The sequence below is a fragment of the Nocardiopsis akebiae genome (assembly GCF_018316795.1).
In the GTDB taxonomy this organism is placed as follows: Bacteria; Actinomycetota; Actinomycetes; order Streptosporangiales; family Streptosporangiaceae; genus Nocardiopsis; species Nocardiopsis dassonvillei.
This window is the reverse complement of the sequence record NZ_CP074132.1, coordinates 2,923,786-3,038,070: the sequence shown is the minus strand read 5'-3', so window position 1 is coordinate 3,038,070 and position 114,285 is coordinate 2,923,786. Positions and strand designations below refer to the sequence as shown.

The 114,285-nt window shown below is 74.0% G+C and carries 97 protein-coding genes (1 of these 97 only partly in view); 49 read left to right on the top strand and 48 right to left on the bottom strand.

The genetic code is table 11. The annotated features are described in order from the left end of the window. Positions 1-66 precede the first annotated feature (66 nt). The 3 genes from KGD83_RS28590 (at position 67) to KGD83_RS12995 (ending at position 2,337) form a co-directional block, all read left to right on the top strand. Entirely contained in the window at positions 67-1,125 is a 1,059-nt protein-coding gene (locus KGD83_RS28590) for an RNA polymerase sigma factor (RefSeq protein WP_249352327.1), read from the top strand. Beyond that, entirely contained in the window at positions 1,029-1,877 is an 849-nt protein-coding gene (locus KGD83_RS28585; protein ID WP_249352325.1) for a hypothetical protein, read from the top strand. The genes KGD83_RS28590 and KGD83_RS28585 overlap by 97 nt, the downstream gene beginning before the upstream one ends. 232 nt (positions 1,878-2,109) lie before the next feature. Next, complete coding sequence (locus KGD83_RS12995; protein WP_212644007.1) at positions 2,110-2,337, top strand: hypothetical protein; 228 nt, start codon at positions 2,110-2,112, stop codon at positions 2,335-2,337. A 28-nt stretch (positions 2,338-2,365) separates the two neighbouring features. Here KGD83_RS12995 and KGD83_RS12990 read toward each other — a convergent pair whose 3' ends face one another. Both KGD83_RS12990 and KGD83_RS12985 read right to left on the bottom strand, forming a co-directional pair. Further along, positions 2,366-2,944 carry a TetR/AcrR family transcriptional regulator gene (locus KGD83_RS12990; RefSeq protein ID WP_212644406.1) on the bottom strand — a complete coding sequence of 193 codons (579 nt, stop codon included), beginning with the start codon at positions 2,942-2,944 and terminating at the stop codon, positions 2,366-2,368. A gap of 459 nt (positions 2,945-3,403) precedes the next feature. Next, positions 3,404-4,810, bottom strand: coding sequence for a GH1 family beta-glucosidase (locus KGD83_RS12985; RefSeq protein WP_212644006.1), 1,407 nt, complete (start codon positions 4,808-4,810; stop codon positions 3,404-3,406). Between the two features lie 252 nt (positions 4,811-5,062). Between KGD83_RS12985 and KGD83_RS12980 the strand changes: the two genes are divergently transcribed. Beyond that, the gene (locus KGD83_RS12980; protein WP_212644005.1) at positions 5,063-6,637 is read left to right on the top strand and encodes a hypothetical protein; all 1,575 of its coding nucleotides are present in this window, start codon (positions 5,063-5,065) and stop codon (positions 6,635-6,637) included. Positions 6,638-6,650: 13 nt separating this feature from the next. Next, complete coding sequence (locus KGD83_RS12975) at positions 6,651-7,418, top strand: DUF1266 domain-containing protein (protein ID WP_212644004.1); 768 nt, start codon at positions 6,651-6,653, stop codon at positions 7,416-7,418. A gap of 13 nt (positions 7,419-7,431) precedes the next feature. Here KGD83_RS12975 and KGD83_RS12970 read toward each other — a convergent pair whose 3' ends face one another. The 4 genes from KGD83_RS12970 to KGD83_RS12955 all read right to left on the bottom strand — a co-directional run bounded on the left by KGD83_RS12970 (position 7,432) and on the right by KGD83_RS12955 (position 12,375). Continuing rightward, positions 7,432-8,451: a methyltransferase gene (locus KGD83_RS12970; RefSeq protein WP_212644003.1), complete on the bottom strand. Its 1,020-nt coding sequence runs from the start codon at positions 8,449-8,451 to the stop codon at positions 7,432-7,434. 22 nt (positions 8,452-8,473) lie between these two features. Next, the gene (locus KGD83_RS12965; RefSeq protein ID WP_212644002.1) at positions 8,474-9,646 is read right to left on the bottom strand and encodes a magnesium and cobalt transport protein CorA; all 1,173 of its coding nucleotides are present in this window, start codon (positions 9,644-9,646) and stop codon (positions 8,474-8,476) included. A 158-nt stretch (positions 9,647-9,804) separates the two neighbouring features. Beyond that, entirely contained in the window at positions 9,805-10,515 is a 711-nt protein-coding gene (locus KGD83_RS12960) for an alpha-ketoglutarate-dependent dioxygenase AlkB family protein (RefSeq protein WP_212644001.1), read from the bottom strand. Positions 10,516-10,572: 57 nt separating this feature from the next. Then, positions 10,573-12,375: an NPP1 family protein gene (locus tag KGD83_RS12955; RefSeq protein WP_212644000.1), complete on the bottom strand. Its 1,803-nt coding sequence runs from the start codon at positions 12,373-12,375 to the stop codon at positions 10,573-10,575. A gap of 190 nt (positions 12,376-12,565) precedes the next feature. Between KGD83_RS12955 and KGD83_RS12950 the strand changes: the two genes are divergently transcribed. After that, complete coding sequence (locus KGD83_RS12950) at positions 12,566-12,988, top strand: hypothetical protein (protein WP_212643999.1); 423 nt, start codon at positions 12,566-12,568, stop codon at positions 12,986-12,988. Further along, on the top strand, positions 12,988-13,308 hold the full coding sequence (locus KGD83_RS12945; protein WP_212643998.1) for a winged helix-turn-helix domain-containing protein: 321 nt from the start codon (positions 12,988-12,990) through the stop codon (positions 13,306-13,308). Before KGD83_RS12950 ends, KGD83_RS12945 begins: the two co-directional genes overlap by 1 nt. An 11-nt stretch (positions 13,309-13,319) precedes the next feature. Here KGD83_RS12945 and KGD83_RS12940 read toward each other — a convergent pair whose 3' ends face one another. Further along, positions 13,320-14,306: an EamA family transporter gene (locus KGD83_RS12940; protein WP_212643997.1), complete on the bottom strand. Its 987-nt coding sequence runs from the start codon at positions 14,304-14,306 to the stop codon at positions 13,320-13,322. 92 nt (positions 14,307-14,398) lie between these two features. Here KGD83_RS12940 and KGD83_RS12935 point away from each other — a divergent pair, with 92 nt between their 5' ends. Beyond that, the gene (locus KGD83_RS12935) at positions 14,399-15,301 is read left to right on the top strand and encodes a LysR family transcriptional regulator (protein ID WP_212643996.1); all 903 of its coding nucleotides are present in this window, start codon (positions 14,399-14,401) and stop codon (positions 15,299-15,301) included. 42 nt (positions 15,302-15,343) lie between these two features. On the opposite strand, the gene KGD83_RS12930 is transcribed toward KGD83_RS12935, so the two are convergent. Further along, entirely contained in the window at positions 15,344-16,273 is a 930-nt protein-coding gene (locus KGD83_RS12930; RefSeq protein ID WP_212643995.1) for a LysR family transcriptional regulator, read from the bottom strand. A 284-nt stretch (positions 16,274-16,557) separates the two neighbouring features. Between KGD83_RS12930 and KGD83_RS12925 the strand changes: the two genes are divergently transcribed. The 3 genes from KGD83_RS12925 to KGD83_RS12915 all read left to right on the top strand — a co-directional run bounded on the left by KGD83_RS12925 (position 16,558) and on the right by KGD83_RS12915 (position 20,669). Continuing rightward, positions 16,558-17,100, top strand: a complete 543-nt coding sequence (locus KGD83_RS12925) for a GNAT family N-acetyltransferase (RefSeq protein ID WP_212643994.1) — start codon at positions 16,558-16,560, stop codon at positions 17,098-17,100. A gap of 113 nt (positions 17,101-17,213) precedes the next feature. Then, positions 17,214-18,455, top strand: coding sequence for a coiled-coil domain-containing protein (locus tag KGD83_RS12920; RefSeq protein WP_249352322.1), 1,242 nt, complete (start codon positions 17,214-17,216; stop codon positions 18,453-18,455). 138 nt (positions 18,456-18,593) lie between these two features. Then, positions 18,594-20,669 carry an FUSC family protein gene (locus KGD83_RS12915; RefSeq protein WP_212644405.1) on the top strand — a complete coding sequence of 692 codons (2,076 nt, stop codon included), beginning with the start codon at positions 18,594-18,596 and terminating at the stop codon, positions 20,667-20,669. A gap of 42 nt (positions 20,670-20,711) precedes the next feature. On the opposite strand, the gene KGD83_RS12910 is transcribed toward KGD83_RS12915, so the two are convergent. Next, positions 20,712-21,362 carry a cyclase family protein gene (locus KGD83_RS12910; protein WP_047872154.1) on the bottom strand — a complete coding sequence of 217 codons (651 nt, stop codon included), beginning with the start codon at positions 21,360-21,362 and terminating at the stop codon, positions 20,712-20,714. A 238-nt stretch (positions 21,363-21,600) separates the two neighbouring features. Here KGD83_RS12910 and KGD83_RS12905 point away from each other — a divergent pair, with 238 nt between their 5' ends. The 6 genes from KGD83_RS12905 to KGD83_RS12880 all read left to right on the top strand — a co-directional run bounded on the left by KGD83_RS12905 (position 21,601) and on the right by KGD83_RS12880 (position 28,372). Continuing rightward, the gene (locus KGD83_RS12905; protein ID WP_212643992.1) at positions 21,601-22,299 is read left to right on the top strand and encodes a lysophospholipid acyltransferase family protein; all 699 of its coding nucleotides are present in this window, start codon (positions 21,601-21,603) and stop codon (positions 22,297-22,299) included. 377 nt (positions 22,300-22,676) lie between these two features. Continuing rightward, positions 22,677-24,023 (top strand): FAD-dependent oxidoreductase, encoded by a 1,347-nt coding sequence (locus KGD83_RS12900; protein ID WP_212644404.1) that lies wholly within the window; start codon positions 22,677-22,679, stop codon positions 24,021-24,023. 377 nt (positions 24,024-24,400) lie between these two features. Next, positions 24,401-26,683: a penicillin-binding transpeptidase domain-containing protein gene (locus KGD83_RS12895; RefSeq protein WP_212643991.1), complete on the top strand. Its 2,283-nt coding sequence runs from the start codon at positions 24,401-24,403 to the stop codon at positions 26,681-26,683. A 393-nt stretch (positions 26,684-27,076) separates the two neighbouring features. Further along, positions 27,077-27,391, top strand: coding sequence for a hypothetical protein (locus KGD83_RS12890; protein WP_212643990.1), 315 nt, complete (start codon positions 27,077-27,079; stop codon positions 27,389-27,391). A 53-nt stretch (positions 27,392-27,444) separates the two neighbouring features. Then, positions 27,445-27,693: a hypothetical protein gene (locus KGD83_RS12885; RefSeq protein WP_212643989.1), complete on the top strand. Its 249-nt coding sequence runs from the start codon at positions 27,445-27,447 to the stop codon at positions 27,691-27,693. Positions 27,694-27,796: 103 nt separating this feature from the next. Then, positions 27,797-28,372 (top strand): CAP domain-containing protein, encoded by a 576-nt coding sequence (locus tag KGD83_RS12880; protein WP_249352321.1) that lies wholly within the window; start codon positions 27,797-27,799, stop codon positions 28,370-28,372. Positions 28,373-28,467: 95 nt separating this feature from the next. Here KGD83_RS12880 and KGD83_RS12875 read toward each other — a convergent pair whose 3' ends face one another. The 6 genes from KGD83_RS12875 to KGD83_RS12850 form a co-directional block, all read right to left on the bottom strand. Further along, complete coding sequence (locus KGD83_RS12875; protein WP_212643988.1) at positions 28,468-28,809, bottom strand: DUF3040 domain-containing protein; 342 nt, start codon at positions 28,807-28,809, stop codon at positions 28,468-28,470. Between the two features lie 219 nt (positions 28,810-29,028). Continuing rightward, the gene (locus tag KGD83_RS12870) at positions 29,029-30,117 is read right to left on the bottom strand and encodes an ABC transporter ATP-binding protein (protein ID WP_212644402.1); all 1,089 of its coding nucleotides are present in this window, start codon (positions 30,115-30,117) and stop codon (positions 29,029-29,031) included. Next, positions 30,117-30,974 (bottom strand): ABC transporter permease, encoded by an 858-nt coding sequence (locus KGD83_RS12865; protein WP_394358109.1) that lies wholly within the window; start codon positions 30,972-30,974, stop codon positions 30,117-30,119. Before KGD83_RS12865 ends, KGD83_RS12870 begins: the two co-directional genes overlap by 1 nt. After that, positions 30,974-31,780: a molybdate ABC transporter substrate-binding protein gene (gene modA, locus KGD83_RS12860; RefSeq protein WP_212643986.1), complete on the bottom strand. Its 807-nt coding sequence runs from the start codon at positions 31,778-31,780 to the stop codon at positions 30,974-30,976. Before modA ends, KGD83_RS12865 begins: the two co-directional genes overlap by 1 nt. Next, a complete protein-coding gene (locus KGD83_RS12855) occupies positions 31,773-32,174 on the bottom strand; it encodes a TOBE domain-containing protein (RefSeq protein ID WP_212643985.1) in 402 nt (133 codons plus the stop codon). Before KGD83_RS12855 ends, modA begins: the two co-directional genes overlap by 8 nt. A gap of 205 nt (positions 32,175-32,379) precedes the next feature. Continuing rightward, positions 32,380-33,999 (bottom strand): glycoside hydrolase family 10 protein, encoded by a 1,620-nt coding sequence (locus KGD83_RS12850; protein ID WP_212643984.1) that lies wholly within the window; start codon positions 33,997-33,999, stop codon positions 32,380-32,382. Between the two features lie 304 nt (positions 34,000-34,303). On the opposite strand from KGD83_RS12850, the gene KGD83_RS12845 reads away from it, so the two are divergent. Together KGD83_RS12845 and KGD83_RS12840 are read left to right on the top strand one after the other, a co-directional pair. Further along, positions 34,304-35,584: an isochorismate synthase gene (locus tag KGD83_RS12845; protein ID WP_212643983.1), complete on the top strand. Its 1,281-nt coding sequence runs from the start codon at positions 34,304-34,306 to the stop codon at positions 35,582-35,584. 148 nt (positions 35,585-35,732) lie between these two features. Continuing rightward, on the top strand, positions 35,733-36,182 hold the full coding sequence (locus KGD83_RS12840; RefSeq protein WP_212643982.1) for a GNAT family N-acetyltransferase: 450 nt from the start codon (positions 35,733-35,735) through the stop codon (positions 36,180-36,182). Between the two features lie 103 nt (positions 36,183-36,285). Here the strand turns inward: KGD83_RS12840 and KGD83_RS12835 are convergent, their stop codons facing one another. The 4 genes from KGD83_RS12835 to menB form a co-directional block, all read right to left on the bottom strand. Beyond that, positions 36,286-38,310, bottom strand: coding sequence for a PhoX family protein (locus KGD83_RS12835; RefSeq protein WP_212643981.1), 2,025 nt, complete (start codon positions 38,308-38,310; stop codon positions 36,286-36,288). Between the two features lie 528 nt (positions 38,311-38,838). Then, positions 38,839-40,551, bottom strand: coding sequence for a 2-succinyl-5-enolpyruvyl-6-hydroxy-3-cyclohexene-1-carboxylic-acid synthase (menD, locus tag KGD83_RS12830; protein ID WP_212643980.1), 1,713 nt, complete (start codon positions 40,549-40,551; stop codon positions 38,839-38,841). Between the two features lie 185 nt (positions 40,552-40,736). Beyond that, a complete protein-coding gene (locus KGD83_RS12825; protein WP_212643979.1) occupies positions 40,737-41,720 on the bottom strand; it encodes an o-succinylbenzoate synthase in 984 nt (327 codons plus the stop codon). Further along, complete coding sequence (gene menB / locus KGD83_RS12820; protein ID WP_212643978.1) at positions 41,717-42,556, bottom strand: 1,4-dihydroxy-2-naphthoyl-CoA synthase; 840 nt, start codon at positions 42,554-42,556, stop codon at positions 41,717-41,719. Before menB ends, KGD83_RS12825 begins: the two co-directional genes overlap by 4 nt. A 196-nt stretch (positions 42,557-42,752) precedes the next feature. On the opposite strand from menB, the gene KGD83_RS12815 reads away from it, so the two are divergent. The 4 genes from KGD83_RS12815 to KGD83_RS12800 all read left to right on the top strand — a co-directional run bounded on the left by KGD83_RS12815 (position 42,753) and on the right by KGD83_RS12800 (position 48,058). Then, the gene (locus KGD83_RS12815; protein WP_249352320.1) at positions 42,753-44,009 is read left to right on the top strand and encodes an AMP-binding protein; all 1,257 of its coding nucleotides are present in this window, start codon (positions 42,753-42,755) and stop codon (positions 44,007-44,009) included. 585 nt (positions 44,010-44,594) lie between these two features. Further along, positions 44,595-46,004 (top strand): sigma-70 family RNA polymerase sigma factor, encoded by a 1,410-nt coding sequence (locus tag KGD83_RS12810; protein ID WP_212643977.1) that lies wholly within the window; start codon positions 44,595-44,597, stop codon positions 46,002-46,004. A gap of 303 nt (positions 46,005-46,307) precedes the next feature. Next, positions 46,308-46,667 carry a hypothetical protein gene (locus KGD83_RS12805; protein WP_212643976.1) on the top strand — a complete coding sequence of 120 codons (360 nt, stop codon included), beginning with the start codon at positions 46,308-46,310 and terminating at the stop codon, positions 46,665-46,667. Positions 46,668-46,810: 143 nt separating this feature from the next. After that, positions 46,811-48,058 (top strand): Nramp family divalent metal transporter, encoded by a 1,248-nt coding sequence (locus KGD83_RS12800; RefSeq protein ID WP_212643975.1) that lies wholly within the window; start codon positions 46,811-46,813, stop codon positions 48,056-48,058. 34 nt (positions 48,059-48,092) lie between these two features. On the opposite strand, the gene KGD83_RS12795 is transcribed toward KGD83_RS12800, so the two are convergent. After that, positions 48,093-48,455 carry a GntR family transcriptional regulator gene (locus KGD83_RS12795; protein ID WP_047872006.1) on the bottom strand — a complete coding sequence of 121 codons (363 nt, stop codon included), beginning with the start codon at positions 48,453-48,455 and terminating at the stop codon, positions 48,093-48,095. Positions 48,456-48,567: 112 nt separating this feature from the next. Continuing rightward, positions 48,568-48,954 carry a hypothetical protein gene (locus KGD83_RS12790; protein ID WP_212643974.1) on the bottom strand — a complete coding sequence of 129 codons (387 nt, stop codon included), beginning with the start codon at positions 48,952-48,954 and terminating at the stop codon, positions 48,568-48,570. Between the two features lie 145 nt (positions 48,955-49,099). Between KGD83_RS12790 and KGD83_RS12785 the strand changes: the two genes are divergently transcribed. Together KGD83_RS12785 and KGD83_RS12780 are read left to right on the top strand one after the other, a co-directional pair. Further along, positions 49,100-49,711: a TetR/AcrR family transcriptional regulator gene (locus KGD83_RS12785; protein WP_212643973.1), complete on the top strand. Its 612-nt coding sequence runs from the start codon at positions 49,100-49,102 to the stop codon at positions 49,709-49,711. 222 nt (positions 49,712-49,933) lie between these two features. Continuing rightward, complete coding sequence (locus tag KGD83_RS12780) at positions 49,934-50,719, top strand: sporulation protein (protein WP_212643972.1); 786 nt, start codon at positions 49,934-49,936, stop codon at positions 50,717-50,719. A 59-nt stretch (positions 50,720-50,778) separates the two neighbouring features. Here KGD83_RS12780 and KGD83_RS12775 read toward each other — a convergent pair whose 3' ends face one another. The 4 genes from KGD83_RS12775 to KGD83_RS12760 all read right to left on the bottom strand — a co-directional run bounded on the left by KGD83_RS12775 (position 50,779) and on the right by KGD83_RS12760 (position 55,172). Then, positions 50,779-52,584 (bottom strand): ABC transporter ATP-binding protein, encoded by a 1,806-nt coding sequence (locus KGD83_RS12775; RefSeq protein ID WP_212643971.1) that lies wholly within the window; start codon positions 52,582-52,584, stop codon positions 50,779-50,781. Between the two features lie 74 nt (positions 52,585-52,658). Next, positions 52,659-53,672, bottom strand: coding sequence for an ABC transporter permease (locus tag KGD83_RS12770; RefSeq protein WP_212643970.1), 1,014 nt, complete (start codon positions 53,670-53,672; stop codon positions 52,659-52,661). Between the two features lie 508 nt (positions 53,673-54,180). Further along, entirely contained in the window at positions 54,181-54,360 is a 180-nt protein-coding gene (locus tag KGD83_RS12765) for a DUF397 domain-containing protein (RefSeq protein WP_071622266.1), read from the bottom strand. Further along, positions 54,357-55,172 (bottom strand): helix-turn-helix domain-containing protein, encoded by an 816-nt coding sequence (locus KGD83_RS12760; RefSeq protein ID WP_212643969.1) that lies wholly within the window; start codon positions 55,170-55,172, stop codon positions 54,357-54,359. Before KGD83_RS12760 ends, KGD83_RS12765 begins: the two co-directional genes overlap by 4 nt. A gap of 295 nt (positions 55,173-55,467) precedes the next feature. Between KGD83_RS12760 and KGD83_RS12755 the strand changes: the two genes are divergently transcribed. Further along, positions 55,468-55,920: an ATP-binding protein gene (locus KGD83_RS12755; RefSeq protein WP_212643968.1), complete on the top strand. Its 453-nt coding sequence runs from the start codon at positions 55,468-55,470 to the stop codon at positions 55,918-55,920. 178 nt (positions 55,921-56,098) lie between these two features. Continuing rightward, entirely contained in the window at positions 56,099-56,311 is a 213-nt protein-coding gene (locus KGD83_RS12750; RefSeq protein ID WP_019608368.1) for a helix-turn-helix domain-containing protein, read from the top strand. Between the two features lie 59 nt (positions 56,312-56,370). Here the strand turns inward: KGD83_RS12750 and KGD83_RS12745 are convergent, their stop codons facing one another. The 7 genes from KGD83_RS12745 to KGD83_RS12715 form a co-directional block, all read right to left on the bottom strand. Next, entirely contained in the window at positions 56,371-57,435 is a 1,065-nt protein-coding gene (locus tag KGD83_RS12745; protein WP_212643967.1) for a cobalamin B12-binding domain-containing protein, read from the bottom strand. Next, positions 57,425-58,783 carry a PP2C family protein-serine/threonine phosphatase gene (locus KGD83_RS12740; protein ID WP_212643966.1) on the bottom strand — a complete coding sequence of 453 codons (1,359 nt, stop codon included), beginning with the start codon at positions 58,781-58,783 and terminating at the stop codon, positions 57,425-57,427. Before KGD83_RS12740 ends, KGD83_RS12745 begins: the two co-directional genes overlap by 11 nt. 386 nt (positions 58,784-59,169) lie before the next feature. Then, positions 59,170-60,981: an ABC transporter substrate-binding protein gene (locus tag KGD83_RS12735; RefSeq protein WP_212643965.1), complete on the bottom strand. Its 1,812-nt coding sequence runs from the start codon at positions 60,979-60,981 to the stop codon at positions 59,170-59,172. 70 nt (positions 60,982-61,051) lie between these two features. After that, positions 61,052-62,077, bottom strand: a complete 1,026-nt coding sequence (locus KGD83_RS12730; protein WP_212643964.1) for an ABC transporter permease — start codon at positions 62,075-62,077, stop codon at positions 61,052-61,054. Positions 62,078-62,312: 235 nt separating this feature from the next. Beyond that, positions 62,313-64,004: an ABC-F family ATP-binding cassette domain-containing protein gene (locus KGD83_RS12725; protein ID WP_212643963.1), complete on the bottom strand. Its 1,692-nt coding sequence runs from the start codon at positions 64,002-64,004 to the stop codon at positions 62,313-62,315. A 489-nt stretch (positions 64,005-64,493) separates the two neighbouring features. Beyond that, positions 64,494-66,203 carry a glucose-6-phosphate isomerase gene (gene pgi, locus KGD83_RS12720; RefSeq protein ID WP_212643962.1) on the bottom strand — a complete coding sequence of 570 codons (1,710 nt, stop codon included), beginning with the start codon at positions 66,201-66,203 and terminating at the stop codon, positions 64,494-64,496. Between the two features lie 185 nt (positions 66,204-66,388). Beyond that, positions 66,389-67,237, bottom strand: a complete 849-nt coding sequence (locus KGD83_RS12715; protein WP_212643961.1) for an ion transporter — start codon at positions 67,235-67,237, stop codon at positions 66,389-66,391. Between the two features lie 166 nt (positions 67,238-67,403). On the opposite strand from KGD83_RS12715, the gene KGD83_RS12710 reads away from it, so the two are divergent. Further along, positions 67,404-67,742, top strand: coding sequence for a hypothetical protein (locus KGD83_RS12710; protein WP_212643960.1), 339 nt, complete (start codon positions 67,404-67,406; stop codon positions 67,740-67,742). 37 nt (positions 67,743-67,779) lie between these two features. Here KGD83_RS12710 and KGD83_RS12705 read toward each other — a convergent pair whose 3' ends face one another. Then, positions 67,780-68,487, bottom strand: coding sequence for a FadR/GntR family transcriptional regulator (locus tag KGD83_RS12705; protein ID WP_212643959.1), 708 nt, complete (start codon positions 68,485-68,487; stop codon positions 67,780-67,782). A gap of 313 nt (positions 68,488-68,800) precedes the next feature. On the opposite strand from KGD83_RS12705, the gene KGD83_RS12700 reads away from it, so the two are divergent. From KGD83_RS12700 to KGD83_RS12685, 4 genes are all read left to right on the top strand, one after another. Then, positions 68,801-69,568, top strand: a complete 768-nt coding sequence (locus KGD83_RS12700) for a (Fe-S)-binding protein (protein WP_212643958.1) — start codon at positions 68,801-68,803, stop codon at positions 69,566-69,568. 106 nt (positions 69,569-69,674) lie between these two features. Next, on the top strand, positions 69,675-71,102 hold the full coding sequence (locus tag KGD83_RS12695; protein ID WP_212643957.1) for a lactate utilization protein B: 1,428 nt from the start codon (positions 69,675-69,677) through the stop codon (positions 71,100-71,102). After that, positions 71,099-71,740, top strand: coding sequence for a LutC/YkgG family protein (locus KGD83_RS12690; RefSeq protein ID WP_212643956.1), 642 nt, complete (start codon positions 71,099-71,101; stop codon positions 71,738-71,740). The genes KGD83_RS12695 and KGD83_RS12690 overlap by 4 nt, the downstream gene beginning before the upstream one ends. 257 nt (positions 71,741-71,997) lie before the next feature. Continuing rightward, positions 71,998-73,215 (top strand): alpha/beta hydrolase family protein, encoded by a 1,218-nt coding sequence (locus tag KGD83_RS12685; RefSeq protein WP_249352318.1) that lies wholly within the window; start codon positions 71,998-72,000, stop codon positions 73,213-73,215. 85 nt (positions 73,216-73,300) lie between these two features. Here KGD83_RS12685 and KGD83_RS28950 read toward each other — a convergent pair whose 3' ends face one another. Beyond that, positions 73,301-73,435, bottom strand: a complete 135-nt coding sequence (locus KGD83_RS28950) for a hypothetical protein (protein ID WP_256448854.1) — start codon at positions 73,433-73,435, stop codon at positions 73,301-73,303. A gap of 609 nt (positions 73,436-74,044) precedes the next feature. Here KGD83_RS28950 and KGD83_RS28580 point away from each other — a divergent pair. The 5 genes from KGD83_RS28580 to KGD83_RS12660 all read left to right on the top strand — a co-directional run bounded on the left by KGD83_RS28580 (position 74,045) and on the right by KGD83_RS12660 (position 80,312). Then, complete coding sequence (locus tag KGD83_RS28580; protein ID WP_249352316.1) at positions 74,045-74,206, top strand: hypothetical protein; 162 nt, start codon at positions 74,045-74,047, stop codon at positions 74,204-74,206. Between the two features lie 962 nt (positions 74,207-75,168). Continuing rightward, positions 75,169-76,491: a DUF2786 domain-containing protein gene (locus KGD83_RS12675; RefSeq protein WP_212643954.1), complete on the top strand. Its 1,323-nt coding sequence runs from the start codon at positions 75,169-75,171 to the stop codon at positions 76,489-76,491. A 58-nt stretch (positions 76,492-76,549) separates the two neighbouring features. Continuing rightward, entirely contained in the window at positions 76,550-77,335 is a 786-nt protein-coding gene (locus KGD83_RS12670; RefSeq protein WP_212643953.1) for an RNA ligase family protein, read from the top strand. Next, the gene (locus tag KGD83_RS12665; RefSeq protein WP_212643952.1) at positions 77,319-78,473 is read left to right on the top strand and encodes an AAA family ATPase; all 1,155 of its coding nucleotides are present in this window, start codon (positions 77,319-77,321) and stop codon (positions 78,471-78,473) included. Before KGD83_RS12670 ends, KGD83_RS12665 begins: the two co-directional genes overlap by 17 nt. Before the next feature lie 276 nt (positions 78,474-78,749). Further along, complete coding sequence (locus KGD83_RS12660; protein ID WP_212643951.1) at positions 78,750-80,312, top strand: hypothetical protein; 1,563 nt, start codon at positions 78,750-78,752, stop codon at positions 80,310-80,312. Positions 80,313-80,366: 54 nt separating this feature from the next. Here KGD83_RS12660 and KGD83_RS12655 read toward each other — a convergent pair whose 3' ends face one another. Next, a complete protein-coding gene (locus KGD83_RS12655) occupies positions 80,367-80,822 on the bottom strand; it encodes a GNAT family N-acetyltransferase (protein WP_249352442.1) in 456 nt (151 codons plus the stop codon). 1,833 nt (positions 80,823-82,655) lie between these two features. Here KGD83_RS12655 and KGD83_RS28575 point away from each other — a divergent pair. After that, positions 82,656-83,225 carry a PD-(D/E)XK nuclease family protein gene (locus tag KGD83_RS28575; RefSeq protein WP_249352314.1) on the top strand — a complete coding sequence of 190 codons (570 nt, stop codon included), beginning with the start codon at positions 82,656-82,658 and terminating at the stop codon, positions 83,223-83,225. 199 nt (positions 83,226-83,424) lie between these two features. On the opposite strand, the gene KGD83_RS12645 is transcribed toward KGD83_RS28575, so the two are convergent. Further along, positions 83,425-84,627, bottom strand: coding sequence for a CaiB/BaiF CoA transferase family protein (locus KGD83_RS12645; RefSeq protein ID WP_212643948.1), 1,203 nt, complete (start codon positions 84,625-84,627; stop codon positions 83,425-83,427). A 56-nt stretch (positions 84,628-84,683) separates the two neighbouring features. Next, the gene (locus tag KGD83_RS12640) at positions 84,684-86,177 is read right to left on the bottom strand and encodes a carboxyl transferase domain-containing protein (protein WP_212643947.1); all 1,494 of its coding nucleotides are present in this window, start codon (positions 86,175-86,177) and stop codon (positions 84,684-84,686) included. Between the two features lie 196 nt (positions 86,178-86,373). On the opposite strand from KGD83_RS12640, the gene KGD83_RS12635 reads away from it, so the two are divergent. Beyond that, positions 86,374-87,078 (top strand): FadR/GntR family transcriptional regulator, encoded by a 705-nt coding sequence (locus tag KGD83_RS12635; protein ID WP_256448853.1) that lies wholly within the window; start codon positions 86,374-86,376, stop codon positions 87,076-87,078. A 172-nt stretch (positions 87,079-87,250) separates the two neighbouring features. On the opposite strand, the gene KGD83_RS12630 is transcribed toward KGD83_RS12635, so the two are convergent. Beyond that, positions 87,251-88,624: an SLC13 family permease gene (locus tag KGD83_RS12630; RefSeq protein WP_212643946.1), complete on the bottom strand. Its 1,374-nt coding sequence runs from the start codon at positions 88,622-88,624 to the stop codon at positions 87,251-87,253. Between the two features lie 134 nt (positions 88,625-88,758). Continuing rightward, entirely contained in the window at positions 88,759-89,355 is a 597-nt protein-coding gene (locus tag KGD83_RS12625) for a histidine phosphatase family protein (protein WP_212643945.1), read from the bottom strand. Between the two features lie 147 nt (positions 89,356-89,502). On the opposite strand from KGD83_RS12625, the gene KGD83_RS12620 reads away from it, so the two are divergent. Together KGD83_RS12620 and KGD83_RS12615 are read left to right on the top strand one after the other, a co-directional pair. Then, positions 89,503-90,579 (top strand): hypothetical protein, encoded by a 1,077-nt coding sequence (locus KGD83_RS12620; protein ID WP_212643944.1) that lies wholly within the window; start codon positions 89,503-89,505, stop codon positions 90,577-90,579. 63 nt (positions 90,580-90,642) lie between these two features. Beyond that, positions 90,643-91,842, top strand: a complete 1,200-nt coding sequence (locus tag KGD83_RS12615; protein ID WP_212643943.1) for a hypothetical protein — start codon at positions 90,643-90,645, stop codon at positions 91,840-91,842. Between the two features lie 38 nt (positions 91,843-91,880). Here the strand turns inward: KGD83_RS12615 and KGD83_RS12610 are convergent, their stop codons facing one another. The 5 genes from KGD83_RS12610 to KGD83_RS12590 all read right to left on the bottom strand — a co-directional run bounded on the left by KGD83_RS12610 (position 91,881) and on the right by KGD83_RS12590 (position 101,699). Beyond that, positions 91,881-92,513 carry a M15 family metallopeptidase gene (locus tag KGD83_RS12610; RefSeq protein WP_212643942.1) on the bottom strand — a complete coding sequence of 211 codons (633 nt, stop codon included), beginning with the start codon at positions 92,511-92,513 and terminating at the stop codon, positions 91,881-91,883. A gap of 147 nt (positions 92,514-92,660) precedes the next feature. After that, positions 92,661-96,947: a TIGR02680 family protein gene (locus tag KGD83_RS12605; RefSeq protein WP_212643941.1), complete on the bottom strand. Its 4,287-nt coding sequence runs from the start codon at positions 96,945-96,947 to the stop codon at positions 92,661-92,663. Beyond that, entirely contained in the window at positions 96,947-98,428 is a 1,482-nt protein-coding gene (locus KGD83_RS12600; RefSeq protein ID WP_212643940.1) for a DUF2398 family protein, read from the bottom strand. Before KGD83_RS12600 ends, KGD83_RS12605 begins: the two co-directional genes overlap by 1 nt. Beyond that, positions 98,428-99,957: a TIGR02677 family protein gene (locus tag KGD83_RS12595; protein ID WP_212643939.1), complete on the bottom strand. Its 1,530-nt coding sequence runs from the start codon at positions 99,955-99,957 to the stop codon at positions 98,428-98,430. The genes KGD83_RS12600 and KGD83_RS12595 overlap by 1 nt, the downstream gene beginning before the upstream one ends. Positions 99,958-100,214: 257 nt before the next feature. Then, on the bottom strand, positions 100,215-101,699 hold the full coding sequence (locus tag KGD83_RS12590) for a sodium/glutamate symporter (RefSeq protein WP_212643938.1): 1,485 nt from the start codon (positions 101,697-101,699) through the stop codon (positions 100,215-100,217). A 536-nt stretch (positions 101,700-102,235) separates the two neighbouring features. Between KGD83_RS12590 and KGD83_RS12585 the strand changes: the two genes are divergently transcribed. Both KGD83_RS12585 and KGD83_RS12580 read left to right on the top strand, forming a co-directional pair. Further along, entirely contained in the window at positions 102,236-102,739 is a 504-nt protein-coding gene (locus KGD83_RS12585; protein ID WP_212643937.1) for a DoxX family protein, read from the top strand. A gap of 87 nt (positions 102,740-102,826) precedes the next feature. Then, positions 102,827-103,642, top strand: coding sequence for a metallophosphoesterase family protein (locus KGD83_RS12580; RefSeq protein ID WP_212643936.1), 816 nt, complete (start codon positions 102,827-102,829; stop codon positions 103,640-103,642). 130 nt (positions 103,643-103,772) lie between these two features. Here KGD83_RS12580 and idi read toward each other — a convergent pair whose 3' ends face one another. The 4 genes from idi to KGD83_RS12560 all read right to left on the bottom strand — a co-directional run bounded on the left by idi (position 103,773) and on the right by KGD83_RS12560 (position 108,203). Further along, positions 103,773-104,372: an isopentenyl-diphosphate Delta-isomerase gene (idi, locus tag KGD83_RS12575; protein WP_212643935.1), complete on the bottom strand. Its 600-nt coding sequence runs from the start codon at positions 104,370-104,372 to the stop codon at positions 103,773-103,775. An 81-nt stretch (positions 104,373-104,453) separates the two neighbouring features. Continuing rightward, complete coding sequence (locus tag KGD83_RS12570; RefSeq protein WP_212643934.1) at positions 104,454-105,314, bottom strand: geranyl diphosphate 2-C-methyltransferase; 861 nt, start codon at positions 105,312-105,314, stop codon at positions 104,454-104,456. Positions 105,315-105,418: 104 nt separating this feature from the next. Beyond that, on the bottom strand, positions 105,419-106,747 hold the full coding sequence (locus KGD83_RS12565; protein WP_212644399.1) for a family 2 encapsulin nanocompartment cargo protein terpene cyclase: 1,329 nt from the start codon (positions 106,745-106,747) through the stop codon (positions 105,419-105,421). Between the two features lie 52 nt (positions 106,748-106,799). Further along, positions 106,800-108,203, bottom strand: coding sequence for a family 2B encapsulin nanocompartment shell protein (locus KGD83_RS12560; RefSeq protein ID WP_212643933.1), 1,404 nt, complete (start codon positions 108,201-108,203; stop codon positions 106,800-106,802). Positions 108,204-108,958: 755 nt separating this feature from the next. Between KGD83_RS12560 and KGD83_RS12555 the strand changes: the two genes are divergently transcribed. The 6 genes from KGD83_RS12555 to KGD83_RS12530 form a co-directional block, all read left to right on the top strand. Continuing rightward, positions 108,959-110,002 (top strand): 2-keto-3-deoxygluconate permease, encoded by a 1,044-nt coding sequence (locus tag KGD83_RS12555; protein ID WP_212643932.1) that lies wholly within the window; start codon positions 108,959-108,961, stop codon positions 110,000-110,002. Further along, positions 109,999-111,198: a four-carbon acid sugar kinase family protein gene (locus tag KGD83_RS12550; RefSeq protein WP_212643931.1), complete on the top strand. Its 1,200-nt coding sequence runs from the start codon at positions 109,999-110,001 to the stop codon at positions 111,196-111,198. Before KGD83_RS12555 ends, KGD83_RS12550 begins: the two co-directional genes overlap by 4 nt. After that, complete coding sequence (gene pdxA / locus KGD83_RS12545) at positions 111,195-112,223, top strand: 4-hydroxythreonine-4-phosphate dehydrogenase PdxA (protein ID WP_212643930.1); 1,029 nt, start codon at positions 111,195-111,197, stop codon at positions 112,221-112,223. The genes KGD83_RS12550 and pdxA overlap by 4 nt, the downstream gene beginning before the upstream one ends. A 212-nt stretch (positions 112,224-112,435) precedes the next feature. After that, a complete protein-coding gene (locus tag KGD83_RS12540) occupies positions 112,436-113,323 on the top strand; it encodes a GntR family transcriptional regulator (protein ID WP_212643929.1) in 888 nt (295 codons plus the stop codon). Between the two features lie 359 nt (positions 113,324-113,682). Beyond that, the gene (locus tag KGD83_RS12535; protein ID WP_047871932.1) at positions 113,683-113,979 is read left to right on the top strand and encodes a lactococcin 972 family bacteriocin; all 297 of its coding nucleotides are present in this window, start codon (positions 113,683-113,685) and stop codon (positions 113,977-113,979) included. A gap of 73 nt (positions 113,980-114,052) precedes the next feature. Beyond that, positions 114,053-114,285: the 5' end (the start) of a hypothetical protein gene (locus KGD83_RS12530; RefSeq protein ID WP_212643928.1), read on the top strand. The gene runs 1,837 nt beyond the window's last position; the window shows 233 of its 2,070 coding nt (coding positions 1-233); it begins with the start codon at positions 114,053-114,055; its stop codon lies off the right edge, out of view.

Here is a 114,285-nt window from a genome sequence, read left to right as displayed (position 1 = left end):
GGCGTTTCCCGGGTGCGTCGGTCCCGGCGTCCCTAGGCTCGCTCGGAACCGTTCCGAGGAGTCCCGATGCCCGCCCTGCCCGAGTCCGACCCGCCCCGCCACCCGTACCGCAACCTCGTCCTTCTCTCCTTCCTGACCCTGTCCGGCAGCCGTCCCCCGCACGGCCTGCTCGAACACGCGCACCGGCTGGTCACCGGAGCCCTGCCGCGTGGGCGGCGCCGCCCGCGCCCACAGGCCTACCCGCGGGTGCGCCGCAGGGTGCTGCGCCGCTCCCTGCGCCCGCTCCGATGGCACCTCAGGGGCGGTGCGGCGGGGCTGCGCCTGTCCCCGGTGGACGGCTCGGGCGGCGAGGCCCGGCTCCTGGAGGGGCTGGAGGGCCTGGACGCGCGGGAACGGGCGGCCTACGGGCTGCTGCGGGTGGAGGGGCTGTCCGCCGAGGAGGCCGCCGCCCTGCTCTCCTCGGTCGGCGTGCGCGACGCGTCCGGCGCCGTGGCGCGGGCCCTGGAGGTAGGGGGCGAACACCGGCTCCCCGACCCAACGGTGGTCCGCGTCAGCGGCCGGGGCCCGCTCCTGGAGCGGCGCGCGCTGGCCGCCGTCGCGGTCCTGACCGGGCTGGCCCTGGTCGCGCTGTCCATGGGCACCGCCAGGACGGTCGCGCCCGTGCTGTCCCAGGGCCCGGCCCCGGTGGCCCTGGCCGACGCCCCCGACGAGCAGGTCTGGCGCGAGCGCTTCCGGCTGGACCTGACCGCCTGGCACCCGCGGGGCGACGCCGTCGGCGACGAACAGCTCGTCCAGCGGGCCCTGCGCGCGTGGTCGGCGCACAGCGCCGAGGGCGGCGCCGACGCGGGCCCGGTGCGGGGCCGGACGGCGGGGTCGCGGCGCGGGCCGCGGGCGACTCCGCGGTCCCGGAGCCGCGCGCGCCCCGTCTGGTGTTCGCTGGCGACGTGGACGGGCGGGAGGTGGTGCTCCTGCACGACGCCCCGTGGGTGGCGCGCTACACCGACGACGGCTCGCAGGAGCGGGTGGAGGTGTTCGACGAACCCGGCAACGGGGTGGCCAACTGGCCCGCCCTGCGCCTGGCCGACACCGCTGAGGGCACCCGCTACCTGCTGCCGCCGTGGGTGACCGAGGCGGCCTACGCTCCGCTGGGCGGGCAGGAGCCGGACTGGACGGACCTGGTGCACGGGGACGGCGTGACCGCACCCGTGCCGACCGGGGAGCGGTGCGGCGTGGGACCGGCGCTGCGCCTGCGCGCGCCGGAGGTGGCGCACGGGCAGCCCTACACCGCGATCGACCTGGGCGGGCTGGACACAGCCCACCTGGGGTACATGCCGCCCCCTCCCGGGGAGATCCGCCGTCTGGGCCCGCACGAGGTGCTGGACGCCGACAGCGGGTTCGGACTGTGGGGGCTGGCGGCCTGCGCCGGGGAACCGCCCGCCGAACCGGTCCGCACGGCCACGGCCTGGGAGTTCGCCCGCCAGGAGCTGCCCGGCGGGGGCACCGGCCGGTGGGTGTGCGTGCGCTACGGGGCCAACGACGGCGGCGGCCTGGCCCGCACCCTGCTGGTGGCCGACACCGAAGCGGGCACCGACACCGTGGTCGCGGGCGAGCGCGAGGGCGGCTGGGAGTGCAGCAACCTCGACCGGCAGGTGGCGGCGGGCACCTGGTGGCAGGACGGGGACGAGCGGTGGCACTACCTGGCGGCGGCCTCCCGGGAGGCGGACCGGATCAGTGTGCGGGGCGCCGCCAGCGGCAGCGCGGAGGGCGGCGAGGCCCTCGCCGTGGAGGGGCCCGAGGCCGGGGAGCCGCCCGCCGAGGAGGTCGGACTCGTCGCCGTGGACGCGCACGGGGAGGAGATGACCGTGCTCGCCCGCTGAACCGTCCGGTCCCCGGGGCCCGGGCCCCGGGGACCGGACGCCGCACGGCGGTGGCCGGTTCCGGCCAGCACGCGTGTGAGCGGGCGCCGGAATACCCCGGGCCGCCCGGTGGTATCACTGGTCTGGACTCCCCCGCGCAGACCGGAGCCGACTACCGAAGCGCGACAGGGCCGGGTTTCCCGGCCCTGGGAACAGTGGACTGCCCGGCCCCGGCCGTAGTGAGGTGTGACCTATGTCGATCTGGTCCCGTGGTGACCGTACCGGAAGGGTCGAGGAAGCCCTTCTGATGCTGGAGGGGCAGGGGATCATCGACGGCCTGGAGATCCTGCCGGGCGAGGCCAAGCCCTACCGCGTGCTCGTGCCAGCGGGCCTGGTCCACATGGACGAGGACGAGGCGTCGATGTTCGCGCTCGGCGCGGTCGTGGGGGCGTTCGGCGCCATCGCCCGCCGGCACGCCTGAGGCCGGGTCCCGGCCCGGCCGGAACCCGCTACCGGTCGGCCCGTGTGCGGCCCATGGTGCGCAGCACCGCGTCCAGGAGCAGGTCCCGGACCATCGCGCGGTGCTCGTCGGTGTGCGCCGTGGTCAGCTCGTTGTTGAACGTGGACAGGCACAGGCCCACCACCATCTCGGCGAGCGGGCGGGCGGGGCGGCCGTCCTCGGGCAGCTCCTCCACGAAGCGGGCGATCTCCAGCGCCTCGCGCACGGCCTCCACCCACAGTTCGGTGCGCCGGCGCCACCAGTCGCGCTGCGGCCCGGGCTCGGAGCCCAGGCCCGTAGCGGCGGCGAGCAGCCCGCCCGACTCCAGCCACAGCCCAATCCAGGCGTCCACGACGCGGCCCATATAGCCGTCGATGGTCTCCATGCGGCCGAAGGTGAGGTCGAGCCGGGAGGCGAACGCGGTCAGCCGCACGTCCACGGCTGCCTGGAGCACCTGGTTCTTGTGGTTGTAGTACCGGTAGACCGTGGAGCGGTCGATGTCCACTCCCTCGGTGATCTCCTTGTAGGTGATCTGGCTGAAGGGCTTGGCGCGCAGCAGCTCGACCAGGCTGCTCTGCAACTGGAGCATGCGCCGCGCGGCGCGCGGGCTGCCGCTCGTGCTGCGCCCCGCCTCCTCCGGCGCCGCCGTGCCCGACCCCTGCTCCGCCATCCGCCCCCGCAGCCCTCGTCGACCGAACCTCCTCCAGCTTGCCGCACCGGGCGGGCGTTCTCCAACACGGCGTTGGGGATGTCGGACACGTGGTCCCTTGCGGTGCCCCCCGCACGGGCGGGTCGGGCGGGGGCGCCGGAGGGCGGCTGGGGACTGCTGTTCGAACCGGTCTCAGCTTGCGCGGGGGTCGGTTCGGGCGCCCACGGGGTTCCGGAGGGGCCGCAGACGGGTTGGCGAGGAACCAGCGAACCCGTCGTGGGCGCCGAAGGCTCCCGTTCTACGGGCGCCCGGACACGAGAAGGACCGCGCGCAGCGTCCGTTGGGGGTGGTGGCGGGCGACGGGTGGGACGAAGCGGAGCGGAGGTCCGAAAACGCTGCCTATCCCTCCCACCGGGTGGCGAGCTCCTGGACCCTGCGGGCGCGGTGCGAGGTCAGGAAGTCGCGGTACCAGTGGTAGCTGTCCTTGGGGTGGCGCTCCAGGCGGTCGTAGTCGACGCGGACCAGCCCGAAGCGGCGGTCGTAGCCGTAGGCCCACTCGAAGTTGTCCAGGAGGGACCACACGAAGTAGCCGCGCACGTCCACCCCCGCGTCGATGGCCGTGGCCAGGGCGTCCAGGTGGTCGCGCAGGTACTCGATGCGGCCGGTGTCGCGGACCCGGCCGGTCTCGTCGGGCTGGTCGTCCTCGGCCGAACCGTTCTCGGTGATGAAGATGGGCGGCAGGTCCGGGTAGCGCCGGTTGAGGTCGATGAGCAGGTCGGCGAAGGTGGCCGGGACCACCGGCCAGCCCATGGTGGTGTGCCGCACCCCCTCGATCCGCACCTGCTCGGTGCGGATGTCCACGGCGGTGCGCGCGGCCGGGTCGGCCTCGTCGTGGGGGGCGTCGCGCAGCATGATGGGCCGGTAGAAGTTGACGCCCAGGAAGTCCAGCGGCTGGCCGATGATGCGCAGGTCGCCGTCGGCCCGGTAGGAGCCGTCGGCCATGCCGTCCCAGACCTCGTCCTCGTTGTCGGGGTAGGCCCCGGCGAAGATGGGGTCGAACCACACGCGGTTGTGCAGGGTGCGGGCCCGCTCCACGGCGGCGCGGTCGGCCTCGGAGTCGGTGGCGGGCAGGAAGTGGTCCGGGTTGAGGGTGATGCCGACCTCCCCTGCGGCGGCCGCGCGCAGTTCGCCGGTGGCCATGCCGTGGGCGAGCAGCAGGTGGTGCGCGGCGGCCAGGGCGGGCGTGCCCTCGCGGGTCCCCGGCGCGTGGCGGCCGACGGCGTGGCCGACGAAGGCCGAGCAGAAGGGTTCGTTGAGGGTGATCCACCGGTTGACCCGGTCGCCGAGGCGGTCGGCGACGATGCGGGAGTACTCGGCGAAGCGGTAGGCGGTGTCGCGGACCCGCCAGCCGCCCTCGTCCTCCAGCGCCTGGGGCAGGTCCCAGTGGTAGAGGGTCAGGGCGGGTTCGATCCCGGCGCCCAGGATGGTGTCCACCAGGCGGTCGTAGAAGGCCAGCCCCTCCGGGTTGGGGCGGCCCTTGCCCGTGGGCTGGACGCGCGGCCAGGCAACGGAGAAGCGGTACAGGTCGACGCCCAGGTCGGCGAGCAGGGCGACGTCCTCCCCGTAGCGGTGGTAGTGGTCGCAGGCGACGTCGCCGCTCTCGCCGCGGGCGACGCGCCCCGGCGTCCGGCAGTAGGTGTCCCAGATGGAGGGGCCCCGTCCGCCCTCGTGGACGCCGCCCTCGATCTGGTAGGCGGCGGTGGCGGTACCGAAGAGGAGGCTGGCGGGCAGTCTGGGGTCTTCCATGGTGTTCCTTTCGCGGGAGCGCTCCCAATCGTACCGAAGGCGACCTCCGACACCAATCATCCTTAAGTAGTCGAACAAACACCCTGAGCACGCGAAACGCCGGTGCGCGGCCTCCGCCCGCCGCCTCCGCCCGCCCCGGCCCGGCCGGCGGCACAGCGGCGTCACGCGGACCGGACGCCCTGCCGTATCGTCGCACTGCACGGCGCGTCCCCCTCCCCCTCGGCCCCCGCCCCCCGCGCGAGAAAGGACCCCATGAGCGACTGGATCGACTACTCCCAGAACCGGAAGATCCGGGAACTGGAGGAGAGTCTGGGCTCGGCCCACTACCAGATGGCCGCCGAACGCCGCAGGATGCGCTCGGAGCTGTCCCGCGTCCGGGGCACCCTCGAACAGAGGCTGGACCGCGTCTCGGCCTCCCTGGACGCCTTCATCGAGCTCAGCGACGTGCGCGCCGTCCTGGCGATGTTCGACGGAGCCGCCCTGGCCCGTCGCCGCACACTCCAGATGCTGGACGGCGCGCCCCTTCCCAGCCTGGACCTGGAGGACGTCCCCGGCTACTGGCTGGTCCCGGCCGCCCTCGGCCTGCACGCGCTGCTGGCGGGCGACACCGCCGCCGCCCGCCTCCGCTTCGACGAGGCCGCCCGGCGCGACGCGGAGCGCGCGGGCCACTTCGCGGCGCTGGCCACCGCCCTGACCAGCGCGGACCACGCTCGCGCCATGGACGCCGCCGCGATCGCCGGGCTGCTCCCGCGCCTGCCCTCCCCCGACGAGGAGGTGACCCGGGGACAGCGCGCCCTGTGGCTGCTCACCGCCGACGGCTCCTTCGGCGACGGAGCCCGGCAGCACCTGCTGCTGTCCACGCTGCGCGCCTGGTCCGAGGCCGGGGTCGGCGTCCCGGCCTCCGCGGGCCCGTCGGCCCTGGCGGCGGACGCCTCCGGCTCCTCCCCCTCCCAGGCCTCCGGCGGGAAGGCGTCCGGCGGTGTGGCCGGGCGCGCCGGGGCCGCGCGGCGCATCACCGCGCTGCGCGAGGGCGTCGCCCGCGTCGTCGCGCTGGACGGGGAGGCCGCCTCCCCCTCCGCGCTCGCCCCCGACGAGGTCAGCGCCGCGTTCCTCAACGACACCATGCGCCTGCTCGTGGAGGAGGGCAGCTCCGAGGAGGCACCGCTGCTGACCCGCGCCCGCGAACTGCGCGCGGTCATCGAGAGCAGCGGCGAGGGCGGGCCGCCGCAGCGGTGGACCGACCCCGTGGGCACCGTCGCCGCGCTGCTCGGCGACGACCTGGTCCGCCAGGACGCGCCGCCCCACCGGCGCACCTTCGCCCTGGCCCTGCAGCGCCCGGCCGTGGCCGAGCTCGCCGAGGAGCTGGTGCGCGAGGCCGCCGCGCCGGTGGAGGACTCCACGACCCTCCAGGCGCAGGGCGTGCGGGTGAGGGTCTCCTCCCACGGCGCCGACCCCCGGGAGCTGGAGCGCGCCCGCACCCAGCTGCGCGGGCGCTGGCACGACACCGGCTCAGCCCGGACCTACGCGTGGGGCCTGCTCGCCATGGCGGGTCTGCTGGCGCTGCTGGGGCTGACGTCGGGCAGCGGCCTGGTCTGGTTCCTGTGCGTGGCCGCCGCGGCGGGCGCCGGGGTCGCGCTTGTGGTCGACCACTCCAGGCGCGCCGAGGCCCGCGACACCGCCGAGGCGACCGTGCGGCGGCTGGACGTCCAGGTCGCCGAGGCCGCCGAGAGGTGGCGCGAGTCGCTGCTGGCCTCCGAGGAGCACGCCGTCACGGCCGGGAACGAGGCGGGACGGATCGACCGCCTGCTCAGCACCGGAGAAGAGTGAGGACACGAGGGACATGGGACTGTTCTCCGCGCGGATCAAGCTCCGCAGCGACCCGCAGGGCTTCTTCCAGGGCCCGATGGCGCACGCGCTGGCCTCCGGCGCGCACATGCCCACGGCCAACGGCGGGGTGTGGAACGCGGTGCACTCCTCGTGCTCGTGCTGCGACGCCGGGGACGAGCGGGACAAGCTCCGCGACTCCTGGGGCGTCACCGACTACGCGGGCTGGGACCGGACGCTGCGACTGCTGACCGACGACGCGCGCCCCGCGACGGCGCTGTCGATCGTGCTGGACCTGCGCGCCCGGACCATGGCGCAGGCCCCCGGATGGCCCTTCGACGCGGGCATCTGGCCGGACCTGATCGTGCGCTGGTGCCAGGAGCAGGGCGCCGCCCCGGGCCTGTACGAGGATCTCGTGGCGGCGGCCGCGCAGGTCTGGGAGTACGAGGAGCGCATGGTGCGGGACGGCGTGCTGCCCCCGGGCACGCCGGTGCGCACGGCGCGCGCCTACGACTTCGGGCGGGCGGTCAACCTCGCGCGGTGGGGCGTCAACGCCGGGTACGCCGACGAGCGCGCGGCGCACGCGCACATCCTGCGGGCGGGCGCGCAGTCCATGCGCTACCACGGTTCGTGGCAGGAGATGTCCGCCGGGTTCGTGCTGGGGCGGGCGATGGCCTTCGACGAAGGGTCGTTCGGCCCGTACTACACCGACTCGGCGCGGGCGCACGCGGTGCTGGCCGAGGACCCGCGGAGCCCGTGGCTGCACCTGCCCTGGCGCATGTGAGGGGCGGTCCGGGTCAGGCCTCGCCGTGCACCGGTCCGGCCACGAGCAGGCGCATCTCCAGCGGCAGGTCGCGGATTCCCCGGGTGGTCAGCCCGGCCGAGCGCAGCAGCGCCTCGTACTCGCGCTCGGTGCGCTCGGCCCCGGTGGTCATCACCATCATGTGCGCGTCCAGGACGGCCGTGAGCCAGGCGGCGCCCTCGTCGGGCAGGACGCGCTCGGCGATGAGCACCAGCCCGTCGGGGGCCATCGCCTCGCGGCAGTGGCGCAGCACGGTGCGGACGTCCTGGTCGGACCAGTTGTGCAGGACCCGGCTGAGCAGGTAGGCGTCGGCGCCCCGGGGCACGCCCCGCAGGAAGTCGCCCTCCACCAGCTCGCACCGCCCCGCCTCGACGTACGCGCCGAGGCGGGCGCGGGCGGCGGCCAGCGCGGGCGGGCGCTCCACCAGCACCCCCCGGGCGCGCGGCGCCCGGGCCAGGACGGTGGCCAGGAGTTCGCCGTCCCCGCCCCCGAGGTCGACCACCGTGCGGGCGCCGGTGAAATCGTGGACGTCGGGGACGGCGGTGGAGAAGCGGCCGCTCGCGGCCATCCCCGCCGTGTAGCGCGCCGCGTCGGCGGGGTGGCGCTCCAGGTGGGTGAACACGTCGGTGCCGTGGGCGGCCTCGAAGGCGGTGGCGCCGGTGCGCACGCTCTCGCCCAGGCGCGCCCACGCGGCGGTGAACATGTCGCTGTCGTAGAGCAGCGCCAGGTCGGCCATGCCCGAGGGGTGGTCCCGGCGCAGGGCGGCCCCGACCTGCGTGGGCCGGTAGCGCCCGTCGCGGTGCTCCACGACCCCCACGGCCGCGAGCAGGCGCAGCAGGCGTTCCAGGCGGTCGGGGCGCAGGTCCAGTTCGGCGGCCAGGGCCGCGGCGTCGGCGGTGTCCCCGGCGAGGCGGTCGAGCACGCCCAGTTCGACCGCGGTGGCCACCGCCCGGGCCACCCACGGTCCGGTCATGAGCCGCAGCACCTCGCGCTCGGCGGATCCGTCCCCCGTCATCCCCACCTCCGTCAACAGGCCCTCAGAGCCAACCGTTGCGACGGAAGACAACGTAGAGGCTCAGGCTCGTCAGCGCCATGAGGGCCAGGGACAGCGGCCAGCTGAACGCCCAGTGGTAGTCGCCGCCCGGGGAGATGTTCATGCCGTAGACGGAGGAGATGAGGGTGGGCACGACCAGGATGCCGCCCCAGGAGGAGACCTTCTTCATGGCCTCGTTCTGCGCCTGGTCGATGAGGGCGCTGTTGACCGACATGATGTTCTGCAACAGCTGGCGGAAGCCGTCCACGCGCTCGCGCACGGCGGCGACGTGGTCGGCTACGTCGCGCAGGCGGTGGTGCAGCTCGCCGCGCCGTTCGGCGGGGATGCGGAAGGGGTCGGCCGAGGCGAAGCCCTGTCGGCGCGTGGGGGGTCGGACGCCCTCCGGCTCGACGAGGGCGTCGGCGAACGGCCGCGGGTCCGGGGCGCCGGGGCGTTCGGGGTCGTGGGCCAGCGGACCCATGAGCCTGTCCAGGACGGTTCCGAGGGGTTCCACGGCGCGGGAGAGCAGGATGACCTCGCGGGCGAGGCGGTAGGTGCGCCGCGAGGCCCGGGAGTCGCCGCCGAAGACCTGGTTCTCCACCTCGTCGATGTCGTCCTGGAGTTCGGAGACGACGGGCGCGTAGCCGTCCACGACCAGGTCCAGGACGGCGTGCACCACGGCCAGGGTGCCGTGCGCCAGGACGCGGGGCTCGGCCTCCAGGAAGTCGCGGACGCTCTCGAAGTCCACCTGCTCGGTGTGGCCGATGGTGACCACGAAGTCCCGCCCGGCGAAGAGGTGGATCTCGTCCACCTCGACCGACTCGCGCACGGTGTCGTAGCGGGCCGGGCGCAGCACGAGGAAGAGCACGCCCCGGTAGACCTCGGCCTTGGGGCGCTGGTGGGCGACGATGGCGTCCTCCAGGGCCAGGGAGGGCAGGCCGAAGAGGCGGGCGACCTCGGTGAGCTGGTCGCGGTGGGGGGCGGTCATGCTGATCCAGGCCATGAGGCCGGGGTCGCGCTCGGCGACGCCGCGCGCCTCGGCGACGGTGTCGGTCTCGCGCTCGCGGCGCCCGTCGCGGTAGAGGACCGCGCGGACCGGGCCGGGCGAGCCGCGCTCGGGCAGCGCGGCCCTCCTGTGGCCCAGGTCCATGATGCGTTCCGGCGCGGAGTCGCTCATAGGTGGTCTCCCCTCCTGTGCGTTACGGCGCGCTGTCCCGCCGGTAGACGGACCGGTGGGCGAGCGCTCTCAGGAGGGACTGCCCCCGATCGGGGCGGGGCAGTCCGGTCAGGGCCGCCCTCCACGGGGGCGCGGCTTCGGCGGCCACGGACGGGGCCTCAGCCGCGCAGCCCCGAGGCGCGGACCGTGATGTTGAGCCGCCCGTCCAGGCCCAGGCCGGGCGGCGCGGTGCCGGGCCGGGTGCGGGGGACGCCGTGGTAGGCCATGCGGGAGGGGCCGCCGAAGACGAACAGGTCCCCGCTGCGCAGTTCGACGTCGGTGTGGGGGCGGTTGCGGGTCTCGGTGTTGCCGAAGCGGAACACGCAGGTGTCGCCGAGGCTGAGGGAGACCACGGGCTCGCCGGAGAGTTCGTCGCGGTCCTGGTGCATGCCCATGCGCGCGTCGGCGTCGTAGAAGTTGACGAGGGCGACGTCGTAGGGGTCGGCGTCCGGACCGGGCGGGGCGCCGTAGGCGGTCTCCACGGCCCGCGCGGCCAGGTCGCCGAGCAGGTCGGGGAAGGGCTGGACGGGTGTGCCGTCGGGCAGGAGCCGCCCGTAGGAGTAGGCCTGCCGGTGCCGGGAGGGCCCGGAGCCCCGCCGCTCGGCGTGGGGGTTGGGCCCCGGCGACCAGTGCCAGCCCAGGCTGACCGTCCGCACGCTCATCACCCCGCCGCGCGGCATCGCGTGGCGGCGCATTCCGGCGGGCCCGCGCGCCCAGTCGCGGCAGCGCCGGACCAGATCGGCCTGCTCCTCGGGGTCCAGCCAGCCGGGCACGTGCACGGCGCCGGGCGCCACCTGCGCGGGCGGGCGGTCGAACAGCGCGTCGCTCATGGGTCCCATGCTGCCCCGCGCGGGCGGTGGGCGCCAGCGCGGGACGGGGCGGGGCGGTCAGCGGCGCAGGAGTTCGCGGACGTTGACCACGAGCAGCAGCACCACGATCACCGCGACGGGGACGGTGATGGCGATGCGCCAGTTGACCACGAACGCGGCCACGACCCCCACGACGAGTCCGACGACCACCGCGATGACCGCCAGCCCGATGAGGTACTGGACGAACTTGCGGCGGGCCACGGAGTCGACCGCGGCGAAGACCACGACCACGCCGATCATCGCGTAGAAGGTGTACTGCCCGTTCAGGACGAACATGGGCAGCGCGAGCGAGATCAGCAGCAGCGGGGTGCTCAGGGCCACCCACAGGTGCAGGAAGCGGGTGGAGCGCTGCGTCCCCGAGGAGTAGGGCAGGTGCGGGGCCTTGAGGTGTCCGGTGGGCGAGGGCACCAGGGGGGTGTCCTCGGCCAGGGCGCGCAGGTGGGTGTCGCGCTCGTCGGCGGTCAGCACGCGGGTCTCGTAGACCTCGCCCAGCTCCATCTCCAGGGCGGCGATGCGTTCGGCGTACTCGCGGGCGCGGGGCCGCGAGTGGGCCTCGCGCTCCAGGACGATGCGGGCCGAGTGGAGCTGGCGCAGGCGGTCGCGGCGGCTGATGACGTCGGCGTCCAGGGTGCGCAGCCGCTCGTCCAGGGCTCGCACGTGGGCGCGCAGCTCGGCGCGGGCGGCGGGTTCGGTGGGGGCGACCTTCTGCAGGCCCACCCACGCCAGCGGGTCGGCCCAGGAGCGGCGGATGGTGCCGTCGCGTTCGTAGCGCGGGCCGCTGGGGGCGCGCTCGCCGTCGAAGAAGTCGCCGGTGTCGCGTCCCCACAGGCCGCGGAACCCCGTCAGCCAGGGGGTGTCGTCGTCGATGAGGACGGCCGACCACTCGCGGTCGCCGCCGGGGCCCAGGCGCATGCCGTCGCCGCGGGCGTAGTCGACGAAGGGGACGCCGATGCCGTGCCGGTTCAGGACGCTGTCGGCGCGGAAGATGCGGTGGGTGATCCACCGCCAGGCGCGCATGGGGCCGCGCAGGAAGGAGGGGTCGACCTGGATGAGGTAGTCGCCGGGCAGCATCTGGTGGGAGTGCGAACCCGCGCCGACGTAGACGATGGGGTGGTCGCCGTCCCGGTGCAGGTCGGGGTCCTCCCAGCTGCGGCGCAGGTCGTCGCCGTGGTACTCGTGCGAGGAGGCGCCCACCCAGACCGGACGGGTGGTGCCGTCGGGGTTGTCCACGACGTAGACGGTGACGCGCTCCCAGTCGGCCTCGTGGTCGTTGACGCCGCCGTAGATGGTCCGCCAGTCGTTCATCGCGTAGAAGAACCAGTACTGGAGGATGGTGTAGCCGCCCTCGCGGGTGACGCGGCCGTAGTAGGTGACGCCTCCGTTGTCGACGCGCTCGCGGTAGCGGGTCACCGCGGCGAAGGTGAGGCCGCCGGGTACGGCCCCGCGGATGAGCAGGGAGAGCTTCATCAGGATGTCCAGGACCCGGCCCAGGACTCCGACGGCGGCCAGGCGGCCGCTCTTGGGGATGACGGTGCGGGCCACGCCCTTGTAGCGGCGGGCCTCCTCGCGCAGGGTCTCCTCCTGGACGAAGCGCAGGTGCTTGTGGCGTCCGGGCCACTCCGCCTCGGCCCGGCCGAGGCGGTCGAGGGTGAGTTCCCCGGCCGGGACGAGGCGGCGCTCGCCGCCGCCCGGCTCCTCGATCCACAGGCTGCAGTTGCGTACGTAGGCGTCCACGTCGGTGGGGAAGAAGAGCTCCCCCTTGGTGCACATGAGCACCGGTTCGTAGGCGCGGAGGAGTTCGAGATCAGATTTCGCGGCCATGGTTCGCACCAAGCTAGTGCATTCCGGAGACGCTCCGTACCGGTGCGGCGAAGTGGCGCGGGTGACGGATGTCGCTTGTGGGGCGGGGCTTCGCGCGTGCCTCCCAGCCTTGCCTTCCGATGAGGCAATCACTTGCCAACATGGAAAGTGAGTGCCATTCTGGCAACAGGTTGAGCGAACGGAGAACGGCATGCGCAGGAACGAAGCGCTGGACGCGCTGGAGCGGGCGGAGACGGTGGGGACGCGGGCGCGCTCGCGGGGCGGGTGGTACGCGGTCTACGGCGCGGTGTTCGGCGTCGCGACGCTGGTCCTGGTGCTGGTGGTGGGCCTGTTCCCCTCCCCCTGGGCCGTCGCCGCCTCCACCGCCGGGTTCGGGGCGGCCATGGCGGTGCTGACGGTGTTCGCCGTGCGCCAGCCGGTGCACCCGCGGGGGTACGCGTCCCTGCACCTGTGGACGATGGGCGTGTGGGGCGTGCTGTACGCGGTCACGCTCTTCGTCGGCGTGTACGCCTTCCCAGGGGAGCCCGCCTGGTGGGTGCCCGGGGCCATGGCCTGCGCGGCGCCGCCGCTGGTGGCGGCCTACGTGTCCCTGCGCCGCAGCGGGAGCGCCTGATGGAGCACCCCCGCGGCAGGCTGGACGAGGTGGTCCACTCCCCCGTCCGCTTCTCGGTCGTGGCGGCGCTGGCCGCCGTGGACCGCGCGGAGTTCCGCTTCGTGCGCGACACCGTCGAGGTCTCCGACTCGGTGCTGTCCAAGCAGGTCACGGTGTTGGAGAACGCGGGCTACGTGAAGGTGCACAAGGCCGCGGTGGGGCGGCGCACCCGCACCTCCCTTTCCCTGACCGCTGAGGGGCGGGCCGCCTTCGACCAGCACGTCCGGGCACTGCGCGAGATCGCCTCGGGGACCCGCGTCCGCGTCCCCGAGGCCGAGTGACCGCGGTCCCCTCAGACCGTCCGGCCCGACACCGCGCCGACCTCCTCCGGCCGGGCTCCCGCGCCGGGCCGGTGCGGGTCGGCGGCGGTGACCGCCGCCCGATCGGGCACGGCGGGGCGGCGGGAGCCGTCGCCCCGGGCCGCGCCGGCTCCCGCGACCACCACCAGCACCATGCCGAGGACCTGGATCAGGGCGGGCGCCTGACCGATGACCACCAGGCCCATCACCAGGGCGACCGCCGGCTCCAGGCTGGAGAAGGTGCTGTAGGCGGTGCGGCCCATCCGCTGGAGGGCCACCATCTCCAGCAGGAAGGGCACCATCGGGAACAGCAGCGCGATGAGCAGGGTGAACAGCACCAGGTCGAGGTCGAGGTCGGCGACCATGCCGGGGGCGCCCAGCGGCGCGCTGACCACCGCGCCCACGGTCATGGTCAGGGCCAGGCCGTGCACGGCGCCGAAACCGGCGCCCACCCGCTGGGTCAGCACGATGTAGCCCACCACGCAGACCGCACCGGCCAGGGCGAAGCCGACCCCGACCAGGTCGAGCTCGCCCTGCCAGGGGCGGGTCAGGCAGAGCACGCCCGCGACCGCGGCGAGGATCCACACGAGTTCGCGGCGGCGGCGCATGGCGGCCACGGCCACCACGAGGGTGCCGAGGAACTCGATGGAGGTGGCGGTGCCGAGCTCGATCCGCGCCGTGGCCTCGGAGTAGAACAGCATCATCCCCGCGCTCGCTGTGCCCAGGATCACCACGGCGCCCAGTTCGCGCCGCGACGCCGCGCGCACCGCCCGCCACAGGGAGCGGCCGCCCAGGGCCAACAGCAGGAGCGCGGCCCAGCTCAGCCGGAGCCAGGTGACGGTGGCGGGGCTGGCCTGGGCGAAGGCCGTGACGGCCAGCGCGCTGCCTGTGTGCAGGGTGAACATGCCGATGAGCAGCATGAGGGGCGCCGGGACCCCGAAGCGGGCACGGCGGAGCGAGGGAACGAGAGAGCGGATCACCCGACCATTGCACCGACGCGGTTCGTTTCTGTCCACGGACCATTGGTTGATGGATCGTGTAGTTCCGGTGGACGGTCGGGTAGCCTCTGCGGATGGACTTCACCCGGTTGCGCCTGCTGGTCGAACTGGAACGGCTCGGCACGATGGCCGCCGTGTCCGAGGTCACGGGCATGAGCACGTCGGCGGTCTCCAAGCACTTCGCCGTCCTGGAGCGCGAGGCGGGCGTGCCGCTGATCGCGCCGGACGGGCGGCGGGTGCGCCTGACTCCGGCCGGGCGGCGGCTGGCCGAGCACGCGGTGGGCATCCTGGCGCGGGTGGAGGCCGCGCGTGCGGAGTTCGACGGCGAGGGCGAGCCGGTCGGCCGCGTCGACCTGGTGATGTACACCACGGCCGCGCCCCTGGTGCTGCCCGCGCTGCGCCGTCTGCGGCGCGACCACCCCGGGATCGACGTCCACCTGACCGAGCACGAGTCCGAGCACGCGCTGGAGCTGCTCCAGGACGGGCGGGCGGACCTGGGGGTGGTGTACCAGTACAGCCTGCTGCCCCGGGATTTTCCGGGGACGCTGACGGTGCACCCGGTCGGCAGCGAGGACCTGCTGCTCGCCCAGCCCTCGGAGGGCGCCGACAGCCGCACCCTGACCCGGCGGCGGCTGCGGGAGCTGGCGGACGCGGCGTGGATCGTCAGTCCCTACCGGCGCGACGAGGAGGCGCTGGTGCAGCGCATGTGCGCCGAGGCCGGGTTCACGCCGCGCGTCGTCCACCGGATCGACAACCTGGAGCTGTTCGAGCAGCTGGCGGCGGAGGGTCTGGGGGTGGGGGTGGTGCCGCGGCTGTCGGCGGTGACCCGGCGCGGGGTGGCGCACGCGCCCCTGGGCGAGCTGGGCGGAGTACGCCGCGTCCACCTGGCGGGACGCACCGGCGGATGGGCGTGGAAGCCCATCCGCCTGGTGGCGGAGTACCTGCGCGAGTCGGCCGCGGGTGTGCTGGCGGGGTAGGCCCGCACGGAGCACGGACGGGCGGCCGGGCGGGGCGGTGCCTCAGCCCGCGATGGCGAAGGGCCCCACCGACGGCACGGGGACCTTGCTGGCGGCCTCGCGCATGGCGGTGAGCAGGGGTTCGGGCGAGGCGCCCGCCCGGGAGAGGGCGACGATGTGCCGTCGGGCGCTCTCGCGCACCCCCCGCACCACGATCCGCGGCGTGCTCAGTCCGGTCCAGGCCAGGCGCGGCATGAGGGCGACACCCAGTCCCGCCTGCACCAGGGAGAACACGGCGCTGAAGTCGTCCACGGTGTGCGCCACGCGGGGCTGGAAGCCCACCTGGTGGGCCGCGCCGGACACGCACTCGTGCCAGGCGGTGCCGGGCGCGGACAGGATCCAGTCCTCGTCGGCGAGGTCCTCGGCCAGGTGGAGGCCGGTGCGGGCGGCCAGCGGGTGCTGGTAGGGCAGGATCGCGTCGAACAGCTCGACCATGACCGGGTCGACGCGAAAGTCCGGATCGCCGCTGGCGGGCATGTGGCCGGTGGACATGGTCAGTGCCATGTCCAGGCGGCCCGAGCGCACCATCTCGGCGCTGTGCTCGGGTTCGGCCTGGACGACCTGGAAGGACCAGTCCGGGTGGCTCGTGCGCAGGCGCGCCAGGGCCGGGGCGATGAGGTCGCTGATCCCGGTGGAGAAGGCGCCGATCCGGACGACGCCGCGGTCGCCCTCGGCGTACTCGGCCAGGTCGGTGGTGGCGCGCTCCATCTCCGCGAAGATGACGTGCGCGCGCTTGAGCAGGACCCGGGCGGCGCCGGTGAGCAGGAAGCGGCGGCCGTTGCGTTCGACGAGGGGGACCCCGGCCTCCTTGGCCAGGGCGGCGAGCTGCTGGGAGACCGCCGACGGGGTGACGTTGAGCGCCTCCGCGGTCGCCGCCACCGTGTGGTGGCGGTCCAGTGCCTGGAGGAGCTGTAGCCGCCGAACGTCGATCATGATCTCCAACTTATGGCAGCGCGTACAGATTTCAGGGTGGTTTCGTACACGTTGCGCAGGTTAGGGGCGTGATTCCCTGCACATTGCCAGCGGGCTCCACATCCAAAGAAAAAACCGATCTTCTTCTTTTTCGGCAATCTCCGACACCTCTTTCTCCGTGTCGGGCACGTTCCGGTCGATACGGACACGTACAGTCGGTTCCACAGCTCAACCAGGGGCGAGCCCCGGGGGGATCAGCACCCAATGCTGGTGAAACGGGTGAGAAAAATATGCAAAATTCGCTGATGACCAAACCTCGACAGTCCGACGTCGGTGTGCTCAGCTTCCGCTACCTGGGAGCTCACGAGGTGGAGGAACTCGCGGACCTGTGGGGCGCCCTCCACCAGCAGCACACCCTGACGGCCCCGCACCTGGCGGACATCATCGGCCCCGTGAGCCTGGACGAGTCCTGGAGGCGCCGCCGCGCCCAGTACAGGGCCTGGCTCGCCGACCCCGAGACCCTGGCGATCCTCGCCGAGAGCGACGGCGACCTGGCCGGGTACGCGATGGTCACCATCCGCGAGAACGCCCAGGGCAGCTGGGACCGCGGCGCGCGGGGCGCGGTGGTGCAGACCTTCGCCGTCGACCCCGAGTACACCGGAAGCGGCGTGGGCTCCAAGCTGCTGGAGGAGGTGCGCCGCCAGCTCGCGGGCATGGGCGTGCGCGACATCGAGTTCTCCGCGCTGGCCACCGCCGCCGAGGACATCCGCTTCCTGGAGGAGGAGGGCTTCCGCCCCTTCGTGACCACGATGGTCTGCCGCGTGGACGCCTTCGGCGCCCACGACTAGCACCGCGGGGACCGCACCCCCCTTCCCGGCCTCCCCGAGGCCGGGAAGGGGGGTTTCGCGCCGTGCCCGACACACCTCCGCGCCGCGCGGGGGCGAACCGCTACGCTCACCCCGTGGCCTCCGACTCCAACACCTGCAACTTCCCCGGCTGCGACCGGCTCGTGCCCCGCGCGTCCTCGCCCGGCCGCCCGCCGCAGTACTGCGACCTCCCCGAGCACACCCGCTGGCGCGCCTGGAAGGAACGCCAGCGCCAGACCCAGGAGGCCGAACGCCAGGAGGAGCTGGCCCGCGCCGCCCAGGAGCCCTCCGCCGCAGACTCCGCCGCGCCCTCCCCCCACGCCGCCGGGTCCTCCCCCTCCTTCAGCACCGAGCCGGTCACCTCCGCCCGCCTGCGCGCCGACGACCTGCTCACCCGCTTCGCCGTCCAGAGCGAGCAGCTCACCGCCACCCTCCGGTCGGCCACCGAGGCCTTCTCCACGATGACCGACCCGGCCGCGGCCGAGGCCCAGGTGGAGGCCGCCCGCCTCGCCGGGGCCCGGCACGCCGCCGAGGCCGACGCCGCCCGCCTGGAGGCGGAGAACCGCCGCCGCGAGGCCGAGAGCGCCCGGCGCGTGGCCGAGGACGCCGCCGCCTCCGCCGTCTCCGCCACCCAGGAGGCCGAGCGCATCGCCGAGGAGGCCCTGGCCGCCCGGGACGCCGCCGAGGCCGAGCGCGACCGGCAGCGCGCCCTCGCCGACCGGGCGCGGACCGAACGCGACGCCGCCGTCGCCGAGGCCAACGCGGGGCTGGCCGCCGCCGAACGCCGCATCGCCGAGCAGTCCGCCCGCGCCCGAGAGGAGTTGGAGTACGAGCGGGCCGAGGCAGCCCGGCGGCTCCAGCACGCCCGGGCCGAGGCCGAGGGTCTGCGCGCCGAGACCGCCGAGCACGCCCGCCGGCGCGACGAGGCCGTCCTGGCCGCCGAGAGCGCACGGGCCCGCGCCGAGACCGCCGAGGAGCGCGCGGGCGAGGCCGCCCGGACCCTGGCCGCCGACCGGGAGCGCTTCGACGCCGAACTGGAGCGGACCCGCGAGCGCCTGGAGTCGGACCGCGCGGCGGCCGCCGCCGAGCGCGAACGCCTCACCGCCGAACTGGAGCGGCTCCGCGCCGACCGCGAGCGCCTGGCGGCCGACCTGGACACCCAGCGCCGCAACGCCGAGATCACCCTGGCCGAGTCGCGGGAGGCCGCCGCCGCGCGCCTGGCGCTGGCCGAGGAGGCGCGCGAGCGGGCGGTGGCCCGGGCCGAGCTGGCCGAACGGCGCGCGGAGCGGGCCGGGGCGCCCCCGGCCGGGCAGGACGCGGAGCCGACCACCACGTAACGGTCCGCGCTCCGAACGGCCCGGCGCCCGACCCACGGCCCGCCCCACGGATGTTCAGTAAGTCACCTAAGTGCCGGTTCGTCCCGGTCTAGGATGGGAAACGTGCGAGATCTGGGAACCACTGGAGACACCGGACCGATGAACGTGGGTGGTTCCCCCGGCGAAGGGCACGGAGCCGAACGCGTCGAGGTGGCCGAACGACCCCACCCCAGGGTCGACCTGCGGGCGCTGTTCGGACTCCAGTCCGGCGCCTGGGCGTGGACCACCGCGGTCAAGGCCGCCGTGTCCATGTCGCTCTCCTTCGCCCTGGCCACGTGGCTGTTCGGCTCGGAGGTCGGCACCCTGGCCGCCCTGGGCTCCATGACCGTCCTGTACGAGAAGAAGACGCCCTACGCCTACCGGTCGGCCGCCCTGGCCCTGGTCGGGCTGGGCTTCGTCGCCAGCGTCGCCCTCGGCTCCCTGGCCTCGGCCCTGGCCTCCTGGGGGCCCGTGTTCTCCATCGGACTGACCGCCGGGATCGCCACCTGGCTGTGCGCGGCCTGGCGGGTGGACAGGCCGGGCCCCCTCTTCTTCGTCCTGGTCGGCGCGATCTCCACCATCGCCCCCGGCGGACTGGCCGACGTCCCCCTGCACGCCCTCGTGGCCGCCCTCGGCGCGGCCATCGGCTGGTCGGTGTCGATGTCGGGCGCGCCCGTGCGCGCCCGCCACCCCGAGTACCGCGCCGTGGCCGGGGCCTACCGCCAGCTCGCCTCCCTGCTGCGCGCCGTGGGCACGCCCGACCTGGACCACGCCCAGCACGAGGCGTCGGTGGCGGTGGCCGAGGCCTGGCGGATCGTCCTGCTGGCCCAGACCCGCGGCTACCGCACCAGCCCCGAGGCCGCCCGGCTGCGCTCCCTGCTGCGGTGGGTCTCCGACGTGCACCTGGCCACCACCCAGGTGTGCATGGCGCGCCCCACGCCCCTGCCGGAGAAGGCCGCCGACTTCGCCGAACGCATGGCCCCGGCCGTGGCCGACCCCTCCCTGGGGCCCGACCCCGACGAGCTCGACGAGCTGCGCCGGGGCCTGCGTCCCCGTTCCCTGGAGGCCCGGCTCTACGGCCAGCTGGCCCGGGCCGCGCAGGCCGCGCGCCGCGCCACCCACGATGACGACGAGCACGCCGCGACCCTGCACGACCAGCGCTATCCGGCGCTGTGGGACGCGCTGCGCTCCAGCCTGGGCTCGGACTCGCTGGTGCGCCCCACCGCGCTGCGCATGTGGATCACGGTGACCGCGGCGGGCGCGTTCAGCCTCCTGCTGGGCCTGGACCACTACTACTGGGTGGGCCTGACCGCGACCGCCGTCCTCCAGGCGGGCAGCGTGGTCCTGACCATGAACCGGGCCCTGCAGCGGTCGCTGGGCACCCTCGTGGGCGTGTTCATCGGCGCCGCGCTGATCGCGACGCACCCGCCGCTGGTCGTGGTCATCGTGCTCGCCGGGCTGTTCCAGGGGCTCACCCAGCTGGTGGTGGGCCGCAACTTCTTCTACGCCTCGGTCCTGGTGACGCCGATGGCGCTGCTGCTGGCCGCGACCGCCGCGCCCGATCCGATCACCGACCTGGCCGGGTCGCGCATCATCGACACCGTCGTGGGCTCGGTGTTCGGCCTGCTGGGCTCGCTGCTGCTGTGGCGCAGGGCGTCGGCGACGCGTCTGCCCCAGGCCATCACGAGCGTGCTGGAGACCTCGCGCGAGTGCATCATGGCGGTCCTGGACCAGGACGTGGAGATCGGCCCCGAACGGCGCTACCGGCTGCGCAGGGACATGCGCGCGGCCCTGGTCAACCTGCGCGGGGTCTACGACAGCGCGATCGGGGACGCGCCGCGCGCGGCGTCCACGCTGCCGCTGTGGCCGGTGGTGGTGGCCACCCAGCGCACCGGCTACCTGGCGCTGTCGGCGCTGGCCCGGGACCGGCCCGAGTCGGCGGGCGTCATCACCCTGCAACGGGTGGACCTGGCCTTCGGCGAGCTCATCTCCTCGATGAGGGAGCGCCGCACGCCCCGCATGGGCGCGATCCCCCGGCTGCCCGCCTACCCCAGGATCAACATGGAGCTGCGTGCGCTGTCCAATGCGATGACCAGCGCGGTCGCCCAGGACGAGCGCGCGGCGCGCCAGGAGGCCGAGCGGCGGGCCCAGCGCGAGCACCGCCGGGCCCAGAAGGACCTGGACGCCGACCTGTGATCCCGCTCCGCGCCCGCCCCCGGCCGCCGGGGGCGCGGCCGGTCATTCCACGAGGGCGAAGGCCCGCACGGGGAAGGCGGCCATCCCGCGGATCTTGGCGGGCACCGCGAAGAAGGTGAAGCCCTCCTCGGGGAGCTGGTCGAGCAGGCACAGGTGGGAGACGACGGGGACACCGGCTGCGAGCAGGACGGCCAGCGCCGGGCGGGCGCCCTCGGCGGCGGGAGAGGGGTCGTCCACGCCGACCGCGTCGATGCCCACCAGGGTGGCGCCGCCGTCCACGAGCGCCTTGGCCGCCTCCTCGGTCAGGTAGGGGTGCTCGGGGTGGCCGTAGGACTCGGTGCGCCAGTGCCGGTCCCAGCCGGTGCGCACCAGCACGGCGCGTCCGCGCACGTCCAGGCCGGAGAAGGCCTCCGGGCCGATCCGGGCGGAGCCGACGGCGACGACCGCGCCGGGCAGGTCCGCCACGCGGGCCAGGTCCAGGTCGGCCAGGTCCGCGCCGTCACGGTAGCGGTGGGCGGGCGTCTCCACGTAGGTGCCGGTGGCACCGACCATCGTGACGCGGCCGCTGCTGGTGCCGTGGCCGGGGACGGAGCCCGGAACGGCGGTGCTCTCCTCGACGGCGGGTTCCGGCAGGCCCGGAGAGGTGGTCATCCCGTCGGTGATCTGGTGGCTGACGTCGACCAGTTTCGGCATGGCTGTTCTTCCTCGCTCGCGCGTCCGGGGAAAGGACCCCTGACCTGCACCAGAGGTCTAGACCATAGCCTAGCGCGTGTGACCGCCGCCACGGCACCCGCGCCCGGCCCCCGTCACACCCTCCGGCCACGTCCTCCGCCCCGCGACCCCGATAGGCTCGCAGGAAACGGACACGGGAGCCCTCCGTACGTCCGTCACCCCCGCACGGACCCATCCCACCCCGAGAAGAGGCGACCGAGTGACCCTGTACGGAGCGGCCAAGACCGTCATCGCGCCCGCCACCCGTGTCGTGTGGCCCCAGCGAGTGGAGGGCGCGCACCACGTCCCCCGTCGCGGTCCGGTGATCCTGGCCGTCAACCATCTGGCGCTGATCGACCCGCTCTTCATCGGTGTGGCCTGCCCCCGGCCGGTGCGTTTCATCGCCAAGCAGGAGCTCTTCGACGAGGGGACCCTGCCCCGGCGGCTGTTCACCCGCGCGCTGCGGGCCATCGGCCAGCTCTCGGTGGACCGGCGCCCGGGCCAGAGCGCCCAGGAGGCCATGGACAACAGCCTCGGGGTACTGGAGAGCGGCGAGGTCTTCGGGATCTTCCCCGAGGGGACGCGCTCCCCCGACGGCCGCCTCTACCGCGGGCAGACCGGGCTGGCCTGGCTGGCGCTGACCACGGGCGCCCCGGTGGTGCCGGTGGCCCTGGCGGGCACCGAGCGGATCCTGCCCCCCGGCCGCAGGGTGCCCTCCCTCAACCGCGTTGGCGTGCGCTTCGGCGAGCCGGTGGACCTGTCGCCGTGGAAGGGCCGGGCGGACAGGGCCCGCCCGCGCCGCGAGGCCACCGACGCCATCATGGCCGCCATCGCCAAGCTGTCCGGGCAGGAGCAGGTGCCCCGGTTCGCCGCCTCGGTCAAGGCCGAACTGGAGCAGGGTCGGCCCTCGGGCGAGTAGGGTCGGTTTCCGGGGGAGCGGTCTCCCCTCCCCCGACGCGGCCCCCGGGCGCGGGACCGCCCCGGCGGGCGGTGACTTTCTTCACAGCCCGTTCGGAACTGGGGAACCGGTGACAGGGCGTTGACCTCTTGTTGAGGGACCTCTCAGGGCACCGGCGACAGCCTCCCGACCTGGTCCTACCGGGTTCTGCCTGGGCCTACGGCCCCGCGGGGCCTCCAGGGCCCGCCATGCGGGCCCGGGACGGGGAGCGCAATTCTCTACCTTTATAGTAGGTTTTCCCGGTGCCGACACCGGATAGATTAGGCAAGCCTTACCTTTTGATGGCGTCCGACTCTGGCGCGAAGACTTGGAGCTGTGCGATGACGCGACCACTGCGAGTGGGAATCGTGGGTGCGGGCCCCGCGGGGATTTACGCCGCGGACCTGCTCACCAAGGACGAGACCCTGTCCGCGTGCGGCACGTCCGTCAGCATCGACATCCTCGACAAGCTGCCCTCCCCCTACGGCCTGGTCCGCTACGGCGTCGCCCCGGACCACCCCCGGATCAAGCAGATCCAGGGGGCGCTGCACAAGATCCTGGACAAGCCGGAGATCACCTTCTACGGCAACGTCGAGTACGGCGTGGACCTCAAGCTGGAGGACCTGCGCCACCACTACGACGCGGTCGTCTTCGCCACGGGCAGCGACCGCGACCGGCCGCTGGACATCCCGGGCATCGACCTGCCCGGCAGCCACGGCGCCGCCGACTTCGTCTTCTGGTACGACTCCCACCCCGACGTGTCGCCGTCCTGGCACGTGGAGGGCACCAGCGTCGCCGTGATCGGCGCGGGCAACGTCGCCGTCGACGTCGCCCGCATCCTCGCCAAGAGCGCCGAGGACCTGCTGGAGACCGACATCACCGACAACGTGTACGAGGGGCTGCGCGCCAAGCAGGTCACCGACGTCCACGTCTTCGCCCGCCGCGGCATCGCCCAGTGCAAGGCCACCCCCATGGAGCTGCGCGAGCTGGACAAGCAGCCCGGCGTCGAGGTCATCGTCTACCCCGAGGACTTCGACATGGACGAGGGGAGCCTCCAGGCCTGCGAGGACTCCAACCAGGTCAAGACCAACGTCAAGGTCCTGCAGAACTGGGCGATCCGCGACCCGCGCGGCGCCGAGCGCCGCCTGCACCTGCACTTCCTGCACAGCCCGGTGGCCGTGCTCGGCGAGGACCGAGTCACGGGCTTCCGGACCGAGCGCATGGAGCTGACCGGCGACGGCGGCGTCCGGGGGACCGGCGAGTACGTGGACCACGAGGTCCAGGCCGTCTACCGCGCCATCGGCTACCTGGGCTCGCCCCTGGCCGACCTGCCCTTCGACGAGGAGCGCGGCGTCGTCCCCAACGCCGAGGGCCGGGTCCTGGACCTGGACGAGAGGCCGATGGACGGCGTCTACGCCACCGGCTGGATCAAGCGGGGCCCCGTGGGCCTCATCGGCCACACCAAGGGCGACGCCCTGGAGACGGTCACCAACCTGGTGGCCGACCGCGAGGCCCTCACCCCCGCCTCCGAGCCCGACCCCGTCGCCTTCCGGGCCCTGCTGGAGGCGCGCGGCGTCGACTACACCACGTGGGAGGGCTGGCAGCGGATCGAGGCCCGCGAGGAGGAGCTGGGCGCCGAGCGCGGACGCAAGCGCCTCAAGCTCCTGTCCCGGGACGAGCAGACCAGCATCGCGCGCCAGGGGTGACCCCGGTTCGCGGGCTTCCCGGCCGGTCCCGCGCCCCTCTGCGGGACCGGCCACCGCATTCCCCCCTCCGCCCGCGGGTACCGTGAGATTGCGCATGCGCGGCATCCGGCGGTGACGGAACAACGGCCCGGCCCGATGGGTTAGAGTCACTGTTGGTCGGTGTGGTAGCAAGTGTCCCCCGGGCCTCAACAATTGCCTTCGCGGAATACCGCGTCCGGCCCCGCCTCCGGGTGGGTGACCGTACGGCCAGGAGCCCCGTTGTGCCCCGCGCCGAGAGGCGACCGCCATGCCGACCCTCACTCTCGTGCCCCGCTCCCACCGAGGTGGGAGCGGGGCATCGTGGTATCTCCAGCCAACCCAGTGAAGGACGGTCAGGCGTGGACGAACGGTCCCCCCGGCAACCGGATTCCTCCGGGCCGCCCGAAGCATCGCACGAGCCCCCGGCGCACCCCCCGCGCCCCGCCAACCCCTACCGCATCCCCCAGCGCACCCAGGGGCCCCCGCCCGAGGAAGCGCCGGCCCCGTCCGCGCCCGTTCCTCCCCCGCAGCCCGACCCCCCGCAGCGGACGGCCGGGTCCTGGGACTCCCCCGCCTCGTGGGACGAGCCCCCGCGCGAAAGAGGCGCCGACGACGGATGGGGCGCCCCGTCCGCGCACGCCTGGGAGCCCTCCCGGCACGAGGGCCCCGGCGCCCACGGCCACGCGGGGCGCCCGCAGGAGCCCGCATCGTGGGACGAACCCCCGCACGACCCCGGCCGGGGCGGCGCCGAGGACTGGAACGCCCCCTACCCCTCGACGCAGGGTCCCTCCGACGACTGGGACGGGCCCCGAGGCGACGGGGCGCACGACTCCTGGCAGGAGGCCCCGGCCTCCCGACACGGCCAGGGTTCCCCGGACGGCTTCGAGTACCTCTACAGCGGCGGCGGCCCGGGCGCGGGCGGACCGGACGACCCCGACCGCCACGGGGACGACGGCTACGACGACCCCGGCCCCCCGCCGCGCAAGTCGCGGCGCGGACTGCTCATCGGCGTGCTCTCCGCCGTCGTGGTGCTGCTGCTCGTGGGCGGCGGCGCGTCCTGGTACGTCCTGACGATGCCCGAACCCGAGGAGGCCGCCGCCGAGTACGAGGCCGCCTGGGAGGCGCAGGACTACGAGCGCCTGGCCGCGGTCACCCGGGGCGGCGACGCCGCCGCGGTGCTCGGCGGGATCGACTCCGGGCTGGGCGTGGACTCCATCGCGGTGGAGGTCGGCACCGTGACCGCCGAGGGCGGTTCCGGCAGCGCGCCCTACGAGGTCACCGTGTCGCTGACCAACGCCGACGACTGGGGCTGGGAGGGCGAGCTGCCGCTGGTCCGCGAGGACGGCGAGTGGTGGGTGGAGTTCTCCCCCGAGGTCGCCTACCCGGGCCTGGGCGAGGGCCAGGTCCTGGCGCGCACCGCCGTGTGGGGCGAGCGCGGCAGCGTCCTGGCCGCCGACGGCACCGTTCTGGACGGCACCGTCTCCGGTTCGCTGCAGATGATCGCGGGCTCCCTGGGCGAGGCCACCGCGGAGGACGTCGAAAGGCTGGGCCCGGCCTACAGCGTCGGCGACACCGTGGGCGTCAGCGGCCTCCAGCGCACCTACGAGGAGCGGCTGGCCGGTGAGGCCGCCACGACCGTCCTCATGGTCGACGCGGCCGCCGCCGAGGACCCCGACTCCCTGGAGGCCACCGAGGAGAACACGGTGGCCACCCTGGACGGCGCCGACGGCGAGGACGTCGTCACCAGCATCGACATGGCCGTCCAGAACGCGGCCTCCAACGCCGTCATCGACTCCGCCGACCCGGCGGGCCTGGTGGCGGTGCGCCCCTCCACCGGCGAGATCCTGGCGGCGGCGAACGTGCCCGGCGGGTTCAACCGGGCCTTCGAGGGCCAGTACCCGCCCGGTTCGTCGTTCAAGATCATCTCCTACAGCTCGCTGCTGGACAACGGGATGAGCATGGACGCCACGATGAACTGCCCCAAGGAGTACGACCTGGGCGGGTGGCCGTTCGTCAACGCGGGCGACGCCGAGTACGGCGCCCAGACGGTGACCGAGGCCTTCGCGACCTCCTGCAACACGGCGCTGGTGGAGCAGGTCGGCGACCGGCTCAGCTCGGACACGCTCCAGGCCAGCGCCGAGCAGTTCGGCATGAACGCGCCGCTGGACATCGGCGTTCCCACGCTCGAACCGTCCTTCCCCCCGGTGGACAGCGCCACCATGCTGGGCGCCCAGAGCATCGGCCAGGGCCAGATCCTCACCTCGCCGCTGCACATGTCCACGGTGCCCGCCGCGGTCGCCGACGGTTCCTGGCGCCACCCGGTGCTGGTGACCGAGCCCGCCCAGGAGGGCCTGCCCGAGCCCCGCGCGATCGCCCAGGCCGAGGCGCTGCGGACGATGATGCGCGCGGTCGTCACCGAGGGCACAGCCGAGGACGTGCCCTTCCAGGGCGAGGTGTACGCCAAGTCGGGTACGGCCGAGTTCGGCACCGCGGAGGACGCCGACGAGGACGGGGAGCTGCCCAGCCACGCCTGGATGGTCGGCTTCAAGGGCGACGTGGCCTTCGCCGTGGTGGTCGAGGGCGGTGGCGGCGGCTCGTCCGTGGCCGGTCCCCTGGCCGCCAGCTTCACCAACGGCCTCTGAGGCCGGACCCCGACGCGACGGCGCGTACCGGCCACGCCGGTGCGCGCCGTCGGCGTCGGGGCCGCACCGGCGTGGCCGGTGTCGGCGCCGGTTCCCGGCGTCTACGATGCTCCCGGGTCGCGCGGTGTGCCTCGGCCCCGTCCCGGCCTCTTCGGGGACCGGTCGGCCCCGTGTCCCCGGTCGCGGGCATGGGCCCACCTCAAGCAGGAAAAATCCGACCCAAAACAACCAATTATTACTTTAAGCTATTTAGTGACTACTAAGAGTTAGAGAGCGGGAGCCTGGGGGCAGTTCTACGGATGGCGCCAGGAGAACGGTTCTCCCGAGGGTCGAGCTGGGGGGATCGGTGCCACCGGACCGACAGATCGTCGGTCCGCCTCGAAAGGACACAGGATGAACCGCAAGACTCTCACTCGGATCGCCTTCGCCTCCGTCGCCGTTCCGGCCCTGGCCTTCGGCGCCCCGGCCACCGCTATGGCGGACAGCTTCTTCTCGGGTGAGTCCAGCGCCGCCGGTATCGAGGGCGCCGCGAGCCACAGCGTGACCGCCGTCGCCTTCGACGGCAACGGCGGCGGCCACGGCCACGGCCACAAGGGCGACAAGGGCCACGACCACTGGGACAACGGCGGCTCCTTCTACAAGAAGAGCGCCACCTGGGCGGGCCACGACGGCGCCGCCTCCCACAGCATCGTGAGCGGTGCGAACTAGGCATCCCGTTTCCGGCGGGCGTGACCCGACCCAACCCGAGGAGGGGAAGGACGATGGTCCGACTACGACGAGCGCTGTCCCTGACCGGCGTGGCCTTCGGCCTGGCGCTGGGTGCGCCCTCGGTCGCGATGGCCGACGCGGTCTTCGAGAAGGACTTCGGCAGCGCCAGCGCCGAGGGCGCCACGATGACCGTGGTCCACAGCCGCGTCGGCGACGACGGCAAGGCCTACTACGAGTACGTGACCTACACCGCCTCCATGTACGGAGCCACGGTGGACAGGACCACCAGCAAGGCGAACTGAGTTCCCGCGAGGTTGCGGGCGGACGGCCTTCACGGCTGTCCGCCCCTGGTGTGCGCGGGCGCGGCGCGGTACACGCGCCCCCGCGCACGGGAGGTGGAAAGACATGCGAAACCTGCTTCGAGGCCGTGTCCTCGCGGGGGTGGCCGCGGCGGCCGTGTGCTGCGCGGGTGTGACCGGCGCGGCCGACCCCGGCGACGTGTTCGCCGGCGGTGGGGCCCCGTCCGCGGTCCAGGGGACGGGATCCGGGGGCGGCTGGCCCCCGCCGTGGTCCCAGGAGGAGCCCGCCGACCCCTGGACCGAGGCCGAGGCCGAGATCGTGCGGCTGGTCAACGACAAGAGGCCCGGGTACGGCTGCGAGAAGCTGAGCACCCACGAACTGCTCACCCGGGCCGCCCGGGAGCACAGCCAGGACCAGGCGGGCGACAGCGGTTTCCCCGGCGGCGGCTTCTTCGGCGGCAGCTCGTCCGCCAGGGACCGGGCCCGCGGCCTGGGCTACGCGAACCCTTCGGGCGAGATCGTGGCCAGCGGCTTCGAGACGGCCGAGGAGGCGGTGGAGGCCTGGACGCGCCGCGGCCACAACCAGGTGCTCGCCGACTGCGAGTCCGAGCACATCGGCGTGGGCGTGGTGAAGGGCGACGGCGGCCCCTACTGGACCGTCGTCCTGGGCCAGGGGGCCTGAGCCGGACGGGCGGCACGCGGTACGCGTGACGGGCGGTGTGCGGCGGACGCACACCGCCCGTCACGCGTCCCGGGCGGCGCGGGCCGGAGCCGCGGTCAGGAGGTCCCGACGGTCTCGGGCCCCTGCGGCGCGGGCTCCGGGTCGGGTTCGGGCGCCGGGCCCCCGGTGGTCTGCGAGGTGTCGGTCGGCACCGCGGGCGCGGACGGCTGCGGAGTGCTCGGGGTGAGGACGAACAGCATCACGAGCAGGCCCGCGGTGACCGCCGCGATCAGGCCGCACGCCACCCACGGTTTCCATCCGCCCAGGCCGGGGTCGGCCGGAGCGTCGGGGTCCCCCGAACCGAAGGACTCCAGTCGTCCGGCCAGGTCCGGTTCCTCCTCGCTGAGCTGCCGCTCGATCTCCGCGAGGATTCTTCTCTCGTGCTCTCTCAGGGACATGGCACCCTCCTCGGCCACGGGGGGAAGGACAATCGTCGCCAGACTTACAGTCTCCCCCGGGTGTACCTGAGATATCCAGGTGTGCACAGCTTTTCCGATGTGGGTTTCTACGCCCGATTATGGGTAGAAAAACTCGGTTCTCTCCACAGGGTACGCCGCCGCCCCGGACCCGAACGCGCTCCGCGCCGACGCGGTCGCGCGGGCCGGAGCGGCCCGGGGTCAACCCGGGTAGCACTCGACCTCGGCGGCCTTGACCCCGGCCCACACCGCGTCCCCCCGGACCAGCCCCAGCTCGGCCAGGGCCGCCGGGCTGATGTCGGCGGCCAGGGAGGGGCTCCCCGCCAGGTGCACCCGCACCTGGTCGCCGAACCGCTCGATCCCCTCCACCGTCAGCCGCCACACGTTGCGCGGGCTGCCGTGCGGGCGGTGCGGGTACAGGGCCACGGCGCGCGGCGGGAAGGCCACCAGGGCCGGCCCCCGGTGCGCTTCGTGCGCCTCGACGCGGACGGGACCGCCGGGGCCGTCGCCGTCCAGGGTCACGGTGGTGCCCTCGGCCGCTCCCCGGAAGAGGTTGAGCCCCACCAGCCGCGCGACGTAGGCGGTGCGGGGGCGGCGCGCCACCTCGGCGGGTCCGCCCTGCTGGACGACCCGGCCCTCCTCGATCACCGCCACCCGGTCGGCGAGCACCATGGCGTCGAGCGGGTCGTGGGTGACCAGCACCGTGGCCCCGTCGAACTCCTCCAGCAGGTGGCGCAGCCGGGCGCGCACGTCGATGCGGGTGCTGGCGTCCAGGGCGGCCATGGGCTCGTCGAGCAGCAGCAGGCGCGGGCGCACGGCCAGGGCGCGGGCCAGCGCCACGCGCTGGGCCTGCCCGCCGGAGAGGCGGCGCGGCCGCACGCGCGCGTGAGCGGACAGGCCCATGTGGGCGAGCAGTTCGGCGGCGCGCTCGCGGGCCGCCGCCCGCGACAGGCCCTGGCGGCGGGGGCCGAAGGCCACGTTGTCCAGGGCGCTCATGTGCGGGAAGAGCAGGTAGTCCTGGAAGACCATGCCGATGGGGCGGTGCTCCACGGGCGTCCTGGTCTGGTCGCGCCCGTCCACGAGGACGCGCCCTCCGGTGAGGGGAACCAGTCCGGCCAGGGCGCGCAGCGCCGAGGACTTGCCCGCGCCGTTGGGCCCCAACAGGGCGAGGGTCTCCCCCGGGCGCACGGTCAGGGCGGCCTCCAGGGTGAAGGCGCCCCGGCTCAGGCGCAGGTCGGCCTCCAGCGCGGGTGCGGGCGCGTTGGCGGCGGGGTCGTGGTCGGGGGCCATCAGGCGTTCGTCCACCTCTCGCGCAGGGTGGCCAGGACGGCCAGGCAGACCGCCAGCAGGATCAGGCTGAGCACGATGGCGGCCTCGGGGTCGCGCTGCATGGCCACGTACACGGCCAGCGGCATGGTCTGCGTGGTGCCCGGGAAGTTTCCGGCGAAGGTGATGGTGGCGCCGAACTCGCCCAGGGCCCGCGACCAGCAAAGGACCGCCCCCGCCGCGATTCCCGGCAGCACCATGGGCAGGGTGACGTGGGCGAAGACGGCCGCCCGCCCGGCGCCCAGGGTGGCGGCGGCCTCCTCGTAGCGGCGGTCCGCGCCGCGCAGCGCGCCCTCCACGCTGATCACCAGGAACGGCATGGCGACGAACACCTGGGCCAGGACCACGGCGGCGGGGGTGAAGGGCAGGGTGATCCCGAACCAGGCGTCCAGGTACCGGCCCACGATCCCGTTGCGTCCCAGGACCAGCAGCAGCGCCACGCCGCCGACCACGGGCGGCATCACCAGCGGGACGGTGACCAGGGCGCGCACCAGGCGGCGTCCGGGGAAGTCGGTGCGGGCCAGCAGCCAGGCCAGCGGCACCCCGAGGAGCAGGGACACGGCCGTGGCGGCGGTGGCGGTGGACAGGGACAGCCACAGGGCCGCCAGGACCTCGGGCTCGGCCAGGCGGCTGCCCATGGTGGACCAGGGCGCGCTGGCCAGCAGGCCCGCCATGGGCAGTACGAGGAAGGCCGCGCCCGCGAGCGCGGGCAGCAGCAGGATCCAGGGCGCCCGTCCGAAGCGCCGGCCCCGAGGCGGGCGGCGGCGCGGCGCCGTGTCGGCGGCGGGCGCGGCGGGCTCGGCGGGGACGCGATCGGGCATCAAGGCACCTCGAACCCGGCGGCCCGCAGGACCTCCCCGCCCTCGGGCGAGCGCACCAGGTCCACCCAGGCGGCGGCGAGCGCGGCGTCGGAGGTCGTGGAGACGACCCCGATGGGATAGTCGTTGACCACCTCGTCGGACTCGTCGAACACGACGCCCTCGACCCGGTCGCCCGCGGAGACGACGTCGGTGGCGTAGACGAGTCCGGCGTCCACCTCGCCGAGCTCGACCTTGGTCAGGACCGCGCGCACGTCCTCCTCGTAGGTGTCGGGGGTGATCTCCAGTCCGGCCTCGTCCAGGACCGCGGCGGTGGCCGCGCCGCAGGGGACCTCCTCGGCGCAGAAGGCGACGGCGGTGCCCTCGTCCGCGAGGTCGGCCAACTCCTCCACACCGCCCGGGTTGTCCGGGGGCACGGCGATGCGCAGGGTGTTGGCGGCGAAGACCACGCCCCGCGCGCCGTGCTCCGCGGCCCAGTCGGGATACAGCCCCTCGCCCTCGACGACCCGTTCCATGGTGGCGGTGTCGGCGGAGGCGAAGACGTCGGCGGGGGCGCCGGAGTTGATCTGGAGGGCCAGGTCGCCGCTGCCCGCCAGGTTGAGGACCACTTCGGTGCCGGGGTGCTCGGCCTCGAACTCCTCGGCCAGGTCGGTGAAGACGTCGGTCAGGGAGGCCGCGGCGAAGACGTTGAGCCGGTCGCCGGACCCCTCCTCCGGGGAGCAGGCGCAGAGGACGAGCGCGGCCGCGGCCAGGGCGCGGGCCAGCCGGAAAGCGCCGGACCGGGTGTCGCGGGGGGCGGGCTCACGCATGGCGCTCCCCGGTGGTCTCCACGACCACGTTGGTGGACTTGACCACCGCGGTGGCGATACTGCCCACCTCCAGGCCGAGTTCGTCGGCGGCCTCGCGGCTCATCAGCGAGACCACCCGGTGGGGCCCGGCCTGGATCTCCACGCTGGCCATCACCCGGTCGCGCACGACGTCGGTGACCAGGCCGCGGAAGCGGTTGCGGGCGGAGGACAGGTGCCGGGCCGGGTCCTCGTCGGCCCCCGTGCTCATGAACCCGGCCAGGTCCGCGCCCTCGATCAGACGCCTTCCGGAGGCGTCGCGGGTGGCGGACAGGCGGCCGGAGTCGACCCAGCGCCGGACGGTGTCGGCGCTGACGCCGAGGAGGTCGGCGGCCTCGCTGATGTGGAAGGTCGGCATTCGGCCAACCTACTCCTGGCATCTGCTGGTGCAAAAGGGGCTTTCCGCTAGCAGATGCTCACTTTTTCGCCCCTGTTCTGGGATTCTGCGACAGACGGGCGAGCTGGACCCGAGCGGCGCCCGACCGAGTGCCCCGGGACACGGAAGGGGCCCCGGCCCGGGGACGCCTCCCCCCGGCCGGAGCCCGCACGCTCCCCGCCCGCGGTCAGCCGCGCACGTCGGCGGCCGCGCCGAGCGGCCCCTGGGCGCGGTAGACGTCCAGCGCGGTGACCACGTACCCGGCGCCGTCCTCCAGCGGCTCGGTGTCGGTCAGGGCGGTGCGCCCGGTGAGGCCCACGAGGTTGTCCGCGGTGACCGCGGCGCAGCTCTCCTCCTCCGTCCCGGCGGCGGCCGCGTCGGCGGACAGCCGGTAGACGGCGTAGAAGCGGGCGCCGTCCACGGCGTCCCACGCCACGTCGACCCCCTCGTCGGCGACCCGGGCCGTGACGCCGACGACCGTGCCGACCAGCGGTTCCTGCCCCTCGGGTGTGTCGGAGAGCGGCGGCAGGGCGGGGGCGCCGTAGTGCTCGTCGGCCAGCGCGGCGTAGGCGTCGGCGGCCCGGTCGCGCAGGTCCTTGATGGAGAAGTAGACGTCGCCGTCCACCTGGGGCAGCTCGCCGGAGTAGTCCAGCTGGGTGCTGAGCGCGTCCTCGCCGGTCCAGCCGTCCTCGCCCACCCGGTAGGCGGCCTGGCCGATGTACAGGTCCACGCCGGTGCCCTCGACCTCCCGGGCCCACCAGTCGGCCAGGACCTCGTAGTCGGCGGTCTCGAAGCCCCGCTGCCAGTACAGCTGCGGCGCGACGTAGTCGACCGTGCCCTCCCGGATCCAGGTGCGGGTGTCGGCGTGCTGGGCGTCGTAGGACTGCAGGCCCGAGCTGGCCGAGCCGCTGGGGTCGGTGGAGTCGTTGCGCCAGATGCCGAACGGGGAGATCCCGAAGCTCACCCAGGGCTTGGTCGCCTCGATGCCCTCGTGGACGCCGGCGATGAGCCGGTCGACGTTGTCGCGGCGCCAGTCCTCGCGGTCGTCGAAGCCCTCGCCGTGCTCCTCCCAGGAGGCGTCGTCGTCGAACTCCTCGCCCTCCTTGGGGTAGGGGTAGAAGAAGTCGTCGAAGTGCACGCCGTCGACGTCGTAGCGCTCCACCACGTCGAGGATCACGCGGGTCACCCACTCGCGGACCTCGGGGTTGCCGGGGTCGAAGTAGGCCTCGACGCCGTAGTCGACGAGCCACTCGGGGTTCTCCCTCGCCGGGTGGTCCCCGGCCAGGTTCTCGACGTCGGGGTCCTGGAAGCCCACGCGGTAGGGGTTGAACCAGGCGTGCAGTTCCAGGCCGCGCTCGTGCGCCCCGGCCACCGCGTACTCCAGCGGATCGTAGCCGGGGTCTCCGCCCTGTTCGCCGGTGAGGTAGCGCGCCCACGGCTCCAGGTCCGACTCGTAGACCGCGTCGGCGGTGGGCCGCACGTGCAGGAAGACCGCGTTGAGCCCCATGGCGGAGGCGTCGTCGAGGTAGGCGTCGAGCTCGGCCTTCTGCTCCCCGGCGGACAGGCCCGGCTCGGAGGGCCAGTCGATGTTGCGGACCGTGGTCAGCCACGCCCCCCGCATCTGCCGCTGCGCCCCGCCGTCCCCGCACCGGACGGAGGCGGCCGCCCCGGACGCGCCGTCGGCCGGCGGCTCCTCCCCGGAGCCACCGCCGGTGCATCCCGCCAGAAGGACGGTGGCCGCGGCGGCCGACGCGGCCCACCGCAGCGCGGCGCGCGACGGGGCCACGGCACGGGCCACTGAATCCATGGAACAGGTCTCCTCTGAGGGGGAATCGGGACGCGCACCGCCGCCACCGTGGCGTCGCACCGCGAACCAGAGTAGGCCAGACAGTCAATTTTCGGGCACGATCGCGGCAATCTGTGGACAACCTCGCATCCCCGGTGCCGGGGGCCGCCGCGGCGGGTCCACGGAGCACCCGCGCGGGCGGCGGCGGAGTACGATCCCCGCCGGGCGGCGGCGGTCCCGGCCCGGGAGGGGGCACGTGCGCACCCCGGCCACCACGGCCGATACCGGACACACCGCCCCAGACGAGGTCCTAGACTCGGGGACCGTGAACGCCCTCCTGAGCCCGCCCCGCCTGTCCGTCCGCACCGTCGCCCTGCGCGACGACACCGCCAGCCTGGTGGGCCGCCTGCCCGCGGACTCCCCTCTGGCCTGGCTGACCGGCGACGAGGGCATCGTGGGCTGGGGACGGGCCGCGCGGCTGGACCTGGCCGGTGAGCCCGAATCGGCCGAGCCCACCGACACCACCCGCTTCACCGAGGCGGCCCGCTGGATCAACGCCCTCACCGAGCGCGCCGAGGTCCACGACGAGGTGGGGGTGCCCGGCACCGGCCCGGTCGCGTTCGGCACGTTCGCCTTCTCCCCCTCCTCCGCGGGATCGGCCCTGGTGGTGCCGCGCGTGCTGGTCGGGCGGCGCGACGGCCGCGCCTGGCTGACCACCGTCACCGAAGCGCCCGGGGAGCACCCGGCCGAGCCGCTCGGCCCCACGTCGGCGCCGCGGCCCGTGGGTCCGCTCTCCTGGAGCCGGGGGTCGCTGACCGGCGAGCAGTGGATGGGCGCCGTGGCCGGTACCGTCGAGCGCATCCGCGCGGGAGAGCTCGACAAGGCCGTGCTGGCGCGCGACGCCCTGGCCGAGGCCGACGCCCCCATCGACGTGCGCACACTGCTGGAGCGGCTGCGGCTGCGCTTCCCGGGTTGTTTCACCTTCTCCGTGGACGGCATGGTCGGAGCCACCCCCGAGCTGCTGCTGCGCCGCGAGGGCGACCAGCTCTCCTCGCTGGTGCTGGCCGGGACCCGCGCCCGGGGCGAGGACCCCGAAGGCGACCGGCTCCTGGCCGAGGAGCTGCTGGCCTCGGCCAAGGACGTGGACGAGCACCGCATGGCCGTGGACTCCCTGCGCACCGCGCTGGAACCGCTCACCGAGGAACTGGACGTGCCCGCGCGGCCCCGCCTGCTCGCGCTCGCCAACGTGCAGCACCTGGCCACACCGGTGCGCGCCCGCCTGTCCCCCGGGGTCTCGGCGCTGGACGCGGTCGCGGCCCTGCACCCCACGGCGGCCGTGGGCGGCACACCCACCGCGGCGGCCATGCGGCTGATCGCGAAGTCCGAGGGCATGGACCGGGGCGGCTACGCCGGTCCGGTCGGGTGGCTGGACGGCGCGGGCAACTCCGAGTGGGGCATCGCCCTGCGCTGCGCCCGCGTGGAGGGCGCGCGCGCCCGGCTGTTCGCCGGAGGGGGCATCGTCGCCGGTTCCGAGCCGGAGTCGGAGCTGGCCGAGACCGAGTCCAAGTTCCGGGTCATGCGCGAGGCCCTGACCGACCCCGTCTGAGCCGGGGCGGGACCGGGGCCCGCGTTCGGGTCCGGGCTCCGAGGCGCGCACGCGGGCGGCGGTCCGCAGGGGGTGGCGCCGCGCGCGGCGGCCGCCGTCCGGGCGGGATTTCACGGCCGCGAAACACGGCGCCGCTAACGTGGCGCCCATGCGTGTCCACGAGGTTTCCTGGGACGATCCCGACGCCGCCGCCCTGCGGGCCGGTCAGCGGGCGGAGATCGCCGAACGGTACGGCACCGCCGACTCCGAGCCGGGTGCGGCCCCCTCAGCCGGGGACATCGCGGTGTTCGTGGTGGCCCGCGACGCCTCGGGCGCGGCCGTGGGCTGCGGCGGCCTGCGCGGCCTCGGCGACGCGGCGGGCGAGGTCAAGAGGATGTACGTGCGGCCCGACCGGCGCGGATCGGGCGCGGCGGCGCTGGTCCTGGCGGCCCTGGAGGAGTGGGCCCGCGAGCGGGGCTGGAAGTGCCTGCGCCTGGAGACGGGCGACCGGCAGCCCGACGCGGTGCGGTTCTACACCCGTTCGGGGTACACGCCCATCCCCGGTTTCGGCGCCTACGCCGACGAGCCCTCCTCGCTCTGCTTCGAGAAGACCCTCTGAGGGCCGCGGGCGGGGCCCGGACACGAGGAACCGGCCCCGGCAGCCCCCACGATGGAAGCCGGGGCCGGTGGTCGTCGTCCCTACCGGCGGGAGGCGGGCAGGGCTACCTGCCGACCTCGCGGCCCGCGGTGTGCCAGATGCACACCACGGACGGGCGCGGGAACTCGCCGTCGGGCCAGGTGCTGGTGGGGGCCTCGAAGGTGCCGCCGTCACCGGGGTGCTGGGGGCCCAGGAAGACCGTCTTGCTGTCCTCGGTGACGAAGGGGCCGCAGGCCTCCGCGCCGACCGGGACGGTGGCGAAGGTCTTCAGCTCACCGCGGAAGCGGCCCTCGACCGGCATGACGTGCAGGCCGTCGTTGATCCCCAGGGCGCCCGGCTGGCCGTCCGTGGAGATCCACAGGTTGCCGTCCTTGTCGAAGGTCAGGTTGTCCGGCGCGGAGATCGGCATGACCTTGGACTTGTCGAAGCCCGCGTAGTAGGTGTCGTCGTCCTCGGGGTCGCCGCACACCAGCGGCACGTTCCAGGCGAAGGAGGTGGCGGCCGCGTCGTTGCCGGACTCGACGATCTCCAGGACGTGGCCGTGCCGGTTGGGGCCGCGCGGGTTGGGCTCGTCGGCCTGGCCGGGCTCGCGGGCGGAGTTGTTGGTCAGCGCGCAGTAGACCTTGCCGGTTACCGGGCTGGGCTCGAAGTCCTCGGGGCGGTCCATCTTGGTGGGGCCCATGACGTCGGCGGCCAGACGGGTGTGGATGAGCACCTCGGCGACGCTGAAACCGGGGACGAAGCTCTCGGTGTCGGTGCACAGCGCGACCCACTCGCCGGAACCGTCGAACTCGCCGTCCGCGGGCAGCGCGCCGGAGCCGTCGAACTCCTCGGCGGGGCTGTTGCCGGACAGGCGCGCCACGTACAGCGTGCCGGTGTCCAGCAGGGAGAGGTTGTGGCGCCGGGAGCCCTCGACGTACTTCTTGGCGCTGACGAACTTGTACATGTAGTCGAAGCGCTCGTCGTCGCCCATGTAGGCCACGACCCGGCCGTCGTCGGCCAGGCGGGTGGTGGCGCCCTCGTGCTTGAAGCGGCCGAGCATGGTGCGCTTGACCGGCTCGGACTCGGGGTCGAGCGGGTCGACCTCGACGATGTAGCCGAAGCGGTTGATCTCGTTGGGGTGCTTGGAGAGGTCGAAGCGCTCCTCGAAACGCTCCCAGCGGCGCCCCGTGGCGCCGGTGCCGACGCCGTAGCGCCTGGTCTCGGCGGACCCGGAGCCGTTGGCGAAGTACTGGTTGAAGTTCTCCTCGGCGGTGAGGAAGGTGCCCCACGGGGTCATGCCGCCCGCGCAGTTGTTGAGCATGCCCCGGACCAGGGTGCCGGTGGGGTCCTCCGCCGTCTTGAGCAGGTCGTGCCCGGCGGCGGGGCCGGTGACGCGCATGGGCGTGTCGGCGGTGATGCGGCGGTTGAAGGAGCGCTCGCCCGTGGAGAGCACCCACTTGCCGGTGCGGCCCTCGCGCTGGAGCTCGACGATGGAACCGCCGTGGGCGGCCATGGCGATGCGGACCTGCTCCTCGGTGGCGGCGTCGCCCCCGGCGTACCCCGGGAACATGAGTTCCTCGTTGGTGTACTCGTGGTTGACCCACAGCAGGGCGTGGTCGTCGTCGAGCTGGTGGAAGCCGACGTAGTCGCAGTTGTAGCCGAACTGCTGGGCCTGCGCCTCGGCGGTCTGGTCGTACACGTCGAACTCGGGCGCGCCGGGCAGGACCGGCTCGCCCCAGCGGATGATCACGTGCTGGTCGTAGCCCCGGGGGATGGTGATCTTGTCGTCGTTGTTGGGCTGGACGCTGGTGAAGGTGGGCCGCGGCGAGGGGTGGGGGCGGTCGGGGCCGCGGCGGTCGGCCGAGGCCGGGCTGAGCGCGGCGAGTCCGAGCGCGCCCGCTCCGGCGCCCACGGCACCGGCCTGGATGATGGAGCGGCGGGAGAGAGCCTTGGCGAAGATGTCCCCGAAGTAGGGGTTGTCGCTGGTGTTGGGAGCCGGGTGGAAACAGGCGTCGCCGCAGCGCAGTCTGCATGTCGCACGGGAACGACCGCCACCGACCTGGCCGATCAACGGCAGCTGGCGGCGGCGGGGCGCGGATTCGGGCACACCTTCTCCTTGGGGATCGTGCTGCTCCCACGCGCTCCGTCGGTGCGGGGTCTGACCGGGGCGCGCGGATTGTCTCCTGGTCCGGCGGGGTGCTCCCCCGGACGCTCTCGACCTTGGCCGAAATTCCGAACGCGCAGGTGAAACCAAGGTGAACGCGCCTACAACTCCGGCGCATGCCCTGGTAGGTCACGCTGGGAATCCGGAGGGCCACACATCGTCGGGTTCCGGTCGTGATCATGGCGCACCGTACCCGCCTGGTCTACGTGACACGCCCGTAACCGTCTCCGGAGTTGTCGCCCCTCCCGTGATTCGGCTCCGGACGAAGCGGTGCGCCGCGGGGGCGGGACCGGAGCGGTGGCGCGAAGGCGGTTGCCGGTCGAAGGGGTTTCCGGGCATGCCGACAACGGGGCGCACGGGAGGTCGAAAAGGGGCGGGCGCGGTGCCCGGCGCCGCGGCGGGCGGGCCGGGCGGGCCGATCGCCGCTGGAACACGGGGGGAGGACCGCACGCCCCCGGCCAGGGCGTGCGGTCAGAGCGCCCCCTCCACGGCGGCGTCCACCGCGGCCTGGATACGGCGGCGCAGCGCGGCGCTGCCCCCGCGGTGCGTGCACACCTCGATCAGGCGCGGCCCCTCGCCCAGCAGTGCCTTGGGCAGGTCGGTCGCCCACTCCAGGCGGGTGTAGGGCACGTCGGCCACCGCGGCCACACGTTCCATCGACGCCCCGTGCGGGGTGCCGAACACCCGCTCGAAGTCGGGGTGCCCGGCCTGCTCCAGACCGGAGAAGATTCCGCCGCCGTCGTTGTTGACCACCACGATCGCCAGGTCCGGGCGCGGCTCCCCCGGGCCGATCAGCAGCCCGTTCTGGTCGTGCAGCATGGCCAGGTCGCCCAGCAGGGCGTAGGCGTGCCCCCCGCCACCGGCCTGGTGGGCCAGCGCCGCGCCGATGGCCGTGGAGACCGACCCGTCGATCCCGCTCACGCCCCGGTTCCCCACCAGGCGCACGCCGCAGCGCGCCCGCATGGTGGCGTCCAGGTCGCGGATGGGCATGCTCGAACCGGCGAACAGCAGCGAACCGGCGGGCATGTGCGCGACCAGGTCGCGGGCCAGCCTCGGCTCGCTGAGCACCTCCTCCTCGTCCAGCACCGCGTCCAGGGCGGCGCGGGCCACCGACTCGGCCTCCGACCAGGCCCGGGACCACTCGGTGCGCCGCGGGGCGCCCGGGTCCGCACCGGCGGGCGGCGCGACCGCGGCCACCACGTCGGTGGCGGTGCGCACGGGGTCGGAGAAGGCGTTGAGCGCGTTCGCCGACGGGTCGCCCAGCGCGCCCGCGCTGACCACCACGTGCCGCTCGGCCCGGCGCAGGTAGGCCAGGATCTGCCGGGACAGGTTGGGGCGGCCCACACTCACCACCAGCTCCGGCGCCGGCCGCGCGGCCACGCGCGGCGAGGCCAGCAGCTGCCGGTAGGTGGACAGCGCGTCCGCCCGGCGGGCGTTGGAGGTCGGTTCGGCCAGCAGCGGCCACCCGGTCGCCTCGGCCAGCGCCAGGAACGGCACCGGGTCGTAGTCCCCGTCGCCGCACACGATCACACCGCGTTCGACGTCGGGCAGCGTGAACGGCGCGGGTTCGGTCAGCGGCCCCGGGCGGCCGATCCAGGCCCGGCCGCCGTCGCGCCCCTCCAGGGGCTCGGGCCAGGCGCCCGTGTCGGCGTCGGGGGTCAGCGGGTCGCGGAAGGCCACGTTGAGGTGGACCGGGCCGGAGCGCCCGCCCAGCGCCGAGCCCCACGCGCGGCAGGCCAGCGACCGCCAGTAGGCGACCATGCCGGGCACCGGGTCGGGGGTGCCGACCTCGGCGAACAGGCGGACCGCGCCGCCGTACAGGCCGATCTGGTCCACCGTCTGGTTGGCGCCGGTCCCGCGCAGCTCCGGGGGACGGTCGGCGGTGAGCACCAGCAGCGGCACCCCGCTCTCGTCGGCCTCCATCACCGCAGGGTGGAAGTTGGCCGCGGCCGTGCCGGAGGTGCACACCACCGCGACCGGGCGGCGCGAGACGCGGGCCAGGCCGAGGGCGAGGAAGGAGGCCGAGCGCTCGTCGATGCGCACGTGCACCCGGATTCCGGGGTGGGCGACCAGGGCCAGGGCGAGCGGCGTCGAGCGCGACCCCGGCGCGACGACGGCCTCGGCCAGGCCGCAGCGGGCCAGCTCGTCGACCAGGACACGCGCCAGGGCGGTGGACGGATTCATCAACTCTCTCGATCGTCTCAAGGTGTACCCAGTATCACCATGTGGACCCAGCCCCTACAGTCAACCCCCACCCGGGACCCGCGGAGGACGAACGCGGCTGTTACACCTCACACACGCCGACCGGACATCCGGTACCCCCGTCACCGTGCGCCCCAGGCGTAACACCAACGCCGGTCAAGGCGCGGTTATCCGGCGCCGGGGACCTCGTCGGCGGCCGACCGCGCGGCCTCGGCGCGGGACCGCCAGGCGGCGGGGTCGACCTCCACCGCGCGCAGGCTCGCCTCGTCCACCGTCACCGGGCGCACGGGCAGGAACCCGTTCTCGGGCAGCAGGGGGTCGGCGGTGACGTCGGCGGTCAGCATCTGCATGGTGGCCAGGCCGCACGCGTGGGGCAGCTCCGGCAGGGCGGCGGCCAGGGCCACCCCCGCCGCAAGGCCCACCGAGGTCTCCACGGCGCTGGAGACCACCACCGGCAGTCCGCACGCCTCGGCCACGCGCAGCGCGGCGCGCACTCCGCCCAGCGGCTGGACCTTGAGGACCACGATGTCGGCGGCGTCGGCGGCGCGCACCCGCAGCGGGTCCTCGGCCCTGCGGACGGACTCGTCGGCGGCCACGGGGACCGACACCCGGCGGCGCACGGCGGCCAGCTCGTCCAGGGTGGCGCACGGCTGCTCGACGTACTCCAGGCCGAAGCGGTCCAGTGCGCGCACCATCCGCACGGCGGTGTCGACGTCCCAGGCGCCGTTGGCGTCCACCCGCACCAGCCCCGAGGGGCCCAGGGCGTCGCGGACCGCCTCGACGCGGGCCAGGTCCTCGGCGGGGTCCTGCCCGCGTTCGGCCACCTTGACCTTGGCGGTGGCGCAGCCGCCCGCGGAGACGATCGCGTGGGCCCGCTCGGGGTCCACGGCGGGCACGGTCACGTTGACCGGCACCCGGTCGCGGACGGGCGCGGGCCAGCCGTGGTGGGCGGCCTCCTCACAGGCCGCCCACCAGCGGGCGCACTCGCGCGGGCCGTACTCGGCGAAGGGGGAGAACTCCCCCCATCCGGCGGGCCCGCGCACGAGCATGCCCTCGCGGACGGTGATGCCGCGGAAGCGGTTGCGCAGGCCGATCGCGAAGGCGCGTCCTCCGGCGGGCGGGCCCGCCGGGTCGGGTTCGGCAGCGGTCACGGACGGCGCGGGAACTTGTCGAACCCCGGGCGGCGCTTCTCCTTGAAGGCGTCGCGGCCCTCCTGGGCCTCCTCGCTCATGTAGTAGAGCATCGTGGCGTCACCGGCGAACTGCTGCATCCCGGCCGCGCCGTCGCTGACGGCGTTGATGGCGCCCTTGAGCATGCGCAGCGCCAGCGGGGACTTGTCCAGCATCTCCCGGGCCCAGGCCACGGTCTCCTTCTCCAGGTCCTCCAGCGGCACGACCGTGTTGATCATGCCCATGTCCAGGGCCTCCTGCGCGCTGTACTGGCGGCACAGGTACCAGATCTCGCGGGCCTTCTTCAGGCCGACGGTCTCGGCGAGCAGCCAGGAGCCGTAGCCGCCGTCGAAGGAGCCGACCTTGGGGCCGGTCTGGCCGAACTTGGCGTTGTCCGCGGCGATGGTCAGGTCGCAGCAGACCTGGAGCACGTTGCCGCCGCCGATGGACCAGCCGGCGACCATGGCGATGACGGGCTTGGGCAGGCGGCGGATCTGCACCTGGAGGTCGAGCACGTTGAGGCGGCCGATGCCCTGCTTGGCCACGGCGTCGTCGCCCATGTAGCCGTCCTCGCCGCGGATCTTCTGGTCGCCGCCGGAGCAGAACGCCTGGTCACCGGCGCCGGTGAAGATGATCACGCCGACCGAGGAGTCGTCGCGGGCGAGGTTGAAGGCGTCCTGGAGCTCGAACAGCGTCTGGGGCCGGAAGGCGTTGTGCCGCTCGGGGCGGTTGATCGTGATCTTGGCGATGCCCTCCGCGGTCTCGTAGATGATGTCGGAATACTCGCCCGACCGCTGCCAGTCGATCACGCTGCTCACGGCTACTGCTTCTCCTCAACGGGGACACTGTGGACGGCGCGGACGTGTCACCACGTCCACGCGACAACCCTACGCATTGTGCCAGGCGGGCGGGGACTCGCGGGCGGGGCGGTACTCCTTGCGCCCGGGGCCGCACCCCGGTGCCGGACCCGACCCCCGGGACGGGCGCCCCGGACACGGGCGTACCCTTGCCGTCGTGGCACGCGAGAGGCAGGTCGAGACAGGCGGAACGCACCCCGGTGACCTGGAGGGGCGCCCCCTCCAGGCGGTGCGCGGACTGACGCCGGAGCGCCTGGGCGACCTGTTGGCCCGGGCCCTGGACGGGCGGGGCCCCGCCCTGCTGCCGATCCCGGACGGGACCCCCGACGCGCGCGTGGACGAACTCCTGGCCGCCATGCGCCCGGCCTCCCTGCGCACCCCGGACGGGGTCGCCGCGCTGGACGGCGCCCGTCCGGCGGGCGGGGACACCGCCCTGGTCATCACCACCTCGGGCTCCACCGGCGCGCCCAAGGGCGTGGAGCTGTCCGCCGCCGCGCTGCGCTCCTCCGCGCGGGCCTCGGTGGCGCGGATCGGCGCCGCCCCCGGCGACGCGTGGCTGTGCGTGCTGCCCGCCGGGCACATCTCCGGCGTCCAGGTGATCATGCGTGCCCTGGCCACGGGCGGCCGGATCGAGCACGCGGCCTTCTCGGTGGGGGCGGTGGCCGAACTCGCGCGCGGATCGCGACCGCACGTGTCCCTGGTGCCCACCCAGCTGCGGCGACTGCTGGCCGCCGGGACCGACCTGTCGGTCTTCGGGACCATCCTGCTCGGCGGCGCCGCCGCCGACCCCGCCCTGCTGCGGGAGGCGCGCGGGGCCGGGGGCCGGGTGGTCACCACGTACGGCATGAGCGAGACCTGCGGCGGGTGCGTCTACGACGGCGTTCCGCTGGACGGGGTGCGGGTGCGCGTGGAGTCCCCCTCGGCCGACGGGGCCGGGCGGATCCTGCTGTCGGGGCCGGTGCTGCTGAGCGGCTACCGCCTGGCTCCCGGGACCGGTGCCGATCCGGGTGCCCTGGTCACCGACGCCGACGGGACGCGGTGGCTGCGCACCAACGACCTGGGCCGCCTGGACGGGGACGGGCGCCTGAGCGTGCTCGGACGTGTGGACGAGGTGGTCAACACCGGCGGCCACAAGGTGGTGCCGGGGCAGGTCAACGCGCGGCTGCTGGAGCACCCCGCCGTGGCCGACTCGGTGGTGGTGGGCCGGTCCGACCCCGAATGGGGCGAGCGGGTGAGCGCGGTCGTGGTGCCCGCCGACCCCGACGCGCCGCCCTCCCTGGAACAGCTGCGCTCGTGGGTGCGCGAGCGCCTGCCCGCCTACGCCGCGCCCCGTGAGCTGGAGGTGCGCGCCTCCCTGCCGATGCTGGCCTCGGGCAAACCCGACCTGGTGGCCCTGCGCGGCCCGCGCGCCTGAGGGGCGGGGCCCGGTCCCGGGGTTCCCGCCGGAGGGCGCACGCGCTCCGCGCGCCTGAGCGGCGGAAGCGTCCCCGGGCGCGTGTACCGGCGCGCCTTCGACCCGTGGGACCCTGGGGCGCGTCGGATGCCGAGCCCCACCACGCCGGTGTCCGTCGAACAGCAGTGACGGCCCGGGGCCGGACGGTCCGTCCGCTCAGCGCGGAGCGGACGGTCACGGACGTGTCGGACAAAAGGCGGGGAACTTCCCCGGGCGCTCCGACGTCTACCTGAGTAATCCGGCCCCTCGGCCCCTCTCCCAAGGAGGTCCGCAGTTGGTGACAGCCCTCGGCCCACACGTTCGTGCCCCTGCGCTCTCCCCCCAACCGGCCCCCCTTCCCCGCCCGCAACGGTTCCGGGCACGCTCCTTTACCCGCTCCCTACAGCGTTTGGCCACTTCCGCCGCAGTGATCTACGCCACTTCGGCTGATATCCAATCGAGACAGGGAACATTTGACTCCCCAACACGTTGGACATATTGGCGCGTCCAGCCGGCGGGAACCGTCCGCCGCGTGCCACACGTCTTGGAAGGGAGGGAGGTGCCCCGATGACGAGCACTGCCCCAGCCGCTCCGGCACCCACCGCCGGAGCCCCCGCTGACACCGCTCGCAGCGACGACGCGTCCGCCGACGCGGTCCTGACCGACCTGCTCGACCGCGGACGCGCCCAGGGGTACCTGTCCCTCTCCGAACTGCGTGCCGCTTTCACCGCGGCCGCCGTCTCCACCGGCGACGGCCGTTCCATCCTGCGTGAACTCACCGAGAACGGGGTCAGGCTCGCCAACGGGGGCGACGACTCCGCACCGGTGGCCGATCCCGACGCCGAGGACGACGTGCTGGAAGACACTCTCATCGCCACGGTGCCCGACACCGACGAGGCACCCAGGGCCGAAGGCAAGACCGCGCCGCGCAAGGGCCCCTCCCCCAGGAGGAAGACCCGCTCCACACGGCGCGTCAAGAAGGCCGAGCCCGCCCAGACCACCACCACCGAAGCGGAAACCGGCGAGGCCGACCTCGACGACCAGTCCCCCGCCATGGGCGACTCGGTCCACACCTACCTCAAGGCCATCGGCCGACGCCAGCTCCTCACCGCGGAGCAGGAGGTCGACCTGGCCAAGCGGGTCGAGGCCGGGCTCTACGCCGAGTACCGGCTCGGCCTGCACGGCGAGGTGGACGGCTCCGCCCCGCTGGCCGAGGTCGAGGTCGAAGAGCTGGAGTGGGTGGCCGAGGACGGCCGCAAGGCCAAGTCCCACATGCTGGAGGCCAACCTGCGCCTGGTGGTGTCCGTGGCCAAGAAGTACAGCGACCGGGGTATGTCGCTGCTCGACGTGGTCCAGGAGGGCAACCTCGGCCTGATCCGCGCCGTGGAGAAGTTCGACTACACCAAGGGCTTCAAGTTCTCCACCTACGCCATGTGGTGGATCCGCCAGGCCATCCAGCGAGGTTTCGCCGACTCCGCGCGCACCATCCGCCTGCCCGTGCACGTCCTGGAGCTGCTGAGCAAGGTCAGCCGCCTGGAGCGCGACATGCACCAGGCGCTGGGCCGCGAGCCCACGCCGGAGGAGCTGGGCCTGGAGCTGGACAAGACCCCGGCCCAGATCGAGGAGCTGCTGCGGGTCACCCGCCAGCCCATCAGCCTGGACTCCACCATCGGCGAGGACGGCGAGACCCGCATCGGCGACCTGATCGAGGACGTGGACGCCTCGGAGGCCTCCGAGGTGGTGGACCGCCAGCTCATGGCAGACCAGCTGCGCAACGCGCTGTCGGACCTGGAGCCGCGCGAGGCCACCATCATGTCCCTGCGCTTCGGCCTCATGGACGGCCGTCCGCGCACCCTGGACGAGATCGGCAAGCACCTGGGGCTGACCCGCGAGCGCATCCGCCAGCTGGAGAAGCAGTCGCTGTCCAAGCTGCGCCACCCCAGCCGCGCCCAGCAGCTTCTGGACTTCGCCAGTTAGGGAGTGTTCCGCGGAGGCTTTCGGATCAGCGAGCGACCGTCCGGGCAATCTCTCGCAAGGCGTTTCGCGCAGGTCAGCCTGGTTGGCTTTTCAAGTGAAGCCGGCGCGGCGAGAGGCAGCCCGGTGGTCGCTGGCCCGAAACGCTCCAAGGAACACGACCTAGGGCCCGGCACGACGGGCGACACGGGGCCGCTCCCCCACGGGGGGGCGGCCCCGCGCCGTGTCCGAAACCCTCAGGGCGAACCCTGGTTCGTCCCCGGTATCGCGTCCGTTCCGGCACGCCGCGGACACCGCGGTGCGACGATGGTGACCATGAGCGATCACCCCCAGCGCCACAGCGACGAGATCTCCGCCGCGCTGCGCGCCAGCCGCGAACTCGGCCCCGAGTACGACGAGGCCGTGGCCGCCTCCCTGGTCGAACGCATCGACGGCACCGTCGAGGCCCGCGTGCGCCACCACCTGGCCGCGCAGGCGCTCACGGAGACGGCCAAGACGGGCCTTCCCTCCAACACCGTGCGCTTCGTGCTCTCCCTGGTGTGCCTGGGCGTGAGCATCCCGGTCTCCACGATCACCGCGGCGGTGGGCAGCCCGGCGGCGCTGCCGCTGGTCTGGCTCGGGCTGATCCTGTTCTACGTCGTCTCGGTCGTGGGCCTGCGCCGTTGACCGGGCACCGGACGTGATCCGGAACATATCGATTCCGCCACGGATCACCTCCGTCGCTTAGCTGCCCGTATGCACCTTGTGTCCGAACCCCTACAGTCGTGCCCACCACGGACCAGACCGGTCCCACCAGGGGGAAGGACACGATGGCAGCCATCGAGCAACGCAGGACGACGTGGAAACAGATCGGTCCGGGCATCGTCGTCGCGGCCACCGGCGTGGGCGCGGGCGACATGGTCGCCACGCTGATCGCGGGCAACCAGTTCGGCTACGCCCTGCTGTGGGCCACCATCGTCGGCTGCCTGGTCAAGATCTCCCTGGCCGAGGCCACCGGACGCTGGCACCTGGCCACGGGGACCACCATCTTCGCCGGCTGGAGCAGCCTGGGTAAGTGGACCACCGTCTACTTCGCGCCCTACATCGTGATCTGGGGCTTCGTCTACGGCGCCAGCGCCATGTCGGCCACGGCCCTGCCCCTGGCCGCGCTGGTGCCGGGCGTGCCGCTGGAGGTGTGGGCGATCCTGGCCGGGGTCTCCGGCCTGGTCATCGTCTGGTTCAACCGCTACGCGGTGTTCGAGAAGATCATGACGGTGCTCGTGGGCGTCATGTTCGTCACAGTGGTCGGCCTGGCCGTCTACGTCGTCCCCGACATCGGCCAGACGCTCCTGGGGCTGGTCCCGATGCTCCCCGAGGGCTCGGTGTTCTACACCATGGGCCTGGTCGGCGGCGTCGGCGGCACCATCACCATGGCGGCCTACGGCTACTGGGTCAACTCCAAGGGCTGGCGGGACTCCTCCTGGATGCGGATGATGCGGCTGGACAACCGCGTCGCCTACGTCACCACCGGCGTCTTCGTCATCGCGATGCTCATCGTCGGCGCCGAACTGCTCTACGCGAGCGGCATCGCGCTGGACCAGGGCGACCAAGGCCTGATCCAGCTGGGCGACGTCCTGCGCGAGCGCTTCGGCGGGTTCGTGGCGACGGCCTTCCTCGTCGGCTTCTTCGCCGCCGCCTACTCCTCCATCATCGGCGTGTGGAACGGCGTGAGCCTGCTGTTCGCCGACTTCGTGAACCACCTGCGGGGCAGGACCAACACCGACCCGGGGGAGAACCAGAAGAGCTGGGCCTTCCGCGGCTACGTGCTCTGGCTGACCTTCCCGCCGATGCTGCTCCTGCTGATCGGCAAGCCCTTCCAGCTGGTCATCGCCTACGGGGTGCTGGGCGCCTTCTTCATGCCGTTCCTGGCCTTCACCCTGATGTGGCTGCTCAACTCCTCGCGCACCCCCCGCGAGTGGCGCAACGGCTGGGTCAGCAACGCGGGCCTGGCACTGGCCGGATCGCTGTTCGTGGTGCTGTGCGTCTACGAGCTCTACGGGATCGTCGCCGGGGCCTGAACCGCCGGGCGGCGCGGCGGCGCGCGGGGCGGCCTCAGCCCCGCAGCGCCGCGCGCAGTATCTCCACCGCCTCGTCGTGGTCCAGCCCGACCCGGGAGATCACCTCGGCGTAGGCCCGGGCGGCGGCCAGCGCCTCGGCGCGCTGGTCGTCGCGGCCCGCCGCGACGAACGTCCCCGAGCGGCCGCGCGTCTCGACCACACCGGCCTGTTCCAGTTCCCGGTAGGCGCGGGCCACGGTGTTCACCGCCACCGACAGCTGACCCGCCAGCGCGCGCACCGTGGGCAGCCGGTAGCCCACCGGGAGTTCACCGTTGGCGACCGCGATGGCCACGATCGACCTGATCTGCTCGTAGGGCGGGACCCTCGACGTCGGATCGACACGGATGAAATCCGCCATGTGCCACTGCGCTCCCCACCGTCGCCTGCTGCGGTGTCCGGCCTCGGACCGGACCGGACACCAAGTTACCGTGCGTGTACCGACCCCAGGTTGCGGGCCGGGTCCGCCGGTGTCAGACCGCCTGGCGCGGCACCCGCTGGATTCCGTGCAGGCGGTGGGCCTCCCGGGCGGTGAGCAGGCGTTCGGCGATCCGGGTGGCCTCGCGCACCTGCGGGCGGGCCAGCCGCTTGCGCCGGTAGATCCGGTCCTCGTACCCCTTGGGTCCCACCAGGGTGCGTTCCCGGGCATAAGCCGCACGCATCGCCTCGGTCAGCGCCGCGTCCAGGTCCACGCCCCGCTGGTTCAGCTCCTCCACGGGCGCGTTCTGGGTGCGGGCCCGCTCCAGCGCCTCCTGCGCCTCGGCCACCGCGCGCAGGAGTGCGGGCAGGCGCTCAGCGCGCTCCCGGTCGGAGGCCAGGCTCTCCCGCGCCTGAGCCGTGCTCTGCTTGGCAAGTCCCATGTGTGTGCTCCAGACCACGCGTAACGTCGGACGGGGCCACTCTAGAGGTGACCAATATCATCTGGCGAGCCGGGCCGCGCGTCGGTGGTGGCCGCGCGGCCCGCGATCTGCCACCTTTACGGCGCACACCCCCGAAAGGACCACCGTGAGCAGGAACTACGCCGGACTCAGCCGCGAGCGCATCATCCTCGAAGCGCTCCACATCATCGCTGGCCGCGGGCTCGGCGGCCTGTCCATGCGCCGCCTCGGCGACGCGCTGGAGGTGGAGGCCATGGCCATCTACCACCACTTCCCCCTGGGCAAGGAGCAGCTGTTCAACGCCATCGCCGCCTACGTCACCTCCCCCGCGGCCACCGGCACCGTCCCCCTCGACGACGAAGCGGAGCCGGATGACGCGGAGGGGGCGCAGGAGCCCGAGGAGGACACCCGGCCCTGGGACGTGCGCCTCACCGAGTGGGCCGAGGCCTACCGGGACCGGCTGCTGGAGTTCTCCGGGGCGCTCTCCCTGCTGGTCCACCGCGCCCCGCGCACGCCGAGCGGCGACGCCACCCGGGCACTGGTCCACGACGCCCTCGCCGAGGCGGGGCTGGAGGGCGAGGACTTGGAGCGCGCCGCCGACGCCCTGCACTCCTACTGCGTGGGCGCGGTCGTGCACCAGGTCCGCCACCAGGACGAGGAGGACGCACCCGACTCCGCCGAGTCCCTGGCGCGCTTCCGGCACGGGCTGCGCGCCCTGCTGCGCGGACTCACCTCCTAGCAGCGCCCGGGCGGGCCCCGGCGTGATCGGTCTCCGTTGCCCCGGCCTCCCCGCCCCGGACCCAAGGGGCGGGACCCGCCGGTGTGCCCTGCTCCCGGGCCCCGCCGGGCGAAACGGGTGCCCCGGTCCGGGAACCGAGTGCGTTCTCCCGGCGTCGTTACCAGAAGACAGCCCCCGACCCCGCCCCTCCTCCCGGCGCGGGGCGGTACAGAAAGGTCATCCATGGTTCTCAAGCGTCTGCTCGCCGGTATCGGGTTCGGCGGGGCCTCGGTGGAAACCACCCTGCACTCCTCCGTGACCACCCCGGGCGGGGCCCTGCGGGGCACCGTCGTCATCGAGGGCGGCGACGTCGAGCAGCGGGTCGAGCGGCTCACCGTCGGCCTCCAGGCCCGGGTCGAGGTCGAGAGCGGCGACCACGAGAGCACCCGCGACCTGGAGTTCCACCGCGTCCAGATCGGCGGCGGCGTGACCCTGGCCCCCGGCCAGCGCTTCGAGGTGCCCTTCGAGCTGTTCGTGCCCTGGGAGACCCCCGTCACCGTCCACCGGGGCCGCCACCTGCACCGCATGAACGTCGGTGTGAACACGCGCCTGCACGTGGCGGGCGCGGTCGACCCCGGCGACCTGGACCCGGTGGCCGTGGAGCCGCTCCCCTCCCAGCTGGCCGTGCTGGACTCGCTGGCCTCCCTCGGCTTCTCCTTCAAGCAGGCCGACCTGGAGCAGGGCCGCATCCTGCGCACCCGCCAGCAGCTGCCCTTCTACCAGGAGATCGAGTTCTTCTCGCCCAGCCGCTACCGGGGCCTGAACGAGCTGGAGCTGTCGCTGGTCACCGACGAACGCGGCATGGACGTGGTGCTGGAGCTGGACAAGAAGCCGGGTCTGCTCTTCTCCGAGAGCCGCGACACCTTCCACCGCTTCAGCGTGGACCACAACGAGGGCGCCGGGCGCGACTGGTCGGGCCACCTGCACCAGTGGATCGACTCGCTGGCGGGCAAGCGCAGCATGTTCTGATCCCGGCGGGGTCCCGGGGACGGGCGTCCCCGGGACCCGCGGCGCCGTCGGCCCGCGGTTCACCCGGTCCGCTGGCGGGCGCGCTCCGCGCGCAGGCGGCGGGCCTCGTCGGGGTCCAGGACCGGAGCGGCCGTCAACAGCTGGCGGGTGTAGTCGCTGGCGGGATTCTCGTACACCGCGTCGCTGTCCCCCATCTCCACCACCTCACCCGCACGCATCACCGCGACCCGGTCACTGACCTGACGCACCACCGCCAGATCATGGGCCACGAAGATGTAGGTCAACCCGAAGTCGTCCTGCAACTCCGACAGCAACCGCAGCACCTGGTCCTGCGTGGACACGTCCAACGCCGACACCGGCTCGTCGCAGATGATCAGCTTCGGCTTGAGGATCAGCGCCCGCGCGATCGCGATCCGCTGACGCTGCCCACCCGAGAACGCGTGCGGGAACCGGTTGTAGTGATCGGGCTCCAACCCCACCCGCTCCAACAGCTCCTGCACCTGGCGGCGCACCTTCTTGGCGTCCCTCTCCCCCTGCACCCGCAACGCGGTCCCGATCGCGTCCCCCACCGTCACCCGCGGGTTGAGCGAGGAATAGGGGTTCTGGAAGACCATCTGCACGTCCCGGCGCAACGGGCGCAGCGCCCGCTCGGGCATATGGGTGATGTCGCGGCCCTCGAACTCCACCCGGCCCCGCGTGGGCTCCAGCAGACGCATCACCATCCGCGACAACGTCGACTTACCCGACCCCGACTCCCCCACGACCCCCAGCGTCTCACCGCGGTGCAGGTCGAAGGAGACCCCCTTGACCGCCCAGAAATCCGTGGCCTTGCCCCACATACCGCCGCGCACCCTGAACCGCTGCGCCAGATCCTCCACCCGCAGCAGGGGCTCGCCCCGCTCCTCCTTCGGCTCGGGGATGAAGGGCCGGAAGACCTCGTCCGGCCCCTTGCGCCCCGCCTCGCCCGCCGCGGCCGATCCCGACCTGCGGCGCTTCTCCTGGTCCTGCCGCTGGCCGCGCTCGGCCCGGTCGCGCGCCCGCCGATGGGCCCGGGAGACCTCCACGCGCGGCACCGCGTCCAGGAGCCCCTGGGTGTAGGGGTGCTCGGGCTCGGACAGGACCTCGCGCACGTCGCCGCGCTCGACCGCGACGCCGTGGCGCATGACCACGACCTCGTCCACCGAACCCGCCACCACCGCCAGGTCGTGCGAGACCAGGATCAGCGCCATGCCCAGGTCGCGGCGCAGCTCGTCCAGCAGGTCCAGGATCTGCGCCTGCACCGTCACGTCCAGCGCCGTCGTCGGCTCGTCGGCCAGCAGCACCTTGGGCTCGCACATCAGACCCATCGCGATCAGCACGCGCTGGCGCATACCGCCGGAGAACTCGTGCGGGTAGGAGTTGATCCGCCTGCCGGGCTCGGGGATGCCCACCCGCTCCAGCGACTCCACCGCGCGCTCGCGGGCCCGGGACCGCGACACCCCGGACCGGTGCACGCGCAGCGCCTCCACCAGCTGGTTGCCGACGGTGAACTGGGGGTGCAGCGACTGCATGGGGTCCTGGAAGACCATGGCGATGTCGTTGCCGCGCATCCGCCGCAGCCTCTTGTCCGGGGCGCCGACCACGTCGGTGCCCGCCACCTCGACCTCCCCGGTGATCCGCGCCCGGCTGCCCCGGTGCAGGCCCATGAGGGCCAGCGAGGTCACGCTCTTGCCCGAGCCCGACTCGCCCACGATGCCCAGCGCTCCCCCAACGGGCACGGCGAAGGACAGACCGTCCACCGCCCGGACGTCGCCGTCCATGGTCGGGAACACCACCCGCAGGTCCTCCACCCGCACGACCGGCCCCGACGCCGCGGACTCGCTCACACGACCCCTTCCCTTCCGTTCCCCGGGCACGGGCGGCCCGGATCGTGTTCCGCGCGCACGTGCGCCCGGCACGGTTATCCGTGGATGCGCACGCGCGGGTCGATCAGCGGGTAGAGCAGGTCCACCACCAGGTTGCAGAGCACGATGAAGAAAGCGCCGAACAGCGTCACGCCCAGGATCACCGGCAGGTCGCTCTGCATGATGGCGGTGACGGCGTACCGGCCGATCCCGTTCAGGGAGAAGACCTGCTCGGTCAGGACCGCGCCGCCCAGCACGAGCCCCAGGTCCAGGCCGAAGATGGTCACGATGGGCGTGAGCGTGGGGCGCAGCGCGTGCTTGAGCACCACGCGGCGCTCGCTCAGCCCTTTGGCCCGGGCGGTGCGGATGTAGTCCTCGCCCAGGGTCTCCAGCATGCCCGCGCGCGTCTGGCGGGCGTACATGGCCGCGTGCAGGAAGGCCAGCGTCAGCCACGGCAGCAGCAGTCCCTGCGCCCACCTGGACGGGTCCTCGCCGAAGGGGACGTAGCCCGGCGTGCCGAACAGCCCCCAGGCGTGCACGAGGAAGGCCAGGGACAGCAGGCCGGTGAAGAAGATCGGCAGCGACACCCCCGCCAGGGCGACGGCCATCGCCAGCCGGTCGAACAGGCTGCCCTTCCACACCGCGGAGACAACGCCGACCAGAATGCCGCCCACCAGCCAGATCACCCCCGCGCCGAGGGCCAGTGAGGCCGTCACCGGCAGCCGCGCCACGATCTCGGGGAAGACCTCCTGGTAGGTCTGGAAGGAGTAGCCCAGACACGGAGCCGCGCACTCGATCGTGTCGTTGCCGAAGCGGTACTCCGCGCCCAGGAAGAGGCCCCGGACGAACTCCCCGAACTGCACGGCGACGGGCCGGTCCAGGCCCAGGCGGTCGATGGTGGCCTGGATGGCCTCGGGGGTGGGGGCGCGGCCCACGTACATCGTCGCCAGCTGCTCGACGGTGCGCCCCGCCCACCGGGGCACCACGTAGAAGATGGCGAAGGTGACCATGGTGACCACGGCCAGGAGCAGGAGTCCGGCGCCCAGGCGGCGCAGGATGTAGGTCAGCAACGCGCGTGCTCTCTGTCGTCGGGGCCGGGGCGGGGGCGGGACGGGTCCGCGAACGGTACCCGCCCGCAAGCAGACAGTAACTCACTGTGATCGTCTGGTCGCGTTCAATCGCCCTATGCGCGCCTTCCGTGGCGCTGGGGATCACGGATCGACCGAGTCGGTCACCTTCCGCCCTTGACTGATGCACTGCCCCGGACGGGCCGTCGGCGCTCGGAGAATACGTTCCGGCCGGTGGCTCCTACACCACGAAGCGGGCTGGGCCCCGGGACCTGTGGTCGGAGATCGGCGCCGCATGGGAGGAGTGGACGCGGTATGGGAATCCGGGCCGCGACCGGCTCGGCGTGACCGTGGACCAGGAGGGAACGCGGCTGTGGGCGGACGCCCCGGCAGGGGTCCTTCGGCCTATGGGCACGGCCGCCGCTGCGGGGTAGCCTCATCAGGTGTGAACAAATAGGATCGGCCCCCGCCCACTAGGACTGGGCGGGGGCCGATTCACATGCCTCGTGATCTACTGCGCGGCGAGAGTGCCGATTAGGGCGCTCCACGCATGGGCTGTGAACCCAACAGGACCCAACTCGCGGTTCTGGGTGTCACGGACGAGCACCACCTCCGGGCTCTCCTTGACCTCCACACACTCACCTGAGTGGCCGCTGTAAGAGGACTTGCGGTAGCCGTCTACTGTGTTCACGACAAGTTCCTTCCCTTCACCACGTAATCCCTGCTGGCAGTAGGGGAAAGCGCGACAGCCATCAGCGAGTTGAACCGACCCGTAGCGTTCGCCACGGTTTGAGGGTCGCTGTACACCTGGCCGCCTTCCGCGTTTTCCAAGTACATCACCGACTCCACTGGAGACAAGCCGAGGACGGTGAACGCTCCCTCCATCGCAGCGTATGCCCCCTGATCGTAGGGGATCACCTGAATCGTGGTGAACGGCTGGTCGGACCGTTCGATGATCTGAGCCCACTGCGCTCTCATGACTGCCTCGCTGCCAACGAGACGCGACAGTACCGCCTCGTCAATCACGTACTGCACGAGAGGTGGCTGCTGCCTATCAAGGATCTCCTGCCGCCTCATTCTGGCCTGCAACAGCTCCTCGACCTCAGCATGTGGTTTCGGTGGAAACCCTGCCTGGAGGACAGTACGCGCGTAGTCCTCGGTTTGGAGCAGGGCAGGCACAAGCTGCGGGTGAAACTGGCGGATGCTGGAAGCCCGGCGTTCCATTTCAACGTACTTGGGGAGTGACCGGCGGTGACCGAGAAGCTTGGTTGTCGCCCAGAGATCCTTAAAATGACCGTTCATCCCCAGGCGTTCATCCAGGAGCCTCGCGAACTGCTCGGTGGGGTCGCGTTCTTGGCGTTCCACGGCGCCGACCTGCTGCCCGGAGACCCCTAGCAAGGCCCCAAAGTCCTTCTGCGACAATCCGGACTCAGAGCGCTTGAGGTGAATTTCATGCGCAAAAAGGGCGGCAGCGGCTTCATTGACTAGCTTTTTCTTCGCCATGACCACAGGAAACCACAAGTGGAAAGCTGCATGTTGTGGTTACTGCAATCCTGCGCCAAAAATGACACGCCTCTGGACCATGAGTTAGCAGCTCAGGCAGGGTGTCACTACCGAGCGGCGCAAACATGTCACTCGGTTGAACACCCCACTCTTTACCGAGTGGGAGCCAGACGCCGTCCCGTACTCACATGCGGACGGGAAGGCCCTACATCCAGGCACAAAAAAGCCTCGGCGGCCGAAGTGGAGAGCGACCGCCGAGGCAGAGTGCCCCACCCCGAATAGCCCGAGGTGAGACATGAACAAGCCTATCGTCCAGGTCCCGACGCTTCCACGCCGACTGTGCGGAACCGCCACCAAATCAGGCATTCTGCTCGGCCCCGAACTCGGCCACGTCAGGATCGCCCGCCGCTGGACCGCCCAGGCCACCCGCTCCAGGCCGAGCCTGGCCGAACCCGTCGGCATCGCCGTCTCCGAGATGACCACGAACGCCCTGCGTCACTCGGCGTCCGGACTTCCCGGCGGCAGCATCCGCGTCGAGATCGAACGCACCTCACGCCACCTCGAACTCCGCGTCACCGACAACGGCCCCCGCCCCGGCGAGGAACCCATGTTCCCGAGCGTGCCCGACCTCGAACCCCTGCGCCCCAGCGGCAACGGTCTGCGCCTGGTCGAAGCCCTGTGCTCCTACTGGGACTGGAAACAGCACTCCTGCGGCGCGATCACCGTCCGCGCCGTCTTCCCCTGGTGACCTACGCATCCCTATGAGCGCTCAGCGCTCCGTGCTCCGCGCCACCCGATCTGTCCCCCGGGCCGGTGCGGACGGGCCGGTGACCTCAACACCAGCCCGAAGCCCCGCCCTCCCCTTCCCCGGGAGGCGGGGCCACCCGATCGACCACTCACACCACACCGGACACGGAAAGCCCCTCATGCCCGACTACAGCTACCTCCTCGACGGCCGACCCGACGTCCTCACACCCAGCGAAGTCGCCGCCCTCTTCAACATCCGCCCCCGCAGCCTCCACCGAGGCCAATGGGACAACGTCCTCAAACCCTTCCGCACCCCCGGCGGAGCCCGCCGCTACCCCAAAGAACACATCGCCACCCTCCTCAACCAACCAGACCCCCCGACCTCCCCCTGATCTGGTACGACGCTGGTGACGCTGGTACGGCGGCTGAGGTGTCCGCCCAGGCGGACACCTCAGCCGAGCACGGCCCGCCCCGCGCGCAGCGCCGCGCACGTCTCGGGGTAGTCGAACAGCTCCTCTTCGAGGAGTTCCAGGACGCGGGCCACCCCCACCGCCGGAACCCCGCGCACCTCCAGCACACCCCGGGTCCACGCCAGGAAGCGGGTGAAGACCGCACCGTCGCCCACGTACAGCGACGTCAGCAGGAAGTCGATGATGTGCCCCAGGTCCTCGACCGTCCGGTCCAGGTCCGCGCCCTCCAGGCTGGCGCCCCGGGCCTCGTAGAGGGCGCGCGCGTGCTCCACGCCGGTCCGCACCAGGTCGCGGCGGCGCTGCACCAGGCTCGCGTACTCGGCGGCCGGGGTCAGCGCCTCCTCCCTGGGCCGCGGGGACGACAAGGGCATGCGCCGTTCCAGCAGGTCGGCGGCGGAGCGGGCGTCGGCCGCCCACAGGCTCGCGCCCAGCCGGAGCGCGAGGGAGGAGTCCGGCCCGAAGCCGCGCCCCCCGGCGATGACGGGGACCCCGGTGCGCGCGGCGGCGGTGATCATGGCGTGGGCGTTGACCAGGTGCGAGGGCAGAGAACAGCTCAGCGCCACCACGTCGGGCGCGGTCTCCTGAAGGTGCAGGGTCAGGTGGTGGGCGGGCACGCTCGCCCCGAGGAAGGTGACCCTCCAGCCGCGCAGGCGCAGCACGTCCCCGAGCAGCCGCGCGGGCAGGCCGTGCCACTCCCCCTCGACGCAGGCCACCACCACCGAGCCCAGGGGGCGTGCCCCGGCGACGCGAGCCAGGCCGTGTTCGAGGACCAGGCCCAGGGCGAGTTCACCGATGTGGGTGGCGGCGTGCTCCCGGGCCACCGAGAGTTCGTTGGCCTGCCACATCATGCCCACGCGCATCTGGGACACCGCGATCACGTCCAGGACCAGTGACTCGTGGTCGACCCCGGCCGCCAGCGCCTCCCGCACCACGGCCAGGGCCCCCGCGTCGTCGATGTCGCGCACGCGCGCGAAGAAGTCGTCGGCGACGACGGCGGGCGACACGGGGGCGACCGCGTCCGGAAGGGTGCCGTGGTCAGCGGTCACCGGGGACACCCCCCCGGGTGGCGCGGGCCTGCACGGTGAGCACCGTGATGTCGTCGTGCTCCCCTCCGTCGAGCCAGTCGCCGACCACCTGTACGATCCGGTCCGAGACGGCCGGGGCGGGCATGCCCCCGCACTCGGAGAGCAGCCGGGCCAGGCGTTCCTCGCCGAGCATCTCCCCGCCCAGCAGGGGGTTGCGCGCCTCGGTGACCCCGTCGCTGAAGACGACCATCGTCTCGCCGGGGGCCAGGGTGAACTCCGTCTCCCGGAAGACGGCCTCCTCCACCGCGCCCACGAACAGGCCCCCGATGGACACCTCCCGGACAGTGCCGTCCACACCCACGACGAGCGGGGGCGGATGGCCTCCCCCGGCGGCGCGGACGCGCAGCCCGCCGTCGGGCAGGGGGCTGGCGAGTCCGAGGAGCATGGTGCTGAACTTCTCGGGGTCGGTGCGCAACAGCAGGACGTTGAGCAGCTCCAGTAGCCGCCGGGGGTCCTGTTCGACCAGCCGCAGCGCCTCCAGGGACTGGCGGATCATCCCGGTCAGGAGGGCGGCGTCGTTGCCCTTGCCGCACACGTCCCCGAAGGAGAAGTCGAAGCCCTCCTCCAGCTCGTTGACCTGGTAGAAGTCGCCGCCGATGCGCTCGGCCTCGACGGCGGAGCGGAAGGCCGCGCCCAGCACGGCGTGCGCGACGCCGGGCAGGGGCGCAGGGACCAGCGCGGCCTTGAGGGTGGAGGCGGTGCGGGCCTGGTACTGGTACATGTGGGCGGCGCTCAGGGCCGAGCCGACGCGTTCGGCGTACTCGGTGAGCGCCTCGGTGTCCGCCGCGTCGAAGTACCCCCGGGTGCGGTGGAACAGCAGCGCTCCGGCGGCTCCGGACAGGCCGGGGACGGCCACGGCGCACAGCGCGCCCCGGGCGCCGCCGTGTCCGGCCAGTTCCAGGAGGAGCTTCTCGACGGGGTCTCCGGGGGTGGGCTCGGCCACCGTGCGCGCCCCGTCCACGACCTCCTTCAGCCAGGCGGCGCCGTCCACCGTGCCGCGGTCCCAGACGCCCTCACCGGTTCCGACGCGGCGGCGGCCGCCCTCGGAGGTGAACGCCGCGGTCCAGCGCACCGAGCCGTCGGGCTGGGCGAGGAAGAGCACGCACGTCTGGGCCGCCTCCGGTACCGGGAAGCGCACCGTCTGCTCCACGAGGCGGACCGGATGCAGGATGTTGCCCAGCTCGCGGGCGGCGTGGCGGAGCCTGGCGACCGCGGCGGAGGCCGGGACCGCACGGGCCCGTCGCCCCCCGACCGGTCCGGCCCCGTCGTCCTCCAACGGAGCGCGGTCGCTGGTCCCCGAAGCAAGCACTGGTGTTCCACTCCCCCACGCGTAGCGGCGCACGGCCCGCGCCGGGCCGTACGGGCGGCTCCGCCGTGCGCGATCGCGCACGCGCGCTGCACGCGCGGGCGTGGGCGGCGCAGACGGGTGCCGCGGGGCGTCGGACCACCGCTGGCGCGGAGCACACCGAGAACGGGAAGGGCCACCGACAGCGGGGAGACGACGCCCGGTATGCCACGCTACCCGCCACGATCAGCGGACACACGGATCGGAAGACGAAAGTTGTCACCTGGCAACCTTCCGGTGCCGCATGTCACACCTCCGGGCCGGTGGGCCGCGGTTTCGCCCCGCAACCGCCCCGCAGGGGGCGGAGGAAGCCCACCGACCCGCACTTCACGGGCTCCACCTGTTGTTCGTCACTCCCGGGTGGTGCCGAGTGCCATGTAGTCGTACATGGAGTAGCCCGAGTGGTAGTACACGTTGGTCAGGTTCGGCGGCCGGTAGAGCACCGTGCGCTCGAACACGGCGGGCAGGATCGCCGCCTGCTCCATCGCCCGCCGGTCGATCCGGGTGTAGATCGAGGCGCGCTCCTCGGGGTCCTCCATGGTGACGACCTCGTCGAACCAGCCGTTGATCCGCTCGTCGTCCAGTTCCGAGATGTTGGCGTTGCCCGCGTCCTGGATGGCGTCGCCGTCCAGGATCTTGCTCATGAACCCGTAGCCGCTCGACCAGTCCGGGGCCCACCCGTACACGGTCAGGCCCAGGTCGTTGTCCTCCACGAAGGACGGCGACCCGGCCTGGGTGTTGGTGTAGGTGTCCGAGGGGTACTGCTTGATCCGCGTCTCGATACCCACCCGGGCCAGGGCCTGCTGGAGCGCCTCGGCGGTGCTCACGTCGGAGGGGCGGTCGGCCCGGACGCCGATGGAGGTGGAGAACCCGTCGGGCTCGCCGCACTCCTCCAGCTTCTGCCGGGCCTTGTCCAGGTCGCCCTGGTTGTCCTGGGAGGGGTACAGGTCGATGCCGGGATCGGCCCCCGGCAGCGACGCGGGCATGATCTGTGTGGCGATGTCGCCGCCGGTGTCGCCGCCCCAGGCCCGCTGGAGGGCGTCGCGGTCGGCCGCGTACATGACCGCCTCGCGGCAGGCCAGGTCGTCCATGGGTTCCAGGACGGTGCTGATGTTGACGTAGCGCAGGGTGTTGCTCTGCGGGTTGTCCACGCTGTTCTTGCGCGCCTCGTCGGTGAGCAGGGTGCCCCGCATCGCGGGCCCCACCCCGGCACCGGCCAGGTCCACGTCCAGGTCGCCGCTGGTCAGGCGCTGGTCGATCTCGTTCTGCTCCACTCCCAACTGCACTTCGACCCGGTCCGGCAGCGCCTCGCGGGTCGGGTCGGTGGCGGGGTCCCACTGGTCGTTGCGGACCAGGTTCAGGGAGACGCCGGGCCGGTACTCGCCGTCGAACTTGTAGGGCCCGGAGGAGACGACGCGGCTCTGGTACTGCTCGCCGCGGTCGGCCTCGGGCGGGACCGGCGCGGTCTGCGGCTGGATGAGCAGGTACGGGAACTCGGCGAAGGGGTCCTTGAGGTGGAAGACCAGGGTGTGGTCGTCGGGGGTCTCGATCCCGTCGAACCCGGCCAGCGGGTCGTCCTCGTCGGCGTAGGGGCCCTCGTAGTCGTCGCTGTCGGCCAGCAGGTCCTGGAAGTACTTGGGTCCGTTGGGCAGGGCCTGGGCGCCGAAGTTGCTGCGCGCGATGGCGTACTCGATGTCGGGAGCGGTGATCTCGGAACCGTCCTCGTAGCGCAGCCCCTCCTGGATGGGCACCGTCCACTCGGTGAGGTCCTCGTTGGGCTCGGGCATCGCCGCGGCCAGGTCGGGCTGGAGTTCGGTGCCCTCCTCGCCGGGCGCACCGACGTAGGTGAGCAGGGTGCGCGCGTAGTAGCGGCTGAAGTTCCAGCTGAACGCGTAGTAGGTGTTGCCGGGGTCGGGTGAGTCGAAGTCCGAGGAGATGGCGTAGCGCAGGGTTCCGCCGGTCTGCTCGGAGGGGTTGACCACCTCGGTCTCGCCCTGGTTGAACTCGGCGTCGACCGGACCGCCTCCGCCCCCGCCGCCGTCCGCGCCCCCGCAGGCGGCCAGCAGCAGCGCCGCGGCCGTGCCCGCGGCCAGGGTCGCGGTGGCCCGCCGGTGTCCGCGGCGCGGGGAGGGCGTCACGCCCGTGTGGTGGTCGGTGCTCAAGCTTGCCTCCTGGTCGGTTTGGCTGGTGGGGGCCGGTGCCCGGCCCGGGACACGCGACGGGCGCGGCCCGTCAGTCGGAGGAGCGGGGGTCGAAGGCGTCGCGCAGCCCGTCGCCGAAGAGGTTGAAGGCCAGGACGGTGACGAAGATGGCCAGCCCCGGGATCAGCACGAAGTGCGGCGCGATGGTGTAGAAGCGCAGGGCGTTGTCGAGCATGCCGCCCCAGGTGGCCATGGGCGGGTTGATGCCCACGCCCAGGAAGCTCAGGGCCGCCTCGAACAGGATGTTGGTGGGGATGAGCAGCGTGGAGTAGACCAGGATCGGCGTGACGAGGTTGGGCAGGATCTCGCGGAAGACGATGTGGGCGCTGCCCGCGCCGAGGCTGCGGGAGGCCTCCACGAACTCGCGTTCCCGGAGGGTCAGGGTCTGTCCGCGCACGATGCGGCCGATGTAGGGCCAGTTGAAGAACCCGATGATGAAGACCAGCACGCCGATGCGCAGGCCGTTGCCGCTCAGGCCGAAGGAGCCGTCGGGGATGACGCCGACCAGGGCGATGGCGAAGAGCAGCAGCGGGAAGGCCAGGAAGATGTCCATGGCCCGGCTGATGACGGTGTCGACCCAGCCGCCGAAGTACCCGGCGACCATGCCCAGGACGGTGCCGATGACCACGCAGACCAGGGTGGCGACCGTGGCGACCAGCAGGGAGGTGCGGGCGCCGTGGACGATGCGGCTGAACAGGTCGCGCCCGTTGACGGGTTCCACGCCGAGCAGGTGGTCGGTGCCGATCCCGCCCCAGGGGTCGAGCCCCAGGGAGGGGTCGGCGGGGTCGCGCAGGACGCCGCCGGTGAGCGGGTCGATCAGCTCCTGGTTGAACTGGTTGGGCGGGTAGCCGAACCAGGAGGTGAGCAGGGGCGCGAAGACCGCGACCAGGATGAGCAGGACGACGACGACGCCCCCGGCCATGCCGAGGCGGTCCCTGCGGAAGCGCCGCCAGGCGATCTGGCGCAGGGACCTGTTCGCCGACCCGCGTCCTCCGGCGGCCGCCGCCTCGGGGTCGGCGTGCTGGGAGGACTCGGGTGCGTCCATCGGCACGGACATGTGCACCCCTGCCAGTCGGAATGACTTTTCGTAGCTATGGAAACACGAAGAGTTTGCACGAGCGGCGCGGGGGTTTCCAGCCTCCGCGCCGGTGTCCCCGCACGGTGTCGGGCGCGGCCGTGACCGGAGCGGTCCGGCCGTTCCCGGGCCGCGCGCGGGGCGAGCGGCCCGGGAGCGGCAGGAGGGGCCGACAGGGGTCGGCGGCGCCCTCCTCGGCGGCCACTCCGGGGAAGGGCTACACGGGTCCGGCCGTGTTCTGCCCGGCCACGGCGCCGTCGGCCAGCCGCAGTTCCGACCAGGCCCAGTTGCGGCGCAGCCACCGGTCGTGCGAGGCCACCACCACCGCGCCGGGCGCGGTGCCCAGCGCCTCCTCCAGCTCCTCGGCCAGCGCCAGGGACAGGTGGTTGGTCGGCTCGTCCAGCAGGAGCACGTCAGGGGCGTGTCCCACCAGCATCGCCAGTGCCAGGCGTCGCCGCTGCCCCACGCTGAGCCTGCCCACCGGCCGGTCCAGGTCGCGCGGTGCGACCAGGCCCAGGTCGGTCAGGCGGGGAGCGCCGGGCAGGGTTCCGTTCAGCCCGTCGTAGAGCGAACGCGGGGTCCGCTCGGGGTCGGGGAAGACCACGTCCTGTTCCAGCAGGGCGACCGCCGCCCCGCGCCGCCACAGCACACGACCCGACGCCGGGCGCAGCCGGTGCCCCAGGGCGTACAGCAGCGTGGACTTGCCCGCGCCGTTGGGCCCGGTGACCAGCAGGCGCCCGTCCGAGGGCACGTCCAGGCGGTCCAGGCGCAGCCGGCCCGGCACGACCAGGTCGCGCACGGTGATCGCGTGGCCGTCGGCCGTGCCCGGGTCGCGGGTCAGCGAGGCGCTGAACTCCAGCGGCCTGGGCGGTTTGCGCACCTGGTCGCGCTCCAGTTCCTCCAACCTGTTCCGGGCGTTGCGCACCCGGCGCGAGACCTGCTTGTCCACGCGCCCGCCCAGGAAGTCGTAGCCCATCTTGTCGTTGTCCCTCGGGGCGCGATTGTGCGAGACCTGCCGGGAGGTGGTGCGCACCGACTCGCGCAGGCCCTTGAGGGCGTCCTGCTCGTCGCGGTAGCGCTGCTCCCAGCGTTCGCGTTCCAGCTGTTTCTCCCTGAGGTAGAAGGAGTAGGCACCGCCGTAGTGGACGGGACCGTCCACGGCCGGGTCCAGGTCGAGCAGGCCGGTGCACACCGCGTCCAGGAACACCCGGTCGTGGCTGGCCAGCACCACCACTCCCGGCAGGCCGCGCAGGTACCCCTCCAGGAACTCCAGCGCCTGGTCGTCGAGGTGGTTGGTGGGCTCGTCCAGCAGCAGGGCGCGCGGGCGGCGGACGAGCAGGGCCGCCAGGCCCAGGCGTCCGCGCTGGCCGCCCGACATCCGCCCCACCGGCCGGTCCGGGCCGATACCGTCCAAGCCCAGCCCCGCGACCACCAGTTCGGCACGGCGCTCGGCGTCCCACACCTCCAGCAGTTCGGCCTCGGCCAGGGCCTCGGAGTACTCCCGCAGGGCTTCGTCGTCCTCGGGCGAGCCGTCCAGCGCCGCAGCGCTGGCGGTCAGCCGCCGCTCCACCCGCCGGGCCGGTTCGAGGGCCTCGGCGATCACCCGGGCCAGGGTCGTGTCCGGGGCGTGGGGCAGCTCCTGGTACAGGAATCCGGTGTCGGCGGGGCGTTCCACCCGCCCGGCGTCGGGTTCCTCCTCCCCGGCCAGCAGCCGTAGGAGGGTGGACTTGCCCGAGCCGTTCTCCCCCACCAGGCCGAGCCGTCGGCCGGGGGCGACGTCGACGTCCACGCCGTCGAACACCACGTGGTCTCCGTAGGCCCTGGCGAGGTCGCGGGCGCGCAGCAGGGGCGGGCCGGTCGGGGCGGTGCGGGTCGCGGAGGCGGCGCCGGTCGTGTTGCCAAGGGTCATAAGGGGTGATCCACCCTTCGTTTCGGGGTGGGCCTCGATGCGCGGGACCGGTGCGCCTGCGCGGCGCGGTCCGGGGACGACACGGAGGTCGTCGACATCGAGACCGCACCGGGGACGGTGCCGGTACACGCCGAGCGGGGATCCGGCTCCAGCCACGGTGGGCGAGCCCCGCGCGCTCGGCGGTCGTCGGTCTCGATGTCACATGCGCATGTTGCGCCCAGGCTAACCCGCCGGGGCGGCACGGGCAACGGAATTACGCGGTGTCCGGCCGCGCGCGGCGGACCGGCTCGGGCGCGCGGCGCCGTGCGCCCGGAAGGGGCCTCCCGCTCCTTCCCCCGGTGCCTGCTCACCGGGCGGGTCGGCCGTCGCGGAACCGGGCCGGGCGCTCCCCGGCGTCCGCTCACCGGCCGCCTCAGCGTGCGGTCGGACCGGCCCCGGGGGCGGTGCGACCGGCGGGGGCCGCCGGTCGGACCGCCCCCTCCGCCGTGGTCAGTCCCTGCCGCGCATGGAGCGGTAGCGCCGCACCAGGGAAGTGGTGGAGGCGTCCAGGCCGGACACGTCGGCGCCCTCGGTGAGGGCGGGCTCGACCCGCTTGGCCAGCACCTTGCCCAGTTGCACGCCCCACTGGTCGAAGGAGTTGATGTTCCACACCGCGCCCTGGACGAACACCTTGTGTTCGTAGAGGGCGACCAACTGCCCGAGCACCGACGGGCTGAGCCGGTCGGCGAGGATGGTCGTCGTGGGCCGGTTGCCCTCGAAGGTCCGGTGCGGGACCAGGTCGGCGGACACGCCCTCGGCGGCGACCTCCTCCGCGGTGCGGCCGAAGGCCAGCGCCTGCCCCTGAGCGAACAGGTTGGCCATGAGCAGGTCGTGCTGGGGCACCAGGTGCTCGGGCAGGTCTGGGGCCGGGTTGGCGAAGCCGAGGAGGTCGGCGGGCACGAACCGGGTGCCCTGGTGCAGCAGCTGGAAGTAGGCGTGCTGGCCGTTGGTGCCCGGGGTGCCCCACACCACCGGACCGGTCTGCCAGTGGACGGGGCGCCCGTCGCGCTGCACCGACTTTCCGTTGGACTCCATGTCGAGCTGCTGGAGGTAGGCGGTGAACTTGGACATGTGGTGGCTGTAGGGCAGCACGGCGTGGGTCTGGGCGTCGTGGAAGTTGCCGTACCACACGCCGAGCAGGCCCAGCAGGAAGGGCAGGTTGCGCTCGACGGGAGCGGTCGCGAAGTGGGTGTCCATCAGGTGGAACCCGGCGAGCATCTCCCGGAACCGCTCGGGGCCCACCGCCACCATCAGGGACAGGCCGATGGCGGAGTCGTAGGAGTAGCGGCCGCCCACCCAGTCCCAGAAGCCGAACATGTTGCGGGTGTCGATACCGAACCCGGCCACCGCCTCGTCGTTGGTGGAGACGGCGGCGAAGTGCCTGGCGATGGCGCCGTCGTCATCGTCGCCCTTGAGACCCAGCCCGTCCAGCAGCCAGGTGCGGGCCTCGGTGGCGTTGGTGATGGTCTCGATCGTGGTGAAGGTCTTGGAGGCGACCACGAACAGCGTCGTGGCCGGGTCGGCGTCCACCAGCGCCTCGTGCAGGTCGGTGCCGTCCACGTTGGAGACGAACCGGAACTCCAGCCCGCGGTCGGTGTAGGGGCGCAGCGCCTCGTAGGCCATGGCGGGCCCCAGGTCGGAGCCGCCGATGCCGATGTTGACGATCCTGCGCACCGGCCGTCCGGTGTGGCCGAGCCACTCCCGGGCGCGGATCCGGTCGGCGAACTCCGCCATCCGGTCCAGGACCTCCTGGACCTCGGGGACGACGTCGCGGCCGTCGGTGCTGACCACCTGCCCGCGCGGCGCGCGCAGGGCGGTGTGCAGGACGGCGCGGTCCTCGGTGAGGTTGACGTGCTCGCCGCCCAGCATGGCGTCGCGCAGGTCGGCGACCCGGGCCGCCCCGGCCAGGTCGGCGAGCAGGCGCAGGGTCTCGTCGGTGACGAGGTTCTTGGAGTAGTCCACGTGCAGGTCGCCGACGTCGAGCGTGTACCGCTCGGCCCGGCCGGGGTCGTCGGCGAACAGCTCGCGAAGGTCGGTGGAGCCCCACCGCCCGTGGTGCTCGCGCAGCGCGGTCCACTCGTCCCGCTGGTCCAGGGGAACGCCCAGTCGGGCGCGTTCTCCGGTGTCCTCAGCGCGCGGGAGAGGTGTACTGGCAGACATCCGGCGGCTCCTCGTCGGTCGGCGCTCCGGCGGCACGGCGCGGGTGCTCGGTCCGCGCGCCGCCCGCGGTGCGCGGCTGTGCTTCCGACCACAAGCCTCCCACGAAAAACCGTGCCCGCGGCGGTTGTCCACAGGCCCGGTCGCGGACTTTCGCGCCCGGCGCGGCACCGGTCCGGGCACGCCGGTCAGCGCAGGCCGCTGGCCTCCTCCTCGCGCTCCCGCCGCAGCACGGCCACCTCCGCGCGCAGCGCACGCAGTTCGGCCAGGATCACGGCCTGTCCCCCGTCGGGGCCCCCGCCGTCGGGGCCCCCGCCCGTCCAGCCCGAGGCGCCGCCGCCCCCGCCACCGCCGCCGTTCTCCTCGTCGTCCTTCTCCAGGGCCTCCACGGCCACGGCGATGAACAGATTGAGCGCCACCAGCGTGGACACCAGCACGAAGACCACGAAGAACACCCACGCCATGGGCTTGTGCTCCATCACGTCCTTGGCGATGGTGCCCCAGCCGTCCGCGGTGGCGATCTGGAACAGGGTGAACAGCGACGAGGGCAGGTCGGCGAAGTACTGCGGCGAGACGTCGGAGAAGAGTTCGGTGGCCATGACCGCCGACACGTACAGCAGCAGCATCACCAGGAACAGGATGGACATCATGCCGGGCAGGGCCCGGAACAGGCCCGTGACGACGTGGCGCAGGGTCGGGATCACCGACAGCAGGCGCAGCACCCGCAGCACGCGCAGGACCCGCAGCACCGAGAAGGGACCTGAGGCGGGCAGCAGCGCGATGCCGACGATCACCAGGTCGAACCAGCTCCAGGGGTCGAGGAAGAACGCCCGCCGGTGGGCGTACATCCGCATCCCCAGTTCCAGGACGAACAGGGCGAGGATGGTCAGGTCGACGGCGCGCAGGAGGCCGCCGTAGGAGTCCGTCACCCGGGGTGAGGTCTCCGCGCCGAGAATGACGGCGTTGACGAGGATGAGGGTGATGACGCAGGCCTGGAACCAGGGGGCGTCGACGATGGCTCGAACGCGCTCGCGCACGACAGAGGGGGCTCCGTTCACATATCGGACAGCGCGGCAGAAGCCTACCGTGAGTCACCTTGCCCGGTTTCGCACCCGCCGTTCCCCGCCCCGTGGCCGCCCCTGGCGTCCTCCGGCCGGAGCGGGCATGATCGAAGTGGGGGGACCGAGCGTGAGGGGGACGCCGGTGACAGAGTCAACCGAGGACTTCGACGAGTTCGACACGGGGTCCTGGGACCCCGGCTACGACGACGACGTGGACGCCGACACGGACGTGGGGGCCGCCGACCAGGACTCCGCGGTGGCCGACTTCCTGCGCTACTTCCCGGAGGGCCACCGGATCGAGGAGATCGAGGACCACGACGTCCTGGGCATCGACGCGGAGCTGGGCCAGGAGATCCCCGAGCAGGCGCCCGAGGCCGAAGGGGAGCGCCCGCCCACCGGTCGGCGCGAGGACCTGGCGCGGCTGCTGCGGGCCGAGGAGTTCGCCGACAGGGTTCGCGACCGCGGCAGGCGTCCCGGCTGAGCTGGGGGAGCGGCGGAACGGGGTGGCGCGGCGGCGCTCAGTCGGCCAGGTCCGCGCTGAGCCAGCGCTCCACGCGCAGGACGTGCACGGTCGCTGCGGCCCGGGCGGCGTCGGGGTCGCGCGCCACCAGGGCCTCGTGGATGCGCAGGTGGTCCTCGCGCAGCTTGGCGGTGAGTCCGGCCTCCCGGTGCCCCGCCCACACGCGGGCGTGGAAGGTGCGCGAGGACAGGCCGTCGTTGACCGCGGCCAGGGTGGCGTTGCCGGTGCTGGCCACGATGGCCTGGTGGAAGCCCAGGTCGGCTGCGACGGTGTCGGCGCGGGAGGCGTCGTCCCCGCCCTCGATGCGCTCCAGCAGGGCGCCGATGCGGTCGAGGTCCTCGGCGCTGGCGCGCGCGGCGGCCAGGGCGGTGGCGGCGGGTTCGAGCATGCGCCGCACCTGGAGGACCTCCAGGAGGGTGTGCCCCTGGGAGACCTCGGCCAGGACGGAGAAGGTCTCCAGCAGGTCGGCGGGGCGCAGCGCGGTGACGTAGACGCCCGCGCCGTGGCGGGACTCCAGGACGCCGAGCGTGGTCAGGGAGCGGATGGCCTCGCGCATGGAGCTGCGGGACACCCCGAGCTGCGCGGACAGGTCGCGTTCGGTGGGCAGGCGCTCCCCCGGCCCGACCCGCCCGTCGGCGATCATCGCCTTGATCCGGTCGGCGGCGCGCCTGGTGACGGTGGTGCGCCCGGCGTCGGAGTCGCTCACGGAAATCCCTCCAGTCTGCGCGGTGGCCCGGGTCGTCCGTCGGCCCGACGGGGCCGGGACGGGAGCGGGATCGGGGCTGGGTATGCACGTGACCCGCACCACCACCGCCGCCAAGAGATCATACCAATTTTCCATCGCCTCGCCCCGCATCGCCCTTTTTACCCTCCTCCTTGCCCAGATGCTTCCCAGCGTGCGAAAGTGGTCCGACCACCCCAGGCTCGTGGCGAGCAGTTCCGCCATGGCAGCGCACCGCGTGGGCCGACCCGGCGGGGTCCGCACGCGCGCGCCGGTCGGCGGGGCACGAAGGAGGCACATGCGGATCGCGCTGTTCATCACCTGCGTCAACGACACACTGTTCCCCGACACCGGGCGGGCGGTCGTGCGCCTCCTGGAGCGTCTGGGGCACGAGGTGGTCTTCCCCGAAGGCCAGACCTGCTGCGGGCAGATGCACTACAACACCGGCTACCGGCGCTCGGCGAGCCGTCTGGCGGTGCGCTTCGTGCGCACCTTCGAGGGCGCCGACGCCGTCGTGGTCCCCTCCGCCTCCTGCGCGGCCATGGTCCGCGACAACTACCCGCGGCTGGGCGCGAGCGGGAGCCGCCTGTCGCGCAAGGCGGCCGACCTCGCCCCGCGCGTGTACGACCTCACCGAGCTCCTGGTGGACGTGCTCGGCGTGACGGACGTGGGCGCCTACTACCCGCACAAGGTGGCCTACCACCCCACCTGCCACGGGCTGCGCATGCTGGGCCTGGGCGACCGCCCCTACCGGCTGCTGCGCGCCGTTCGCGGCCTGGAGCTGGTGGAGCTGCCCGGGGCCACCGAGTGCTGCGGCTTCGGCGGCACCTTCGCGGTCAAGAACGGCGACGTGTCCTCGGCCATGGGCGCGGACAAGGCGCGCCACGCCGTGGAGACCGGCGCCGAGGTGCTGTGCGCGGTGGACAACTCCTGCCTGATGCACATCGGCGGCACCCTGTCCCGGCAGCGGTCGGGGATGAGGGTGGCGCACCTGGCCGAGATCCTGGCCAGCACCGAGAAGGAGGGCGCCCACGGGGTTCTGGAGGGGGCGGAGGCGGATTCGTGAGGAACGAGCGAATACGCCGAAGACACCGAAGATTCCCGTCCTCCGGGCGCCCGAACACGGGCCGAAGCGAAGCGGAGGTCCAAAGAGACAAGGAAGGCGCATACCGATGAGCGCGACGTTCCTGGGCATCCCGCCCTTTCCCGAGGCCGCCGCGGGCGCGGTCAACGACGCCCGCCTGCGGCACAACCTGCGCAGGGCCACGCACACCATCCGCGACAAGCGCGCCGCCGTCGTCGACGAGCTGCACGAGGACTGGCAGCGCCTGCGGGCTGAGGGCGCGGCGGTCAAGGAGCACACCCTGCGCCACCTGGACCGCTACCTGGAACAGCTGGAGGAGTCCGTCCAGCGGGCGGGCGGACGGGTGCACTGGGCCTCGGACGCGGCCGAGGCCAACGAGATCGTCACCCGGCTGGTCCGGGACACCGGCGAGACCGACGTGGTCAAGGTCAAGTCGATGGCCACCCAGGAGATCGAGCTCAACGACGCCCTCGCCGCCGCCGGGATCACCGCATACGAGACCGACCTGGCCGAGCTGATCGTGCAGCTGGGCGAGGACCTGCCCTCCCACATCCTGGTGCCCGCCATCCACCTGGGCCGCGCCCAGATCCGCGAGATCTTCCTGGAGCAGATGGCCGAGTGGGGCGTGCCCGCGCCCCGGGGCCTGACCGACGACCCCCGGGCGCTGGCCGAGGCGGCCCGCGTCCACCTGCGTGAACGCTTCCTGCGCACCCGCACGGCGATCTCGGGGGCCAACTTCGCGGTGGCCGACAGCGGCACGCTCGTGGTGCTGGAGTCGGAGGGCAACGGGCGCATGTGCCTGACCCTGCCCCGGACGCTGATCTCCGTGGTCGGCATCGAGAAGATCGTGCCGACCTGGTCGGACCTTGAGGTGTTCCTCCAACTGCTGCCGCGTTCCTCCACCGGCGAGCGGATGAACCCCTACACCTCCACCTGGACCGGGGTGACGCCGGGCGACGGCCCCCAGGAGTTCCACCTGGTGCTGCTGGACAACGGCCGCACCGACGTGCTGGCCGACACCGTGGGCCGCCAGGCGCTGCGCTGCATCCGCTGCTCGGCGTGCCTGAACACCTGCCCGGTCTACGAGCGCACCGGCGGGCACTCCTACGGTTCGGTCTATCCGGGCCCGATCGGCGCGATACTCACCCCGCAGCTGCGCGGGATGTCCTCCCCGGTGGACGAGGCGCTGCCCTACGCGTCCTCGCTGTGCGGGGCCTGCTACGAGGTGTGCCCGGTGGCCATCGACATCCCCGAGGTGCTGGTGCACCTGCGCGAGGAGGTCGCGCAGCGCTCCGGGCACGCGGGCGAGAGGGCGCTCATGGCGGGCGCCGAGGCGGTGCTGTCCTCCCCGCGGACACTGGGCGCGGTCCAGAGGGCGGCGGGGCTGGGGCGCCGCGCGGTCCCGCGCCACCTGCCGGGCCCGGCGGGGGCCTGGACCGACACCAGGGACGTGCCCGACGTCCCGGCCGAGTCCTTCCGCCAGTGGTGGGACAGGCGCGAGGGGGAGGACCGATGAGCAGCCGCGAGCGGATCCTGGCCAGGGTCAGGAGGGCGCTGGCCGACGTGCCCGCCGACGAGTCGCCGGTGCGGGGGGCCGGCCGCGGCTACGCCGACAGCCACGGCGCGGGTCCCTCGTTGGAGGTGCTGGAGGACCGGCTGCTGGACTACCGGGCGCTGGTGCGCCGGGTGGGCTCCGACCGCCTGGCCGCCGAGGTGGCCGACGCGCTGGAGCGCCGGGGGGCGCGGCGGGTGGTCGTCCCGGCGGACGCGCCGCCGGAGTGGTTCGCGCACACCTCCGCCGAACGGCTGCCCGACTCGCGTGAGGAACCGCTGGCGGTCGCCGACCTCACCGGCGTGGACGGGGTGGTCACCGGCTGCGCGGTGGCCGTCGCCGAGACCGGCACGATCGTCCTGGACGGCGGGCCGGGCCAGGGGCGCCGGGCCGTCACCCTGGTGCCGGACTACCACCTGTGCGTGGTGCGCGCCGACCAGGTGGTGGACGGGGTTCCGCAGGCGGTCCGGCTCCTGGACCCGTCGCGCCCGCTCACCTGGATCAGCGGCCCCTCCGCGACCAGCGACATCGAGCTGAACCGGGTGGAGGGGGTGCACGGCCCGCGCACGCTGGAGGTGCTTCTGGTGGACCCGGCGCTCTGAACCCGCTGGGCCAGGGCCTGCCGGAGGGCGGGACGCAGCCCGGCGGAACCGCCCTCGACTCTCCGGCGGGGGCCGAGCCGTAGGGGGTGGCGCGGCCTCTCCCCCGAACCCGCTGGCGGGCCCCAGGGGTGGGGCTTTCCCCTCCCCCCTCCTCCGGGACACCCCCGGGGAAGGGGGGTGGAGGTCCCCATGGCGCCGGGCGGGCCGCCGTTCCTAGCGTGGTCGGTGACCACGACGGCACCGAACGACGGGACACCATGCCCCCTTCACCGCACCCCTCCCCCTCTCCCCCCTCGCGCGCGCTCCGGTCCGGTACCGCGCTCGCCGCGGCCGCCGCGCTGGCGCTGCCGCTCTCCCTGGCCGCGTCCGGAACGGCCGCGGCCGACACCGACCCCTCCAGCGCCCCCGCCGACGCCCTCCGGGCCGCCCTGCCCGAGCCCACCGGGGAGCACCCGGTGGGCAGGACGACCCTGCACCTGGTGGACGGGGAGCGCGAGGACGTGTGGGTGGGCGGGCCCCGCCAGCTGATGGTCACCCTGTGGTACCCGGCGCGGGCGGGCGCGGGCCGGCCCGCGCCGTACATGACCGAGGCAGAGTCCGCGGCCATGGTCGCGGAGCTGGGATTGGAGTTGCCCGCCGACCTCCTGCACGGCGGGGTGCGCACCTCCTCCCGCCTGGACGTGCCGCCCGCGCGCACCCGCGACGGGTTCCCGCTGGTGGTGCTGTCCCCCGGCGCGGGGCACAACCGGATCGAGCTGTCCTCGCTGGCCGAGGATCTGGCCAGCCACGGCTTCGTGGTGGCCGGGGTGGACCACGCCCACGAGGCCGCGCCCGTGGAGTTCCCCGACGGGCTTGTCACCGAGTGCACCGGGTGCCAGAGCGGCGAGTGGGCCCTGGGCGCGACCAATCGGGCCGAGGACGTCTCCTTCCTCCTGGACCGCCTCACCGGCCCCGACCCCGCGTGGCGGTGTTCGCGGGTCATCGACGCCTCCCGGATCGGGATGGCCGGGCACTCCTGGGGCGGCACGGCCACCGCCGAGACGCTCCGGGCCGAGGAACGGGTGGACGCCGGGATCAACCTGGACGGCCCCTACTACCCGCCCGTGGTGGAGGAGGGGCTGGACAAGCCGCTGGCGCTGATCGAGAACGACCAGGGCAACACGTGGGACGGCGTCGAACGGATGTGGCCGCGCCTGGAGGGCTGGCGGCAGTGGATCCGGCTCGACGGTTCGGGGCACTCCAACAGCATCGACCGCGGCGTGCTGATGGAGCAGCTCGGCCTGACCGGTGCCCTCGCCCCCGAGCAGTGGCGGGCCGTGTTCGGCGACGTCGGGGTCGAGCGCGGCCTGGAGCTGGTGCGCACCTACAGCCTGGCGTTCTTCGACCACCACCTGCGCGGCGGGGACCAGCCCCTGCTGGAGGACCCCGGGGCCTTCCACCCCGAACTGGTCGTGGTCGACCCCGACGAGGGATAGCCGACGCGAGACGGGCAGCCGACGCCGCCGCGGCCGGTCGCGGCGGCGCGCGTAACCGAACGCCCCGGCCGCCCGCGCGGGCCGGTCAGTCCCTCGGCCGCCAGGCCGCCAGCAGCCGCTCCAGGGCGTCGGGGTCGGCGCGTTCCGGCGCGAACGGCGCCTGGTAGCGGGCCCCGGCGCCGCGCGCGGCCCCGCGGGGCCGCGGAGCGGAGGCGGGCACGGACCGCTCCTCCCGTGCCCGCTCGCCGTCCTCCCCGCCAGGGGCGCCTGGTAGCGCGCCCCGCGCGGGGCGGGACCGCGCTTCCTGCGCAGGCGCCGCAGCACCGGGGCGCGCTCGCGCACCGGCTCCGTGGGCCCGGACCGCTCCCCGGTGGGGGTGAACCGCACCGGCAGCTCCTCCAGTCCGTGCACGGCCACGGAGGCCCGCCAGCGCAGGTCCTCGGGATCGACGGCCAGGACCATGCCGCGCAGCCGGTCCACGGCGGTGTCGATGGCGGTGCGCGCCAGCTCGCGGGTGAGGCCGGTGGCGGGGCAGCGGTGCGCGCCCGCGCCCCAGGACAGGTGGGATCGGTCGCCCGCCCTGGCCATCGCGTCTTCGCCGCGGGCCACCGACGGGTCGGTGTGCGCGGAGGCGAGCCCCAGCAGCAGCGGCTCGCCCCTGCGGACGCGGACCCCGGAGAAGCTCAGGTCGGAGACCGGGTAGCGCCCGCCGAGCATGCGGATCGGGGAGTCGGTCCACATCACGTAGTCGATGAAGTCCTCGGGCGTGAGCGTGCCGCCCAGGTAGGCGGTCCACACGGCCGGGTCGTCCAGCAGCCGGAGCAGGGCGTTGCCGATCAGGTGGGTGGTGGGCTCGTGCCCGGACTCCCACAGCAGCGTCAGCGCCCCCGCCGCCTCGTCGTCGGTGAGCCCGGAGGGGTGGGCGAGCAGCCAGCTGGCCATGTCCTGGCCCGGGTCGGCGCGCTTGCGCGCGACCAGGCCCTCGAAGTAGGAGCGGACCGCGGCGGCGGCGGGACCGGCCCGGTCGGGCTCGCCGCTCCACAGCCTCGGAGCCAGGTCGGCCAGCAGGCGGCCGTAGGCGTCGGGCAGGCCGAACAGCTCGTTGAGGACCAGGGCGGGCAGCGGGGCGGCGAATCCGCCGATGAGGTCGGCGGCGCCGTCGGCCGAGACCCGGCCGAGCAGGTGCACGGCGGCGCGTTCGACGACGGGGACCAGACGGGGCGTGTCCGCCCCGGCCAGGGTGTCGACGAGTGCCGCGCGCAGCCGCCGGTGCTCCTCGCCGTCGCGGGCCAGGGCGGCGCTGCGGGCGGGCGCGGCGTGCCCCGCGCCCCAGGGGCGCGGGTCGGCGGAGAAGAGGGTGTGGTCGCGCAGGGCCTGGAGGTTCTCCCGGTAGCCGAGCAGGAGCCATCCGGGCACGCCCGGGCCCACCTCGACCGGGACGAGGCCGCCGTGGCGGTCGCGCAGCGCGTCCCAGGGCGCGTCGGCGCCGGTGCTCCCGTGCGGGGGGAGGGCGACCGGGCAGCGGGCGCCGCCGGACCCCGCTGCCGGGGGGTCGTCGCGGCCGTCGGTCCCGGTTCCCTGGCGCATGGAGACTCCTCAATGGCTGCGGATGCGAGGCGACGGTACGCGCCCCGTGTTTCCGCCGTGCTTCGGACAGGAAAGCTCCGCCTTTCCGGACGGGGCACCCGGTGCGACGGAGGACCAAGGCGGGGTTACCGCTCAGGACGCCCAGAGGAGCAGGTCTCGGCGCACCGGTGACGTTCGCGCCCCTTCCTCACCCCGGCCGGGGGCACCCCGGGCCTTCGCCCTTCCGGCGGGGGCGAAGGCTGTCCGCGCCCCCGTGCCGGGGGTGCCCCACGCCACCTCTCCCCGGGGTCCGCGCCCGCCCGCCGCGGACCCGCCGGTCGGTAGGATGGCCTGCTGGTCGCACACCAGCGCCGAACGGAGGACCACGTGGGCAAGAAGGGCCGCGGGCGACAGCGCGGCGGGGACCGCCGGGCGGCCGGGCAGGGCGCCCCGCCCTGGGCCGGTCCCGCGCCCGGCGACTCCCCCGAGCGTGTGGTCTCGGAGGCGGTCGACGCGCTGGTGCTCGGCCGTGAGGGCGGCGGCGTGGACCTTGCCGCCGCCCGGCTGGCAGACGCCGAGGACCCGGCGCGGGCCGGGGCGGCGGACCGCGCCGTGCGCGACGCCCTGCTGGCCGGGGTGGCCTCGGCCTGGGCGCGCGGGTGGCAGCCCGCTGAGACGGTCCGCCAGGCGGGCCGGGTGCTGGACCCGGTGGCGGCTGCGGTGTGCGCCGACGCGGTGACGGCCGACCTCGACCGCCACTCCCCCGCCTCGGTGGACCCGCGCTGGACCGCGCAGGTGCGCGAGCTGGGGGCCGCCCCGCCCTGGGGCGGTACCGGGGACTACCTGGCGCACGTGGGCGCCGGGCACGGACTGCTGCGCTTCGAGGCGGTGGAGACGGCGCTGCGGCTGCTGGCCGAGCTGCGCGTGCTGCCGCCGGTGCACCGGCTGTGCCCGCCGCCGGGTGGGTTCCGCCCGCGGCCCGAGGGCGCCGCGCGGTCCCCGGAGGCGGTGGACCAGGGCAAACTGGCCCGCGTGCGCGCGCTGCTGGCCAAGGCCGAGTCCACGGAGTTCCCCAGCGAGGCGGAGGCGCTGAGCGCCCGCGCCCAGGAGCTGATGGCCCGGCACAGCATCGACCGCGCCCTGCTGGCCGAGGAACACGGGCAGGCTTCGGAGGCCGCCTCGGGGCGGCGGCTGCCGGTGGACGCGCCCTACGACGAGCACAAGGCGGTGCTGCTGCACGAGGTCGCCGAGGCCAACCACTGCCGGGCCGTGTGGGACCGGGAGCTGGGACTGTGCACCGTGATGGGCTTCCCGGGGGACGTGGAGGCGGTGGACCTGATGTTCACGTCGCTGCTGGTGCAGGCAGAGACGGCGATGCGGGCCAGCGGTTCGGTGCGCGACCGGTCCGGCAGGGCGGCGGGCAAGGCCTTTCGCGCCTCGTTCATGTCCGCGTTCGCGGTGCGGGTGGGCGAGAGGTTGGCGGAGTCGGCGCGCGCCGCCGAGGAGGCCGCCGCGGCCGAGACGGGGACGGACCTGGTTCCGGTGTTCGCCGCGCGCGAGCGCGAGGTGGAGGCGGCCGTGGCCGAGGCCTTCGGCGAGCTGACCTACTCGCGGGTGCGCGGGCCCGTCAGCGAGGACGGCTGGTACGAGGGCCTGGCGGCGGCCGACGCCGCGTCCCTGGGCGCGCACCGCCGCGTCGCCGACCGCTGAGCCCGCCGCGGCGAAAACCGGTGGCCGCGCGACCGGACGAACCGGTACAACCGTGACCATGCGCAAGTACCCGCGGACCCGGCACATCCGGGGCTCCCGCCTCCAGAGGGGCGACCACGACCTGGCGGCCGTGCCCTTCTCCGCGCTGGCCGGACGCCATCTGGTGGTGGAGGAGAAGCTGGACGGCGCCAACGCCGGGATCAGCTTCGGCCCCGGCGGCGAGCTGCGCCTCCAGAGCCGGGGCCACTACCTCACCGGCGGCCCCCGTGAGCGGCACTTCGCCCCGTTCAAGGCCTGGGCCGCGACCGTGGCCCCGCTGCTGCGGCAGCGCCTGGGCGAGCGGTACGTGCTGTACGGGGAGTGGCTGTACGCCAAGCACACCGTGTTCTACGACGCGCTGCCGCACCTGTTCTGCGAGTTCGACGTCCTCGACACCCGCGAGGACGCGTTCCTGTCCACGCCGCGCCGCCGGGAGCTGCTGGAGGGCGCCCCGGTGGTGTCGGTGCCCGTGCTCCACACGGGCCCGCTGGAACGGTTGGCGGACCTGACCCGCCTGGTGGGCCCCTCCACCTGCCGTACCCCCCACTGGCGCGGAGCCCTGGCCGAGGCGGCGGGGGCGGCGGGCGCCGACCCCGGCCGCGCCCTGGCCGAGAGCGACGGATCCGACCTCATGGAGGGGCTCTACGTCAAGGCCGAGGAGGGAGGCCGCACGGTGGACCGGTACAAGTGGGTGCGCCCGGGGTTCACCTCCGCCGTCCTGGACTCGGGAACGCACTGGCTGGACCGGCCGCTGATCGCGAACCGGCTGGCCGATCCGGAGGTGCTCTATGCGGGTGTTCGCTGAGCTGTGCCCGGCGCCGCCGCGCTGGGACCTGGACTGGGCGCGGGTGCGCGATGCCCTCCCCTGGGTGCGCGACCTGGCGGGGGTGGAACAGGATCCGGTCCACCACGCCGAGGGGGACGTGGAGACGCACACCCGCATGGCGTGCGAGGCGCTGGCCGGGCTGCCCGCGTGGCGGTCCCGCCCCGCCGCGGAGCGGGAGCGGCTGTTCGCCGCCGTGCTGCTGCACGACGTCGCCAAACCCGTGTGCACCCGCCGTGAGGAGGACGGCCGGGTGACCGCGCACGGCCACTCGCGGCGCGGGGACCTCCTGGCGCGCCGACTGCTGTGGGAGGCCGCGGCCGAACCCGGGGCGGCCGCCTCGGCGCTGGAGGCGGTGCGCTGGCGCGAGCACGTGGCGGCCCTGGTGCGCCACCACCAGGTGCCGTTCTGGGCGCTGGAGCGGCCGGACCTGCGCCGCATCGCGTTCCGGGTGAGCCTGGTGGCGCGCAACGACGACCTGGTGCTCCTGGCCACAGCCGACATCCTGGGCCGCCGCTGCGGCGACACCGCGGAGGTCCTGGAGAACATCGGGCTGTACGGCGAGTACTGCCGGGAGCAGCGGTGCCTGGACCGGCCGAGGGGGTTCCCCTCCGACCACGCCCGGTTCTGGTTCTTCCGCAAGCCCGACCGCGACCCGGACTACGCCGCCCACGACGACACCCGGATGACGGTGACCGTCATGTCGGGGCTGCCGGGTTCGGGCAAGGACACCTGGATCGCGCGCGAGCGGCCGGACGTGCCGGTGGTGAGCCTGGACGCGCTGCGCGCCGAGCTGGGCGTGCGCCCGACCGGCGACCAGCGGCCGGTGGCGGCGGCCGCGTACGCTCGCGCACGCGAGCACCTGCGCGCGGGGCGGTCGTTCGTGTGGAACGCCACCAACGTCTCGCGTTCGCTGCGCGACCAGTGCGTGGACCTGGCGGCCGCGTACCGGGCGCGCGTGGAGATCGTCTCCGTCGAGGCCCCGCCCCGGGTGCTGCGGGCCCGTCTGGACCGCAGGCGGGCGCCGGTACCGGCCGCCGCAGTGGAGCGCCTGGTACGGCGCTGGGAGTGTCCGGACCCGACCGAGGCGCACCGGCTCCTCCGGTGGACCGGCGCCTGAGACCGCGCCGGACCCGGAGGTGGGCACAGGCCGGGGTTCCCCCGGCTCCGGGCCGCCTGCGCCGTGGCGCCCGCGCCGGGCCCGGGAGCGGGGCGGTTCCGAGGATCCGAGCGCCCCCGCACCGGTGCTTCAGCGCGCGGAGGCGGCCTCCTCCCCCGCTTCGGGCGTCCTCCGCCGGAGGCGAGGGGCGATTTCGGCGTTCTCCCGCGCGGGCCCGCGCCCCGCGGTTAGCCTGATGCCGTTTCAGCGGCTCACGGCACTTCGGATGGTTTGTCAATGACCGAGCGCATCTACTCCGCCGTGCACGCGTGCCTGGACTGGGTCGAAACGATCGAGCCCCGGCCCGCCCTGGACACCGGCAGCCTGCTCTTCCTGCTGTCCGCCCACATGGACGCCGGCGCACCCGACACCGGGGACTGGTCCACCACCGACGTCCACGACATCGCCCGTACCGTCCGCGACTGGGACAGCGTGCCCGACAACCTCAGGGGCACCTGGCTGACCTGGTGCGACTTCCTGGTCGACCAGGGTCGGCTGCTGTCCGCGGAGAGTCCGCGCCGCCTGCGCGCCGCCATCGCCACGGTCGACCTGGCGCCCGGCGGTCCGCCGCCGCCGGAGGACCGGACCGACGACGCGGCGCTGCCGCTCCTGGACCGGCTCGGCGTCGGCGCGGACGGCGCTCCCGAGGCGCTGCCGACGGTCGTCCCTGCGGACCCGGCCGACCTCGACGCGGCGGCGCGCCGGTGCCGCCCCCTGGCCGAGGCCGCGCGGCTGGCGGCGTGGACTGGCGGGGGAAGGCCCCTGTGCGCCGAGGGGGACGACGCCCTCACCGCCGCCGACACCGCCGGGGCAGCCGAAGATCTGGGGATCGCGCCAGCGAGGGTGACCGCTCTGTTCGCCGTGGCCAGGGACGCGGGCCTGCTGCGCACCACCTACACCCGGGTGCTGCCGGGACGGGCCGCGCGGGCCTGGCGGGACGGTGTGCCGGGTGCGGCCGCCGACGCCTGGGCCGACGCCCTGCTGACCATGACCGACCTGCGCGGGGTGACGGCGTTCCTGCTGCTCACCGAACTGTTCGTGCGCGGGGACGCGCGCACGCCCGCGCAGCTGGTGGCCGCGTACGGGCCCGGGATCGCCCTGCGCGGGGAGGATCCCGCGGAGCACGTGCGCCGGGTGCTGGAGACCCTGGAGGGTCTGGGCGCGGTCCGTGGGACCGGCGGCGACCGGTTCCGCGTCACGGGCCTGGGCGACCACTTCATGGTGCGCCAGCTGCGCCAGACGGGGGCCGACCTCGCGCTGACCCCGCCGCTGGCCGGGATGGACGCCGAGGAGGTGCTGGCCCTGGCGGAGCGGGGCCGTCCGGTGGACATCGAGGGCCTGCTGGAGCGGTGGGTGGCCGCCCGAGACACCGAGGGCGCGGTGTGCGGCCTGTTGGAGGCCTGCGACGCCCCCGGTTCCTGGCGCCTGCGTGAGCGGGTGGCCCGGGTGCTCGCCTCGCTGGAGGAGGACCTGGGCCCGGTGCTGGATCTGTACGTGCACCACCCCGTCCTGGGCGGGTGGGCCCGGCGGCTGCGCGGCGGGGCGGCGGGGACGCCCACGTCGCACCAGGAGGTCTGGGCGGTGCTGGACGACTACGCGATCCTGCTGGAGGGCGGCGGGCTCCTGCCCGGCCGGGACCGGGACAGGTACGCCGGGTGCGCTGAGCGGTTCGTCCGCACGGTGTGGCTGACGGGTCACCCGGCCTCGGACGCGGTGCTGGACCTGCTGGCGGAGGGGGCGCTGGGCACGCCCCTGGCCGAGGCCGCGCGGCAGCTGCGCCCCGCCCCGCTCATCCCCTGAGCGGTGGCCCCTCCCCCGCCCCGGTCCGGGGCGGGAGGACGGGCGTGCGCGGGCTCAGGCCTTGACGACCAGTTCGTGGACGAGCGTCTCGACGCCGGGCAGCGCGGCCCAGTCCCGTTCGGGCACCCGCTCGAAACCGCGGGCGCGGTAGACGTACTGGGTCGAGACCATCTCGGGCAGGGTGGCCACCAGCAGCCGGGAGACCCCCTCCGCACGGGCGCGGTCGACGAGCGCGTTGACGAGGTCGCGCCCCACGCCGCGCCCCCGCGCCTCGGGGGCGACGGCGAAGGCGCGGATCTCGGCCTCGTCGGCGTTGCGGGCGATCTCGCTCTCCGGAGACCAGGGCTCGAACACGGCCGTCCCCAGGAGCCGGTCCTCGTCGGCGGCGACCAGGATCTCGCCGCGGCCGTCCGTGCCCAGGAGCCGGAGCGTCTCGACGTAGGCCGGGTTCACGTCCATGAGGCCGTCGGCGGTGTAGGCCGTCACGCGCAGCTCACTGACGGCGTTCATCTCATCGGGAAGTACTCGACGCACGATCATGGACGTCATTCAACATGATGGGAGGGCTCCCCGCCGTTGATCGCCGCACCACCCGGAGCGTCGAAAACGTCACCGTGAGTGACTCTTTACGGAGGTTTATCCCCCGGCCCGGACACGCCGAGCACCCCCGGACGGAGTTGTCCACAGGCCCGCGGCGGCGCGGCCGCGATCGTGCCACCCTTCTGGTGAGGGGAGGCGCCCATGTCCGACCACACCAGCGGGGAACCCGTCCCGGCACCGACCGTCCGCGTCTTCAGCGGCGCCGCGGCGCTGGCCGCGGGGGGATGCCCGGCGCACCGCCGGTTCAGCGCCGACCCGCCCCTCGGCGTGGACCCGCCGCCGCGCGGGGTCCCCGGGGCGGTCCTGGACGCAGTACTGGACTTGGTCGAGCACGCGGGCACGTCGCTGGAGGAGGCCTGCGCACGCCTGTCCGTGCCGGGAAGTCCGGGATGGCCGGGTCGCGCCCTCCCCGGCGGGCGTCCCGCGCCGCCGCATCCGGGGCTGCTGCTCTGGGTCCGGCACGCCGCGCGGTGCTACCTGCAGGCCCTGGCCGGGGAGCACGGGCGCGGCGGCCCGCACCGCGCCCCGGTGTTCGACTTCTGGGTCCGCCAGTACCTGCCCGTGCCCGGATCGCCCAACTCCCGGCCCTACGAGCTGTGCGCCCGGGGCCGCAGGTACGCCTACGCGCAGGGGCCGGAACGGGTGCGGGAGCTGCGCGTCCCGGTCACGGGCGCGGCCGGTGCGCGGGCCCGGTCGCGAGCGGAGGTGGCGGTGGCCGCGTACGTGCTCGCCACCGGCACGCCGGTGGACCGCGACGCCTGCGCGGCGCGTCCCGGGCGCTACCGGGGCGGCGCCCCCTACCCGATGCGCGGACAGCGCGGCGCCGACGCCCGGCCGCCGGACCGGGTGCGCGTGGTGGAGGCCTCCTGTCTGGACTCCTCCACCGCCGTCCTCTTCGACGGTTCGGCCGCCGAGGCCGGGGAGGCCTTCGCCTCGGCGGGCCGCGAGGGGCTGCGCTCGGCCCTGGTGGGCGGGGCCCGCTCCCCCGGCGGGGACTGCCTGTCCTGTGCGGGGCGGCGCGGCTGCGGTCGGCTGCCGCGCGCGCCGGGACTTCTCGGCCCGAGCGGCGGGCCGCGGCCCCGGCGCTCCTGGTCGGTCTCCCTCGGGCTGCGGCACCGGGGCTGTCCTGCCCGGGCGCACTTCCACGCCCTGGGCCTGCCCGCGGACCCCGGCGCCGAACCGGCGCGGCTGCGGCGCGACCGCGCCGTGCGCGCCTGGCTGGAGAGGCTGCACCGGCGCCTGCCCCGAAGGCCCTGCACAGCCGGGGACCTGCCCGGGGACCACTCGTCCTGGTCCGGGGGCAGGTGGCGGTTGGAGGGTGGACAGGCGCGTCTGGGCGCCGCCATGATCGCCGCGCACGTCGGGGTCTGCCCGCTGCGCGGGCTGGCCTCGGGCAGCCACGTGCGGGTGGGCCACAGGCTGGCCGCCGACGACACGCGGGCCGACGTCCTGGTTCTGGCCAGGGCCGAGGTGCTCCACCACCGGGGCCGGTCCTGGGTCTACCGCGCCGTCACCACCACCGACGACGCGCCAGCCCCGGCGGGGGACGGACGCGCTCCGGCGCAGGCCCGGCCCTCCCCGGGCGCGAACGCACCCCCCGGAAGGGGAGACGCGCTCCCGCCGGGCGGCGACACACCCGCTTCATGCGAAGGTACGCCCTCCTCGGACGACGGCGCGCTCTTCCCGGCCGGAAACACCTTGCTCGGAGCCGGGAGCGCGGGCCCAGCGAACGGCGGCGGGCCCTTGCCGGGCGGGAACGGCCTCCTGGGGGACGGGAACCGGCCCGCTCCGGAAGTCGTTGCGCCGCCTCGGGCAGAGAGCGCGCCTCCACCGGACGGGAACGCTGCTTGCCGGGACGGGGGCACCGCCCCCGCCCCCGCTGGAGGCGCGCTCTTCGGGAGCGAGGAGGCGCTGCTGGCGGCGGAGCCCCGGCTGGCCCTGGCGGTGGGGCTCTTCGCCTGTGGCGCCCTGCCCGCGGGCCCGGACTCGGCCGTGGAACTGGAGGTCCTCGGTCCCCGGGGCGCGTCCGTACGGTCGCTGGACCCGGGGTCGGCGCGGGTGCGGGCCACGGCCCGGCGGGTGGTGCGCGAACTCGCCGGACCCTGGCACGGCGACACCTCCCACCCGCCGACTCCGGGCGAGGGCTGCCTGGACTGCCCCTACCGGCGCTGGTGCCCGGCGACCGGCGTTCCCGACACCCTGCACGGCCCGGGCGCACGGGCCCGGGACCGGCGGGGCGGTGCCGCTGGCGGGCCCGTGCGCGCCCCTCCCCGGGGTCAGGCCGCCGGTTCGCCCTCCTCAACGAAGCGGTAGGCGCTGGCCTGGGGCTGCCACAGCTCCCGGTAGAGGCCGTCTGCGGCCACAGCTCGGTGCGGCCGCCCTGTTCCACAGCCCCGCCCGGTCGAGCACGACGATGTGGTCGGCCATGCGCACCGACGCCGGACGGCCGCGCCGATGCCCGAGGGCTCCGGCGCGGCCGTCCGCATGGCTGTCGCGGTGGTGGGTGCGCGGTCTATCCGGCCGGTCGGGCCTCGACCTCGTCGAGCCAGGCCCGCACCGCGTCGTTGTGCTCGCCCAGGGCGGGCGGCGGCAGGTGGCCCGTCCCGGGGGGCTGCGGCGTCTCGTCGGCCGCGGGGTCGAAGCGCAGCGCGGACCCGGGCAGCTCGATCGGGCCGAGCACCGGGTGCTCCACCTCCAGCAGCAACCCCTGGGAGCGGGTCTGCTCCCACTCGTAGACCTGGTCGATGGTGCGCACCGCGCCGCAGGGCACCCCCACCTCACCGATCCGGCGCAGCCACTCGTCGCGCGTGCCCTGGCCCAGCACCGCCTCCACCTCGGCGATCAGCTCCTCGCGGTGCTCCACCCGGGAGGCGTTGTCGGCGAACCTGGGGTCGCGGGGGTCCAGGCCGAGCAGTCCGGCGAAGCGCTCCCACTGCGCCTCGCCGCCCACCGCCACCTGTAGCACGCCGTCCATGCAGGCGAAGGCGCCGTAGGGGGCGATGGAGGGGTGCTGGTTGCCCAGGGCGGTGGGCACCTCGCGCCCGACCGTCCACCGGGTTCCCTGGAAGGCGTGCACGCCCACGATCGAGGACAGCAGCGAGGTGCGCACCACCCGGCCGCGCCCGGTGCGCTCGCGCTCCAGGAGCGCGGCGAGCACCCCCTGGGCGCCGTTCATCCCCGCGAGCAGGTCGCCGATGGCCACGCCCGTCTTGGTCGGTTCCTTGGGAGAGGGGCCGGTCAGGCTCATCAGACCGGCCTCGCCCTGGGCGATCTGGTCGTAGCCCGCACGTCCGCCCTCGGGTCCGTCGTGCCCGAACCCGCTGATGGAGCAGACCACCAGGCGGGGGTTGAGCTCCTCCAGGCGGCTGGCGGGGAACCCGAGCCGGTCCAGGACGCCGGGGCGGAAGTTCTCCACCAGGACGTCGGCGGCGCGCACGAGCCGGGTCAGCTGCTCCGCGCCGTCCTCGGACTTCAGGTCCAGTTCGATGGACTCCTTGTTGCGGTTGCAGGACAGGAAGTAGGTGCTGACGCGCTCCTCCTCCGGCCCGACGAACGGCGGGCCCCACCCGCGCGTCTCGTCCCCCCTGCCGGGCTGCTCGACCTTGATCACCCGCGCGCCGAGGTCTCCCAGCAGCATGGCCGCGTGCGGCCCGGCCAGCGCCCGTGACAGGTCGATGACCACGATCCCCTTGAGCGGCCCTTGCGAGCGGTCCACGTTCCCTACCTCCTGGTGATCGGTACTGATCCGGTGTTCGTGTCCTGGCGGCGCGCTCAGCCCGCGGCGCACAGGCGGCGGTAGCGCGCGGCGCGTCCGGCGGGTGGTTCGGCGCCCCCGTGCGGCTGCACCGCGGCGAGTTCGCGGGCGATCGCCTCCCCCATGCGCGCGCAGAACGCGCCGTCCTCGTCGGCGGCGTCACCGAACTCGGGGACCACCCGGTCCACGAGTCCGCGCGCGCGCAGGTCGGCGGAGCCGATGCCCTGGGCCCGGGCCAGTTCCCCGGCGCGGTCGGGGGTGCGGTGGACGATCGCGCTGGCCCCCTCGGGCGGCAGCGGGGCGAGCCAGGCGTGCTCGGCGCACAGGACGCGGTCGGCGGGCAGGAGCGCGATCGCGCCCCCGCCGGTGCCCTGCCCCAGCAGGACCGAGACGGTGGGGGCGGCCAGGGAGGTCATCTCGGCCAGGCAGCGGGCGATCTGACCGGCCGTCCCCCTCTCCTCGGCTTCGGCGGAGAGCGCGGCGCCGGGGGTGTCGATGACGGTGACCAGGGGCAGCCGCAGTTCGGCGGCCAGGCGCATGCCCCGGCGGGCCTCGCGCAGCGCGTCCGGGCCCATGGGCTGTTCGGCGCTCTGGCGGGAGCGGTCCTGGCCGACCAGGACGCAGGGCCTGCCGCCGAACCGGGCCAGCGCGGTGACCAGGGCGGGGGAGGCCTCTCCCTCTCCGCTGCCGCGCAGGCGCACCACGTGGCTGGCCGCGTGCCGCAGGAGTTCGCGCACGCCGGGGCGCTCCTTGCGGCGGGAGCGGGTCACCGAGTCCCAGACGGGGGCGGTGGAGTCGGGTTCGGCGGGCGGCGGCGGAGTCGCGGCGGCGGCCGGGCGGTCGAGCAGGACGGCGAGGGCGAGCCCGGCGGCGTCCCTGAGCTGGTCGGGGGGCAGGACGGCGTCGACGAGGCCGTGCCGCTGGAGGTTCTCCGCCCGCTGGACGCCCCCGGGGAACGGCGCGCCGTGCAGCGCCTCGTAGACGCGGGGGCCCAGGAAGCCGACGAGCGCCCCGGGTTCGGCGGCGGTGAGGTGGCCGAGCGATCCCCACGAGGCCAGGACGCCTCCGGTGGTGGGGTGGCGCAGGTAGACGAGGTAGGGCAGCCCGGCGGCCTTGTGCGCGGTGACGGCGGCGGTGATCGCCGCCATGGCCACGAAGGCGGGGGTGCCCTCCTGCATGCGGGTGCCGCCCGAGGCCGGGGCGGCCAGCAGGGGGAGCCGCTCGGCTGTGGCGCGTTCGACGGCGGCGACGACGCGCCCGGCGGCGGCGAGCCCCACGGACCCGGCGAGGAAGCCGAACTCGCTGGCCACGACGGCGACGCGGCGGCCGTGCAGCCGCCCCTCCCCCGTCAGGACCGCCTCGTCGCATCCGGTGGCGGCCCGCGCCCTGGTGAGCGCGTCGGCGTAGGCGGGGTCGGGGTCCACGTCCAGGGGCGCCTCGTCCCAGGAGACGTGGGTTCCCGCGTCGAGCGTGCGGTCCAAAAGCTCCCGGGCGGTGTCGCGGGTCTCCACAGCAACCTCCAAATGGTTCAGTGGCTAGGCCACTAGGCCTCACGTCAGGGTGGCACGAAACCACACGTTTTGTGAAGCCCCAGGCGCACCCGACCGCGGGACGTCCGATGCGCCGGTCCCGGGGGCCCGCCGACCGGATGCTCTAGCCTGGAAGTCCCTCACCACAGTCAGATCCGAGGATCAGGAGCCAGCGAGCGTGCCTACCAAGCCCCGACCCCGGCCCCCGGCGCGCCCGCGCCTGTACGAGCAGCTCGTGGAGCGCCTCGTGGAACACATGCGGGACGCCGGTCTGGGCGTGGGCGACCGCCTGCCGCCCGAGCGCGAGCTGGCCGTCGCGCTGGAGGTGAGCCGGGCCTCGGTGAGCCAGGCACTGGTGGCGCTGGAGGTCCAGGGGGTCATCGAGGTGCGGCACGGAGACGGCGCGATCATCCGCCAGACCGTCTCCGAGCAGGGGGTTCTCGCCCTCCTGCGCGACCGGGCCAACCGGCGCGCGGAGATCATCGAGGCCCGTCAGGCGCTGGAGGTCAAGCTGACGGAGCTGGCCGCCGCGCGCCGCACGCCCGAGGACCTGGTCGCGATCGACGCCGCTCTGGAGCTGATGCGTCAGGAGGTGGCCAACGGCGACCGCGGTGTCACCGGCGACGAGCGCTTCCACGCGGCGATCACCACGGCCGCGCGCTCGCGCCTGCTGGCGCGGATGATGAACGAGATCGCCCCGATGATCCGGGAGACCCGCCTGGAGTCGCTGTCGCAGCCGGACCGGCCCCGGGCCTCGCTCGACGGGCACGAGCGCATCGCCTCGGCCATCCGCTCGGGCGACCCCAAGGCGGCCGCCGACGCGATGCGCGACCACCTCCTGCTGGTCTCGGCCGTCAACGGGGACGCCCCGGTCACCCCCTGAACCGGCTCAGTGGCCCAAAGGCCTGGTCTTCGAACCGGTTGGGCCCAGCCGCCCCCGCCACGGGGCGGCGGAGACGTGCGTCGGCGGGCGCGGAGGGGTCCGGAAAACGAACCGGACCCCCGCGTTCCCGGAGCCGCCGAGCGGCCCCGACTGCCCTTCAAAGGCACTGCCGTCACAGCAGTCCCGGCACCACCAGCACACCCCAGGCGACCAGCGGGCCCACCACGACCACGATGCCGCTGTAGACCAGCATCTGGCGGTAGAAGCGGGACGGGTCCACCCCGGTCGCGTTGGCCAGCACCAGTGCGCCGTTGGTGGAGAAGGGGCTGACGTCGACGATGGTGGAGGAGATCGCCAGGGCCACGATCACGCCGGTCGCACTGATGTCGCCCATGAGCAGGAACGGGATGGCCAGCGGAATGGTCGCGCCCAGGATCGCGGTCGAGGAGGCGAAGGCCGACACCACGGCGCCGATGTAGCACAGCAGCAGCGCCACCAGGAGCGGGGCGCCCAGGCTGGCCGCCCCGTCGCCGACGTACTCGATGGTCCCCGCGCTCTCCATGATGCCGACGAAGGTCAGCATGCCGGTGATCAGCAGGACCGTGGACCAGCTGATCTGGGAGAGCACGTCCTTCTGCGACTGCGGCGCGATCAGCGCCAGCACCACGCTGACGGTCAGGGCGACGAAGCCGACGTCCAGACCAACGCCCAGGGCCAGGACGCCCAGCGCGACGATGCCCACCAGGGTGGCGATCTGTTCGAACCGGACCGGGGCGCTCTCTTGAGCGGCACCGCCGCTCCCGGCCGCCGCGCCGTCGGCCGTCCCGCTCGCGGCGGGGCCGCCGGCGGGGCCGCCGGTGGCCAGCGCGACCGATCCGGGCTCCGAGCCGCCGGAGGTGCGGGCGGCCTCGGTGACGGCCTCGGCCTCGTGCGCGCGGACGCCGAAGAGGCGGTTGCCGCCCAGCGAGACGAACAGGATCAACGCGATGCCCAGGTTGAAGACCAGGCTGCCGAGGAACAGCGTGATGGGGGAGACCGAGAGCCCGCTGTCGGCGACGATGCCGTTCACCGTCACGCCGTAGACGCTGACCGGGGAGAACCCGCCTCCCTGGGCGCCGTGGACCACCATCATGCCCATCAGCAGCGGGTTGATCCGGTACCGGGCGGCGAAGCTCAGCGCGATCGGCGCGACGATCGCCACGGCCGCCGGTCCGAGCGCGCCCACACCCGTCAGCACGGCGGAGATGCCGAACATGATCCACGGGATCGCGGCGACCCGGCCGCCGACCATGCGGGTGGCGCCGCGTACGAGCAGGTCGATCGTCCCGTTGTTCTTCGCGATGGCGAAGAGGTAGGTGACGCCCACCAGGGTGAGGAACAGGTCGGCGGGGAACCCGCCGAGGACCGCGTCGGCGTCCATCCCGAGGACCAGGAGTCCGACCATGAAGGCCGCGACGAAGGCCAGCGCGCCGATGTTGATCGGCAGGACGGTGGCGATGACGAACATCGCCAAGAGGACGAGGATGGTGAGAAGCTGAGGGGTCATGACATACCGATCAGAGGGACAGTTGGGGCTGTGATCTGGGCCATAAGCCCAGTGGCCTAGCCAATAGGCCTTTGTGACTTCTGTCAAGTCCTCCGACCGCAGGATTCCCGGTCCCGGCGTCTGGGGCCCTCCGCTCAGGTCGGTACGTTCCACGAGGTGAGCACGGGACGGCCGTGTTCGCGGCCCAGCGTGCTCACCGTGGCCGTCTCCAGCCGGAACAGCGCCCCCTCGGCGGGCGGCAGGCCCAGCCAGCGCGCGGTGAGCACCCGCAGGACGTGGCTGTGCGCCACCAGCACCACGTCGGCCCCTCCCCCGCCGTCGAGCAGGGGTGTCAGCCGGCCCAGGACCCGGTCGACGCGCTCCCCGACCTGTTCCACGCTCTCCCCCGGGTGCCCCGGGCCGCCCGGCACGATCCCGTCGTGCCACAGGTACCAGCCGGGACGCCCGACCTGGATGTCGGCGGTGGTGATCCCCTCGTAGCCGCCGTAGTCCCACTCGGTCAGGTCGGGGTCGGTCTCGCTCACGCGCAGCCCGGCCAGTTCGGCGGTACGCGCGGCCCGCCGCAGCGGGCTGGTCACCACCCGGCCGACCTCGCGCGCGGCCAGCAGCGGGCGCAGCGCCCGCGCCTGCCGCTCCCCCTCCTCGGTCAGGGGGATGTCGGTGAGTCCGGTGTGGCGCCGCGTACGGCTCCACTCGGTCTGTCCGTGCCTGATCAGCACCATGTCGCCCATGGCCCTCTTCCTGCCCCGGGAGAGGGCGGGAAACTCCTCCGCCCGGCCGGGGCAGGTCCGCCCGCGGCCTCCCGACCAGGCGGAGCACGGGGAACGCGGCGGACGGCCACCTTTGACAGCCCCACCCGTTTCGAGCACGATGTCCGGATGAGGAAGCCCACCAGGGCGATCGCCGCCGTCAGCGCCGCCGTGGGCACGGCGCTCGCCGTCGCGGGCGGTTACCTGGTGTACGACGCCCACCCGCGCGAGGATCCGGCCGAGGCGCTGCTGCGGGCGGCGGCCGCGGTCGAGGCGAGCCCCGGCCTGGTCGTGCGGGTCGCCCGAACCCCCGCCGGGAGCGGCGACGAGGGGGCCGGCGCGGACGCCGTCCACCAGGTGTGGCCCGAGGGCGCGACCCGCTTCACCCTGCGCTACACGGCGGTCAGCGGCGCCCTGGGCATCGAGCCGGAGGACGCGGACCTGGGGTACGGCCTCATCGTCAACGGTGACGGCCCCTTCCTCCACGTCGAACCGGGCGGCTCCGCGGCCGTCGAGGAACTCCTCGCCGACGCCGGGCCCCGGGAGCGGGCCGCCCTGTTCCCGGCCGAGGACTACGGACCCGGGCTGCTCTCCGGTCTGCTGACATCGCTGGCCGCGGACCCGGGCCTGGCGCGGGTTTCGTCCGGGAGCGCTCCCAGAACGGACGCGGACGCCGGTCCGGTCCTGGAGGGCGACCTGGTCGCCTGGGACCTGGACCTGGGCCGCGTCCTGCCCCGGGAGGGCACCGGCCGCGTGGAGCTGACCGGGGACGGCCTGCCCGCCCGCGTGGAGTTCACCGTGCCCGGGGCCCGCCTGGAGCTGGAGCCGACCCTGCTGGACCGCCCCGCCGACCCGCCCGTTCCCCGGACCGCCGTTTCCGGGCCAAGCGCGGACGGCGCGGGCCCGTGGTGGCCCGGCCGCACCGAACAGCTGGTCACGCCCGTCTGCGGCCGGGTGGGCGAGGAGGGGGGCCGGTGGTGGGTGGTCACCGTGTCCTGGACCATGCCGTGCTCGCGGGCCGTGCCCGTGGCCTCGACGCTGCTGACGGCGCGCCCCCGGCTCACCCCCGGGACCGAGGAGCTCTTCTCCGCGCCGGTCGGCGTCGGCGGCATGGCCTGCCGCTGGGCGACCGTCGGCGGCGCCTCCTGGCGCCCGCACGGCTGCACCGGGCCGGGGTCGGCCGCCTTCGAACTGCGCTCCTGGTGAGCCCGGGGCGTGAATCCGCCGGACGCCGGACACGGGGGAGCTTTCGTCGCTACGCTCCTGACCATGACGCAGCACACCGCCACCAGCGACGTGCGGGACCCTCTTCCCGACGAGATCCCCCAGCCCCGTTTCCACCGGCCCAACGAGGACCTGGCCGCGGCCATGGAGTGCGCGCGCTGCAAGGAGCAGGGCATCAGCGTGCCGCCGGGGGGCGCGCCCGAGCGGCTGACCAACTCCGAGGCCAAGAAGGCCAAGAAGGCGAGGAAGCGCGCGCTGGAGGAGGCCAGGCGCAGGCCCCAGGAGAAGATCCCGGCCGACCGCAGGCGCGTGCCGCGGATGGGCCCCCACCACGCGGAGTTCTTCCGCGAGCTGTGGGAGCGCGTGGCATCCGAGGGCGCGGGCTCCTCCCCCGACAGCCGCCTGCTCGCCCTCACCTTCACCCTGCGGGGCGCGCTGAAGGGCTGGGCGAACTTCACCGCCCAGGACCTGCGCATCCTGCGCCTGGAGGACGCCCACGCCGCGCTGAGCGACCTGACCTCCTCGGGATGGCTGGGCACGACGCCGGAGACGGTGATGGGGTCCGACGCAGCGAACCCGGCCCGGTGCGACCTGCCGAGCCTGGACGGCAACACCTGGAAGCTGGGCAACGGCGTCCGGTCGCGGGCCTCGGGCTGGCTCTCGCGCACCCTCGCCCACAAGAAGATGCGCAAGAAGCCCAACCGGCTCCGCCTCGTAGGGGCCTACCTCGCCCTGTGGGCCGAGCCCGACGGCCGAATCCGCGTCCCGGCCGCGGACATCGTGACCTCCTGCGCCCTGTCCGGCACCGACGAGCTGGCGGAACTGCTGGCGTGGCTGACGGAGATCTCCTGGGTCGAGGGCTTGGGCGTGGACGGCGGCGCCGTGGTGGCCGGCCTCACCGAGGTCACCCTGCCGCTGGCCTACGTGCCCCTCCCCGAGCCGACGCCGCCGGGCACCGCACCGGCGACCACGCCGCTGGACGTGCCCGTGGCCGACCGCGCCCGTGAGCTGGTCTCGGGCCGCGGGCAGCGGGTGGCCCGCTGGGTGGACGGCTACCGGGAGGAGCACGGACACGGCCCCAGCTGGTCGGCGGTGGCCGGGGCGTTCGGGTGGCCGCCGCGCCAGGCGCCCGACCACGACGTCACCCAAGAGGCGTTCCGCCTGCTGGCCGAGGAGGGCTGGCTGACCGGTTTCGGCGTGCCCTTCGGGCTGCGCTCGGGGCCGGGCGGCCCGGCGGAGGGCTGATCCGGCGCGCGGGCGGGGCGCGGCGCCCCGCCCGGCCCCTAACCGGCGGCGTCGGACAGCATGGCGGGGCAGTCCCCGCCGGGTTCGGTGAGCAGTTCGAAGTGCCACATCTCGTTGGCGTAGACCTGGCACAGCCCGTAGGCCGAACCGCGGCGGATGAGCCAGTCGGCGGCGTCGGTGGGGCCGATGTCGATCGCCTCCCCGGTCACGTGCCTGGACTCCTCCGGGGTGCTGACCAGCCTCCTGGCCTCCTCTCGCGACCCGTGGTCGAGGACGGCCCGGTCGAGCAGGTGCCGCTGGTACTCCCCGCTGCGCCAGCCCGACGTGACGTGGAGGACGATCCCGTCCTCCAGGGCGTCCCTGGACGCCTCCTGCACGGCCTCCAGCAGCGCGCGGTCCACGCGGGCGATCGAGGGGTAGTGCGTGTCGAAGGCGGTGACCGACAGGTCGTCCGGAAGGGCGCCGTCCTCAGCGGTGAAGGTCCTCTCCTCCCGTTCCGGCGCCAGCGCGTTCACCGACCAGGCCGCCAGCGCGAGGGCCGCCGCGGCTCCCAGGGCCGCGGCCAGCCGGTACCAGGGACGCCGCCCGCGGCCGAGCGGTCGGCGGGGACGCCCGTCCGCGTCCCCGGCGGGGAGGGCCTCCGGCGTCTCCCGCTTCGTCACTGCGCGCATCCTTCACCTTCCGGGCATCGCCTGCGCGATGTGTGGGGTCCTCGTCCCCCCGAGTGAAGTACGAGCGGTGTTGCACGGATGTGTCGTTTCCCGGCACGGCCGCGGCGGGCCTTCGGCAGGAGGCCGCCGGGGCCGTGCCGGGACCGCTCAGGCGTCGGCGTCCTCCAGCAGGGTTCCGGCCGAGGACAGCGGGGCGAACCGGCTGGGTGTGATGCCCAGCAGCCGAGCGGCCAGCTCCTCGTTGCCGGAGAACCCGGCGTCGGCGTCGACGGTCTGGGCGCCGTCCCAGAGCATGAGCATCGCCGAGACGGTGTGCGCCCCCTTGTCGTGGTGCATGTCGTAGTGGGCGGCCATGGGCACGCTGTCGTAGTGCACCCACAGGTCGTGCCCGGTCATGAACATGTCCAAATCGAAGGTGACCGTCAGCCCCATGAGCTCGGGCTTGTAGCGGTCGTCGATCCCGGCGAAGGCCTCGTCCAGGGCCACCATCCGGGGACAGGTGGGCGCGGCCGAGGTGTACAGGGCGTTGGCGGCGGCGAACAGCGGCAGGTGGATCGCGGCGGACTTCTCACCGCCCGACATCTGCTCGTGCTTGTTCCTGGTGAGCTTGACCTCCTCCTGGCCCGGCACTGCCAGGCGCAGCTCGAAGCGGTACCAGGTGCGGTAGTCCAGCACCGCCGACAGGACCTGCTTGTAGGTGGCGCGCGGGTGGGCGGCGTGGTGCTCGCGGATCATCTCCCGCAGGACCTCGCGCAACCGGGTCAGCCCCGAGGCGCCCAGCTCGTCGGTGTCGCGCCGGACCAGGCGGGCGGCGGCGGCCTGGTGCTCGGTGACGCGGTCCGAGCGGCTCCAGCGGATGCCGATCCGGGTGCCCGAGGACATGGGCCGCGAACGGGTGTCGCCGTCCATTCTGACGACCAGGTCGCGGGCCACCCGCACCCGCTCGTGGATCTGCTGGGCGATGCCGGTGAGCAGTTCGTCCTCCAGAACCCCGCGCTCCTCCTCCCGCAGGAGCGCGCCCTGCTCCTCGACGCGTTCGGCGATGACGCGGGCGAAGGCGGAGACGGGGTTGCGGCCGGTCTCGTCGTTGACGAACACGGTGATGACGCCGCTGACCCCGAGTTCGTGGTCGACCCGGTAGCCCTCGGCGTCGCCGCCCAGGGTGTCCTGGAAGGTGCGCAGTGCGTTGGAGATGCGCGTGGAGACGGTCTTGAGGTCGCCGTCGGTGACCGGGGCCCCGGAGCCGACGACGGCGGTGAACGCGTCGAGCAGCTGCCCGGCGTGGCCGGGCAGGACCGCGCGCACGGCGGCCTGCGGGTCGTCCGAGGCCGCGGCCAGGACCTGTTCGGCGGCCTCCCCGGGAGCCGGCCAGGAGCGCCGGTCCGGCCAGGCGTGCGCGGTGTCCACGCCCAGGGTGGCGCGCAGGTCGGGATGGGTGAGGGCGGCGAAGGCCTCGGCCTGTTCGAACAGAGCGGCGAGGGAGTCGGTGAGGGCCCGCTGCCCGCCCTCCAGCTTCTCGTCGGCGCGGATCATGGCCTCGTTGGCGGCCGCGGCCTCCTTCTGGGCGGCCTGGTGCTCCTCACGCGCCCGGTGCAGCTCCCCCTTGACCTGTTCGAGCTCGGCCATCAGCTCGCGGACCGGGGCGTCGATGCCCTCCTGCTTGGCGGCCAGCTCGGCCGCGGCGCGCTCGTGCTCGCGGGTGCGCTCCTCGTGGCGTTCGCGGTCCTCCTCCAGCCGTGCGCGCAGGCGGTCCAGGGTCTCCTTCCGGCCCTCCAGGTCGGTGGTGTACCGGTCTACCCCGGCGCGGGCGGCGTGCAGTCGGCGCGCGGTCTCCAGGAAGTCGTCCACGGCGCGGGCGACGGCGTCCACCGCCTCGGGCTGGGCGGGCATGGCGCGTTCGGCGGCCACCGCGCGCACCTGGTGGCGGTGGGCGTCGGCCTCGGCGACCGCGGCGTCCAGGTCGCGGCGGCGCTCCTCGCTCTCGGCCCGCGCCGAGGCCAGGAGGGTGGACTGCTGCTCGACCCGGCGCACGGCCCGGTCGATCGCGGCGGTCTCGGGCAGGGCGGCGCGGGCCCGGGTGAAGGCCTTGAGGAGTTCGCCCGCCCGGTCGAGCTGTTCGGCGACCCGCGCGCGCCGCTCGTCGAGTTCGGCGATGCGCGCGTCGCACTCGGCCAGGCGTTCGCGGCGGCGGTGGGCGCGGTTGGTGGCGCCGATGAACTCGGGGGCGGCCTTGGGGCTGACGCCCACCAGCACCCCCTGGGCGAACCGCGCGCCGGTGCTGACGGTGTGCGCCGCCGCTCCCCCGGCGCCCCCGGCACCGGCCGCCCCGGGGGACTGGACGGCGTCCGCGAAGCCGGTCGGGGCATCGCTGTCGTGGACCAGGCGCACCGACGCCAGGACGCGGGCGATGACGTGCTCGGGGACCAGGTCCTGCTGCTCGGGCACCAGCACGTCGGCCAGGGTGGCGCCCTCGGGCGCGGCCGTAGCCTCGGCGGGCATCAGGTAGGCGTCGGCCCCGCCCGAGGCGAGCGCGGCGCGGGTGGCGTCGGCGTCGGGGTGCACCCAGGCGGTGAGCAGGCCCGTGCCGTACAGGGCGCCCTCGACGGCGGCGGCCTCGCCCTCGCCCACCGCGTCGGCGAAGCGGACTAGCTGCCACAGCGGAGCGCCGGGACGCCCCTCGCGGGAGGCGGTGCGCAGCGCGTCGGCGGGCGGGGCGTCGTCGCGTTCGGCGGCGATGTCCGCGCGCTCGCGGGTGAGGCGGTCGATCTCGGCGCCGAGCCGGTCCCGGTCGGTCTCCAGGGTGCGCGTGTGCGCGGCGGCGTCCAGGCGCTGCTGGTCGGTGTGCTCGCCGTAGACCTCCGACACCGTGGGGGTGCCGGGGCGGCCGACGCCCTCCAGTGCCCCGGTCAGGGCCGCGACGCAGGCGTCGTCGGTGACCGGTGCGGGGCCCCCGACCCAGTGCGCGGCCCAGGCGGTGAGGGCCTCGGCGGCGGTGGCGCGGGCCGCGGCCAGGTCGTCGGCGGCGCGGGCGCACTCCGCCTCGCCGCGTCCGAGTCTGTCCTCGGCCTGGGCGGCGGCCCGTTCGGCCGCGCCGCGCGCGGTCTCGGCGCGGGCGAGTTCGGCGAGGCGCTCGCGGACCGCGGCCACGTCGGCGCGGCGGGCGGTCGCGCGCGCCCGCGCGGTGGCGGACAGGTCGTCGCCGGTGTCGGCGGGGCCCTCCCCGTCGTGGTCGAGCCCGGCCTGGGCGGCGTTCTCGGCCAGTTCCGCGGCCAGTTCGGCGGCGTGTGCCCGCCCGTGTTCGAGGTCGGCGGCGACCCGGTCGGCCTCGCGGTGCAGGGCGGTGACCTCCCCGGCCTGGTCGTCCAGTCTGGCCCGCTGTTCGGCCAGGGCTCGGGCGTTCTCGGCGCTGTGCGCGCGTTCGATCTCCAGGGCGGCGTGGCTGCGGAAGGCCTCGTTCGCCTCCAGTCCGGTCCTGCGCGCGGCGAGCCGGCGGATTCGGGCTTCGTGCTCCCCGGCCCGGTCGGTGGCGGCCGCGTGCGTGAGCGTGGCCCGCTCGCGGGTGTCGCGGGCCTCGGCGATGGCGCGGGCCTGCTCGGCGGTCTGGCCGGCGGCGGTGTGCACGCGGGCCAGGCGGTGGCGGGCGTGGGCGGTGAGGTAGGCGGCGTACTCCCCGACGAAGGCCGTGGTCGCGGTGTGCGCTGTAGTGGCCTGGTCGAAGCGGCGCTGGACGGCGGCCAGGTTGGTGAAGTCGCGGGCGGCCTGGTCGACGAGTTGCTCGTCCAGGGGGCTCAGGCCGCTGGTGAGGGTCTCGGAGACCTTCTCGGGGTCCAGGTCCTTGGCCAGCAGGGGGCGGCGCAGCGCCAGGAGCAGGTCGAGGAGCTGGACGTAGCGCTCGCCCAGGCCGAACAGGCGCGCGTCCACGGCGCGGCGGTAGTCGGCCGCGGTGGAGCGGAAGGCGTCCTCGCCGAGCACCCCCTTGAGCTGGCGCTCGGTGAGCGGACGGCCGTCGGTGGCGAGCAGGCCGAAGTCCACGCCCAGGCGCTGGTCGGTGACGAAGAAGGAGGGGGTCACGCCGTCGCGGTGGCGGTGCGCGCGCAGGCCGATGACCAGGGTGACCGTCTCGGTCCCCTCCCACTCCGCGCCGGTGCGGGCGAACTCCATCCACACGTACCCGTACTCGGAGTCCTGGCCGCGGTAGAGCAGGTTGGACTTCATGGTGCGGTTCTGGCCGCTGAAGGGGTCCAGGCGGCGGGCGTCGGTGTACCCGTCCAGGATGAACGGGAAGAGGACCTCCAGCGCCTTGGTCTTGCCCGAGCCGTTGTGTCCGCGCAGGACGAGGCGCCCGTCGGCGAACACGAACTCCTCGTCGACGTAGTCCCAGACGTTGATCACGCCGGCGCGGCTGGGCCGGAATCGGTCGCTCCTGGGGGGCATTACTTTCCTTCCGCGAAGGTGGAGGCGGCTGCGGGGGCGGGGTCGGGCGGGGTGTCGGAGGAGGCGTCCGCGGTGCCCTCGGTGTCGGCTGCCCCGGTGGGACCCCGCTCCTCCGGCGGGGGTTCGGTCAGTCCCAGGGGCAGTTGTCCCCCGTCGGCGCGCTCGGGCAGCGCGCCCTGGATGTTTCGGTAGCGGGAGGCGGCGGGGAGCACCAGGGCGCCGCCGGGGACCGGCCGGATGAGGGAGAGCTCGGCGAGCAGGGTCAGGGCGGCGTCCAGCAGGCCGTAGGGGTCCTGCTGCCAGGCTCCGCCGAAGGAGGCGGCGCCGAACTCCGCGTAGAGCTCGTGGATCATGGTCTCCCAGCGTCCGCGTTCGACCAGGGGGACCTCCAGCAGCGCCGCGGCCTCCTCCCGCTCCCCGGCGGGCTCCAGCGTCCAGGCCAGGTCGGCCACGACGCCGTCGCGGGGCAGACCGGCGTCCACGAGCCGGACGAGTTCGGCCTGGTCGTCGGCGTGCGGGGGCACCTGGAGCCGGACCAGCGCGGCCAGGGAGGTCTCCAGCAGGTCGGCCACCTTGGCCAGCAGCAGCCCGGCGGTGCGGTTGACCGCCCCGCCCCGGCCCGGGAACGGCCGGTCGGTGAAGGTGCCCGCCGGGTCGGCCAGCAGGACTCCCTCGGCGCGGCGCTCCACGCTCAGCCCGGTGGCGCGGGCCAGGTCCTCGGCCACGCCCCGGCCGCGCAGTACCGCGGCCACGGCCGGTTCGACGTCGGCGTAGTACACGACCGGCCGCTCCACCAGGAGCCGCCGCGCCCGCCGGGCCGCCTGCTCGCGCGGCGATGCCCCGGTGAGCGGGTCGGCGAGCAGCCCGGCGACGCTGCCCAGGTGCTGGACCGGGCGCGCCGGACGGAACAGCAGCTCGCACACCTCGTGGTCGATGTCGAACAGGGCGTCGCCCTGCTCGCCGCCCGCCGCCCACGCCTCCAGGGAGCCGTCGGACAGGTGGAGCGCACCGCGGTCCACCAGCCAGTGGGCGACGTCGACCAGCGCGGCCTTGTGGGCGCCGTCGGTGGGGTCGTAGCCCAGCCCGCCGACGGCGTTGGCCGCGGGGGTGAACCGGGCGACCAGGTCGGCGAGGCTGATCTCGATCTGGGAGCGCTGGAAGGCGGCCAGCACCAGGCACAGGTAGGCGAGTCTGCGCCGGTCGAAGGGTTTGCCCCGGCGCGAGAAGGTCTGGCGCTGGGTGGGGTCCAGGGCGTCGAGTTCGCGGACCAGGCGCACGTGGTCGGTGGTGGCGACCAGGGTGTAGCCGAAGAGCCGCTCCAGGTCGGAGGCGAGTTCGTCGGCCCAGCGCAGCACCTGGTCCAGGACTCCGGGACGCGGGCGCGCGGCGGTGATGAGGTCGCAGGTCAGGACACGGCGCATGGCCTGCTGGTAGGAGCCCAGGTCGGCGGGTGCGACCGTGCGGGCGAAGAGTCGGGGCATCAGGTGTTCTTCGTTCGGGGCCGGTGGCCGGTGGCCTCCAGGCGCAGGCCCGGCAGGTGGATGCGGCCCTGGCTGGTGTGGACGGTGCTGCCCGCCGGGTCGGGGACCAGGCGGACCATGGTGCCGTCGCCCTCGCCGCTGGCCGAGGACAGGCGTCCGGCGACGACGCTGCGCGACTCCAGTGCGCGGGTGACCAGGCGCAGCAGGACGCGGGTGTCGGTCTCGTCCAGGACCCGTCCGTGGGCGCCCAGATCGACCAGGCGGGCCGCGGCCTCGCGCTCGGCGGCCCGGCCGGCGGCCTGCTGTCCACGCAGGCGCGCCTGGGCGCCGGGGTTGCGCCGCACCGGCTTGGGCACGCCCGCGTTGGGGGCGTTGCCGCTGCGGAACAGGGTGACCGACACCTCAACGCCGGGGGCGTCCCACCAGGTCGTGTTGGGCGGGATCTGTTCCTCGTCGTCGTGGGCAGCGCCCAGGTGGCGGGCGGAGCGGACGTTGAAGGCGGCGCCCATCAGGGCGTGCGCGGCGCCGTCGTCGGGGGTGTGGAACACCCACTCGGCGAGGTGGCGCAGCTGGGTGGAGCGGTTGACCCCGCCGCGCTGGGCCTCGGTGATCTGGCGCAGCAGGGCGATGACGCCCGAGACGGCCGACCGGGTGGCCGCGTGGAGTTCGGCGGCCCGCGCGGGGATGGCGTCGTCGGAGGCGAACCAGGCGCGCAGGGCCCGCCAGCGGCGCCGCCAGTCGGCCAGGCGCTCGTCGCGCTCCATGAACAGGCGCTCGTCGGAGTCGGCGGCGCGGGAGAGCAGCGTGGCCAGCCCGGTCTCCTCCACCTCGCGCACGGCGCGGTCCAGGCGGGGCAGGTAGCGGTCGAGTTCGGCCATGAAGTCGCTCATGTGCACCAGCAGGGCGTTCTTGTGGCGCAGGAAGATGTCCGGGGAGGTGTCGGTGGAGCGCAGGATCTCACCGAGGGTGACGTGGAACTGGGCGGAGCGGCGCCCCATGTCCTCCATGACCGCGTCCAGGCGCGCGAGCCTGCGGTAGACCTGTTCGGCCCGGCCGGTGCGGTTGGCCTCGGCCAGGGCGCGCAGGTCGTCCAGGACCTCGGAGAAGACCAGCCGGGACAGGTTGACGTCCTCGATGCGGGCGCCGAGCAGGCTCTCGACCGACTGGTAGGCGCGGTAGCCGAGCTCACTGAACTGGTAGACCGACTGGCGGTTGCGGTAGCGGGCCAGGTTGCCCGCCCGCGAGGCGTCGTCGAAGCGGTGCACGACGCGGTCGGCGTGCAGCTCGTCCAGGCGGTCGCGCAGGCTCCGGTCGGGCACGGGCACCCCGTCGTGGGAACGGGCGAGCTCGCGCAGGGCCTCGGCGACGTCGTCGGGGGCCACCTGGACCTGGTGGACCTCGCGCAGGCGGTCCATGGCCCGCAGGATCCACAGGTAGGTGACGTGGTCGTCTCGACGGGTGAAGTTGAACAGACGGAACCGGTCGCTGACCGCGAGCGAGTCCATGTCGAGGGCTCTGCGTTCGACCACGGGCCGCCCCTTCGTTCGGTGTGCGCGTTGCCGGGGCGGACCTCGGGCCGGTCGCGCCTCCATCACTAACGCTAGGTGACCGAAGGGACGGTACACCCGTTTTCCACAGGCCCGGTCCGGGAGGAGGCCCGGCGCCCCGGCGAAAGCCGCGTCCGGCGCCCGGACCGCGTCGCGTCACCGGAGCACCGGACCGCTCCTGACCGCTGGGTCCCGCGTCCCGCCCCGCCGTGGCCGGACCGGCGGGCGCGTGAGCCGGGTCAGGACACCGTCTCGGCCTCCTCGGCCCCCCGTCCGGTGGCGACGGCCCCGCGCGACCCGCGACGGAGCACGAACAGGCCCGTGGCGAGGCTGGCCGCCAGGACCACGGCCATGATCGCCAGGAAGCCCACCGCTCCCACCTGCGGGCTGATGATCAGCGGGATGGCGGCCGCGGTGACCAGGCCGCCCCCGAAGAACGGTTCGAAGATCAGCTGCTTGTAGCCGAACGCCGGGTAGGCGGGCGACTTCATCTCCGGGTCGACGACGCGCATCAGCACCAGGCCCGTGGCGGTGACGCCGAGGGACTGGCCGAACTCGCCGATGCCACGTTCGAACCAGTGGCCGGGCATCATCCGCGGCGCCAGGAACAGGAAGCCGCACAGCGACCACAGGACGCCCGCCACGGCGAGGACGGCGAAGGCGGCGAGGTTGTCGGCGATGGCCTGGAGCGAGAGGGTGGCCATCGCGGCGATGATGAGCACGTCCAGCGACAGGCCCTGGATCCGCTCGACGGTCCCGTGGTCCACCACGTCGTTGCGGTCGAAGCGGTCGATGAACACCTGGAGGACGATGCCGCCGATCATGGCCAGCGGGAACAGCGGCACGTAGGCCATGATCTCGATGGTCTCGGCCCAGAGCATCCGTTCCAGCCACTGCAAACCCATGAGGATGAGCTGGCCGATCAGCACGGCGAGGGCGACCAACCCGAAGTGGAGCGTCATGGGGTCCATGGACGAGGGGTGGACGGTCATGGTCGAGCCCGCCGAGCGCTTGCCGGGTTCGACCAGCCCGGCCTGCTCGGTGTCGCTGCCGCGCGCGTCGTCGCTGATCACGTTGGACTTGCCGCGGCGCACGCCCCAGTTGATGAGGACGATGCCGACGATGATCCCCGACAGCAGTCCGACGGTGGCCATGCCCAGGGCCAGGTCCTGCCCCGCGGCCCAGCCCGCCTGCTCGAAGGTGTCGCCCAGCCCCGCCGCGGTCCCGTGCCCGCCGAGGAAGCCGATCTCGATCAGGGCCCCGGAGATGACCGGCACGCCGAACAGGGGTGCGAGCACCAGCAGGGCGAGCACCAGGCCGATCACGTACTGGCCGCTGGCCATGGTGACGCCGAAGGCGAGGTTGGGACCCGCCAGGGAGGCGGCCTCGCGCAAGCGCGGCAGGGGCTTGCCGAGGAAGAGGCTGGCGAAGACCACCGAGATCAGCAGGCCGGGCAGGGCCGACCAGACGGCCATCACGTCGGTGCCGAAGAGTCCGCCCTCGGCCGCGCGCTCGGCGAAGCCTCCACCGACGCCCCGGTCGGCCAGCCAGCCCATGAGCCGCCCGAACACGTCGGGGCCCAGGAGGAGGGCGACACCGCCGCCGATGATCGACGCGGGCAGGTAGAGCCTCTGCGTCAGCTTCCACCCGACCCGTACCAGCTTCGCTGTCAGCAGCAGCACTCCCAGCAGCAGGAGTGCGAGGCCGACGGTCTCAGGGCTCATCCTCTACCTCTCGTGTGTCGGTTCCGCGAGCGCGTGCGCACCCGGACGCGAGCGGGTCGGGGGCGGCACTCCTCGGCTCGGCGCCGTGGCGGGGAGGTAGGGGGGAGGACGCCACGGCTCGGGTGACCGTTTCGTCACGATCACCCGCGGCATCCTACACACGCCGTAGTGGTGTCGAACACGGACTCAACGTGACCGGAGCGGAGGCGATGCACGGGTCCGACCGCACCGCGCGGGCCGCGGCGACCGGGGCCGCCGGCGCTCCCGCCCGCCGCAGGACCCGAACGCGGTTCACGGGCGGGTCTGCGGCGACCGGGGAGGCGGGAGTTCCGCCGTCGGGGCTCGGCCCGCCCTATCCGAGCCGCTCCGTCCGGCGGTCCGCCGCCGGGATGGGAAGTGTCACGCGGGATCCGCGGACGGCCGGGAGCCCCGTCCGTCACCGCCCTTCCATCTTTCCATTGACAAGTTCCGTCGGCAGGAGGAATATTTCCAGCGGAAAGATCACTGGACGGGAGAACGGACCGGGAGGAAGCACCATGGAACCGCTCATCGCCCTCGTCGGCGTCACGGCGCTGCTGCTCGTCCTCGGCGCGGCGGGCGTGCGTCCGCTGCGCTCCTGGCCGCTGGCCCTGCGGGGCGGGATCGCGGCCGTGTTCACCCTGACCGGGGTGTCGCACTTCGTGGGGATGCGCGAGGACATGATCGCGATGGTCCCGCCCGAGCTGCCCGCCCCCGCCCTGCTGGTCACCGTCACGGGCGTCCTCGAACTGGCCGGGGCGGCGGGGGTCCTGTGGGCACGCACCTCGCCCTGGGCCGCGGCCGGGCTCAGCGCCCTGCTGGTGGCCGTGTTCCCGGCCAACGTGTACGCGATCACCGCCGGGACCGTCGCCGGAACGACCGAGAGCCTGCCGGTGCGCACCGCCGTGCAGGCGGTGTTCCTGGCCGCGACGCTCGCCGTGCTGGTCCACCAGCTGCGTGCCCGGCGGAGCGGGGATCCGGGCGCCCCCGCGCGGGCGCCCCGCGCCGGGACCGCCGCGTGAGCCGCCCGGCGGCACCGCACGGCAGGGTCCTCGCCCGTTCCTGTGTAGGGTGGCCGCGGACCGGTGCCGACACGGGGAGACGGTGGGATGGGCCTGTTCGCCATCAGCGACCTGCACGTACGGCACGGTGACAACCGCGCCTTCACCGAGGGTCTGCGACCGGAGTCCGACGACGACTGGCTCCTGGTGGCCGGGGACGTCGCCGAGACCGGCGAGGACGTGCTCTGGGCGATGGAGCTGCTGGCCGACCGGTTCGCCACCGTGGTCTGGGTTCCGGGCAACCACGAACTGTGGACCACGCCCAAGGACCCCGTCCAGCTGCGCGGGGAGGCGCGCTACCGGCACCTGGTCGAGGGCCTGCGCGGACTGGGCGTGCACACCCCCGAGGACCCCTACCCGGTGTGGCCGGGACCCGGGGGGCCGGTCGCGGTGGCCCCCCTGTTCGTCCTGTACGACCACACCTTCCGGCCCGAGGGGACGCGCACCAAGGAGGAGGCGCTGGCGGTCGCCCACGAGACGGGCGTGGTGTGCACCGACGAGTACCTGCTGCACCCCGACCCCCATCCCGGGCGCGACGCCTGGTGCCGCGCCCGCCTGGAGTACACGCGCGAGCGGCTGGACGCGCTGGACGCGGACCTGCCGACCGTGCTGGTCAACCACTTCCCGCTTGTGCGCGAACCCACCCGGATCCTGCGCCACCCCGAGTTCGCCCAGTGGTGCGGGACCGAGGCCACCGCGGACTGGCACGTGCGCTACCGGGCGCGCGCCGTGGTCTACGGGCACCTGCACATCCCGCGCACGATCGTGGTCGACGGCGTGCCCCACGTGGAGGTCTCGCTGGGCTACCCCCGTGAGTGGGGCGCCCGTCCGCACCCGCCCGAGGGTCCGCGCCGCATCCTGTAGGCGGCGGGGCGCGACGGCGGGGCGCTCCGTCGGTCGGCCGTCGGCGCCCGACCAGCGGCCCCGGTGCCGGAACCCCGCGCCCGGACTCCCCTGCGGCACCGGGCCGGAACACGGCCCGCGGCGGCCGGGACTACCAGCCCGCGTCGGGCGCCAGCCCGCGCACCGCTGGCAGCGCGGCGTCGAACACGGTCGCGAACCACGCCGATACCGGGTGCTCCCCGCGCAGCCGCGCGAGTCCGTCCGGGTCCACGAACGCGGTCCCGGCTATCTCCCCGGGGTCGGGGCGCAGGTCGTCGCGCACCAGGCCGACGAAGAGGTGGTTGTACTCCTGCTCCACCAGCCCGGAGACCGGGTCGGGGTGGTTGTAGCGCACGGTTCCGGCCTCGCGCATCAACACGGGGGCCGCGCCCAGCTCCTCGCCGGTGCGCCGGGCGGCGGCCGCGAAGGGCGTCTCGCCGGGGTAGGGGTGGCCGCAGCAGGTGTTGGACCACACGCCGGGAGAGTGGTACTTGCCCAGGGCGCGGCGCTGGAGCAGCAGGCGGCCGCTCCCGTCCAGCAGGAAGACCGAGAAGGCCCGGTGCAGCCGCCCGGGGGGCAGGTGGGCGGAGAGCTTCTCCGCGGTGCCGATCGTCGTCCCGTCCTCGTCGACCAGTTCGAGCATGACCGGCCGCGCGGCGGGGTCGTCCTGGCCGGCGGCGGAGCGGTGGTCGGTGTCCGTTCTGGCGGTCATCGGTGTCCTTCGTGTTCGGCGTCGGGGTGCGGGCGCTCGGAGGGGCGGCGCGGCCGGTGCCCGCGCCGCCCCTCGGGAGGTTCAGACGCGGTCGGCCGCGATGAGCAGGTAGTGGAAGCTGTTCTCCTTGTAGGCGGTGAGGAAGGGCTCCTCGATGCCGGTGGCCACGGAGGACTTCGCGCGCAGCTCCCAGTAGGGGATCGTGGCGGCGGTGAGGTCCACGACCTCCATGGGGACGAGTCCGTTGTCGGCCATCGCCCGGAAGTACTCGCTCCGGGGGTGGATGTTGCAGGTGTAGTGCTCGTCGATGCGGCTGACCGCCTTGGAACGGCCGCCGGTCACGTCGTTGTAGCAGCCGGTGATGGTGACGTAGCGGCCGCCGTACTCCAGCAGGCGGGCGTGCTCGCGGAAGAGCTCGAACAGGTCCACGTACATGGTGGACTCGTTGTTCCAGCTGGCTCGCAGGGAGCCCGTCTCGAAGCCGGTGTCGAGCATGTTGCGGAAGTGGAAGCGCACGCGGTCGGACACGCCCCGCTCCTCGGCCTGGCCGTTGGCGAAGGCGACCTGCTGCTCGGAGATGCTGATGCCGTCCACGTGGCAGCCGAAGCGCTGGTTGGCCATGAAGCTGGTGCCGCCGCGGCCGGAGCCGGTGTCCATGATCCGGTCGTCGGGCGCGACCGGGCCCAGGTGGTCCAGCAGCACGTTGGCCTGCGCGGTCTCCAGGCGGTGCATCTCCTGGATGATGCGCTCGTCGCGGGTCTCCTCCGGCCCCTCCAGCACGGACGGGTCGTAGTCGCCGATCCCGTAGTGGTGGTGGTAGAGGCCGTCGACCTCGCCGAGGCGGATGTTGACGGGGTCCTTCTCGGCGTTCCAGTACGCCGCCACGGACTCCTGGTAGGCGGTGCGCAGGACGTTTGCCGATCGGCTGAGGGTCTCGGTCATCGCGGAGGAACTCCTTGTCGTGGTGTGTCGGTCGGGATCGGCCCCGGCTCGGGGCCGGGCCGGTCCGCTGCGGAGGGAGGGGCCGCGCCGGGCGCGCGGCCCGTTCAGTCGGTGCCCGCCCCGTGGTAGCGGGGGCTGCGGGCGTGCCACTCGCGGCTGCCGCCGAGCCAGGCCCACAGACCCCACAGGAAGCGGCGCAGCTCCGGCGAGCCGGTGAGCGCCAGGGCCGCGGCCTCGGCCTCGAAGGCGTGCATCAGCTCGTCGTGGATGTCGACGGTGCGCCGCACGGCCTCACCCAGCGAGCACCCGTCCTCGGTGGCGATCAGCCGGGGCAGGCTGAGGTCGGTGACGTCCTCCTTGCCCATGGAGTACAGGTCGTTGACGATCACGCTCGCGCTGCCCGCCAGGGTGAACACGCGGCGCACGCCGGGCTCGGAGAACGCCTGGTGCGGCAGCTCGTACCCGGCGACCGCGTCGATGAGCGCCATGCACGGCACGAAGCTGTTCTCGTGCCGGTGCATGAGGAACTCCCAGACCGGCGGCCGGTGGCCGGTGGCCAGCCAGTTGCCCTCCTGGTTGTAGGCCACGAACATGATCGCCAGCTCGTGGCGGAGCCTGCGCACCTGCGAGGCGGTGGCGTAGAGGCCCAGGCCGCCCAGGCTGGAGCGCAGGGCCCGCATCACGGGGTCCGCGCGCACGACCTCCTCCAGCTGGGGTGCGTAGCGCAGCGGCAGGTGCGCCTGGTCGATGACCGAGTGGGCGATGGCCAGGCGCTGGCCGAGCAGCTCCGGCCGCGCCTCCTCGGCCTCGCCGTCGACGTAGTGGTCGTCCACGGACCACTCGGCCAGGGCGCACTTGGCCGCCGCCAGCAGCCGGTCGGGATCGTCGGTCTCGGGATGGGCGAGCATGATGAGGCGTCCGAACCCGGCCGAGCGGACCCGGTCGAGCTGGCCGGGGTAGACCCCCATCTCCTCGGCCCACACCAGCAGCCGGTCGTCGACCTCGTCCCCCAGGGCGGGGTCGTCGCGGACGGCGGGCGGGCAGTACAGCGCCGGGATCCGCTCCCCGTCGACCTCGGGCCCCTCGGGTTCGGAGGCGGCGGCCGGGCCCTCCGGCGGGGCGCCGGTCCCCGGGCGCTCGGGCGCCGGGGCGGCGGGTCCCGGGGCGCCCGCTCCGCCGGGGTGGCCGGGGAGGCGGAGTCCGGTGCGCACGGCGGGGGAGCCGGGGCTCTGGTCGGCGGCGTGGGAGTCGGGCAGCCGGAGCCGCAGCGCCGACGTGCCGACCTCGCGGGGGCCCACGGGCAGCCGGGGCGCGGGAGGCGTCCGCGGGGCGTCCGCGGACGCCAGCAGGTCCGGTCTCCCGGGGCGCCGCGAATCACGGAGCAGGCGGTCCACCAGGGCCGCCACCTCGGGAGAGGCGGCGGAGGCGGACATCCTGGGCAGCGGTGGCACCGTCTAGACCTCCTTCCCTGACGGTGTCGGGTGCTCAGCCACGCGGGTGGACCTCGGCGTTCTCCAGGATCCCGATGGCGTCGGGGACGAGCACCGCGGCGGAGTAGTAGGTGCTGACGAGGTAGGAGATGACCGCCTTGTCGTCGATGCCCATGAAGCGCGCGTTGAGGCCGGGCTCGACCTCGTCGGGCAGGCCGGTCTGGTAGAGGCCGATGACGCCCTCGTTGTCCTCGCCGGTGCGGACCGCGATGATCGAGGAGGTCTGGTGCTCGGTGACCGGGATCTTGCCGCAGGGCAGGAGCGGCACGCCGCGCCAGGCGGGCAGGTGGTGGCCGTTGACCTCGACGGTGCCGATGTTGAGGCCCCGGCTGTTGCACTCCTTGCCGAAGGCGGCGATGGCGCGGGGGTGGGCGAACATGTACTGGGTGTTGCGGCGCATGCTCAGCAGGTCGTCCAGGTCGTCGGGGGTGGGCGGCCCCGAGTGGGTCTGGATGCGCTGCTTGAACTCGGCGTTGTGGAGCAGGCCGAACTCGCGGTTGTTGACCAGTTCGTGCTCCTGGCGCTCGCGCAGGGCCTGGATGGTCAGCCGCAGTTGCTGCTCGGTCTGGTTCATCGGCTTGTTGTAGAGGTCGGCGACCCGGCTGTGCACCCGCAGCACGGTCTGGGCCACGCTCAGCTCGTACTCGCGCGGCCTGAGCTCGTAGTCCACGAAGGTGCTGGGCAGCTCGGCCTCGCCGACGTGGCCCGAGGACAGGGCGATCTCGGCCTCGCCGTGCTTGTTCTGCCGCTCGCCGGGCAGGGACAGGTACTGCTGGACGTGGGACTGGAGGGCGGGCGAGTCGTCCAGGATCGCGATGAAGTCGCGGCGGGGCAGCTCCAGCAGCGTGCCCGCCGTCGCGGCCTTGACGGTGTACTCCCACGCCGGTTCGGTGCCGAGCAGGTGCTGGTCGCCGAACCTGTCGCCGTCGGCCAGCACGCCCAGCCGGACGGCCTCGCCGTAGGGGCCGGTACCGGTCTTGTGCACGCGCCCGTGGGCCAGCAGGAACAGGCTGTCGACCGCCGTTCCCTCCTCCACCAGGACCTGGCCGGTCTCGAAGTCGCGCTGGACGAAGCGGTCGGCCAGGGCCGCCAGCACCTCATCGTCGTCGAAGCCGCGCAGCAGGGCCAGCTCGCCGAGTTCGTGGGGGATGACCCTGACCTGGGCACCGGTCTGCTCGAACTCGATCCGCCCGTCGCCGACGGTGTAGGTCAGCCGCCGGTTGACCCGGTAGGCGCCGCCGTCGGTGTGCACCCACGGGAGCATCCGGGTGAGCCAGCGGGAGCTGATGCCCTGCATCTGCGGCGTGGACTTGGTGGTGGTCGCCAGGTTCCGCGCGGCCGCGGTACCCAGGCTCTGCTGCTTGCTGCTCCGGACCTCAGGAGCCGAGTCGATCGACATCCGCCGTGTCTCTCCTCATGGTGGTGGCGCGCCCGTCCCGCGGGGCCGGGGGAGGTGGCCCCGCGGTCGGGGGCGCGCCGGGAAAGGTTGCGCGTATTCGGATACATGGCGCGACCTGGGCAGTTGACGCACAGGTCGGCTTTCTCCGTAAACCGCTGATCACCCTAGGAGCGCCCGTTCGGCCTTCGCAGGTAAATGAGAATTTTTCTCAGCAGGACCGCGGGAGCCCCTGTCCCATATCCGCGCGACCTCCACCCGCCCCGGGATCACACACCCCACCGAAAGGCACTTCTCGACCACACCACAAGCCCATGAACAGTGCATACGACCCCAAAAACACCCGCACCCCTCCCGGGCGAGCACGAACAGAACCACGAACAGAGACCACTAATTCAGGACATTTCGTGATGTGAATTCCCAATGAGAAGGAATCGGGAGCACCGCCTCCCGGTCACCGAAGAGGAGAATTACGGCCAACCGATGCCACGCCCGCACCGCACCTCCGACGCGACCCGCGGGAGAACACCCGGGCGTTCAGTGGCCCGGATCACGCCGCCCCGGCCGCACCCCCGCGCACACCCGCACACCGCCCCCGCGGCCCCTCCGCGCCCCGGCCCGCCGACGCCCCGGTGTGAATTCGTGTGCCAGGATCTGACATCATCCCAACTTGTACGTACACTCTGTACGGACAACATGTGTTCCGGCCTCCGACCTCCACGGGCCGCCCGCCGGGCCACCCCTGCGAACGGATACTTATGCGCGACGACCACGGGTCCCTGGTGCCCCTCTACCACTGGATGAACAAGATCCCCGGCGGGGCGATGCTGATCCCCCTGGTCCTGGGATCGGTCATCGGAACCTTCGCCCCCGGGGCGCTGGACATCGGCAGCTTCACCACCGCGCTGTTCAAGGACAGCGCGATGCCCCTGATCGCCCTGCTGATCTTCGCCACCGGCACCCAGGTCACCCTCCGCACGAGCGGACCAGTCCTGGCCACGACCGGTGTCGTGCTCCTGGGCAAGAGCGTCATCCCCGGCCTGCTCATCATCGCCCTGGCCATGGTCACCGGCCCCGAGGGCCTCCTGGGCGTGTCGATCCTGGCGATGATCTCCGCCGCCACCAACGCCAACGGCGGGCTGTGGCTGGCCATCACCGGCCAGTACGGACGCGCCCGCGACCGCGGCGCCTACATCGCCGGAGCGGTGAACGACGGCCCCTTCTTCACCCTGCTGTTCATCGGCGCCTCGGGCCTGGGCCAGATCCCGCTGACGACCCTGCTCGCCGCGATCATCCCGTTCGTGCTGGGCGTCGTCGTGGGCAACGTGGACGCGCAGTGGCGCGACGTGCTCAAGCCGGTGCCCGGCATCGTCATCCCGTTCTTCGCCTTCGCGCTCGGCACGGGGATCAACCTGGCCGACGTGGCCCAGGGCGGACTGACCGGCATCCTGCTGGGCGTGGTCATCACCCTGGTCACCGGCGGTTTCGTCTACCTCGGTTACAGGTTCCTGCTGCGGCGCGGCAAGGAGTCCGGCGTCGGCTTCGCCGCCGGCACCGCCTCCGGCAACGCCGTGGCCACCCCGGCCATCGTCGCCGCGGCCGACCCGTCGTTCGCCGCCTACGTGGGCACCGCGACCTCCCAGGTCGCCGCGAGCGTCCTGGTCACCGCCCTGCTGGCCCCGCTGGTGACCACGTGGGTCCTGCGCCGGGCCGGGGCCTCGCCCGCCGAGGCCGAGAAGCAGGAGCAGGCCCGCGCCGCCGCTTCGGCCGCGCCCGCCGAGGCCGAGGAGGACAACACGTGAGCACACCCGAAGAGCCCCGCGTGGCCGTGGTCGCCGACGACCTGACCGGCGCGGGCGACACCGCCGTGCAGTTCCTGCGCGCGGGGTGGAGCACCGAGCTCCAGCTCTCCCCGGCCCCCTCCACCGCGGAGGTGGTGGCGGTCAGCACCGACTCGCGGGCACTGCCCGCGGAGCTGGCCGCCCGGGCCGCCGACGAGGCCGTCCGGCGCCTGCGCGGGGCGGGCGCGGCCCGCCTGTACAAGAAGGTCGACTCCACCCTGCGCGGCCCCATCCGCGCGGAGATCGACGCGACGCTCTCGGCCTGGTCGCCCGGCGCGGTCGCCGTGGTCTGCCCGGCCTTCCCCGCCACGGGGCGAACGATCCGCGACGGGGTCCTCCTGGTCGACGGGGTCGAGGTGCACCGCACCGCGGTCGGCCGCGACCCGGTGACCCCGGTGACCGAGAGCCGGATCGCGGTCCTGCTGGGCGCCGAGCACGTCCGGCTCACCGGCGACGACGCCCGCGCCGACGCCGGACTGCTGCGCGCCGGCGGCCCGGTCGTGGTCGCGGACGCCGAGACCGAGGAGGACCTGGACCGCCTCGCGGCGGCCGTCACCGCCCTGGGGCCGGACGCCGTGCCGGTGGGCTCGGCCGGGCTCGCCTCCCGGCTGGCCCGCTCCTGGGCCGGGCAGGAGGCCCCGGCGCCCGCGCTGGTGGTGGTCACCTCGCTGCACCAGACCGCACGCGGCCAGGTGGAGGAGCTGGTGGCCGACCCGCGCACCCGCATCGAGCAGCCCGCGCCGGGCGATCTCGCCGACGAGGAGGCCTGGCGCTCCTGGACCAGCGGGGCGCTGGAGCGGTTCGACCCCTCGACGGCACACACGGCGCTGGTGGCGCCCGAGGACCGCGACGGGCAGCTCGATCCGGCCGCCGTGGCCCGCCGCATGGGCGAGTTCGCCGCCGCCCTGGCCGGACGGCACGAGCTGTCCGGGTTCGTCGTCACCGGCGGCGACGGGGCGCGCGCCCTGACCCGGGCGCTGGAGGCCCGCGCCATCGCCCTGACCGGTGAGGTCGCGCCCGGCATCCCGATCGGCACGCTGTCCGGCGGACCCCGGCACGGCCGCGCCATCGTCACCAAGGCCGGGGGGTTCGGATCCCCGACCGCACTACTGGAGGCCGCCGAGGCGGTCCGCCACCCGAAAGGCAGGAACGCATGAGCCGTCCCACACTGGCAGTCACCCTGGGCGACGTGGCGGGGATCGGCCCCGAGATCACGGCCAAGGCGCTGCTGCACCACCCCGAGGTCCGCGAGTACGCCAAACCGGTCGTGGTCGGTGACGCCGACGCGCTGCGCAACGCCGTCGCCGCCGTCGGCGGGGACCCGGAGGCGGTCAACACCGTCTCCTCCCCGGCCGAGGCCGCCGACCGGCCCGGCGTGATCGACGTCGTGCAGACCGGCCCCTCGCTGGGCCACGTCCCCCCGGGCGAGTTGAGCGCGGAGGCGGGCGACGGGGCGGCCCGGTTCGTCATCGCCGCCGTGGACCTGGCCAAGCGCGGCCTGGTGGAGGGCATCGTCACCCCGCCGCTGAACAAGGCCGCGATGCACCTGGGCGGCCACGCCTGGCCCGGGCACACCGAGCTGCTCGCGCACGAGTTCGGGGTGAAGGACTACAGCCTGGTGCTCTCGGCTGACGAGCTGTCCTTCTTCCACCTGACGACGCACGTGTCGCTGCGCCGGGCCATCGAGGGCGTCACCCAGGAGCGGACCCTCCAGGTGCTGCGCCTGATGAGCGCCTTCGCCCGCGCCCAGGGCAGCCCGGACGAGCCCATCGGGGTGGCGGGCCTGAACCCGCACGCGGGTGAGAACCGCCTGTTCGGCGACGAGGACGCCGACGTCCTGGCGCCCGCGATCGCCCGCGCCCGCGAGGAGGGCATCAACGCCCACGGCCCGCTCCCCGCCGACGCCCTGATCCCGGCGGCTGTCAAGGGCAAGTGGAAGCTGGTCGCGGTCTGCTACCACGACCAGGGGCACGCGCCCTTCAAGGCGGTCTACGGGGACGACGGGGTCAACATCACCGCGGGCCTGCCCGTGGTGCGGGTCTCGGTCGACCACGGCACGGCCTTCGACATCGCGGGCCGGGGCATCGCCCGCGAGGCCAGCCTCGTGCTGGCGATCCGCCGCGCGGCCGAGCTGGCCCCGGGCTGGGGCCACGTCTGGCAGGCCACCCGCTCCGAGGGGTAGCCGCTCCGGGGGTGTGCGCCCGTGCGCACACCCCCCGCCTGTGGTGGGCGCCCCGTCCGTCCTGCGGGGCGCCCGCCACAGGCGGGTCCGTTCCACGGGGGTCCCCCGCCCCGGTCGACGCGTCCGCCGCGCGGTCCGGGGACCGGGCGCGGGCCCGGCACACGAGGCCCCCGCTCCGGGGCGACCGCCCCGCGAGAAGGGACGACCCTACAATGTTGCGCATGCCCGTGGACCGCACCGACCCCCGACCGCTGCACGCGCAGATCGCCGGAGCGCTGCGCGCGGAGATCCGCGACCGCTCGATCGCCCCCGGCGACACCCTGCCCAGCGAGGCGGCCCTGCGCGAGCGGTTCGGGGTGTCGCGCAGCGTCGTGCGCCAGGCGCTGGCCACGCTGGAGGACGAGGGCGCGGTCCGCCGGACCCGGGGGCGCGCGGCGGTCGCGGCGGTGCCCACCGAGCACCACCGGTTCGTGCAGCGGGTGACCGGGCTGTTCGACCAGTTCTCCGCCGACGGCCTGCGCCTGTCCACCACCGTGCTCTCCCTGGAGGCCACCCGGTCGGGCGTGCCCTCCGCGACGCGCCACCTGGGCACGCGCGAACTGCTGCGCCTGGAGCGGATGCGCTCCCTGGACGGCGACCCCCTGTCCTACGTGCGCACCTGGCTGCCCGCCGAGCGCTTCGCCGCGCTGGACGCCGCGATGCTGCGCGACGCCTCCCTGCACCGGTTGATGGAGGAGCGCTTCGCCGCGGTGCCCACGAGCGGGCGCAGGCAGATCCGCGCCGTGCCCGCCGATCCGCGCATCGCCCGGGAGCTGGGCGTGGCCGCGGACGCGCCGCTGCTGCTGCTGGAGGGCGGGACCTTCGACCAGCGGGGCGCGCCCCTGGAGTGGTTCGAGAGCTGGCACCGCTCCGACAGGGTGGTCTTCGACATCGAGGCCGAGGGCGCCGCCGACCAGGTGCGCATCGCCCCGGACCCGTCGCTGACCGCCACCCGCCCCGGGGCCCCGGCGGGCGCGGCCCGCGAGCCGGGCCTGGAGCGCGCCGTGGAGCTGGCCGAGGAGCTGCGCGCCGAGCTGGCCCGCCTGCGCCGGGAGGACTGAGCCCCCGCCTACCCGAACGGCCGGGGCCGCGCAAGGGCCGTCCGTCGTGTGTACGCCGTCCTCCGGTCATGCGGGTGGCCGGGGCGCGGAACCGGCAGGTGGCGGCGGCGGGCCTGTCCGCAACCGGTCAGCGGGATTTCGGCCGGATCGGGGCGGGGTATCTCCATCTCCCGCGCTCCGGCGAGAGGAGGGGCCGTGGGCGCCGGGGTGCCCCCGTCCCGGCGCCCACGGCCCTCCCCGCCGCCTCCGGCGACCCGGCGCGCGGGCGGGGAGGTGTCCCCCCGCAGACAAGACCCCTCACAGCGGACCGCGAAGGACCTCCCCCGAGAACCCCAGCGAAGGCCAGGAGAGGAAACACCATGCCCCACACCCTCAAGCGGGCGGCCGCGACCCTGGCGATCGCCGCCGGGCTCACCGCCGGGACCGCGGGCGCAGCCGCGGCGGCCGTCAGCTACGTCGGCGGCGGGACGTGGTACCACGGGCTCACCTCCTCGGTCGTGTACTCCGACTACTTCCACGGATCGCGCTGCCACGGCTCCACGGCGGTGGGCAGGTACACGGTCACGTCCGCGGCGTACCTGCCGGGGTACACCTCCCGGGCGTCGGCCCCGCGTGCCCTGTCCAACAACGAGAGCTACTGGAGGCACTGCGGGTAACCGACCGCGACGGACCCGCTGACGTCCTCCCGTCAGCGGGTCGCCCCCGTGTCCGCGACCGCGCCAGGAGACCATGCCCAACCGGACCATCGCCTTCGCCCACACCGCGTTCCTGCTGCTCGCCTCCCTCATCGCCGCGCTGCTGCTGGCCACGTGGGAGCTGACGATCCCCACCGCGCAGCACTCGGCGGTGGTGTGGATCGTCGAGGACGAGGGCACCTCCGACGGCGGCCGGGTCGCGGAGACCGTCGAGCGCGTCGCCGCCGAGCAGGGCGTGGCGATCGGCTTCACCGCCCCGGACGTGCG

Excerpts from the sequence above, each read along its gene's own strand:
- KGD83_RS28590 (WP_249352327.1), top strand. The coding sequence starts at position 67 with ATGCCCGCCCTGCCCGAGTCCGACCCGCCCCGCCACCCGTACCGCAAC.
- KGD83_RS12995 (WP_212644007.1), top strand. The coding sequence starts at position 2,110 with ATGTCGATCTGGTCCCGTGGTGACCGTACCGGAAGGGTCGAGGAAGCC.
- KGD83_RS12990 (WP_212644406.1), bottom strand. The coding sequence starts at position 2,944 with ATGCTCCAGTTGCAGAGCAGCCTGGTCGAGCTGCTGCGCGCCAAGCCC.
- KGD83_RS12985 (WP_212644006.1), bottom strand. The coding sequence starts at position 4,810 with ATGGAAGACCCCAGACTGCCCGCCAGCCTCCTCTTCGGTACCGCCACC.
- KGD83_RS12980 (WP_212644005.1), top strand. The coding sequence starts at position 5,063 with ATGAGCGACTGGATCGACTACTCCCAGAACCGGAAGATCCGGGAACTG.
- KGD83_RS12975 (WP_212644004.1), top strand. The coding sequence starts at position 6,651 with ATGGGACTGTTCTCCGCGCGGATCAAGCTCCGCAGCGACCCGCAGGGC.
- KGD83_RS12970 (WP_212644003.1), bottom strand. The coding sequence starts at position 8,451 with ATGACGGGGGACGGATCCGCCGAGCGCGAGGTGCTGCGGCTCATGACC.
- KGD83_RS12965 (WP_212644002.1), bottom strand. The coding sequence starts at position 9,646 with ATGAGCGACTCCGCGCCGGAACGCATCATGGACCTGGGCCACAGGAGG.
- KGD83_RS12960 (WP_212644001.1), bottom strand. The coding sequence starts at position 10,515 with ATGAGCGACGCGCTGTTCGACCGCCCGCCCGCGCAGGTGGCGCCCGGC.
- KGD83_RS12955 (WP_212644000.1), bottom strand. The coding sequence starts at position 12,375 with ATGGCCGCGAAATCTGATCTCGAACTCCTCCGCGCCTACGAACCGGTG.
- KGD83_RS12950 (WP_212643999.1), top strand. The coding sequence starts at position 12,566 with ATGCGCAGGAACGAAGCGCTGGACGCGCTGGAGCGGGCGGAGACGGTG.
- KGD83_RS12945 (WP_212643998.1), top strand. The coding sequence starts at position 12,988 with ATGGAGCACCCCCGCGGCAGGCTGGACGAGGTGGTCCACTCCCCCGTC.
- KGD83_RS12935 (WP_212643996.1), top strand. The coding sequence starts at position 14,399 with ATGGACTTCACCCGGTTGCGCCTGCTGGTCGAACTGGAACGGCTCGGC.
- KGD83_RS12930 (WP_212643995.1), bottom strand. The coding sequence starts at position 16,273 with ATGATCGACGTTCGGCGGCTACAGCTCCTCCAGGCACTGGACCGCCAC.
- KGD83_RS12925 (WP_212643994.1), top strand. The coding sequence starts at position 16,558 with ATGACCAAACCTCGACAGTCCGACGTCGGTGTGCTCAGCTTCCGCTAC.
- KGD83_RS12915 (WP_212644405.1), top strand. The coding sequence starts at position 18,594 with ATGAACGTGGGTGGTTCCCCCGGCGAAGGGCACGGAGCCGAACGCGTC.
- KGD83_RS12910 (WP_047872154.1), bottom strand. The coding sequence starts at position 21,362 with ATGCCGAAACTGGTCGACGTCAGCCACCAGATCACCGACGGGATGACC.
- KGD83_RS12890 (WP_212643990.1), top strand. The coding sequence starts at position 27,077 with ATGAACCGCAAGACTCTCACTCGGATCGCCTTCGCCTCCGTCGCCGTT.
- KGD83_RS12885 (WP_212643989.1), top strand. The coding sequence starts at position 27,445 with ATGGTCCGACTACGACGAGCGCTGTCCCTGACCGGCGTGGCCTTCGGC.
- KGD83_RS12880 (WP_249352321.1), top strand. The coding sequence starts at position 27,797 with ATGCGAAACCTGCTTCGAGGCCGTGTCCTCGCGGGGGTGGCCGCGGCG.
- KGD83_RS12875 (WP_212643988.1), bottom strand. The coding sequence starts at position 28,809 with ATGTCCCTGAGAGAGCACGAGAGAAGAATCCTCGCGGAGATCGAGCGG.
- KGD83_RS12870 (WP_212644402.1), bottom strand. The coding sequence starts at position 30,117 with ATGGCCCCCGACCACGACCCCGCCGCCAACGCGCCCGCACCCGCGCTG.
- KGD83_RS12865 (WP_394358109.1), bottom strand. The coding sequence starts at position 30,974 with ATGCCCGATCGCGTCCCCGCCGAGCCCGCCGCGCCCGCCGCCGACACG.
- modA (WP_212643986.1), bottom strand. The coding sequence starts at position 31,780 with ATGCGTGAGCCCGCCCCCCGCGACACCCGGTCCGGCGCTTTCCGGCTG.
- KGD83_RS12855 (WP_212643985.1), bottom strand. The coding sequence starts at position 32,174 with ATGCCGACCTTCCACATCAGCGAGGCCGCCGACCTCCTCGGCGTCAGC.
- KGD83_RS12850 (WP_212643984.1), bottom strand. The coding sequence starts at position 33,999 with ATGGATTCAGTGGCCCGTGCCGTGGCCCCGTCGCGCGCCGCGCTGCGG.
- KGD83_RS12840 (WP_212643982.1), top strand. The coding sequence starts at position 35,733 with ATGCGTGTCCACGAGGTTTCCTGGGACGATCCCGACGCCGCCGCCCTG.
- menD (WP_212643980.1), bottom strand. The coding sequence starts at position 40,551 with ATGAATCCGTCCACCGCCCTGGCGCGTGTCCTGGTCGACGAGCTGGCC.
- KGD83_RS12810 (WP_212643977.1), top strand. The coding sequence starts at position 44,595 with ATGACGAGCACTGCCCCAGCCGCTCCGGCACCCACCGCCGGAGCCCCC.
- KGD83_RS12805 (WP_212643976.1), top strand. The coding sequence starts at position 46,308 with ATGGTGACCATGAGCGATCACCCCCAGCGCCACAGCGACGAGATCTCC.
- KGD83_RS12800 (WP_212643975.1), top strand. The coding sequence starts at position 46,811 with ATGGCAGCCATCGAGCAACGCAGGACGACGTGGAAACAGATCGGTCCG.
- KGD83_RS12795 (WP_047872006.1), bottom strand. The coding sequence starts at position 48,455 with ATGGCGGATTTCATCCGTGTCGATCCGACGTCGAGGGTCCCGCCCTAC.
- KGD83_RS12790 (WP_212643974.1), bottom strand. The coding sequence starts at position 48,954 with ATGGGACTTGCCAAGCAGAGCACGGCTCAGGCGCGGGAGAGCCTGGCC.
- KGD83_RS12780 (WP_212643972.1), top strand. The coding sequence starts at position 49,934 with ATGGTTCTCAAGCGTCTGCTCGCCGGTATCGGGTTCGGCGGGGCCTCG.
- KGD83_RS12760 (WP_212643969.1), bottom strand. The coding sequence starts at position 55,172 with ATGGCGAAGAAAAAGCTAGTCAATGAAGCCGCTGCCGCCCTTTTTGCG.
- KGD83_RS12755 (WP_212643968.1), top strand. The coding sequence starts at position 55,468 with ATGAACAAGCCTATCGTCCAGGTCCCGACGCTTCCACGCCGACTGTGC.
- KGD83_RS12750 (WP_019608368.1), top strand. The coding sequence starts at position 56,099 with ATGCCCGACTACAGCTACCTCCTCGACGGCCGACCCGACGTCCTCACA.
- KGD83_RS12730 (WP_212643964.1), bottom strand. The coding sequence starts at position 62,077 with ATGTCCGTGCCGATGGACGCACCCGAGTCCTCCCAGCACGCCGACCCC.
- KGD83_RS12725 (WP_212643963.1), bottom strand. The coding sequence starts at position 64,004 with ATGACCCTTGGCAACACGACCGGCGCCGCCTCCGCGACCCGCACCGCC.
- pgi (WP_212643962.1), bottom strand. The coding sequence starts at position 66,203 with ATGTCTGCCAGTACACCTCTCCCGCGCGCTGAGGACACCGGAGAACGC.
- KGD83_RS12700 (WP_212643958.1), top strand. The coding sequence starts at position 68,801 with ATGCGGATCGCGCTGTTCATCACCTGCGTCAACGACACACTGTTCCCC.
- KGD83_RS12695 (WP_212643957.1), top strand. The coding sequence starts at position 69,675 with ATGAGCGCGACGTTCCTGGGCATCCCGCCCTTTCCCGAGGCCGCCGCG.
- KGD83_RS12690 (WP_212643956.1), top strand. The coding sequence starts at position 71,099 with ATGAGCAGCCGCGAGCGGATCCTGGCCAGGGTCAGGAGGGCGCTGGCC.
- KGD83_RS12685 (WP_249352318.1), top strand. The coding sequence starts at position 71,998 with ATGCCCCCTTCACCGCACCCCTCCCCCTCTCCCCCCTCGCGCGCGCTC.
- KGD83_RS12670 (WP_212643953.1), top strand. The coding sequence starts at position 76,550 with ATGCGCAAGTACCCGCGGACCCGGCACATCCGGGGCTCCCGCCTCCAG.
- KGD83_RS12665 (WP_212643952.1), top strand. The coding sequence starts at position 77,319 with ATGCGGGTGTTCGCTGAGCTGTGCCCGGCGCCGCCGCGCTGGGACCTG.
- KGD83_RS12660 (WP_212643951.1), top strand. The coding sequence starts at position 78,750 with ATGACCGAGCGCATCTACTCCGCCGTGCACGCGTGCCTGGACTGGGTC.
- KGD83_RS12655 (WP_249352442.1), bottom strand. The coding sequence starts at position 80,822 with ATGAACGCCGTCAGTGAGCTGCGCGTGACGGCCTACACCGCCGACGGC.
- KGD83_RS12630 (WP_212643946.1), bottom strand. The coding sequence starts at position 88,624 with ATGACCCCTCAGCTTCTCACCATCCTCGTCCTCTTGGCGATGTTCGTC.
- KGD83_RS12625 (WP_212643945.1), bottom strand. The coding sequence starts at position 89,355 with ATGGGCGACATGGTGCTGATCAGGCACGGACAGACCGAGTGGAGCCGT.
- KGD83_RS12620 (WP_212643944.1), top strand. The coding sequence starts at position 89,503 with ATGAGGAAGCCCACCAGGGCGATCGCCGCCGTCAGCGCCGCCGTGGGC.
- KGD83_RS12615 (WP_212643943.1), top strand. The coding sequence starts at position 90,643 with ATGACGCAGCACACCGCCACCAGCGACGTGCGGGACCCTCTTCCCGAC.
- KGD83_RS12610 (WP_212643942.1), bottom strand. The coding sequence starts at position 92,513 with ATGCGCGCAGTGACGAAGCGGGAGACGCCGGAGGCCCTCCCCGCCGGG.
- KGD83_RS12605 (WP_212643941.1), bottom strand. The coding sequence starts at position 96,947 with ATGCCCCCCAGGAGCGACCGATTCCGGCCCAGCCGCGCCGGCGTGATC.
- KGD83_RS12600 (WP_212643940.1), bottom strand. The coding sequence starts at position 98,428 with ATGCCCCGACTCTTCGCCCGCACGGTCGCACCCGCCGACCTGGGCTCC.
- KGD83_RS12590 (WP_212643938.1), bottom strand. The coding sequence starts at position 101,699 with ATGAGCCCTGAGACCGTCGGCCTCGCACTCCTGCTGCTGGGAGTGCTG.
- KGD83_RS12585 (WP_212643937.1), top strand. The coding sequence starts at position 102,236 with ATGGAACCGCTCATCGCCCTCGTCGGCGTCACGGCGCTGCTGCTCGTC.
- KGD83_RS12580 (WP_212643936.1), top strand. The coding sequence starts at position 102,827 with ATGGGCCTGTTCGCCATCAGCGACCTGCACGTACGGCACGGTGACAAC.
- idi (WP_212643935.1), bottom strand. The coding sequence starts at position 104,372 with ATGACCGCCAGAACGGACACCGACCACCGCTCCGCCGCCGGCCAGGAC.
- KGD83_RS12570 (WP_212643934.1), bottom strand. The coding sequence starts at position 105,314 with ATGACCGAGACCCTCAGCCGATCGGCAAACGTCCTGCGCACCGCCTAC.
- KGD83_RS12565 (WP_212644399.1), bottom strand. The coding sequence starts at position 106,747 with ATGTCCGCCTCCGCCGCCTCTCCCGAGGTGGCGGCCCTGGTGGACCGC.
- KGD83_RS12560 (WP_212643933.1), bottom strand. The coding sequence starts at position 108,203 with ATGTCGATCGACTCGGCTCCTGAGGTCCGGAGCAGCAAGCAGCAGAGC.
- KGD83_RS12555 (WP_212643932.1), top strand. The coding sequence starts at position 108,959 with ATGCGCGACGACCACGGGTCCCTGGTGCCCCTCTACCACTGGATGAAC.
- pdxA (WP_212643930.1), top strand. The coding sequence starts at position 111,195 with ATGAGCCGTCCCACACTGGCAGTCACCCTGGGCGACGTGGCGGGGATC.
- KGD83_RS12540 (WP_212643929.1), top strand. The coding sequence starts at position 112,436 with ATGTTGCGCATGCCCGTGGACCGCACCGACCCCCGACCGCTGCACGCG.
- KGD83_RS12535 (WP_047871932.1), top strand. The coding sequence starts at position 113,683 with ATGCCCCACACCCTCAAGCGGGCGGCCGCGACCCTGGCGATCGCCGCC.